We start from the raw sequence: 115,343 nt of genomic DNA, 5'->3' as shown, positions 1-115,343 counted from the left end.
GACCAAATTGGTGGTGGTTTTGCACGTTATTCAACCGATAGTTATTGGAAAGCTCCTCATTTTGAAAAAATGTTGTACGACAATGCACAACTGGTATCGCTGTATGCAAAAGCTTACCAACTACACAAAAATCCATTATACAAACACGTGGTTTACCAAAGTTTAGCTTTTGTTGAGCGAGAAATGACTGCAAAAAATGGAGCTTTTTATTCAGCTTTAGACGCTGATAGTGAAGGTGAAGAAGGTAAATTTTATGTTTGGAGCAAAGAAGAATTAGAAACTTTATTAAAAGATGATTTTTCTTTAGTAGAAACTTATTACAATGTAAATTACGATGGAAAATGGGAAGGACATTATATTCTATTGAGGAAAGAAAATGATGAGGCTATTGCCAAAAAGTTTAAGATTTCTGTTGAAGAATTAAACAAGAAAATAGGAACTATCAATACCTTATTATTAGAAACTCGAAGCAAAAGAATTCGTCCAGGTTTAGACGACAAAACACTAACTTCATGGAATGCCTTAATGCTGAAAGGTTATGTAGATGCCTACAACACTTTTGGTGAAGAAGAATTCTTAAATACAGCCATAAAAAATGCCACATTTATTACCAATACTCAAATTAGAAAAGATGGTGGTTTAAATCATAACTACAAAAATGGAGTTAGTAATTTGAATGGTTATTTAGAAGATTACTCCTTTACCATAGAAGCATTTGTAGCTTTGTACGAAGCAACTTTTGATGAAAAATGGTTAATGCTTGCTAAACAATTAATGGATTATAGCATCATTCATTTTTACGATAAGGAAACAGGATTTTTCTTCTTTACTTCTGATGAAGCAAAAGGATTAATTGCACGTAAAATGGAACTTTCCGACAATGTTATTCCAGCCTCAAACTCTAGTATTGCAAAAGGTTTGTTTATGTTGGGCTTGTATTTCAAAAACGAAGATTATACCAAAAAATCGACTCAAATGCTTAAAAACATTGAAGCAGAAATTCCAAAATATGTTTCAGGATATTCCAATTGGGCGAGTTTATTGTTAAATCAGGTTAAACCATTTTACGAAATTGCAATAAGTGGCGACAATTCTTTGAAAAAAAGAAACAAATTTTACCGTCAATACATCCCAAATAAAATAATTGTTGGCAGTATTAAAAAAAGTAATTTACCTTTACTGCAAGAAAAGCAAACCAACGGAAAAACCATGATATACGTATGTTACAATAAAGCATGTCAAAAACCGGTTGAAACTGTTGAGGAAGCGTTGAAACAAATGAAGTAAAAGCCTCCCCCAACCCCTCCAAAGGAGGGGAGATTTCCTCCCTTGAGGGAGGATTGAGGAGGGTGATAACTAATTAAAAGAATTGAGTAAGAACATTTTAAAAAATAGACTACTAACTATTGAGTCTGGAAGTAGCCCCTCCTTCAGAGGGGTTGGGGAGGCTCTTGTTTTTATCTTTTTATTTTTTTCTGTTTGTGGATTTGCTCAACAACAAAATTTGTTATTAAATCGAGAATTTAATTTAATCAACAATAAAGCTTTCAATGAGTTTAATTCAAATACCCACACTGCTTTTCAACCCATTATTCAATCACAAATTCGTGCAACCGACTCACTAACTTGGTTATCTGATTCTGAAAAAAAGTATTATTTAAATTATGTGAATAAATCAGAAGGAAAACCTAAACGTTTTTTTGGCTGGTTAAACCAATCGTTTTTTCATCAAAACTTTTTAGTTGTCGATACGGGTAATTTTTATTTAACCATTGACCCAGTTGTAAATCTCGAATTTGGGGAAGATACCGAAGATAAAAGTGCAAACAAACAACGCATATCTACAAATACACGTGGTGCAATGGTAAAAGGAAACATTGGTCGAAAGTTTTATTTCCAAACTGCATTGTTCGAAACACAATCTTTTTTACCCAATTATCTAGACAATTTTGTAAACAATACTGATGTAATGCCAGGTCAAGGTAGAGTGAAAAAATTTAAAAAAACTGGTTTCGATTACGCATATTCTTCAGCTTACATTTCCTATTCTCCTTCGAAACATTTTAACTTTCAATTGGGTAACGACAAACATTTTATTGGTGATGGTTATCGTTCATTATTACTCTCTGATGTAGCTACCAATTATCCGTATTTAAAAGCAACGGTTTTGTTTGCAAAAGACAAATTACAGTTCACCAAATTACACGCCGACTTAACCAATTTAGAACGACGCCCTAAGGGTTCTGTTCCCGAATCGTTGTTTAAACGAAAAAGCATGTCGGTACATTACTTAAATTGGCTGGCAACAAAATGGTTAAACATTGGTTTGTTTGAATCTACCGTTTGGCAAACCGAAGATTCTACTGGAACATTACCTTTTCAGCTTTTACAATTAAACCCCGTGCCTTTTGTAAATACTTTGTCAACTGGATTTAACAACAAAAATCATAGCCTTGTTGGTATAAACACAAAAATTAAATTACCATTTAAAACAGTGCTTTACAACCAAGTTGTTTATGATGGCAATGTTGATGATAATCAAGTGGGTCTACAAGCTGGGTTAACTTTTTATGCCATTAAAAACTTAACCCTACAAGGTGAAATAAATACGGTTGCACCTGCAACATATACCTTAAAAGAGAATAATTATCAAGGTTACAACCACTACAACCAACCATTAGCACACCCTATGGAAAATAACTTTAACGAAATTGTGGGTATTATCAATTACAAATACAAGCGTTATTTCACTCAAATTAAGGTTAACATGGCCGATTATGTTTATGCTCCAACTTTCGAAGATGCTCAGTTAACTGTACTTCAAGCACATTTAGGATTTTTAATCAATCCAAAAAACAATTTATCGTTTTTAATTGGAGTAACAAATAGAACCGAAAAAACTGAAAGTTTTACATCAAAAACCAATTATGTGTATTTTTCAATTCAAACAAGTTTAAGAAATTTATATACTGATTTTTAATAAAAAAGCATGGATATACTAGTCTTACCATTTATCACTTCGTTTATTATAGTGTTGCTATCTACGCCTTCATTTATTACTGTAGCAATAAAAAAACGATTGTTTGATGAACCAAGCGAAGAACGAAAAATTCATACCCGAGTTGTTCCATTAATGGGTGGTATGATGATTTTTGCTGGTACACTTTTTTCATTTTTATTGTGGTTTCCAACTAACGAAATGGGTATTATCAAATACATTGTACCTTGCCTATTAATCATGTTTTTTGTGGGCATGAAAGATGATATTATTGGCACAGCTCCCTCAAAAAAATTAGCCGCACACATTGCTGTTGCATTTATTATGGTGTTAATGGCAGATGTTCGATTGACAAGTCTTCACGGCTTATTTGGCGTTCGTGAAATACCTGATTGGGCAGGAATATTATTATCTGTCTTTACTTATATCGTTATAATAAATGCTTTTAATTTAATTGATGGTGTTGATGGCTTAGCAGCTGGAGTAGGGTTAATTTCTGCATCAATTTTTGGAGCTTGGTTTTATTTTGCTGGCGATTTTGTTTATGCAGTATTGTCGTTTTCATTAGCTGGAGGCTTATTTGGCTTTTTACGGTTTAATTTCAGTCCTGCAAAAATATTTATGGGCGATTCGGGTTCGCTTACCATTGGATTTTTATTTGCAGCGTTAGCCATAGAATTGGTAGAGTTTGATGCTCAAAAAGAATTACCATTAGTCATTAAAGGTATTTCAAAACCTATTTTAGCCATGTCTATTTTGGTTTATCCCTTAGTGGATACCATTAGAGTGTTTACTTTACGTATTTTAAAAGGTGTTTCTCCATTCACTGCCGACAGAAACCATTTGCACCACCGTTTATTAGATTTAGGGTTATCACATAAACAAACCGTAATTATTATTTACCTATTTAGTTTATTGGTGGTTGGGGCTTGTGTTTTAGCAAGACCGTTCAACCCAAGTTATTCATTTATTGTTATTATGGCAAGCGTGTTAGTTGCTGTCCAAATACCGTTTTTTATTTCATTAAAAAAGAAAAAAAATTAAAACAACACCATACATATTAGCTTTTGTTTTGCTACTCCTATCAACAATTGGAATTGCTCAAAACTTCAATCTTACGAACCACCGTACCTTTGAACAGTTGTATATTTCAAGTTTAGATACATCAACTAATTTTCACAGTGGAATAAAACCCTTCTCTACAAAAGAGGTTAATACTGTTTTTTCGACAGATACGTTTTTGAACAACCTTCAAATCAATTCGAATTCATCATTAATCAATATCATCGTTAATGAGAATTTAGTATCGTCAAAATCTGAACATTTTAGTTTATTCATTAACCCTATAATGAACATTGGAGGAGGTTTAGAAAAAACATCAAATCGGGATTTAACATTAAGTGAAACTGCTTTTGGATTGAGTTTAAAATCGAGTTATAAAACCAAATGGAGTGGTGAGTTTGATTTTTTGGCTGACAATTCGCAATACCCTTTGCACATTGATTATTTACTAAAAGCAAAAAATGCTGGACAAGGCTATGGTTATACCACTAACCAACAAGCCATGTATTTTCAGGGTAACTTAACCTTTACTGCCGACGATGTATTTACTTTTCAAGCAGGAATGGGTAAAAATTCCATTGGTGATGGATATCGATCGTTGTTTATGTCTGATTATGCCAATAGCTACCCTTATTTTAAAGCTACGGCAAACATTTGGAAAATCAAATACATGGCGTTGTACACCAACTTTCAAGACATTCGATCTGGTTCTAATTTTAACGATTTTCAACAAAAATTTTCGACTATACATTATTTGAGTTACAATGCTACTAAATGGTTAAACATTGGTTTTTTCGAGAGTATTGTTTTTCAAGCTCAGGAAGATAGTTATTACAGAGGTTATGAGATAAGCTACCTTAACCCCATTTTATTCTTGCGTCCAGTTGAATACCATCAAGGTTCGGCAGATAACGCACTTTTAGGAGGTAGTTTAAAAATGAAAATTAAAAAGAAAAATATTTTATACGGACAATTGTTGTTTGATGAATTTTTACTTGCTGAACTTAAAGCAAATAGAGGTTGGTGGGCGAACAAATATGCTTACCAAGTTGGTTTAAAAGCTTACGATGTTTTTGGGTTAAATGGTTTAAAAATACAAATGGAATACAACACTGCTCGTCCGTTTACTTACAGTTATTTTGAACAACCAAGTTCGTTAAATACCTTACAAAATTATGGACATTACAATTCGCCTTTAGCTCACCCATTAGGTGCTAATTTTAAAGAAGTAATTGGTGGAATTTCTTACCACAAAAAACGTTGGATTTTTGAAGCCATGAGCACCTATGCAAAACTTGGATTAGATAGTAACTTGTTTAGTGTTGGTCAAGATATTTACCAACCATACAACAACCGCGAAAAAGAATATGGGTATCAAACTGGTGGAGGAATCAATACTTCTATTATCAATAATTCCTTAAAAGTATCTTTTGTATTAAACCCAAAAATGCAAACCATTATTCAGCTGGGAGTTAACAACCGAACTTATAAAAACAACTACACTAACGAATCATCAAACTGGATAACTTTCGGTATTAAAACTGCGTTGATTAATCAGTATTTTGATATTTAGATGCCTCCCCTAACCCCTCCGAAGGAGGGGAATACCTCCGTACTCGACAAAAAAAACAATAAGTCTAAACCAATAAATACTAAACACTCTACAGTTTTGCTTAAGGAAAGTTTTGTTTTTATGTTTTTCAGTGGATTAGTAGCCCCCCTCCTTTGAAGGGATTTGGGAAGCTAAAACGGAAACAAGATTGGAATAAATATCGTGGCAACAATCCAAAATAAGATGTTTAAAGCCGTTCCTACTTTTATAAAATCCATAAACTTATATTCACCAGCACTGTACACCATGGTATTGGTTTGATAACCTATTGGAGTCATAAAACTTGCTGATGCTGCAAAAGTTACTGCCATTAAAAATGGCATCGGATTTAATCCTAAAGTGGTAGAAGTTGCAATTGCAATAGGTGCCATCAAAGCGGCTGTGGCATTGTTCGACATAATTTCGGTAAGCATTGAGGTAATAAAATACAAACCCGAAACAATGGCTATTGGGCCCCACTCTCCTAAATAACTAACTATGTTGGTTGCAATAAGTTGATCAAGCGCTGTGTTTTTCATGGCAACACCCAAACTCAACGCTCCAACCAATAAAAAAACGATTTTCCAGTTAATGGCTTCGTAGGCTTCTTTCATAGATAAACACTTGAGTAAAACAAGTAAAACAACGCCTGAAACCGCTCCAACCATTATATCAACAACATTTAAAGTAGCCAACACCACTATACTCAATATTACGGCAATAACGGTATAAAACTTCTTTTTATCAAAATCCATAATGGACTGTTCCGACAATAGCACAAAAGGATTATCTTGGTCGGCCTCGTGTTTTTTTAACTCTTGGATGTAATGGTTTTTTACTTCTGCTAAAATTACATCACCAGCTTTCAATTTTACTTTATACAAATCCTCGTGCATTACATCTTCACGATGACGAACTGCTAAAGGAACAGCACGATACCTTCTTCTAAAATCTACTTCACGTAAGGTTTTACCTTCAAATTCTGAATTAGAAGTAATTATCATTTCCACTAATGTGGAATTTTTTCCTTTCAAATCATCGTCTCCAATTTTAACCGACGACGAAACCATAATTTTTGCTCTATCTTTTAGTTGTTTTATCTTTTCTACATTACACCTAACTTTTAATACATCGTTAGCTAACAATACAAAGTCACCGCCAGGTAAATTAAAAACCTCTTCTCCTCTCCTCACCTCAATCACATCCATGTCCAACTCTTTAACCAAAGCCGATTCCATAATGGTTTTTCCAACTGAATTGGCATTTTCTAGCAGTTCTATTTCTGTTAAATATTCTTTCATGCTAAATTTTGCCGACAAGTCCTTTTCTTCTTTACGATTAGGCAACAATTTTATTCCAATAAAAACCATATAGATAACACCAAACCCTAACAAAATCAATCCCATTGGAGCCATATCAAACATTGAAAAAGCACCAACACCAGCCTTTTCAGCAATACCACTCACCAATATATTGGTAGAAGTTCCTATTAGCGTACACATACCACCAAATATGGTTGCAAACGATAAAGGAATCAGCATTTTTGCAGGACTTTGCCCCGATGAATGTGCAATTTGAATTACCACCGGAATAAAAATAGCAACAACAGGAGTATTATTGATAAATGCCGAGATAATAGCAACCAATACCATCATGAGCAACATACCTAAATTAAAATTGTTACGAAACATGTTGGATAGACGAAACGCCAAAAATTGTAGTGCTCCAGTTTTAAGTAATGCAGCACTGAGTACAAACATAAATGCAACAGTTATAGTGGCTTTATTACTAAAACCTTCTACGCCTTGCTCTGGTGTTATAACTCCCGTAAGAATTAAAGCAACCATTACCAATAAGGCTACTAAATCGATTGATATTATTTCTGTTGCAAACAGAATTACTGCTCCAAGAATAACAAAAATAGTTATGATTGCATCTATACTCATTTGTCAAATAAAAAAACAAATATACAAAGTCTATTGATTTAATAGACTAATAGATTGAAAAAAAATTATTTTTTTTCTTTCTTAATAATTTGTTCTAATGTTGCTTTCTTTAATAGCTCAACGGTTTGATTTCTTACTTCTAAAAACGCGAGCCGAATTCCACACGATTCTTCATCTTTACATTCTTCACAACGTTCGTAATATTTATGAGTAACGCAAGGAAGTAAAGCAATGGGTCCATCAAACAACCGCATTACATCAGCCATATTAACTTCTTTAGTCGATTTTAAAAGATAGTAACCACCACCTTTGCCTTTTTTGCTAGCTAATATTCCCGCATTTTTCAAATCCAATAAAATGGCTTCCAAAAATTTACGAGGTATTTTTTCTTGTTCGGCTATTTCGCTAATTAAAATTGGCCCCTCATTTTTTCGTTTAGCTAAATACACCAAGGCATTTATTGCATATTTCGTTTTTTTTGAAATCATTCCTGTCTATTTCAAAAAATAATATGCCAAGGCGGTTAAAGCAAAAATATACAGCACTATTCGGTAATTGAGTTTATGACCTGCTCCACTATTTCTTGACGACTCCCAGCTGTGACGCAAATTAGAGCGAAAAACTTCTGCATCAGTTCTATCGCCTTTATTGGTATTTAACTCTCTCGAAATACGGTCGTAACGCTCCTGCATTTTTTCTTTACGCTCGTTGTAATAACGTGGTTCGTAATGAAACTGATTAGGTTTTTTGGTTTTAAAAAAAGATGGAATTTTTGGCGCTTGCATAACAAGTTTATTTTAAAACAAATTTACTATAAAATAATAAGTGTTCAATGGAAAAATTAACCATATAGACACATAGACTCTTACAAAAGTTAACCGCAACTATTCTACAACACTCCTTTTTAAAGTGTAACATAGTCATCCCAATTTATCGGGATAAAACTATTGTGCTACTCATTTTAGTTTTTATGTTCCTGAATAAAACAGACTATGTGCCTATGTGGTTAAAACATTTTTATGTTAAATGGTTAAGAATTGCATTTACATTGATTTATTTAACGGTTTAGGCTTAACTTTGTTGTATGGATTTCTATCAACTTCTTGACGAAAAACACTGCAAATCGACAACCAATCGTATTGTTGATGAAGTGGTGGCTTCTCCAAAAAGGATAGATGAGTTGATGGAGTTGTTTTTGAGTGATGATGTGAGAATAAGTCAACGAGCTGCATGGTCAATTTCATACATTGCAGAAAAAAAGCCTAGCATTATAGAAAAAAACTTGGATAAACTGTTTTCAAAATTTGAACAAAAACATGTTCACGATGCATGCATAAGAAATACGTTCAGATGTTTTCAATACATTAACATTCCTGAAGAAATGGAAGGAATTGTTTTAACAAAAGCTTTTGAATATTTAAACAATCCATTGAGTGCAATTGCTGTTAAAGTATTTTGTATGGACGCCATTGAAAAACTAATTAAAAAATACCCTGAAATTAAAACCGAATTTAAAGCATCGATAGAAAACCAAATGGACGAAGGTAGTGCTGGATTTAAAAACAGAGGAAATAAAATTTTAAAAAGATTAAAATGAACATAGGAATAGTTTGTTACCCAACCTTTGGTGGTAGTGGTGTTGTTGCAACAGAATTAGGAAAAGCGTTGGCTTACAAAGGGCATAAAGTACATTTTATCTCGTACCAACAGCCTGTTCGATTGGACTTGTTCTCGGAAAACATTTTTTACCACGAGGTAAAAGTTTCTGATTACCCGTTGTTCGATTACCAACCATACGAATTGGTATTAACCAGTAAATTGGTTGATGTAGTTAAATTCGAAAAATTAGATATTCTACACGTGCATTATGCTATTCCTCACGCATCGGCAGCATACATGGCTCAACACATTTTAGCTAGCGAAGGAATTAAAATACCATTTATTACAACCTTGCACGGAACCGATATTACCTTAGTTGGTAAAGATGCCTCGTTCGAACCTGTAATTACCTTTGCCATAAACGAAAGTAATGCTGTAACTGCTGTTTCGGAAAGTTTAAAACAAGATACCTACAAGCATTTTAAAATAACGCGCGACATAAAAGTGATACCCAACTTTATCTGTTTTGAAGAATACAACAAAATTGGAGATATCGAACAGTTAAAAAAATCGTTTGCGCCAAACGGAGAAAAAATACTGGTACACGTATCTAACTTCCGACCTGTAAAACGTGTGGAAGATGTTATTCGGGTTTTTGATATTGTTCGTAAAAAAGTACCAGCTAAATTATTGTTGGTGGGCGACGGACCAGAACGACACAAAATGGAAGAATTGTGTAGAGAATTGGATGCTTGCCATTACATTAAATTTTTAGGGAAAGTACGCGATACCGAACGTATTCTAGCAGTTTCAGATTTGTTTGTTCTTCCCTCCGAATCGGAAAGTTTTGGTTTAGCAGCTTTAGAAGCCATGGCTGCACGTGTACCTGTAATTAGCACCAATACTGGTGGAATACCCGAAGTAAACATACACGGTGTTTCGGGTTATTTAAGTAATGTGGGTGATGTTGATGATATGGCTAAAAATGCACTAACTATTTTAAGCAACAACAATACCTTGGAGCAATTTAAAAATGCTGCTTACCAACAAGCCAAACAATTTGATATCCATAAAATATTGCCACTCTACGAAGAGTTGTACCAAAGTTTAATGAAGTAAAAACTTAGCCGTACATTGGAGTTATACGTATATTTAAACGTATAATTCTACGGATAAAACTCTATAATAGTGATTATCAATACAATTGAACGGATTGCTTTTTTCATTACATTTGAAAAGATATAGTGCGAATAAGTACACCGGTGTACTTATTCGGATGTTAGCCACAATGCAGACAAAAAACAAACAAATTAAAAAACAATAAATATGAAAACGTTAATTACTCTATCTATTACTTTTTTTTTAACAACAATCATTCAAGCCCAAACTTGGACCAATATAGGTCCGAATTTTGGTGGTTATTTACGTGATTTTGCCTTTCACCCAACAAACTCGAATAAAATTTTTGTTGGTGGAGATGATAGTGCTGGAATTTGGGTTAGTGAAGATGGAGGACAAACCTGGCGATTGGTTACTGAAGAATTGCCTAATATGAGTGGTTGGCACATTGAATTTGACAAAACAGATACTAATCTCTTATATGCATGCGATTTATATAACAGATATGGTGTTGCAAAATCTATTGATGGAGGAGAAACTTGGACGACTTCTTCAAATGGATTAAATACTATTGGAGCAAGGACGGTTTCAAAAATTGCTATTTTAAATCAAGACACTTTATTTATAAGCACAGGATTAGAACATGATGGAAGAACGGGAGATGGAATTTATAAAAGTACGGATGGAGGGCTAAATTGGAATCCGTCAGGTGAACAAGGATTAACCTGCCCAGCAATAGTTATTACACAAACAGAGAGACTGCTTGCTGCAACTCAAGGGCAAGGATTACATTTTTCTGATGATTTTGGGAGTACCTGGCAAAATCACCCTGATATTTCAACTATTGATACTATTTCTCAAATTGAAATTAAAGATAGCTTTATTGTTGTGTCAACTAACCCAAGTGGGCTATATGTGAGTTCTGATAATGGATTAACTTTTAATAATATTGGAGGTGCAGCTTTTGATATTGCAATAGGGAATACACAACCTAATTTAATGATCTACTCATCATTATTATTAAGATATGAATACGATTATACTACAAATGTTTTAGTGAGCACCAACTCTATCAACAATATCATTTTAACGCAAGATACTGTTTTGTATATGGGTATAGGAGCTAAAGGTGATACTGTTATGTTGGGACAATTGGGTAATTCAAGTTTGTCCATTTCAACAGATGCGGGAAATAGTTGGATAAATCCTCCTACATCTCCAGCAGCAAACAACATTAATGATATTGCTATTGACCCAACTAATCCCAATCATATCTTCGCTTCTTTAGTTGCTTCAAATTCATTAGGTATTGATAAAGAGTGCTTAATCGAAACTACTAATGGAGGAAATACTTGGGTAAGAAAAGGTCCAAAAGAAAGTGGATTAAAAGTAAAATTTCATCCTGTAAGTTCTGATACTTTGTTGTGCGGAACATTTACAGGAGGTTTATATAAAAGTGTTGATGGTGGTAATACATGGAACAATTTAATAGATAGCACTAGAATTGTTGAAATAGGATATAATCCTGTTTATCCAAATGAGGTATTAGTTTCTGAAATTAATGAGATAGCTTCCCCAAATTATCAGCGTTTATTAAAAAGCATAGATGGAGGAAATACATTTTTTCAAGTTGCTCCTGTTGCAGTATCGCAAATTGCATACATACCTAATTCTGACAGTATTGTAGCAAGTGTTAATACTGCTGCTTCATTTAATGGACTCTTTTTAAGTACTGACAGAGGTGATAATTGGGCATCTTGGACTTTAAGTGGAGACACGATTAAAACGGTTAGATATCATAATGGAAGTATTTATGCTGGAACAGAAAGTGGGCAACTTTATAAAGTTAATTCATCAGGAACTCAAAATATAACAGGAGGGTGGAACCAGTTAACAGAAATTACAAATATTTATTGGTTAAACAACACAATGTATGTTGGCTTAAATGGAGCTGAGCATGATAGAGATGCTTCATATTCTAATCATGGTGGAGTTTGGTATTCTAATGATGATGGTCAATCTTGGACAGACATAAGCAATGGCTTAACGTGTACCCAACTATTTAGCAACAATGTGATGGCAGAACTAAATGGAAAACTTATAGTAGGAACTTATGGTGGAAGTTTCTTTACGCTTGATGCATTACCTCTCGGTACTAATTCATCTCTATTTTCCCACCAACAACTTGAAATTTATCCCAACCCAGTCGAAAACAAACTATTCATAAATCTCCCTGATGATATTTCAGTGGATATAATTGAGTGTAAAATTTTTGATATGATAGGCAAATTACAGTACGCATCAATGATTGAAAAAACAAGTCAAATGCAAATAGATTTATCAGCATTTAATAACGGGATATTTCTAATTCAATTCTCATTACCAAACAAAATAATTACGCAAAAATTCGTAAAAAAATGAAAAAATACATTATAGTAATTGTCCTTCTCTATTCCAATTCTCTTTTTGCTCAAATAGACAGTTTTGCTGTAAATGGATATGCTATCCCAATTTCAGGACGGGGGAATTGGTCAGCAGTTGTTATTGACTATAATAATGATGGATGGAATGACATATTTGTTTCACGTGCATTTCAAAAAGATCTCTTTCTAAAAAATAATGGCAACGGAACATTTTCGGCTTCGCCCGACACAGCCGCATGGCAGATTGCTGGCGGAAGTTATAAAGCAATTTCGATAGATGTAAACAAAGATGGTTTCAACGACATAGTGATAGCAAGAGGTCCAGAAACTGGTGGAACTACTATGGATATTGGACACCCTGGTTATGAACAACTGCTCATAAACAATGGCAACGGAACATTTACCGACAGAAAAAATAATTTCCCAACCCAATCTATTAATTTCCTTTGCCCTAATATTAACCAATGGAATTACACTATGGGTGTCGCTTCTGGTAATTTCAACAATGATACCATTCCTGATTTTATTTTCGTAAATGGAGCATTAAATATGCTTGCAGTTCCGAAAATGATAGATAATTTTTTAGACCCTGCATTTAAATGTAGCGGTACATATAATATGCTTCTCAATGATCTTTATCTAAGCGGAACCGACACGGATGCAGACAACATTGTCAACTACACCGAACCTGTGGAGGTTATTTCGGGAATAAAATATAGTGATTTGAGCACAGATGTAGCCGTAGCAGATTTTGACAACAATGGCTGGGATGACATTTTTGTGGTTAATTATTATCATTCTTTAATTTCAGCCATCCCACCTTTCAACACGCTTAACGATACAGCCTATTTCTGTAAACTTTATTTAAACAATTCTTCAAGTCCGGGTCAATTTAATTGGGATAAAACAAAATTTCCCCTCATAAAATATCCTGCCACCTCAGTGGCAACAGATGATGTAAACAATGACGGATTTCCTGATTTGATTATTACAATGGATTATCGGGGGACAGGTAATATTTATGAAAGAACACGGCTTTTTATCAATGATGGAACAGGAGCATTTACTGATTCAACTAACCAGTACCTAATTACTGCTGATACCACCTATTCTACTGGATTTGAAGCACAATTCGCAGACATAAACAATGATGGGAAAAAAGATTTATTTGTAGCAGGTCAAAAATCAAAATTGTTTATCAAACAAACTGATAATACATTTCTTGATATGCCAAATTCAATTCCGCTTCATCAATCTGTATTGGAACCACATATATTCAGTGCCCTTGGAAGCTGTATTGATGATTTTAGCGGAGATGGAAAAAAGGATATTGTGCTTGCTGATAGCTATGAACAGCTACGGTTATGGTTTCAAAATTCTACTGCTCAGTTCATTGACACTACTACTACAAATTTACCGCCTAATGGTGAGAATACCGAAGCAGTTGCCTTTGGCGACTTAGATAATGATGGAGATGAAGATATAGTAAATTCAGTTTATCTAGAAAGTATTTTTGCATCTATGTATATACAAAATGGAACTATTGGCGGATACCCTTTTTTCAAAGACAATTCTAATATCTTTCCTTCTCAACTTACCAATAATAAAGGGACTGACATTGCTGATGTGAATAGTGACGGTTGGAAGGATATCATAATAAGTGGATACAATGGAACTAAAATTTTTAAGAATAATGGGGGTTTGAATTTTACTGATAATACTTCTGTTTGGGGAACTGCCTTTTCATCTTCTTTAAAAACAAATCGCCTACAATTTGAAGACCTAAACAATGACGGACTTACAGATGTATTCTTTCCAGATGGAACAGAAGGAGGAGCAGGAGAGCAAAACCGCATTTATTCATGGAACAATTCAACAACCACATTTGATGATAAAACCTCTTTATGGCTACCGACCGATAATGCAACAAGTATTGATGTTGATTTTGCTGATATAAACAATGATGGTTTTAAGGATATTATTGTTGCCAATCAGAATAGCGCATCGTTTATTTATCTTACTTCCTCCCCAACCACAACAAATCCCAACTATACTTTACTTTCTCCTTTCACTGCCAACAATTCAACAGGTGTTCATTTTGGTGACTTTAACGGAGACAATTTAATGGATGTAGTGGATGTGAGCAGTAACCAAAGTAATCCAATAAAAATTTATCTGAACACAGGAACAGCAACTAATCCGATTTACAACACGGCACAAAATATTCTTAATACAGGGGTTTCAGGTGCGACATGGGATGTGGATGTGTATGACATCAACTCAGATGGAAATGATGATATAATTACTGCTGATTTTGGAGAAAGTAAAGTATTTATAAGTAATGGAAACGGAACTTTTACTGATTCAACTACCACTTACTTTCCGCAAGACGAATTTAGAGAAGCATGGTTTGCCAAGTCGCTCCGCTTATATGACATCAATCAAGACGGAATTATTGACATCTATTTTTGCAGAGACAATCAAGATTTGATTTTTTACGGACATAGTTCAACGGTAAGTAGTATTAATGAAATAAATCAAAACAAATCTGATTTTATTGTTTTCCCAAATCCCTTGTCCATTCAGACAACTTTGAGGTCAGATAATTCCTTACACAACGCCACGCTCACAGTTTACAATCTATCCGGACAACAAATAAAACAAATAAAAAACATCAATGGACAAACAATCTCTTTGCAACGCGACAATTTACCAAGCGGACTGTATTTTATTCGGCTGACGGAAGACAGTAAAGTAATCGCAACAGAAAAACTAATAATTATGGATTGACACTAATGTACAACGACAAACTGCACTGTGGCTAACATTGTATAAGAGCAATAGCAGATGAAGTGATTAAATAAAGGTATGTGCATTTAATGAACTTTGGTAGTGGTGGACAGGGAATCGCCTTGAAATCCGCTACTGCTCTTATACTTGACCGTTAACATTAAAAAAATCAAAATTTATCGTTTCACTTCGGATGGCTTAGCTTTAAAACCAAGCATTTCGTACCTCAACGGCTGGTTTTAAGAAAAAAAACTAAAACTTCTCAAAAAAAACAGCTTCACTTTTAATTTCAATCTGTTTTAAAAACCCTTGTAAAAGTGGTAGGTTACCATTGGTATAAAAAGCATGCGTATTTTCAATGGTGTTGTTTAATAACTGGTGTTGTTCCAACATGTTTTTAGTTTGCTTGGCAACCGCCTCACCAGAATCTATTAGTTTTATATGTGCTGGTATGATGGTTTTAATAATAGGTATTAAAAACGGGTAATGCGAGCAGCCCAACACAATATGATCAACACCCTCGGCAACCAATGGCTTTAAATATTGCTCTAAAAGTGGTTTTGTTTGCTCCAGTTTGCCTTCTTCAATTAACACCACCAAACCCTTTCCTTCTACTTCAATAATATCTTTAGAGGCTCTGTATTGCTCCGAAGTAGAGATAAACAACTCGCTACTCAATGTGCCTTTTGTTGCTAACACACCTATTTTATGGGTTTTTGTTTGCAAAGCTGCTGGTTTTATGGCTGGTTCAATACCAATAAAAGGTACATCGTAGTTTGCACGCAACACTTTAATGGCATTGGTTGTGGCTGTATTACAAGCAACCACAATCATTTTACAACCTTGAGCCAATAAATACTCGGTGTTTTTTATGCTAAAATCAATAATTTCCTGTTTCGATTTCTCGCCATAAGGAGCATTTTTACTATCTGCTAAATAAATGGTATTCTCGTTAGGCAACAATTGGTGTATTTCCTTCCAAATGGACAAACCTCCCAAACCAGAATCGAAAACTCCAATTGGCGAACTTGCTGATATTTGTTTTGTTTTGGTCATTCAATAACAACTATTTTTCTACTTTCAATTTTAACCACATAGACACTTAGTCAATAAATTTTATCTAGTTCATCATTTACTAAACAGATTACATAGTTTGTCTGTCGAAGACAGACAAAACTGCTATGTTTTTTTTATACATATCTAACACTATGTAACTATGTGGTTAATAATAAAAAAAGCTCTTTCAAATGTAATCGAAAGAGCTTTTAAATTTTAGTAAAAGTCTATTTTTTTATAAACCCAATTTCTTTTTAACTGCAGGTAAAATATCGTCACCTTCTACAGAGTACAACACAACACCTACGCTTGAATCTAAAACCAACGTATAGCTTCCTTCCTTAGCTACAGCATTAATGGCATCTTTTGCTTTATCAATAACTGGTTGTAACAACTCTTCTTCTTTCTTTTGCAAGTCAGCCTCAGCAGTTTGTTGGAATTCGGTAATTCTTTTTTCTAAATCAGTAATTTCTTTGATTTTAGAATTTTTAATTACTTCGGTCATTACATCTTGCTTACTTTGAAAATCTTTGATTTTAGCTTCATACTCTTTACGCATTGTTTCAAGAGTCGATCTTAAATCGTTTGCATACGTTTCTAAATCTTTTTGAATTTTAGTACGTTCTGGCATAGCCGACAATAATTCGTTTGAATTAATGTGTCCGATTTTAGTTGTTTTTTGAGCAAAAACTGAAGTTGACATGGCAACAACAAGCATTACTAATGTTAATTTAATCTTATTCATCTTGTTTATTAATTTTTCGTTTGTAAATATAAATTATTATTTAGACTCGCCCGGTGTGTAGCCTAATTTTTTTAACACTGCATCACTTTTATTGTACTTAGAATTTGAATACAGCATGGTTAAGCCACTCGATTTATCAAAAATAATGTCGTAACCACTCGCCGCTGCAACGTCAGCAATTGCTTGATACACCTTGTCTTGAACAGGTTTTACTAATTCTTGACGTTTTTTAAACAACTCGCCATCAACACCAAATTTTTGTTTTTGGTATTCTTTTGCTTCTTTTTCTTTTTTAATGATTTCGTCTTCTCTTTTGGTTTTCATGTCCTCAGTTAACAAAATCTGTTCAGCTTGATAATTTTTGTACATTTTATCAATTTCGCTGTATTGACGTTCCAATTGTTTTTGCCACTCAATCGAAAGCTTATCCAATTCCGCTTGAGCTTCTTTGTAATCTGGAATATTTGCTAAAATGTATTCGGTATCAACATAACCAAATTTTTGTGCTTTTGCCGAAAACGTAACCGCAGTTAATAATAAAACAACTGCAACTTTTGTAAGGTTTTTCATCGTGTTTTTCATTTTTAGTTCCTCCTAAATTTAAACTTTCGAAATTATTCGAAATTGTTAAACAATTTTTTACCAGCCGTTTATACTACCTCCAATACTAAAATGGATTTCAGTACGACTATTAGGATCCGTTTTACCAGGTATTTGATCAAATCTATACCCCCAATCTAAACCAAGCATTCCAAAAAATGGCATATAAATTCTAACTCCAACACCAGCAGATTTATAAACCTGAAATGGGTTTGCTTTGCTAAACGAACTCCATGAGTTACCTGCTTCTCCAAAAACTAAGCCATAAATTGTTGCAGTAGGGTTTAATGTAAGTGGATAACGTAATTCGGCAGTATATTTAGAAATAACTGTTGCTCCAGTACTTGGCGATGCATCACCATTACCAAAACCTCTCAATGCAATAATCTCTCTACCATCAATAGCAAAACCCGACAACCCATCACCTCCTAAATAAAATCTTTCAAAAGGAGACGGAAGGTCTGGAGTATAAGTTCCTAAAACTCCAAAACCAGCCTTTGTATTTAACACCAAGTTCCCTGCAATTTTTGAGAACCAAGACGTTTGAAATTTCCACTTATGATATTCAGTAAATTTATATTTTTCTTGAGCACTCATGGTAGAGTAATCAGTATTCTTAGGTCTAAACATTGAATAAGGAGGAGTTAACTGCAAAGTAAAGGTAGTTTGAGAACCCGTTCTTGGATAAATTGGACTATCTACTGAATTTCTAGATAATACCGTTTTAAAACTGATATTATTTGCAAACCCATCTGAAAAAGCAAAGGCAGAAAAATACCTATTTAACACATAATATTGGTAAGAAATTTCATTGTATAAAGTAAAAAAGTCATCAGGGAATTTTAATCTTCGTCCTAAACCAACTGCTCCACCGTATATTTTAATCGATTGCTCAGAATCACCAGTTAACCCATTTGACTGCACTTGATGAGATAAACTAACGCTCAACGAGTTTGGTTTTCTACCTCCTAACCATGGTTCAGTAAATGAAAAGCTATACGCTTGATATTGACGTCCACTGGTTTGAGCTCTTAAACTTAATTTTTGTCCATCTCCAGCAGGAAGAGGTCTCCATGCTTTTCCATTAAAAATGTTTTTAGCAGAAAAGTTATTAAAACTCACGCCAAGAGTACCAATAACTCGGCCTCCACCCCATCCACCAGATAGTTCAATTTGGTCTGAAGGTTTTTCTTCAACCACATATTCAATATCAACTGTACCATTTTCTTGGTCAGGTTTAGGATTTACACCTAAACTTTCTTGGTTAAAATAACCCAATTGAGCTAACTCACGTTGAGTTCTAATAATGTCTGACCTACTAAACAATTGTCCTGGACGAGTTCTAATTTCTCTACGAATTACATGGTCGTTGGTTTTACTATTTCCAACTATTGTAACATTATTAATGGTTGCTTGTTTTCCTTCGTAAATCCGCATTTCAAGGTCAATCGAATCATTCTCAATTTTGACCTCTACTGGATTAATGTTAAAGAATAAGTATCCATCATCTAAATAAAGTGAACTTACATCCCTTCCATTTTGATTCATAAATAATCGCTCATCTAAAATCTTTTTGTTGTAAACATCGCCACGTTTTATGTCTAAAATACGATTTAAAACATCAGTTGAATGAACGGTATTACCCAACCATTTCACATCTCTAAAATAATACTTGTTACCTTCTTCAACTGTGATATCTATCTCAACCAATTTGTTGTTTATGGTAATTACAGAGTCAGAAACTATTTTAGCATCTCTAAATCCTTTTTCGTTGTACTTATCAACGATATTATTTTTTTCCTTTTGATATACATTTGGAACATATTTAGAAGAACCAAAAATATTATACCATCTTTTTCTTTTAGTATCTTTTAAAGATCGACGAAGTTTTTTCGGTTTAAAAGCTTGAACACCATAAAAATTAACGTCTTTAATTTTTGTTCGTCTACTTACTTTAACATTAACTGATAAAATAACATAATTACTAGCGCTGGTATCTGGTTCTTGAACAATATCAACTTTGGTGTTTAAAAATCCTTTTGCTATAAAATGGTTTTTTACTTTATTGGTGGTAGTTACCAATAAGTTTTCGTTAACTATTTTACCTCTTTCTAAACCTAACTCTTCTCTTAAATCTTTTTGTTTACCTTTTCTTACTCCTGTAAATCGGTACTTTGAGAGTCGAGGTAATTCTTTAATTCTTATCTCTAAAAATATTCTATTGGCTTCAATTTTTACTGCATATATTTTTACATCCGAAAACAACTTTTGTTCCCACAAACTTTTTATTGCTCTAGTAATTTTATCGCCAGGTATTTTAATGCTATTACCAACCGTTAAGCCCGAAAGTGAAATAATAGCTTGAGAATCAAAAAAATCAGCCCCTTGAACTGTAACTCCAGCTATTTCATATTCTTTTGGTGAAGAATAATTAATGCTCTCTAAATCAGAATTAATACTAAATTGCCCTCTTACAATTAAAGGAAAAATTAAGACTAGTAAAATATATAGGTGTTTCTTCATTTATTTTTTTAATTGCTCACTCGTAAGTCCAAATCTTCGCTCTCTTTTCTGATAATTCACTACTGCCTCAAACAAATCTTCTTTTCTATAATCGGGCCAAAGCTTTGGTGAAAACAGTAATTCAGCGTAAGCAATTTGCCAAAGTAAAAAATTACTAATTCGGTGTTCCCCACTAGTTCTAATAAGTAATTCTGGATCAGGAATATCTTTAGTATTTAGGTATTTATTTATTGTATTTTCTGTAATGTCGTTAAAACTTAGTTTATTTTCAAGCACATCACTTGTTATATTTTTTACAGCTTGAGTTATTTCCCACTTAGCACTATAACTCAATGCTAATATTAAATTTAAACCGGTGTTTTTTTCTGTTTTAGTAATGGCCTTTTTTAATTCGCTATTACAATTTGATGGCAAACTATTTATATCTCCAATTGTAGATAATTTCACATTGTTTTTGTTCAATGTGTCAGCCTCTTTACTAATGGTATTAACCAATAGTTGCATCAATGCTGTAACTTCTAATTTTGGTCTATTCCAATTCTCCGTCGAAAACGCATACAAGGTTAAATGTTTTAAACCTATTTCTCCGGCTCCTTCAACCACATCACGAACAGACAACACACCTTTTTTGTGACCATAAACACGAGGCTTATTGTGTTCCTTAGCCCAACGACCATTCCCATCCATAATAATTGCAATATGGCTGGGTATTTTTTGTCTGTCTATTTGGTCTTTATAACTCATCTAATAAGCCTATTTTTTTCCAAGTTGCAAATATGGTATTAATAAGCCTATTTTACAACAGGACACCTATCTGTTTTTGTTAAAATTTTATAATTAAGTGTTATTCCTGCAAAAGAGTACCAATCGTTGTTTTGAGAATTACTCAATTGATAATTATTTGAATATGTTTTCGATAAACCATCTATTTCATCTGTGAAAGTTTTACGCACTCCCCACTCGATATTTAAACCTAAGTTTCGAATAAAATCAAATTTTACTCCAACTCCAAAAGGAACAGCAGGAGCAATTATTGATTTTGATTCAGTAGTAGTATTTGAAGCATTATGTTTTAATTCTGGTGACACTCTAAAGGCAGCAACACCTATAAAAACAAATGGGGTAAATGGTGATGTATTGTAATTATTAATTTGATAGGGTAAAAAATTAAACTCCAATAAAGCCGATGCTTCCATAATTGAAGTAGAAAAAGATATTTGACGGAATTTATTCCATTCAGCACTAGTAAAATTATCTTCAGCCGCTAAATAACCATAGTTAAATCCATATCTCAGAGCATATCTTTTATTTAAATTTTTACGAAACAATACTCCTAATGCAGGACGTGGCTTATTTAAAAAAGGATTACTTGTGTTTAACTCGCCAATATAATAGGATGTACCAAAAAGAACACCAATTTCAGCATGTTGAGCTTTTGTTTTATTTTGAAATAAAAAAATTGAAAAGAAGAGAAAGAGAATAATTTTTCTCATGTAATATGTTGAAAATAATAATGTTGAACAGATAAAACGAAAAACCTACAATAAAATTGTTAAAACTTAGGCAAGTTTCTTCTTCTTTTTCCTGGTTTAAAGTTGATAGACACAATACCCATCATATAAGCGTCTTTATCATTTTTATCACCTCGTTGTTGAGCTACATCATAACCATTACTATACTTACCCGAAGGATCAGCAAAATATGCAGCCTCATCGCCATAAGCAGCTCTGATGTCAGCATTTTCATAATACACATCACTAACATCATCAATATAATCAGAAAAAGTTTTTCTCATACTTAATTCCAATCCTATTGACCACAATCCTTGACGAGTACTACCTCCCAAGTTTCTTCTTAAACCAATCCCATAAGGCATTACAAATGTAAATCCTGAGTATTGTTTTGGTCCACCTGGTAATCCTTGACCCTCTGTATGCATATTACGTAATGAAACCCAATCACCCTGAGGGTTACGAGATTGCGGATTATACCATATACCACCAATACCTCCAAACACGTAAACCTCAAATCTAAACCAAGATTTACCTCTTACACCACGCAACCTATACAGGTGACCGCTTTTTTGTTTTACCAACATATATTCACCTTGAGCTGATAACTCTAATATATGAGATCTAAAACTTAATTTTCTACTGTTACGAGCCGGTTCTTTTGTTAATGCATCGTCTCCTGCAACCATAACGTAATTAAAATTACCTCTCACAAACCAATCCTCTCCTAATTGATAACGATACCCTAAAACACCTCCCATTCTAGTCATTGATAGCTCAAAATCTCGTAACCCATTAGTTCCAACCTGATCAGCTCCACCTAAATCACCTAAAAAGTTAGTAGCTCCAATACCAAATGAATATTCCACACGGTTTCTCTTCCACTTTTGAGCACTACTCAAAGCTGGTAACAGTACAATTGTAAATAGTAGTATTACTAAATTTCGCATTCTATTTAACTCTTTAAAAATTAGAACAATTGCAAATATATTACTTTATTTTTTAAATACCCAAAATAATTAACAGACTAAGTATATATCCCTAATTTTTTAACCTAATTTCTTTTGTCTAAACCCCACATTAGCTTATTTCGAAGGGTACTTAAAAATTCATGATTTTTAAGTCTAACCAAGTTAATTTGTTGTGATGATTTTTTAATGATAATTTCTGAATTCATTGGTATTGTTTCAGACTTATAATCGAGTGCAATTAAACAATTATCTGCCCTACCTTCTATTTTTAATCTCACTTCAATATTATCAGGTATTACTAACGGACGAACATTTAAATTATGGGGAGCAATAGGAGTAATAATAATATTTCCCGAATTTGGTAAAACAATTGGTCCATTACAACTTAACGAATAAGCTGTAGAGCCCGTTGGTGTGGAAATTATTAACCCATCCGCCCAATAAGAGTTAAGAAAAACATTATCTAAATAGGTATGAATTATTATCATCGAAGAGGAATCTCTTTTTTGAATGGTAACTTCATTTAATGCAAAATTTAATTCTCCAAATGGGTGATCTTGCAAATCAACATCGAGCATAGAACGTGTGTCTAAATCATAATCTTTATTTAACACCTGTTCAATAGTTGCATCTATTTCATTACTTGAGGCTGATGTTAAAAAACCTAATCGACCAGTATTTATTCCTAAAATTGGGATGGTGAGTTTTTTAACAAAACTAACCGACTCTAACAACGTTCCGTCACCACCAACGCTAAACATGTAATCAACACCCTTCAATTCTTTCGAATTTTTAAAACTAACCAAAGGCGCTATAGAGGCCTCTTGTTTTTTTATTAACCCAACTAGCGGTTCATAAATTAAAACTTCAACATTTTTAACTGTTAACTTTTGTATTAACTCACAAACAAAAGCAGTTTGATTGTCAGATAAAATTCGGCTATAAATGGCTATTTTCAATTCCTTAATTTTTATGGAAAATTACTTAATTTGATTACAATGGTGCTACAAAGTGTATAAACAATCCTTGTTCACTTAAATTATTAAACGAATATTCGAAGCGAAACACCATATCGTAATAGCTAACAAAATCAATAGAAGCCCCACCACCAAACAGCCATTCTTTGTTTAAAAAATTTGAAAACCGCTCCCGATTTTCACTCACATAACCCCCATCAAAATAAGTACCTAAATATACCGATAGTGGTACTTTTTTAAATTGTTCGAATGGTAAAATATTAACTTTAAAAACCTTATTATCAAGTAAAGCGTACCTTAATTGAGTTTTAAACAATCCATAATGATTACCATTAATCACATAATACTCGTAACCTCTCACCAAAGTACTTCCATAACCCAACCCACCTAAAAAATAAAATGGTGGATTGTTTATTGAGGTTTTTCCTTTCACTAAACCAGCAATATATAAGCGTTTATCTAGTGGGATATATTTTCTATAACCAATGGAGAAAAAAGAATTATTGGTATTCTTATCAAAAACTCCCAAGCCATTTTGAGTAAACTGAAAATCATAGAAATAACCTTTGGTTGGGTAAGCTTTATTATTTCTTTTGTCTCTTTTTAAGTAGTAGGTAAAACTTAAAAATTCAATGTTGGTTTGATTTTTTTCCAAATAATTTGGATTATAAAACAACATAGAGTCAACTAAATCGACATTAGAGTATGAAACTTGAACACTGTGATTGTTGTACAACTTTGGTCTGAATTCGTAGGTTGCTTTGGTAAAAATTTCTTTCTTCAAGTACTTATCATTGTTTTTGTAAAACAATCTTCTGTTGTCTAATGTAGAAAAGTTTACTTCTCTATTTCTGCTATAGCTAAAACTTACACTCAACCCTTGTGTTTGTTTTTGATTTAAATATGGGATTGAATAACTAAACCCGACTTGTTCGGTATAACCTCCTTGAACTTTAACTCCAACCCGTTCTTTTCTTCCTCTAAAATTTTCTTTAACTACAAACATACCGTAATTGGCTCGGTCAAAATTTCGAGTTTGCCACCAAGTATTAAAATTGGTTTCTTGAATATCAAAAATTGGTAACGGCCACCAATACCATCGTTCCTCAACAGTTATATAAAGCGAAATATAGGTGTCATTAAAATAAACTGGCTCAATGGTGATAAAGTTAAAAAGCGATGTATTAAAAATATTGCTGTGAGCTCTCTCAAATGTTTTAGCCATTTCGTGCACCCAAATGGTATCGCCCAATTGAAAAGGCAACTCTCTAACAATAATATGCTCTTTGGTGGTTTTATTACCAATTAACTTTATTTCGTTTACAATTACATAAGCAGTAGAATCTTGTGCTATACTATTGTTGAGTAAAACAAAAAAGAAAGAAAGTAATGCCAGTTTTTTGCAAAGCATGCGAATGGTTATGGATTTAAAAACCTCATAAACTCATCATACCTATTTTTTAAATCTTGGTGATATTCGCTTTCGTTAAACGAAGCCGTAACGGTGTAATTAAATCTATCAAAGGTATGTAGAACTCTGGTAATATCGGTTTTGTTAATTTTTAACGTAACCTCAATTTTAGTCGTGTCTGGATGCGATGTAATAAACGAAGCCAATATTTTTGCATCGTCAGATTCCACAATTTTTGCAATTTCTGCCATCGAATAGTCAACTGCATTCATTTCAAGGGTTATAATACTTCCTTGATTTGCAACTGAAACTATTTCGGATAAATATTGTAAGATCTTTTTTGAAGTTATTAACCCCAAATATTCCGAATTTTCGTTCAAAACAGGCAACACATCTACATCAAACTCCACAAACAAACCTATTACTTCAAAAATATGTTGATTTTTAAATACAAAGGGTTTTTTCAAATCAAGTGAGTAAGTTTCTAACTTGTCTTCAATGTTATTTCTATCCAACAAATCGGTTTCTTCAATAATTCCAATGTATTTTTTGCTTTTTACCACAACCATATCCTTCACCTTAAACTCTTCCATCCATTGCAAAACTTTACTTCCGGTATCCGAAGGTTTTAACGGTGGTATTTCGTACGATATTAATTCTGCAGCAATCATATTGTTATTGATGAAAGTTTTACCTTTGTTTTGTAAACCTACTATTTTAGTTCAAAATTACCAATTAAAACATGACAAAATTAAGCGTAAACATCAATAAGGTTGCAACTATTAGAAATGCACGTGGAGGCAATATTCCAAACCTCGTTCAAGTGGCAATAGATTGCGAAAAATTTGGAGCAGATGGCATTACGATTCATCCCCGACCAGACGAACGACACATCCGTTACTCCGATGTTTATGATTTAAAAAAAGTAGTACAAACCGAATTTAACATTGAAGGTTTTCCAAACACAACATTTATTAATTTGGTATTAGAGGTAAGACCAGAACAAGTAACCTTGGTTCCAGACCCTCCTGGGGTTTTAACCTCTAACGCTGGTTGGGACACCAAAAAACAAAAAGATTTTTTAAAAGAAGTAATTACCGAATTCAATTCTAATGGTATTCGGACTTCTATTTTTGTTGATACTAAATTAGAAAATATAGAAAATGCAGTTGCAACAGGAACAAACAGGATTGAACTTTATACTGGTCCTTATGCCGAGTATTTTAATAAAAACAAAGAAAAAGCCATCAGCGATTTTGTAAAAGCAGCAAACCTTGCTAATAAATTGGGATTAGGCATTAATGCTGGACACGATTTAAACCTAGAAAATCTTGCTTATTTCAAACAAAACATTGTTAATTTACAAGAAGTTTCAATAGGGCATGCTTTAATTTCTGATGCTTTGTATTATGGATTAGAGCAAACAATAAAAAAATACTTATCTTGCTTACAGTAAATAAATGACATACTATGAAAACTATTATCAAAGCAACCCTTTTACTATTAATTATTGGATTGGCGGTTTCATGCTCTAACCCAAGAAAATGTGGCAACAAAAAAGGAATTAGAACCCCTATGGGTGTAATGTAAAAAATATATTTATGCGAATTATAGTTGTGATTTTTCTTTCTATTATACTTGCTTCTTGTTCTTCTACCAAAAACCAAGAAACATCCAAACACATAGATTTTAAGTCTGTTTCAAAAAACACAAATTCAGGTTTTGAAAAGTTAACCGAACAGGTTATTCAAAACAAAACCGATTTTGAAAAAGCTTGGGCTATTGCTTGGTCGCATTTTTCCGACCCAACTCCATTACCTGCAATTAATTTTGAAAACGAAACCGTTGTTTTAGTAGCTTTAGGCATGCGAAACAATGGCGGATTTCAACTCAACATCAATACTGTTCATGAATTGGGTAATGAGCTAACCATTAATTATACCGAAACAACCCCAAACCCAAAGTGTAGCAATACTCAAGCTATTGTTTTTCCTTATGAGTTTATCAGTATTCCTAAAACTTCAAAAAAAGTAACATTCAACTCTTCACAACAAGTAGGAAGTTGTAATTAAACTTTATTCTTTGGCGTGGTTGCCAAAAACTCTTTTAGGTAATATGGTTCAAAATAAGCAATATCTTCAAACTGTTGTTTATTCAATTTTTCCAAAGCCAATTGGTTGATGTATTTAGCCGATGGCTCAACATTATCAATAAAAACAGCATTTTTATGTCCGCTAAGCAAAGTTTTGCATTTTTCAGCTCCATCACCAAAAAATACCACTTTGTGTTCTTCTAAAACTTTTACAAAAGAGCTTTCATCCATAACTTTTGCTGAAATAGGCTCAATCATTTCCAAACTTGAATTGTACAAAGCGGTATAAACCTCCATTCGTCGAGCATCTATCATAGGGCAAAAAAGAGTAACCCCTCCCAAATCCTCAACGAGAGGGTGGGAGTTGATAACCGATAACGCTAATGCTTTGAGGGTATCAATAGCTATTAATGGTTTTTCCAAGCCATAACACAACCCTTTTGCAGAAGAAACGCCAATACGTAAACCTGTATAAGAACCTGGCCCTTTACTTATCGCTATTGCATCTAGTTCGTTGAGTTTTATTTTGGCTTCGTTACAAGCCAATTCAACAAAATGGTTTAGATTTTCGGAGTGAGAATATTCTCCACCAGTTTCTTTTAACGCTAACAACACACCATCTCTACTTATTACCACACTGCACATTTTTGTGGCAGTTTCAATTCCCAAAATCAAGCTCATTTCGATATTATTTTTATTTCTACCCTTCTGTTTGCAGAGTGTTCGTCTTCTATTTTTGGATCAGGGTAAATCATTTTTGAATTACCATAACCGGTACATTGTAGTCGACTCAACTCAATCCCATTCGATGTTAAATAATCTTTAACAGCATTTGCTCTATCAATCGACAACTTTTTAAACTCATTATGATTGGATTGTCCAGGACCGTTTACATGACCTTCAATTTCAATTTTAACCGATTTATTTAATTCCATAAAATTTAGCAAACTCTTTAAAGAGCTTTCTGCTGTTTTCAAAAATTTATCGCTGGCTGGCTGAAATTGTATATCATCTAAACTCACGTTTTTACCTTCAACAATTCGCTCCAACGCAACAGCCTGATGAAATTGGTCTTTCGATTTGTTAATGTTAATTTTTGTGGAATACAACATATAACCTTCGGTAGCAACGGTTAAATTTATTCGGTACATTGTTTTTTCAATTATTGCTTGATAGTTAGTGATGTTATTCAACTCCACATTTTCTTTTCGCAACCCACTTATGGTAACATTTGCCGATATAGGTTGCTTGGTTGCAGCATCGCTAATATCAATGGTAAAATTAAGTTTTGGAGTGTCTTTTATTTCTTCCACTTTTACTTGTTCAACAACAGGTTCAACCATTTTTTTAACTTTTGGAAAATGCAACAACAAGGTATGATTGCTATTCGCTTTTTTAGGATTGTTAACCACCAACACAAACTCATCGCCTTCTTTTGCACTCACATATTTGCTATAGTTGTTATTTACGCCTGGCATTGAAAATTCTTGAGTAGAAGTTAACGATAAACCTGTGGTCGAACTCCTTGATAAATTAGCTCGAATGGGTTTTATTCTGTTGGAGTCTATTCTACGACAAAACTGACTTTTATGCTCAAACAATAAAAAATCCCAGTCATCCAATTCGTTGTTCGAAACAATATCAAATGTAAAATTTCCAGTTGCCGGTACTTTAAACAAATACCAAATCGAATTAGCTTCTTCAGGAAATGAAGAAATGTCGTCGTTAAAATTATTTTTAAACTCTAATTTTTGACCAAAACCACTAATATTTTTTGCTTGATAAATGGTGTCGGTTAGTTTCAACAACTTATCGCAATCTGCGTTTTGGGCAAACCCAAAACTCCAATTAAAAAGAAAAAGTGTGAGTATTATTTTAAAATGTTGGCTCATAATTAAGATTCAAAAATAAATCATTTCTACTCAATCTTCAAGTACAATGCCAGTTTGGTTTATTTTTTAACGAATTAGGGTAACTGTGCCTCTTTTTTGATATTCGTCGCCAGTATTAGATTTGAATTTTATCAAGTACACATAAGCTCCCATTGGCAAGTTATTACCCGAGTTATTGAACTGCCCATTCCACCCTTCATCTCTATTAGTTGTTTCAAAAACTTTTTGTCCCCACCTATCAAATATTAAAAATTGATACGAAGCCAACTCAAAAAATATTGTTGATGGCTTAAAAGTTGGGTTAAATGGACTTAAAGGCTCAAAAGCATTAGCAATATACATAAATGGTTCATGCTTAACACAAACCTCAGCAGACGAACTTGTTGCCATTGGTAGATTATCAACGTGAATTGTATTTTGCTCTATTGCTAAAACTTTATAACAAAACTCACCAGTACCTTGCAATTCGGTAGAAACATCATCAACATAATTATTTACAGTAGAAGCTGCAGGTATAGTCGCCACTAGATTAAAACTCATTTCGTCTTTTGACTGTCTATAAATTAAATATTCTTTTACCCCTCCTTGCCAACCATCATAATACGTCCAATTTAACTTATTGGTAGAACTAGCAATGTCTTCAACAACCGTTAATATTATGGTTTGAGCAATATTTGATGTAATTTTTGATTGGTTACACTGATTTACTGCTTCAATTTGATAGGTGTACGAATTATTTTTTGCATCTACACTTTCGTCATAATAACTAACCATGGGATTCATGCCCTGAAAATCAGAAACGGAATGAATAGTAGAAAAAACATTATCATTGGTTAATGCTCTTTTTATGTTGTAGTATTTTATATCTGCTGCGGTATCAACATAAAATTGAACCAAGATTTGGCTCGAGTCAATTACAGTTCCAGTAAAAAGATATAAAAATGTAGGATTTTTTAGAAAATTACCCGAAACATCAACAATATTAGATGCCGATGTAAATGGACCTGCTCCACCGTTTTCTATAGCTCTAACAAAAAACTGATAATTGGTACCTATTACCAAGCCACTGTAGAAATATGTTAGTGAGTTAGTTGTAGCTATGGGTATAAATCCTGCACCATTAATATTTAAATACACTTGATAAAGTACATTGGTTCCCGATACAAAATTATCATAAGCACTCCAATTAAGTGTTGTTGAAGAACTGCAAATATCTATTTGATTAGTTAATTCAATTGGATGTTGTGGGTTAGCTGCAAAAGGACTTATACCTATTCCTGTTCCACAATTTGCAACAACTCTAATTTCTTTAATTTGATATTTAATGATGGTGTCATAAGGTATGATGAAAAAATAGGTTGTATTATTTACAGAATTTAAACTATCGTTGGCTGATGTATTAGGGTTAACTACATAAATATCATAGGTAATTATTCCTGCATCTGGACTTGGTTGCCAACCAACAATAACATCTCCGTTTGGCAAAACCGAAACAGTATCAACTACAATTTCAGTTGTACATTGAGAAAATCCTGTTAAGGAAGAAACCAATAAGATTAATATGAAGAGAATTTTTTTCACAACAATTTACAACAGATGACTTCTATTGTTTTTAATTACTTTTTTCTGACGAAAAAAGTAACTCACCTTTTTTCAATTTATTGTATCTATCAACCAAAATAGCAAGTAATTTACTAAACGTTTGCATAGCTTCTTTGGTTGAACTGCTAATTTCTGATTGCTTTAATTTTAACATTAAAAATCCGTACAATGCAATAAGACAAGCTTCAATCTCGGAGTTCGCCTCGGTAGATTTAACCATAAAGTTTCGGATATTTTCTTTCGCAGCAATATAAGCATTTTGATAATCTACATCTTGTATGGTGGTTAAAAGCGAATTATGTAAATTATTCAGTTCATCCAATTGTTTTACAAGAAAGCTCAAATGTCCTTTTTCTGATTTGCCTTCTTTCAGCATTTGTTCAATTAAATTCTGATACCACAATTTAATGTCGTATTGTGTTTCTTTAGGCACATCAAATTTTGATATAATGGTATCATTAATTTGAGTTAAATCGAAATTATTTGAACGGATAATGTCTTCAATTTGCCACATGTACAAAATGTACTCGGCAATATTGGTTTGTTTTTTATGTTGTGCAATTAACATTATTTTTTTGTCGATTTGGCTTTATATTCAGCGTTTAGTCCATCAACCACATGTTGTGTAATATCAATTTCTGGTTTAAAATCTAACACGATGTTACCCAATTGCGATGCTCCAATAATGATATCGTAATTTGTTGTTTTGTTATGTTTTTGGATGTAAGCCTGAACAGTTTTTTGAAATTCGTCATTCAATTTTGCTTCTTCTTCTTGGAATTTTCCAGCAAAATCTTCTCTTAATTTGTATAGTTTTTGTTCTTCTTCAGCCAATTCCTGTTGTTTCATTTGTCCTTCAAACTGTGTCATGGTTGAAGCTTTTTGTTGGAAATCTTTCACTTTTTTTTCAAACGCACCCATTTTACCAGCAATTTCAGACTCATACTTGGTTTGTTTTGCTTTAAGTTTTTGAATTAATACTTCATAAAAATCATATTTATCTTGTAATGAATCAATATTGATATACCCAACATTTGCAAATCCATTTTTTGAAATAACAGGAGAAGCTGGCTCAACATTATCCTCTACAACAAGCTCATCAGTATCGGCTGGAGCACAGGAACTAGAGCAAGAAAAATGTAAATAATAGAGCACTGCAACTGCAATAGCCAAAACTATGTTTATAATTAAAGAGGTATTCTTCATGATAGCATTTAATTTAAAATTGAAATACAAAGTTGAGCAATATAATTAAGATAGAGAAACTTAATTGCTATTTTTGAATGTGTAAAGAAATTTATAACCTAATGATTTTAAATCGTTTAAAGATTAAATTAGTCTATTTCGTGTTCAACTGATTTGCAAACGAAATTAAAAGGCAAGTTAACCATACAAGCATAATCCTCGCCAACCTCCTTCATGTCGTCGTCTTCTACCGAAAAGCTCCAAGAAACTTCAATGTTAGAGCCATTGTTTCTTAATTCGTTGAGTGTATATAGAACAAATAGAATACGTTTAGAAGAAACGATATTAAAGTACTCTAAATCAAATTGAAAGGTAATAGGTGTATTAATTTTTCCGTCTAAATTTTTCAACCAATCAATAACAGGGTCATAAAACTGGTCAACTTCTGTGAAAACAGATTTCCCTTTTATATAAAAAATATTCTCGCCTAAATCGAATCTAATTTCAGGGGTTGAATCGGTTGCTTTTACATAAAATGGTTTCATTATAATGCTTTAAATGAAATATAAATTTAGAAAAAAAATAACGATAACCACTATTTTTTATACCTAATTACAAAAATGAAAGATTAAACACACTATATTTAAGATAAAAACTTATTTACAAGCTCTTCATATCTTTAAGTTTTGATGCCTGTCGTCTCGATATTTCAACTTTTGCTCCCGTTTTAAGCTTAACCATTAAGCCTCCATTAAACCAGTTTTCTATGCTTTCAATCCAATTTAAGTTAATGATGAACTTACGGTTGGCTCGAAAAAACACATTTTCATCGAGCTTGTTTGCTAAATTATTTAATGATTTAAGAATCAATGGTTTATTGTTATCAAAAAACACTCTAACATAATTTCCCTCCGATTCAAACATTGGCACATCTGACAACTTAACAAACCAACAACGCTCACCATCCTTAACAAATACTTGATCGTTTAAGCCTAATTTCTGACTGTTGTTTTCAATAAAATCGTTAGAATTGAACTTATTTATAGCTTCCTCTAAACGTTCTGACTGAATTGGTTTTAGCAAATAATCGAGTGCATTTACTTCAAAAGCTTTAATTGCATACTCATCATAAGCTGTTACAAAAATAATTTCGGGAATATAATTTAGTTCTTCCAACAATGCAAAGCCATCTTTACCTGGCATATTGATATCTAAAAATACCAAATCAGGCTTATGCTTTTCAATATTTACCAATGCCGATTGTACACTATCACATTCTGCTAACACCTCAACATTTGGAAATTTTGCTAGCAAACTCTGCAACTCTTTACGCGCTAACCTTTCATCGTCTACAATAATTACTTTCATAATTGTTCGTTTTTGTTTTACAGTTGAGTTTTAGTTGGAATAATTAATACTGTTTTTACTCTACCGTTTTCATTTATTATAGAAAACTGTGCTTTATCGCCAAACAACAATTGCAATCGTTGTTTAGTGTTTACAACTCCGAAACCCGTTTCTGGTTGATGATTTTCATCGTAAAACCCAGAATTGTAAATCGTTACAGTTAAAACATCTTTATCTAACCTCGATTGTATATCAACAACACCTCCCTCTGGTAATTTTGATGTGCCATGTTTTATTGCATTTTCAACCAAAGTTTGAATCATTAACGGAGGAATTAAAAATGTTTCAGTATTCGAATCAATTTTTTTTACGATGGTTAATTTTTCTTCAAATCGAGTTTTTTCTAAACTTAAGTAATCATCAACAATTTTTAACTCGTCGCTTAATGGAATTAATTTTTTCTTTCCAATCATTAACGAATTTCTTAATACATTAGATAATTGAGTTATAGCATTTTTAGCCAATTGTGGATCCTCATCAACCAAAGCCCTAATGCTATTCATCGAATTAAAAATGAAATGAGGGTTGAGTTGAGATTTTATTTTATTCAATTCAATTTCATTTCGAGCTGCTTCCCAACGTAAATTTTTAATCTCTTCTTTTTTATAATTGTTGATGAAATGAAAAAGAAAATAAAGTAACGACCATAGTAAAAATAACAACGACCAATTAATAATTTTTGGGAAAGCATCAGCCAACAAAAACGAATATGCCTGACCGATGATTAAAACTTCAAGTACTAATGTTTGAATAAAATAGACTATAATACCTACAACAATAACTCCAATAAAAACCCTTGGAATTAAGTTTGAAACCGACAATTTCATCCAATTTAATTTGATGATTATTCCACGGTAAAAATGAGAAATAGATAAGCCTATAAAATAGATGGATAACAAACTAAACAACAATTCTGTGGTTACGTCATTACCATTTAACTGATTAAAAACACCCACAATTAAAACATAAACCAACCAGCCAATAATTTGAGCTATCCAATAAAGTCTATTTTTGTTGAGTATCAATACTATTGTTTTTTAGTTACATTTTAGTATTCAACCAAGCTTTTTGAAGCGTAAGCTGTTGAGGCGTAGCCGATGGATTAAATTCTATAAAATATTTCTTTGTTTTTTCTACCAACATCGCTTTCGATTTTAAAGTTACGTTTTTTGATTTACCCTTTACTTCACGACCCACAACAACTTCTATTTTATCTCCTTCTTTTAATGTATTCTTAAGTCTAGCCAATTCTGTTTTAACATTATCAGCTGTAATTTCAACACCATTAATCGAATAAATAATATCATTGTTTTTATACCCCAACGATTTTCCGAACTCATCCATATTACCAGTATCAACCACATAAATTTTATCAATTTCCTCATTATAACTCATTGAAGCACCTCCCATTGATACCTCTTTTACAGTTACATTTGTTTTATAGGTTATTCCAACTTTATTTAACAACTCCTCTAAAGGTAAAGAGCTTTCTCCTTCCACATACATTTTAAAAAATTCTCTAATTTTTTGGGATGATAAACTGGCTATTTTATCAAACAGTTCTTCATCTTTAAACGATACATTTTTACCATATTCCTTCGATAACATTGCCATCATATCTTTCATACCCATCTCTCCTTTAGAATACTCTCTTAACAGAATATCTAAACACATTCCTATTAAAGCTCCTTTTTGGTAAACATTACCATATTGTTTTTCATGTTCGTCTAAACAACCTAAGCTCATGGCAGTAAAAGGCAGATTATCTTTGTAATAACTGGCTCCCTTAATTTTATCTTGAATTACTTCCAAATATTCATCTTTTGAAATCAAGCCTTCATATACCTGAACGTGTCCAGCAAAATATTCTGTAACCCCTTCATACATCCATAAATGTTTCGACATTTTTGGGTTGATGTAATCAAAATCACCAATTTCTTCCGAATGAATATTTAATGGAGTTACAATATGAAAAAATTCATGAGCAGCAACATCGATTAAAAATCCTGAGATTCTTTCAGCAGTCATTTCTGGTAAGTAATAAAATGACGAGTACGAATGCTCTAAAGCACCACTTCCACCTGAACCACTTTGTCCTGCATATAAATATATAATAAAAGCATACTTATCGATAGGCAACTTACCTCCCAAATAATTTTTTTGAGCCTCTAAAATTGAAGCAATATTTTTTGCAATTTCTTTAGAAGTAACCGTTTTGTTTTTTGCATAAACAGAAATTAATATATCGGCACCACCAACTTCTATCACTGTGGTATCTGGCACATTATACATTATGGGTGAATCCACCAAATCCATGTAATTATTCACATAATACACATCTTTATTTCCTATTGTTTTAATATCGGTTAAACCTGTTGCTCCATAAAAATTATCTGGTCGAGTTACGGTTAATTCATACTTCAGGTTCTTTAACCCATCAAAATATCCAAAAAAACCATGATTATTTAACACAATGTTTTCATCCTTTTCGATATTAGTCCCTCCTGGTTCAAAAACCAAATCTTTAACTTTTGCATCCCATGTATCTTCTACCCAATAGGAGATTTTTGCTAAGTTTTTAGCATTATCTATTTCCCATCTGTTGTCATCCAATCGTGTAACACTCATGGCATACCCTTTTTTATCAAATGCCTCAAAATCCATTGAATATTGCCCAAAATCATAAATCCTATATGTACCTGGAACCATTTTGGGTATGTTATAGATGATTTTATCCAATTTAATCTCTGGTGCATCCAAAAAGACTTGTACCATATCGTTATTAACCTTGGTTAAATCTATACTAAACTTATAGGCAGCATTTTGAGCCCACGATATTGTAGTAAAAAAAACAGCAAAAAAGAAAATGACTTGTTTCATAAATAAGTATTATTTGTTTGCTACAAATATATGTTTGATTAACCACAAGAACAATGTTAATACACCAGTGGTTATTTAGATATACAAAAGGAAAAATTTAGGTTTTTATAAATAGAAAGAGGAGGCAACTGCCTCCTCTTTCTATTTATCTTGTTAAGCAATTTCTAATTCATTGCAAAAGTAAAAGTATTACCTGCAATTGTAACCGTTGCAATATTATCGCAATTACCACCACCAAAATTAACTGTTCTAGTCAATAAGCCACTTGGCACAATATCAACAGTACCGCTAACTAACCATCTACAACAAATTTCTTTTCTTAATGGCGAAGTAATATTAACAGAATACGATTTACCAACTCTATTAACGCCTGTTGCAGAACCAGTTATCAAGTAAACATCGTCACAAAGCCCAAGTAATCCAGGCGTAGATTCACCCGCAACCCATTCATTGGTTCTAGTTGAACTCCAAGTAGTATAACCGCCTGCAGGAAAAGTAACTTTACCGTTTGTTACCTGAACAGTAAATGAAAGGTTTCCAGAAGAGTTTCGTCCATTATTTGTTATGGTTTTTGTTCCTTCAATTAAATGATCGTTGATGTAATAATTTTGAGGTTGAACAGTTAGAACGCTTCCCGCATTCACATATCTATCAGTAAGTGTTACTGATATTACACCTCGTCTATTTACTCCATCGGTTCCAGTACAATTTGTTGTTCCAAAATCAATAGTCATTGTTTTAGGCCAATATTGCGCAGAGTCAATCCAATTAGGACTAATACTAACTGTAGCGCATGTTCCAAAGAAAAAACCTGCTTTATTTGTATTTCCTTCATCTTTTGCTGCTTCTTCGACAACCTTCTTTATGTCATCAAACATATTTTGAGATAAGGCATTATCTTGAGCCGAAGTTGTTTCATTATCAATTTTTTCTTCTTCTTTGTCTTTCTTACACGAAAAAGTGACTAAAGAAACTGTTAACATCAACAAAACTATTATACTTAAATTCCTGTTTTTCATATTTATATCATTTAAATTAGGTTACGTAAAAATATGCATTTTTAATAAAATACAACACAAATACATTGCCAAAATTGAATACTTTTGTTTAAGAATAAAAAATGATTGGCATTGTTGTTGATATTTTAAATCTAAAATTGTATTTTCACGCTGAAGTTTCTGTAAATTTTGAAACTAAAACATATCTAAACCGTACAATAGCGTAGGAATTACTAAAAATTAAAGTTATGAAAAAGCTAGTTTTAATATTTACTGTACTTCTCCCCTTGTCTTTTTTCGCACAAAGTGCTAAAGACATTAATACAGTTATCCAAAAAACTCTAGACCTACATGCATTAAAAGATTATTTTAATGATGACGAGAAGAATGGTCAGACACCTATAATTATTATTAACGACGATAAAATCCCAAATAACTTAATTGTATTTAAATTTAACAAACGAGTTAAAGTAATGACTTTTGAAGAAATGGAAGTATTTAAAAGTATTTACCAAGGAAGTTTAGATAGTTATTTTGTTTTTGAAATTATGGACTTTACTGATGACCAAGTAACCATAAAAGCTACGTTTAGAAAAAATGAAAAAATTGCCATCAATGTTAACATGAAGAAAGAAAACAACAATTGGATGGTTACCAACTCTAAAGCTGGTTAATGAGCAAATCGGTGCTTGATTTACACGACATTTTTAACAATTCAAAAAAAATTGAAGCATCATTAAATGATGCTTTTTTTGATGCCATTGATTCCAAAATAAAAACTTTAGAAATTATTCATGGTAAAGGAAGTGGACAACTCAAAAAACGAGTGATACGATTTTTGAATTTACCTGAAATAAAAAGCAAATATCATCGATTAGAAAAAGACAGTAAAAATTTTGGACGTACTTTTGTTCACTTCAAACATTAACTATGTTTACCGACGGACAAAAAATATTTGCTATACTTTTTATTGTTGCTTTTATAGTAATAATTGGTTTTCAGTTTTATAAAGATCAAAAACGCAATAAAACCTTATTTAAAGGCACTTACTGGGTACTTATCACCATTTTTGGAGTTATACTTGGCTATATTATTTTGACTAAGTTTTTACATTAACCCGCCCAACCTTCTCTATCTAAACTTCTAAATTGTATGGCTTCCGCTAAATGGCTGGACTCAATTTTGGGTGCATTTTCCAAATCAGCAATGGTTCTGGCTACCTTTAAAATTCTATCGTAAGCTCTTGCCGATAATCCGAGCCTATCCATAGCTGTTTTTAGCAATGTATTTCCGGCTTCATCAATCACACAAATTTCTCGTAATTGTTTGGAAGTCATTTGAGCATTGGCATAAATTCCTTTACTACCTTCAAACCTTTTTTCTTGAACTTGGCGAGCTTTTATAACTCTTTCTCGAATTTGACTACTACTTTCACCTTTATATTCGTTTTTACTCAATTCATTAAAAGTTACAGGTGTAACCTCTACGTGTAAGTCAATTCTATCTAAAAGCGGTCCTGATATTTTACTCAAGTATTTTTGAACCACTCCTGGTGAGCATACACATTCTTTTTCGGGATGATTATAAAACCCACATGGGCAAGGATTCATTGATGCTACCAACATAAAACTTGCAGGATAATCAACCGAAAATTTTGCTCTTGATATGGATACTCTACGTTCTTCCAATGGTTGTCTTAGCACTTCTAAAACAGTTCGTTTAAATTCTGGTAACTCATCTAAAAATAAAACGCCATTATGAGCCAATGATATTTCTCCCGGCTGTGGAAATCCACCTCCACCAACAAGAGCTACATCTGATATGGTATGATGTGGGCTTCTAAAAGGACGAACACTAATTAAAGAGGTTTCTGCAGCCAATTTTCCACTTACAGAATGAATTTTTGTTGTTTCTAATGCCTCGTGTAAAGACAAAGGCGGTAAAATGGTTGGTAATCGTTTCGCTAACATCGTTTTACCAGCTCCTGGCGGACCAATCAATATCACATTATGACCTCCAGCGGCTGCAATTTCTAATGCTCGTTTAATATTTTCTTGTCCTTTAACATCCAAGAAATCAAAATCAACACTATTTAAATTTTCATAAAATTCTTTTCTAGTATCAATTTCTGTTTTTTGTAGCGAAGTTTCTTCGTTAAAAAAATCAATTAACTCTTTTATATTTTCTATTCCAAAAACGTCAATATCATCAACAATTGCAGCTTCTCTAGCATTTGCTTTAGGCAAAATAAATCCTTTAAATCCTTCTTTTCGAGCCTGTATACCAATGGGCAATGCTCCTTTTATTGGTTGTAAACCACCATCAAGCGATAATTCTCCCATAATTAAATAATCGCCTAATTTCTGTTCGTTTATTTGTCCTGAGGCAGCTAATATACCAATTGCTATGGCTAAATCGTATGCCGAACCTTCTTTACGGATATCGGCTGGAGCCATATTAACCACCGTTTTTTTACCCGGCATTTTATAGCCTACATTTTTTAGAGCAGACTCAATTCGTTGCTGACTTTCCTTAACAGCATTATCGGGCAAACCAACCATAAAAAACTTCATTCCTCTATCCACATTTACCTCAATGGTAATTGTGATAGCATCAACACCTACAACAGCACTTCCAAAAGTTTTTACTAACATCGGTTACTAAATGTTTTCTTCTATATAATGAATTAAAGAATGAATTACTTTGATGTGAATTTCTTGAGCTCTATCAGCATATTTAGAATGTGGTGCACGAATTTCAACATCACAACTAGATGCTAGTGCTCCACCATCTTTTCCTGTTAAAGCAACCACTTTCATTCCTTTTGCCTTTGCTACTTCTACAGCTTTCATCACATTTTTTGAGTTTCCACTCGTACTAATTGCCAAAAGCACATCTGCTTTATTCCCTAATGCCTCAACATATCTGGAAAAGATTTCATCAAAACCATAATCATTACCCACACAAGAAATATGAGACGGGTCAGAAATTGACAAAGCTGGAATTGCTTTTCTATTTTCTCTAAATCTACCTGTTAACTCTTCTGCAAAATGCATAGCATCACACATTGAGCCTCCATTACCGCAAGAAATAATTTTTCCACCACCAGCTATAGCACTTGCCATTAATTTTCCTGCTTCTGCAATTTTTAGTAAATTACCTTCATCATTTATAAATTGGTCTAATAGTTGCTTTGATTCAAGAAAATTATTTTTAATACTATTTAAACTCATAATATTGAGGTGTTATTGGAATTAAATAAAAAATATGACCCTCAAATTTAGATAATAAATAAAGTATTTTTATTTTTATGGACACTTTTAAGATTTTTGACTTATGAAAAAATTACTATTAAGCACTTTACTATCGGCTTTTACCTTAATTAGCTACTCACAAAACCAATCAGAAGAGCAAGTCACTTGCTATCAAAAATATGCCGAAGTTTTTGAAAAAAGAGGTGCTACAGATGTTGCAGACGGAACTTATGATGACGTTATTATTACTTTTAGAAAAGGTAGTATGGCCGATTGTTTTTATGGAAAGGTTCATGTTAAAGGAGGCAACATAAATCCCGAAGAAATGTTTTTAAAGTTTGAAGACAATACTTATGAAAGAGTTGTAAGAAAATATAGATATCCAGACCAAGCGATAAACATTATCAATGGTATGAGTCAAACTATTGTAACTGTTGAAGATGAGTTGATTGACATTTTATTTATCAAAAAGATAAAACCTAAAAAGAAATCTTATGTTAAGGCAACTGAGCCTGACTTTGATTTTTAATGGATGATAATTAAAAGAAAGAGGCTTACTAAATGGTAAGCCTCTTTCTTTTTGAATTGAAATTTAATTATTTAATAACCCCTAATTCTTTTCCTATTTTTTCAAAAGCGTTAATTGCCTTATCTAAGTGTGCTTGAGTATGAGCAGCTGAAATTTGCACTCTAATTCTAGCTAAATCTTTTGGAACAACTGGATAAAAGAAACCAACGGCATAAATACCTTCCTTTAATAATTTATCAGCAAATGTTTGAGCTAGCTTTGCATCATAAAGCATTACAGGTACAATTGCCGAATCTCCATCTCTAAACTCTAATCCAATTTTACGCATTCCATCTTTAAAATATTTGATGTTCCACTCTAATTTATCTCGTAATTCTGTTGTGGAACTTAATAAATTAAACACCTCAATTGCTGCTCCAACTATTGCAGGTGACAATGAGTTTGAAAACAAATATGGACGTGAACGTTGACGCAACATATCAATGATTTCTTTTTTACCAGATGTAAACCCTCCCATTGCTCCACCTAACGCTTTACCTAAAGTGGAAGTGATAATATCTACCCTTCCCATTACATTGTTGTACTCATGCGTTCCTCTACCTGTTTTCCCAATAAAACCAGTTGCATGAGAATCATCTACCATCACCAATGCATCATACTTTTCAGCTAAATCACATATCTTATCAAGTTTTGCCACATAGCCATCCATCGAAAAAACACCATCTGTAACAATAATTCTATTGCGTTGTGCTTGAGCTTTTTTTAGCTGTTCTTCCAAATCAGCCATATCGCTATTTTTATACCGATATCGATGAGCTTTGCACAAACGAACTCCATCTATTATAGAAGCATGATTTAGTTCATCAGAAATAATTGCATCGTTCTCTCCAAAAAGTGGTTCAAATACACCTCCATTTGCATCAAATGCAGCAGCATACAATATGGTATCTTCCATTCCTAAAAAATTAGAAATTTTTTCTTCTAATGTTTTATGAATATCTTGAGTTCCACAAATAAATCGAACTGAAGACATTCCATATCCATGAGTATCTAATGCTCTTTTTGAGCCCTCAATAACTTTAGGGTGTGACGATAATCCTAAATAATTATTTGCGCACATAATTATAACTTCTTCGCCAGAGTTCACTTTCACTTGTGCCCCCATTGGGCTTGTTATAATTCGTTCTTTCTTATATAAACCTGCTTCTTCGATTCTTTTTAATTCTTCTTGAAGGTCTTTTTGGAGTTTTCCGTACATAATAAAAATTTAAAAGAACAAACTTAATTAATAAAGTATAAAAACATGACAAATGACATAATTGAATCTTATATAATTATTAATTTAGTGTTACAATTTTAAACTTATATACAATGGATATTAACACAGTAATTTTAGCTCTACAAGTATTATTGGCATTATTATTTGCTTATACTGGTTTTACAAAAGTTTTTCAAGGTAAAGTCGCTTTTTCTAATAGTAAAAGTTGGGAAGATGACTACTCTTCATCTACACTTAAGTTGTTTGGTTTTTTAGAACTGTTAGGTGCTGCTGGTCTAATTGTACCCTACGCTACTAATATTTTACCCATTTTAACTCCTGTTGCAGCAACTGCTTTAGCAATGGTTATGGCGGGGGCAATTTTAGCTCACATTAGAAGAGAAGAGCATAAAATGATATTATTAAATATCGTTGTTATTTTCTTATTGGCTGGAATTGGTTTTGAAAGATTATTAGAATTGTATATTCACTAGGAGATATCTTATAAAAAGAAAGAGCCGTTTACATTGTTGCAAACGGCTCTTTCTTTTTATCCTAAACCCTGGATTAAACTAATCCTTGATCTAACATTGCATCGGCTACTTTTACAAAGCCCGCAATGTTTGCACCTTTTACGTAATCTACTTTTCCTGCTTTTTTATCATAACCGTATTGAACACAACTTCTGTGAATTTCAATCATGATATCATGTAAATGCTCATCAACAACTTTTGCCGACCACGACATACGTTGTGAATTTTGCGACATTTCCAAACCTGAAGTTGCAACACCACCAGCATTTACTGCTTTTCCTGGTGCAAAAACAACTCCTGCAGCTTTTAACATTTTATATGCCTCAAGTGTAGTTGGCATATTAGCTACTTCTACTAAATAAGGTACTTTGTTTTTAATTAATTCTTTTGCATCATTTACATCTACCTCATTTTGAGTAGCACAAGGCATAGCTATATCAACTTTTAAGCCCCATGGTTTTTTACCAGCATGGAAAGTTGCACCATATTTATCGGCATAATCTTGTACTCTATCTCTACCGCTCGATCTCATTTCTAATAAGTACTCCACTTTTTTACCTGTAATACCTTTTTCATCATACACAAATCCATCAGGACCAGAAATAGCTACAACTTTACCTCCAAGTTCATCTATTTTTTTTGCAACACCCCAAGCAACGTTTCCAAAACCAGAAACTGCAACAGTTTTACCTTTAATAGTATCACCTACATTTTTTAAAATCTCTTGAGTAAAATATACCGCACCATAACCTGTTGCTTCTGGACGAATTAAAGAACCTCCCCAGTTAATTCCTTTACCTGTAAAAACTCCTGTAAATTCATTTGCCAATCTTTTGTATTGACCAAACATATATCCAATTTCTCTAGCACCTACACCAATATCTCCGGCAGGTACATCAGTATTAGGACCAATGTATTGATATAATTCTGTCATTAAACTTTGACAAAAACGCATGATTTCATTATCTGATTTTCCTCTTGGATCAAAATCTGACCCCCCTTTACCACCACCCATTGGTAATGATGTCAAACTATTTTTTAAGGTTTGTTCGAATGCCAAAAATTTCATCACACTCATATTAACAGATGGATGAAAACGCATACCTCCTTTGTATGGTCCAATCGCACTATTCATTTGCACTCTATATCCCGTATTAATCTGGAACTCTCCTTTATCATCTACCCAAGGCACTCTAAAACTAATAGATCTTTCAGGTGTAGCCATTCTTTCTAAAATTTTAGCCTCTTTGTATTTAGGATTTTTAGCAATGTATGGCAATACTGTTTCTGCTACTTCTTCAACAGCTTGTAAAAATTCTTTTTCATGAGCAAGTTTTTCTCTGAACGGCGCCATAAAGGCCGCTAGTTCTTCTTTATGAGTTGACATATTTTAATATTTTGAATTTCAATTTTATGTTAATGGGTAACAAATGTATATATTTTTAAAAATAACCCGCCTATTTTTTAAATAAATTCGATTAACTCCTCTTATTTAGCTTTTCAATGGTGAATATTGAGTTATTAATTGATGTATTGAAAAGAATATACCATAAAAATAATCGCCTTTGAAAAACTACATTTGTACCCTTGATTTTAATTTTTTAAATACTAAATGGATAGCATTTTACTCATCGATAATTACGACTCATTCACATACAACCTGTTACATTACATTGAAAGTGTTTCTGATAAAAAAATTGATGTTGTACGAAATGATAAAATTACACTTCAGGACATAAATAAATACGATACCATAATTTTATCTCCAGGTCCAGGTTTACCAAAGGATGCTGGTATTTTATTAGATGCGATAAAACATTATGCTTCATCTAAAAAAATATTGGGTGTTTGTTTAGGTATGCAGGCTATTGGTGAAGTTTTTGGCGGAAAACTAAAAAACCTTCATCAAGTATATCATGGAGTTGCAACAAATTTAGAAGTAATAGAACATTCCGATTTATTATATAAGGGGATTCCAAAAAACTTTAAGGTTGGAAGGTATCATAGCTGGGTTATTGATGAAAAAGATTTTCCAAAGGAATTAATCATTACTTCCATTGATGAAAAAGAAAACATTATGTCGTTAAAACACCAAAACTTTCAACTTTACGGTGTTCAATTTCATCCCGAATCTATTCTAACGGAATATGGAAAAGAAATTATTGCTAACTTTTTAGCTATTTAGTTTTTTCTCCTTCCCTTTAAAATAACCATTTAAGAAAATAGTTGCCAAAACTATAATGGTCCCCATGTAAAACCCATAACTCATGGTTTCAGATTCGGGCCAAATTAATATGGCTAAAACAATAGAATAAATTGGCTCTAAGTTCACACTCATTGTTACTGAATAAGGGGTTATTCTTTTCATCACCTCAACACTAACAATAAAAGCAAAAGCCGTACAAATTGTCCCTAAAATAATGAGCCATTTTATATCGGCTCCTGCTATTTGATAAGCAGCAACATCAAACCCTTTGTAGCCAATTAAAATAAATGTTACCACGGTAAAAGCTCCTAGCAGTTCAAAAAATGAAATGGTTTTTGAATTTGCCTCTTTAATTAGCATACCATTTAACACCGTAAACCATGACGCTAGAGCTGCCGAGAAAAAACTCAGCAACATTCCCGTTAGATATTTGAACTCAAAACTAAAGATAAAGTATAACCCAACTATGATTAACAAACCAAATATCAACTCATACGCTTTTATTTTTCGTTTAAAATAAATAGGTTCTATGATTGAAGTAAATAATGTACTACTTGAAAAACAAACCAAGGCAACTGAAACATTTGATTGTTTTATGGCTTCAAAAAAAGTAATCCAATGAATAGCTATAATTACTCCCACACCTAATATTTTTATCAGTACTTTTTTAGATATTTTTAGTGGATGTTTAATGACAAGAAAGTACCCTCCAATTCCCAACAAAGCAATGCCTACTCTATACCAAACCAACAAATACGAATCTGCCTGAATTAGTTTACCAAGAATACCAGTAAATCCAAAAATAAAAACAATGACATGAAGCCAAATATGGTACTTGTATTTTTCTAGCATAGTTGCGACAAAGTAAATTATAAAAACTTATAAATGTTTTTAATTTTCAAAAAATTAATTTCAAGTTTTGATGTATCTTTGAGCATTAATGTTATCCTAACTACGATGAAGTTTTTATTAAAATTATTTTCCGTTTTAAGTTTTATGTTCTTGTTTTCATGTACTGGAAATGATACTTATTACACTCAATTAACCAAAGTAAAATCTATTGCTGAAAGGGTTGCAGATTTAAACAAGTCGTTGCCAGAGGTTAGAAAGTCTGAAAAAAAATCATCTCTAATAAAAGAAGATGAGGATTATTTAGAGTTTGAATACCCTATTGGAGAAAATGATTCGTATAAAGCCACTTATTTTTTTGATGCTGCTGGTTGTTATGAAGTTGGATTAGATACCTACTTCAGTTTAGAAACTGATGCTGCAGATGTTTTAAATGAGATTAAATCATCTTTTGAAAGCGACCCAAATTTTGGACCTCCCACAAATAATGCGAACAGTTTGTATGAATGGAGTAGTAAAGATGGTTTGGTTTCAGTAGAGTTAGATTATCTTAACCAAGATAAAGGCATGATAAGACTGACAGTTTTTGCAAATCAATAAAAAAGGGAGCTGAAAATATCAGCCCCCACAATAAATTATTGTTTTACTATCTTCCTAACAATAACATTATTTTCAGAAATTATCCTCACAAAGAAACTCCCAAGACTTAAATTCTCGGTTGAAATTGATGTGTTAATATCATTAGTTGAATGATTTAAAACCGTTCTTCCGTGAATATCAACAATATTAATTATGGTTTCTTTTTTAGATAACCCAATAAAATTAATCTGATTTGTAAACGGATTTGGGGCAATTACAACTTCATCAATAGAAGCATTATTTTCAATTCCCACACAAGTATTAACAGTAATTTCAGTTGAGTCAGAATTAGAACACGAATTTGCATCTGTATAAGTGTAAGTTGTAAAAAATGTACCAACACCAGATATTGCTGGATCAAAATTACTACCATTAACACCTAATCCCGAATAAACTCCTCCCATAGGAGATCCTATTGGTAAATTAATTGCTGAAGAATTTAAACAAATTGTATTTGGGTTAAAGACATCAATGCTAACACTAGGTAACGAATTTACATTAACTGTGATACTACTACAATTTGATGAAGCTACACAATTACCTTCACCTCTCACAAAATAATCAGTAGCAGACAACGGCATTACAGAAATTGTATTTCCAACACCTAAAAAAGTACCTCCGCAAGTTGATGAATACCAATACCAATTCGATGCATCATTTAAATTACCGCTAATGATTGACAATGTGGCACTATCACCAAAACAAATAGGGTTATTTAATGAACTTATTGATGGTAAATCTGGCAAACTACAGGGCGGCATTCCATATTGAGCTGAAAAAGCATCATACCCAATTGAAGTACTTAAATTAACAATACCTACTCCAGGATCAAAATCTACAGTATTTTGAAAAGCTCCGCCTATAAATATTTTTCCAGAATTACTTAAGTCTGTTGCATAACCAAAATCAAATCCTGTTGAACCCAAACTAGTGGCTTTAATTAAAGTTCCTATTTTAGAATATACAACTACAAAAACATCATGATTTCCGTTAGCAAATAGAGTATCTGTTCCTATACTCGGATCAACATCTATACTATTTAGATATGAACCACTTATAACTATTTCATTGTTAACATTATTAGAAATTCCATAGACATTAGAAATACTGGCAGATTGATCGCCAATATTTATTCCCCAGACATAATTACCTAAACCATCATACTTTGCTAAAAATGCATGTGTATTCGGTGTTGTTAACTGATTTACACCTACTCCTGGATTAAAATCTACAGTACCATTAAAATTTCCAGTTACATATAAAAATCCATCATTTCCAATTGACATATTTTTTGCCCCATCCGCTCCATTTGAACCAATATTAAATGCCCATACATAATTTCCGTTATTATCATATTTTGCAACAAAAACATCAGCCGTACCATTAGATGTTAAAGTATTTGTTACAACAGAAGGGTTAAAATCTACAGTTCCAAAAAACTGACCTGAAATATATACATCTCCTAAAGAATCTGTTACAACACCATACCCTATATTGCTTCCATCAACAGAACCCGCATTTATTGCCCATAAGTAATTCCCATTAGCATCGTATTTAGCTAAAAAGATATCTTCTGCACCTGCACTTGTCAAGTCCGCTGTAGCACCACTTGGGTCAAAATCAACAGTACCTATAAAGTAACCAGTAATGAATATATTATTGTTCATGTCTGTTGTAACAGAAAGAGCCTGATCAAGACTTAGTCCTCCTATTGAAAAACTCCATTGGTGAACTCCTAATGAATTAAATTTTGCCAAGAAAATGTCATCATTTCCATTAGAATTTAATAGTGAACCTCCAGCATTCAAAGTATTTTGAAACGAACCGCAAACCAAAACATTCTCACTTGTATCTAATGTAATTGAAGTGCCTGTATTATAAGAACCTGACGAGCCAGTAAAATATTTTGTCCATTGAGGTACGCCCGATGTATTTATTTTTTGAACTAATACCATCCCTGTAGTCACATTTTGTATTCCTGTTTGATAAACATTTTCTTGACTATCATATACAGCATCATTTATTTGCTCATTAGCTCCATTGATTGCAGAACGGAAAGCCCACTCATAAATAAATTGATTTTGAGCAACAATTTGATTTGAAAATAATAACACTCCCATTATAGTTAGGGTTTGATATAAGAATTTAAAGTTTTTCATAATTATATTTTTTTAGTTTATTGATTATTTTATTTTCCAAACATCTTTTTTAAATCATTAGCATCGTTTACCTTACTACTTCTAGATTTTGCAGTAACACTTGCATCTGTTTTAACAGTTATCTCTGCCTTTGAACTCAATGAAGCGAAATCGCCATAAACAGGTTTTGTTATAGATTTTCCATCTTCCCAAACAGTTTCGTATTTAATTATTTTTTGTCCCCTTAACTCAAACTCTAGTTGATAAGCATCCAAATTCCCAGCACCTTCTTTCGAAAAAAGATACTTAAATCCAAAAGGTTCAAAAGGATATTCATCAATAGTAAAATAACCATTTCCATTATCAGGATTATCGACTTTATTTACAACAGCTAGAAGCAAATATTTCATTCCTGGAATTTTTGTTGAGTTTTTTAGCTTTGCCATAAATTCATCAAGTGTGTACTCAATAAAACCGCCCGACCCTTTTCTTGTTTTAAACCTTACTACAGCAGTTATAAGGTCATAACCACTAAAGTCAGGCACATGTGTTAAACTCACGAATAACATTCCCATATCGGATGAATTCACTTCTTTAACATTTTTAATTTCGCTACCATTTTTTAATATAGAATAAGACACTTCGATACTTTTTTGTGCTTTAATAATTGTACCAAAGCACATCATTAAGATTGTAATAATTAGTAATTTTTTCATGTTTTTTTATTTTAAATTTATTCTCCAAATCTCCATGAATAATAAATCCCTTTTGTCATCCAAAAGGATGATTTTAAAAAAAATTTTGTTTTATAAAAAACCTTTATACATTTGATGATATGCAATTTTTAATGAAACCATTACTAGTATCAATCTTTCTATTTTTGGAAATACAATTGTGTTTTTCAACTGAAAAAATTGATAGTTTAAAAATTGAACTAACCAAGGTTAAGGAGGTAGAAAAAATTGAAATCCTTAAAAAATTATCATTAGAACTCTCATTAGTAGACAATAAAGAAGCATTGAAATATGCCAAAGAAGGCTTACAACTATCACATAATTTAAAAGATACCTCCGAAATTTTTTTTTATGATAACCTTGGAGAGATTTACCGAAATATAGGAAACTTTGAAGAAGCAACAGTAAGCATTTATAAAGGTCTGTTATTAAAACAAAAGAAATCCGACCCAAAAGACATGGCTATTTCCTATAACATGCTAGGTAAAATCTATGCAAATAAAGGCGATTACGAAAAATCGATTTTAAATTTTATTGAAGCACTTAAATTAATGGAAAAAATAGGAGATGAAGAAGAGCAATCCTTTTATTTAAACAACATTGGTATTGTGTATGATTTACAAAAAATGTATAATAAAGCGCTAGAGTATTATGGTAAATCGTTAGTAATAAAAGAACGGTTAGGAAATGACGCAGGTATAGCAGCTACAACCAACAACATCGCCATTGTATATTATAATTTAAATGAATATCGAAAATCATTAGAGTTTCATAAACGTGCACTTGAAATTAATATTAAACTAGACAGAAAAAGAGCTATTGGACGTTCTTACAATAATATTGGATTTGCTCTGATCTTTCTTAACCAAAACAAAGAAGCATTAGACTACTTGTTTAAGGGATTAACAATAAGAAAAGAAATACAAGATAATCCTGGTATTGCAACTTCTTTAAACAATATTGGCAGAGCCTTTTTAAACAATAACCAATTAAAAGAAGCTGAAAAATATTGTTTAGAAAGCCTAGCTTTAGCCAAACAAATACAATCAAATGATTTATTAAAAAATGCCTATTTGCTCCTGTCCGAAATTTATGAACAATTAAATAAAGATGATAAAGCTTTAGATTATTTCAGGAAATATAGCCAAGTAAAAGATTCTATTTTAACAATTGAAAATGCAACATCTTTGGCTGAAGCTGAAGCAAAATATCAAAACGAAAAAAAAGAAGTTGAACTCCAAAAACAAAAACTAGTTATAGAGAAACAAACCCATGATATAGAAATTGAAACGAATAAAAGAAAAACATTTTTAGTACTTCTTCTTGGGGCATGTTTAATTATAGTGTTTGCAGGCATAGGATATTTTCAGAAAAAAAGAATTAACCTATTATTAAAAGCTCAAAACATTCTAATTGAAAATAAAAACATAACCCTTGAAAAAAACAAAGCTGAAGTTGATAGAGAATTACATGATAAATCAGAAATTTTGGATAAAGTTTATTCAGAAAAACGACAACAAGACCTACCTAATGAACTCTTATCATTAAGTCAACGTGAAATGGAAGTATTATCTTATTTAGCTTTAGGCTGGACAGATAATGACATTGCAGAAAAATTATTTGTTTCAAAAGCAACTGTTAAAACTCATCTTCGAAGAATTTATTCTAAACTACTAGTAAAAGGACGAGCAGAAGCTGTTTCAATTGCTCATCGACATAAAATTATTGGAGGTATTTAATTGTCTTCTTCCTCATCCTGATCTTCTAATTCTGTAACTCCACCTGATATAACAAATTTCATGATATCGGTAGAGTTTCCTGTTACTGGAGTAACACATTCTTTTGGAACAATAATTAAATTACCCGTTACGGCATAAGAAAATGGAATATACACAGCGATTTTTGTATCTGGAATTCCTAAATCGGACAAATCGCGTTGAGTTACAAAACCTAGTCGTTCAACATTACCTTCCATTTTAACCAAAACGGGTTCTGTAAATCTTTTTTTCTTTCCTACAAAAGCCGACAGTAAATCTTTAATAGAAGTGTAAACAATTTTTAAAAGTGGTACTTTATCCAATATTTTATCAAAATTGAATATTGAAGATGAGATGAATGCTCCACCAAAATATCCTATTAAGGTAAAAGAAATTAATATAATTAACAGTCCTAATCCAGGAACTTCAACAGGAATAATACCATCAACAAATACTATTGCTTGAATTAAAATATAAATAGTGGCAACTATTGGTAAGGTGTACAATAGTCCTTGTAAAAAGTATCCTAATATTTTTTTCATAACTGATTTAATTCTTCTTTTAGTTTTTTAGTTAAACTAGCTACTATTAATTGGTAAGATTCATCAATGAGTTCCTGCACCAGTTTATCATCAACATCCATATTCACATAAACACTATTCCAATGGACTTTACTCATGTGGTAACCAGGTTTTATTCCATGAAATTTTTCTCGGAGCTCAACGGCTTTTTCGGGGTCAGATTTTAAATTGATATAATCAAATGTCTCCACATCAGCTAAAGCAAACATTTTACCCATTACCTTAAAAACCAATGTATTTTTATCAAAAGGAAACGACTCTGTAACTCCTTTCTTTGCAATACAATAATCTCTAAACTCTTCTATATTCATTTATACTGATAAGGTAATACCTTCGAATACTTGTCTCTATTGATAACAATCATCGAATGCATGTTTAGAATTTGTTCTATTGGCGATAATTTTTCTTTCACCAAAACATCAAATTGTTTGATGTCTTTTACCATTATTTTCAACAAATAATCTGCTTGACCCGTAACATTATAACACTCCATAATTTCATCAATTTTTTCGATTTGTGCTACAAAATCGTTGATAGCATTATCGCGTTGACGAATTAATGAAATCTGCATGAATGCAACAATTCCCAATTCTAATTTTTCTTCGTTAACTAAAGCGTGGTAACTTTCTATAAAGCCATTCGATTCCAATTTTTTAACACGTTCTAAAGTTGGAGCCGGAGACAAACCAATATCTTTCGATAATTGTAGGTTAGTTATCTTACCATTTTCTTGAAGTTTTTTAAGTATTTTGAGGTCTAATGAATCTAATTTCATATGTTGTTCTTTATTTTATTAAAAAGGTATATGGAATACGCCAGTTAATCTATATCACATTTTATATATTTTTGCTCGTGGCTATTTCATATAAAATATTGTTTTGAAAATACAAATGTATCAAAATATAAATTTGTAGCCAGTCGATTTTCAAAAAAATATTATTCAATTATTTGGTATAAAATTGGTTTACTAGGCGAAGCATCATTTTCGAATGGTGCTATCTGCAAATTCAAAAAGTAGAAGCCATCTTTAATCTTATCATCAACAAAAATTAATTCGGTTATGGTTCGTTCTGTGTTTGGTTTGTTGGGGTATTCCCAAAACAAATGATGACCGAGCAATTCGCCACCATCTTCTTCTTTATCAATGGAAGGGGTATCAATCAATAGGTGTTTCAACCCATTATCAATCAAATACTGAATAGCTTCGTGATGGATAAACGTTGGGTTTGTACTTGAATATTGCTTTCCCAACTTATTCAGCTGATTAGGAAGAGTACGAATTACCAAAGCATCCGCACAATTTTTATCCCAAACTTTTCTAATTTGCTCCAACGTTATTATACTATCATTTGAGTTAATTTCTGGAGAAATACTCACTACTTTAGCATAACAAAAAAACTGGGTTAAGCATTGATTGATGGTGTAAAATTCTTTACTAATATGCCCAACACACTCGGTGTGAGTACCGTGTCCGTGAGGGTTAAAAAATATATTTCTGAAATTAACTGCTCCACCTAAATTAACATCACCAACAAATCCATTTTCCATTACTGGAGTAAATTGAGGAGGTTTTACATACCACGCCGTTAAATTATTTTCATCACCTCTTAAAGGGATAGAAACATCTATAGGTTTAGACAAATCAATTTTGTAATGGTTATTGTTGTAAGAAATTTGAGCTATCATAACACCAAAAATAAATCAGAAGATATTTTATCTGCTATAAAAATACCTTTTTTGGTTAAAGTTATGATATTATTTGATTTTTGTAAATGTCCCGAATTAATATAATGAGCCATTTCTTTGTTTAAATGAGCGGTATAAAAATCGCCAAACTCCTTTTGAAGATAAGTTAACTCCAAACCCCAAATGGTACGCAATCGAGTTAAAACATACTCGTTGTAAGCTGTTGTTTTATCAATTATTTCCTCTTCACAAAAATTCAAATTATTGTTTAACGCTTGAATGTACTTGGTGTTATTTGAGATATTCCAAAATCGTTTTGACACACCCCTTTCTACCCTCTCAAGAGGGGAAAACTTGACATAGGAATGTGCTGAAGGTCCTATTCCTAAATACTGAACGCCTTTCCAATAATTGCTATTGTGTTGTGAAAAAAAACCTTCTTTCGCAAAATTTGAAATCTCATAATGTATCATGTTATTGTTTGAAGCAAAATCCATCAACGAAGTAAATTGTTTCAACACCTTTTCTTCAGGCAATAGTGCTATTTTTTTTGTTTTTACCTGATGACTTAATGCTGTTTTTGGTTCAACGGTTAACGAATATGCCGATAAATGTGGAACATTCAGCTCTTGAAATTTCTTTAAATTATCTTCCCATTTTTGCTTAGTTAATGTTGGTGTCCCATAAATTAAATCTATCGTTATGTTTTCAAAACCAACATCCTGACTTAATAAAATCGATTTTTCTGCCTCTTGAGCCGAATGTGCTCGATTAAAAAACTGCAAATCATCATTAAAAAATGATTGTGTTCCAATGCTCAACCTATTTACCCCAGCTTTTTTAAGATCAATTAACTTTTGTTTCGATAAATCATCGGGGTTACACTCTAGAGTAAACTCAACATCTTTTGAAACATTATAACCGTTTTGAATAGCCTCAATAATCATTAATAATTCATCATTATTCATTAATGATGGTGTTCCTCCTCCAAAATAAATGGTAGAAACAGGCTCTTTTATTAAAGTTGATTTTAGCTCTATTTCTTTAACAATCGCTTTAATTAAAGCCTCTTTATTTTTTAGCGATGTAGAAAAATGAAAATCGCAGTAACTGCACTTTTGTTTACAGAAAGGAATATGAATATAAATACCTGCCAACTTATTTATTCAACACAATTCTAAAGGTTGTACCCATCGCATCCGATTGTTTTACAAATATTTTACCAGCATGGTAGTTTTCAATAATTCGTTTTACTAACGACAAACCTAAACCCCAACCACGTTGCTTGGTAGTAAAACCTGGCTCAAAAATGGTTTTGTGTTTCGCTCGCGGTATTCCAGTACCAGTATCAGCAATATCAACATATACATATTGTGATTGGTCAGTTACTGAAATAGTAATTTTTCCATCACCCTTCATGGCATCAACTGCATTTTTCATGATATTTTCTAACACCCAGCTAAACAACGATGGGTTTAACTTTGCTAATAAATCGGTAGAATTTGTTTTTAACTCAATTTCTACATTTTTTGAAAGTCGAACTTTTAAATAATCAATCGTTTGTTGAATCACCTCAACAATGTTTTCATTCTCCAACTTAGGCAACGACCCTATTTTAGAAAAACGTTCGGTAATGGTTTCCAATCTTGTAATATCTTTCGATAATTCTGTTATGGTATTTTCGTCAACATCCTTTAACTTTAAATACTCAACCCAAGCCATTAACGACGACAACGGAGTGCCCAACTGATGTGCCGTTTCTTTTGCCATACCCACCCAAACTTGGTTTTGTTCCACTTTACGTGATGTACTAAATAAATAGTATGCTATCAATAAAAACAATCCAATTATAGTGAATTGAAAATAAGGGTAATACTTTAGTTGAGTAAGCAAATAAGAGTCTTTATAAAAAATATAGTTAACCGTATGTTTATCAATGTTTACAGGAATAGGACTATTTTGCAAACGCATTTCTTCAATAATTTGAAGCAAATATGCACTATCGGTAAAAAGTTCTTGATTTAAATTCCCATACTCAATTACATTTAACTGCGTACTATCGGTATAAATTACAGGAACAGCTGCCGAATTAATCACAATTTCGGAAATAAACGATTGGATTAAATTATCCAATACCTCTTTTAATTCCGAGAAAATTTTAGAGTCTTTGTAATACAGTTTTTGCTTTAAAACAATACTTCTTGACAATCTAATATCCAAAGGTATTGGAGGGTTTTGAGCCTTAATTTTTTCCAACTCTTGTTTTAAATACTCAGGGTCTTTGGCTAATTCTTCATCAAAATTTCTATGGTTAACGATATTGTCTTTTTCATCAACTACAATAACAGGTATGGTTGTGTTACCAGAAATTATTTCTAAATAAAAAGAAATGTCGTTGTTGTTTTCTGAGGTAACAAGTCGTTTACTAGCTTCTGCCCAAATTTCAATTTTGTTTCGTTCTTCGCTCGAAATTTTTTCGAAAAGCTCACTAGTATAACTTACCAAACTGGCTTTGTTTTGAATAGCTCCAGCCCACAATTGAACTTTTGCTTTTTCTTCACTAGCAATTTTTTTAACCAAAACATTGGTGTACCACAACGAAGCAACCACTATTAGCAAAGCTAATACGGCAAGAAATAATTTCCATCGTTGTTTTTGGCTGTAAATATTCAAAATGTAATTTTCAGTTAGCCTTTAAAAGACGCGTGAAATTAACAAATAGTTGTAAAACAAAAAGTTTTATTGCTTTACAATTCTAAAAGTTTTTTGTTCTTTTAACGATGCCACTTTAACAAAATAGAGCCCTTGAGTTAAGTTTGATAAATTTAGTTTAAATGAATTAGCATTCGAAATCGTTTGATTTTCAACCAATTTACCTACCACATCAAACACTAATACATTTAAGTTGTTTTCGTTTTGGTCTGATTTAAACATGAAATTGTTATTATAAAAATAACCACTCCAAGTTTCCAAATGATTATTTTCATCTACACTTAATGCAGCATCATAGTATACTTTCATTAAAATTGGCAAATGATCTGACATATAATATAAGGCATCAGCAACATTAGCAGGAACGGCAGTATTTGTTGGTGAAGCATTAATTGATTTGTTAAAATGTTGACCATCATTACCTACTGCTGTATATGTATTTGTAACATATTTTAGCTTATTTGTACCATTCATCACATCATTCCCTACCAAAATAAAATCAAAACGATCATCCATTCCTCCAAAAGAACCTCCATCACCTAACGAACCTGAACGTGTACTCTGTGTATGTACAGATTGAAAAGCAGCATTATTATTCCAGTCTCCTGGCGTGTTTATTGGGTCAACCAATGAAACAGTTCCTCCATTCAAAATGGTATTATACGCCGCTTCTTGGCTCGTATATAAATTAAAATCACCACCCAAAAATATGTTTTCGATGGGTTGATTTTTTGAATCTAAATAATTTTTAAACGTTACTGCTTCTTGGTTTCGTTGAATAGAATCGGCAGGAGTATTACTCGCTTTAAGATGAGCCATGTAACAATGTAAGAATGTTGTGTCTAACGTTGTTGCTATATCCGATGACTTATAATACAATACATACTCGCTTATGTTTCTTAAAACGGTTGGTATCTCATATTGCGATTTTAATCCAAATTTTTGACTGTTGTAAAACATCATGTTATCCGTATCTGGTCCATTAAAATACGTTGCTGCAGCATAGTAATTAACACCATCCACATTTAGAGCATTGTTTAAAATGGTAGCAACCCCAGATGAAGACGTCAACTCTGTAATCATAAACACATCAGGTTTGGTGTGTTTAATAATCGCCTTTAACGTATCAGCTTTAGTAGCATTTGATAATGGGTAATTTAAAATATTGTAGGATAATATAGAAAGTGTATCTTGAGATTTTGCAACAAATGCAAAAACGATAAACAATATTGTAATTAGTTTTTTCATGAAAATGGTATTTGGTGTAAGAACAAAACTATTGTTCTTTGATTAAAAATAAATAAACAGGAAAGTGGTCGCTATAACCTCCAGCATAAGCACCTCCAGCATGTGTTCTAAAAGGATAACCTGCATACTGCCCGCTGGTTTGTTTTAAATAGTTTTTGTTAAAAACCTTTGCATTATAGAATTTGTAAGAAGAGTAATCTTTACCAACTAAAGCTGGCGATACTATTAGTTGATCGAACAAATTCCATGTATCACGATAAGCCAATGTTCCTATACCCTTTTTGTAGAATGGTTCCATTGGGTTATACATTAATTTATCCGTCACCAATTCAGGCTTATCAACCGTATTAATGTGTTTTTTCACACTAACATTAGTAGGGTCATCATTTAAATCCCCCATATAAACTATTTTTGCATTAGGGTCGTCGTTCAGCAAAGAATCAATAATTGCTCTACCCAGTTGTGCAGCAGCGATTCTTTTTGGTGCACTTTTCTTTTCACCGCCACTACGTGATGGCCAGTGTGCAACAATTACATGAATTAATTCGCCATTCAACAAACCACTCACCAACAATTGATCTCTCGTAAAAAAATTAGAATCCGTAGGCATTTTTAGAGGAAATGATTTACTCGATTGAACTGTAAAATAAATAGGATTATAAATCAACCCAACATCAATACCTCTTTTATCGGGAGAATCGTAATGAACAACTTGGTAATTTCTAGAGGCAATATTTTGCTCCTTTACCAAGTCTTCCAAAACATTTTTATTTTCGACTTCAGCAACACCAAGAATAACAACACCTTCTGGAGCAACATCCGAAGCCATATCAGCTATTACTTTTGATAAATTGGTTAACTTATGATGGTATCTTTCTGACGACCATTGCTTATCTCCTTTTGGCGTATAATCGTCTTGCATAATTTTGTTTGTATCTGCATCAAAAATTGTATCGTGCAAATTTTCCAAGTTGTAAAAACCAATAGCCGACACCAAATATTTTTTCTTTGAGCTTGTATTTTCTTGTCCACTAACACCTATAAAAGACAGCACATATAGTGCTATTAAAATTATTTTTAACTCTTTTCTCATTTCTTACATTTTTAGCAAAACTACATAAATAAAAAATTCAACGTTTAACTTAATACGTTTTGTTAGATGAATAATGTTTTAATTAATTATTAACAAATTGATGAATATGACCATTTTATGACTTTTTTGAACTAATTTTGAAAAACTAAAATTAAACAGTAAAGTGATCACCCTAAGAAGCACAAAATAAGACTTCTAACCGCTTTAAATCTTTATTTAAACTATTACTTAAATGAACATATTAAAGTCACTTATTGTTTTTTCTGTTTTACTTTTTTCAAGTAACGCATTTTCTCAAACCGATTCTCTATCAATTGATTCTTTAGATGACAATACAAGCATAGTGCCACAAAGTACTACTTCAATCGAAGCTCTTGACGACCAATCAGAAAACCAAGATGTTTCTGGTTTATTGCAATCTTCGAGAGATGTTTTTACTTCGATTGCTGGTTTTAATTTTGGCGTGGCTCGTTTTAGAATTAGAGGTTACGATTCTGACCACTTTACTGCTATGATGAATGGAGTAACATTAAACGACCCTGAAACTGGCCGTGCAATATGGGCTTACTGGGGTGGATTAAATGACATTACACGTTATCAAGAAATGAAAAACGGTGTGGCCTCTTCTCAATTAGGATTTAACGGAATTGGTGGCTTTTCAAATATTTCAGCTCGTGCATCATCTCAACGAAAAGGAAATAGAGTTTCGTATGCTTTAGCAAACCAATCGTACGACCACAGATTAATGTACACAACTTCTACAGGTTTAATGGCAAACAATTTAGCCGTTACAGTTTCGGGTTCGTTGCGTTATGCTGATGAAGGTTATACCGAAGGAACTTTTTATAGAAGTGGTAGTTATTTTATTTCAGTTGAGAAAAAATTTAATGAAAAACACAGTTTAGGGTTAGTTGCTTATGGTGCTCCAACCGTTTCTGGAGGACAAAGTATTTCTATTCAAGAAGCTTATGACTTAACTGGAAACTATCGTTATAATTCTTATTGGGGTTATCAAGCTGGTGAAAAAAGAAACAGTAGAGTAAGAAATACTCACATACCAATGATGATGTTAAATCATTATTTTAAGTTAAATGATAAAACACAAATCAACTCATCTGTGTTTTATACTTTTGGTAGAAGCGGTCAAACACGTCTAAACTGGTACGGAGCAGCCGATCCAAGACCAGATTATTATAAAAAATTCCCAAGTTATTATAGTAACCCTGGAGATGAAGCACTATTCGAATTATATACTGATTTATGGAAAAATGATGTAAATACTCGTCAATTAGATTTCGATCAAATGTATTTTGCCAACTCTAAAAATTTACACAGTGTTACTGATGCTAATGGTATTAAAGGAAATACGGTTACCGGCAATAGAGCAAAATACATTATTGAAGATTATAGAACAGACATACAACGCTATGGTTTTAATTCAACATTCAGTCATCAATATACCGAAAATGTTATCTTCTCTGGAGGTATAAACGGTAGTTTTTACAAAAGCATGAATTTTAAAGTGTTAGATGATTTGTTAGGAGCTGATTACTGGGTTGATGTAGATCAATTTGCGGAAAGAGATTTTGCCGACGAATCATCAGCACAAGCTGATTTAGAAACATCAAACCGTATTGTAAAAGTTGGTGATAAGTTTGGTTATAATTATGATATAAATGTAAATACAATTGGAGGTTTTACACAAGCTGAAGGAAAATCTGCTAAAATTGATTGGTATTTAGGCATTTCTGCTTCAAGCACTAGTTTTTGGAGAACTGGAAACTACCAAAATGGATTGTTCCCAACAAGTTCAAAGGGAGATTCAAAAAAAGAATCATTTTATAACGGTGGTTTAAAAGCTGGAATAGAATATAAAATTACTGGTCGACACATAATAAGTGCTAATGCTGCCATTTTAAATAGAGCACCATTATCACGTGATGCTTTTGTATCTCCACGAACAAGAAACCAGATTGTTCCTAGTTTACAAAGCGAGAATATCATGTCTGGTGATTTGAATTACTTAGTACGATATCCAAATGTTAAAATTCGTTTAACTGGATTTTACACCACAATTAATGACCAAACATGGTCAAGAAACTTTTTCCACGATGAACTAAACACTTTTGTCAACTACATGATGACAGGTGTTGATCAACTATTTATTGGTACCGAACTAGGTGCTGAAGTAAAAATAACTTCTACTATTGATGCAACCGGAGCATTCACTATGGGTGATTATACTTATAGCTCTAGACCTATCGTAACTATTTCTCAAGATAACTCAACTACTTTATTGGCTTCAAACAAAGTGGTATATTTTGAAAATTATAAAATTGGCGGAATGCCTCAATCGGCTGCATCATTGGGTTTAAAATACAATGCCCCAAAATTCTGGTTTGTGGGTGCTAATTTTAATTACTTTATGGATACTTACATTGAAGCAAATCCAGATAGAAGAACTCAAGAAGCCACTGCAGCTTTTGTAAGTACTGACCCACAAGTTGCTGACTTATTAGATCAAACAAAATTAGATGATGGCTACACCATTAATGTTTTTGGTGGAAAATCATGGCGATTGAAAAACAAATACTACATCAGAATTAATGTAAATGTAAACAACGTACTTGATACTAAAGATTATGCTACTGGAGGCTTCGAACAGTTGAGATACGACAAACAAAATATTGACAGATTCCCTCCAAAAGTGGGATACATGTACGGAAGAACTTATTTTGCAATGGTAAGTTTTTCATTTTAACAACTAAATTAACGAACTATGAATACAAAACTTAGAAACTCACTCGTTATTACACTAGTTACAACTTTGTTAGTTTTAACTGGATGTAAAAAAGATTTTGATTCCCCACCAATTACTGTTTTGCCAGCAGGCAATATCATTACCATTGATTCTTTAAGAAAGATTTATACTTCTTTCGATTCAACTTTTGTGAATGATTATTCTGTTTACGGAACAGTAACTGCTGACGAATTGAGTGGTAATTTGTATAAAACCATTTATATCCAAGACGGTACTGCAGGTATTTTATTAAAACTTACTGCTTCTAGCGACAAAACTTTTTTCCAGGGAGATAAAGTTCGTGTATCTTTAAGAGGAACTATCATTTCTCGTTACAAAAACATGATACAGTTGGATAATGTTAACCCAGAAGTAAATTTAATTAAACAAGGTAAAGGTGATGAAATAGTACCAAAAGTTGTTAAAATATCCGATTTAGCATTAGGAACAGGAATTTATTCCCCATACCAAGGACAATTGGTTCAAATTAATGATGTTGAATTTCAATGTTCGGAAAAATGTAAAACTTGGGCAAATGCAATAACTCAACAAGATGAAAGCAGGTATTTACAAGATACAACAGGCGCTACTATTATTGTTCGTTCAAGTGGTTACGCTAGTTTTGCAAACCAAGAACTGCCAATGGGTAAAGGCTCTGTTATTGCTGTAGTTTCTCAATACAACACAACAGTTCAACTTACATTAAGAACACCAAACGAACTAACATTATATGGAGCAAGAAAAACAATTTGTCCATACATTAATAAGAATTTTGATGATAAAAATTTATATTCGTGTGGTTGGACAACCAAATTAGTTTCAGGACCGATTTCAACAGCTTGGGGAATGTACTTAGCTACTAACTCTGCTGCTAAAGTTTCAAACTACGACCCTGTAAGTAGTTCAAATGTTGCTTGCGAATCATGGTTAATTTCACCATCCATAAACCTATTAAATGCAACTAACCCTACATTGTCTTTTAGAAATGTAGTTAATTACAGTACTACCCCTAAACTAGAAGTTTTGGTATCAACTAATTATGATGGTATTAGCGATCCAAATACTGCAACATGGACAGATTTAACTAGTCTTGCTATATGGGATAATAATGCAACTACTTGGTCATCTTGGACAAGCTCAGGCAATATTAGTTTAAATGCCTACCAACAAAGTAGTGTTTATGTTGCATTTAGATTAATAGGAAATACCACTAATGCTAGTACTTGGGAACTAGATGATGTTTTAGTTAAGGATAATTAAAAAAAAGAAAGCATGAAAAAATTAATATATACTTTAATATTGAGTGTCTTTGCAACAATGGCATTCGTTTCTTGTACTAAAGAATTTGATGACCCAACTGTTAAAACTATTCCAACTGGAACGGTTATGACCATTGCTGAAGTTCGTGCCCTACACGTACCTGGACAAGAAGTAAAAATAACACAAGATATCTCAGTTTATGGCGTCGTTACTGCTGATGAAACTTCAGGTAATTTGTACAAAGAATCTTACATTCAAGATGAGACTGGTGCGCTATATTTAAGATTTACATCATCTACTGGTTTGTATGTTGGAGATTCGATTAGAGTAAACATTAATGGGGCTAAAATTTTAAAATACAACCAAATGTTGCAAGTAGATTCGTTACATGCCGACAACAGTGTATTCAAAATAAAAACTCAACAATTTAGAACTCCGCAAGTAGTTACAATAAGCGATTTATTAGCTGACATTGAAGGTTTTCAAGGTAAACTAATTCAACTTGATAATGTTAGATTTGTTGAACGTAACCAAAGTTTAACTTATGCTGATGGAGTAAATAAAGTAAGTACAAGCCGATTTTTAGAAGACTTAAGTGCAAATCAAATTGAAGTTAGAACGAGTGGTTATGCTAATTTTGCAAACGATACTTTACCTGCAGGAAGTGGTACGTTTGTAGGAATTTCTGCTCAATACAACACAGGTATTCAACTGTTAATTAGAAACACCAACGAGGTTGACTTATATGGAGCAATTCCAGTTGAAATTATCAAAAATTTTGATGATTTAAGTTTAACAAGTGGGGGCTGGTCAACACAATATCCTATTGTTAATAATACTTGGACAGTTTCAACCTTTAGTGGAAACTCATATGCCTATATTACTAACGGAAGCACTAAAAAAGTTGGCGAATCATGGTTAATATCTCCTTCTTTTGATTTTAGCACATCATCAGCTCCTCAATTCAACTTTAAAACAGCCACTTTTGCAGCTAATTCAGCGTTAAAAGTGATGATTTCAACTGATTATGTATCAGGTCTTCCTTCAACTGGAACATGGACCGATATCACTTCTTCTTTTGCTTATTCAACAGGCAGTTGGGCATGGGTTAGTTCAGGGAATTTTAACTTAAATGCATATAAACAAGCAAATGTGCATATTGCATTTAAATTTATAGGAACAGCTGCTTCTTGGGATACTTGGGAAGTTGACAACGTTAAAATAATTAAATAAAATAATTAATTTTATATAAACTTTAAAACTAAAAACTATGAAAAAAATCTACAACTTATTTTTAGGGCTAATGATTGTTGGAACTGCTGCCAATGCGCAAGTGGTTTTTCAAAGTAATCTTAGTTCATGGTCGGGCGGCTTACCTACCGACTGGATGGGATCATCGACAAGTATAACAGCTGCGAATGTTACTGAAGTAACAGCAGAAATGTACGGAACAAGTGCCGCAAAATTAAAAAACACTGCTGGATCAAGTTCTCACAAAAGATTTTCTACAAAAACTGTTAATGTTGACTTGAGTGGAACTTACGAAATTAAAATGTGGGTAAAAGCAAGTGCGGGTCAGTTAAGAACAAATTATTATAATCCTGGTTCTAACGGTTATGGAACATATAACAGCTATATTGACTTAGCAACTGCATCAGCTGGTCAATTGGTTATGTTAACACAAACTGTTACTGTTTCAGGGACTACTGATAGTGCTCAATTTATTTTATCGATACATAGTACAGATGGTATTAATGATATTATTGTTGATTCTGTTGTTATTACTAATACAGCACCTCCTGTAGCGACTCCTTATACCATTAATCAAATACAATTTACTACAACGCCTCCTTACGATTCTCCTCACAATACAGAATATGTTCAAACTAGTGGTGTGGTTACTGCTGTTCAATACAATGGTTATTATTTACAAGATGGTAATGGCCCTTGGAATGGTGTATTTGTTTTAGATTTTACTAACATTCCATCTTTAGGAGATGTTGTAACAATTACTGGTACTGTTGACGAATATTTTAACTATACAACCATTAAAAACATTATTAATTACAACGCGGTAGCTGGTGGTACTATTCCAACTCCTCAATCGTTAACAACTTTTGGAGCAAACGATGAACAATACGAAGGTGTTTTAGTAAAAGTTATGAATGCTACTTGTAATGCAGATACTGCTACGAACGGCTTTGGAGAATGGACCATTAATGATGGTTCAGGTGATTTAAGAGTAGACAACAAAATGTATACTTATGCTCCAACAATTTCAACTGCATACAATGTTACTGGTGTTATGGATTATTCTTTCAGTATCTTTAAATTGTTACCAAGAAATGCTGGTGATGTTTCTGTTGCTACTTCTATAGATGAAATTAACGACATCAAAGTATCAGTTTACCCAAATCCAGTTCAAAACCAAATCAATTTTGAATTAAGTACTTCAAACTACGCTGTAAGAATTATTGACATTACAGGTAAAACAATTAGCAATACTACTTCAATTGCTAATAAATTAAAAGTAAATACTAGCTCATTAAACAATGGAATATATTTCTACACTATTTTAAATGATAATGGTAATGTAATTACCACTAACAAATTTATTGTAGCAAAATAAGTTTTAGTTTTCATAAGTGTTTGTTTAAAGAAGCTGCAAAATTTTGCAGCTTCTTTTTTTATAAAATGTTTACCTTTAAAACAAAAAAAACAGCATGTCATTACAAATAAAAACATTCGAAGAATATCAAAATCAATACAATAAAAGCATCAACTCACCTGAACAATTCTGGGATGATATTGCCAAGATTTTTAATTGGAAAAAAGATTGGGATAAAACCCTAGAATGGAACTTTAATGAGCCTGATATAAAGTGGTTTATTAATGGAAAACTAAATATCACAGAAAACTGTTTAGACAGACATGTAGAAAAAACACCCAACAAAAAAGCAATTATTTGGGAACCAAACAACCCAAACGAAAATGCGATAACCTTAACCTATAAAGAACTGTACGAAAAAGTTTGTCAGTTTGCCAATGTGCTAAAAAACAATGGTGCAAAAAAAGGAGACCGAATATGTCTTTATATGCCCATGGTTCCCGAATTGGCTATTGCAACGTTAGCTTGTGCGCGTATTGGTGCCATTCATTCTGTGGTTTTCGCTGGTTTTTCGGCTAAAGCTTTAGCAGATAGAATAAATGATGCCACATGTAACATTGTCATTACTTCTGATGAATCGTATCGTGGAGATAAAATTATTCCCATAAAAAGTATTGTTGATGAGGCTTTGGAACAAACAAAGTCAGTAAATAAAGCTATTGTGTTACAACGCACTGGAAACCAGGTTAAAATGAAACCAACCAGAGATGTTTGGTGGCACAAAGAAATAGAAAAAGCTGCTACAACTTGTGAAGCTGAAGAAATGGATGCTGAAGATGTTTTATTTATTCTCTACACCTCAGGATCAACTGGACAACCAAAAGGTATTGTCCACACCACAGGAGGTTATATGGTTTATACCGCTTATAGTTTCCAAAATGTATTTCAATATCAAGAAAACGACATTTATTGGTGTACAGCAGATATTGGCTGGATAACTGGTCATTCGTACATTGTTTACGGTCCTTTGTTGTCTGGAGCTACAACAGTAATGTTTGAAGGAGTGCCTACTTTTCCAGATGCTGGTAGGTTTTGGGAAATTGTAGACAAACATCAAGTAAATATTTTTTATACAGCCCCAACAGCCATTAGAGCATTAGAAGCTTGCGACATTTCTTTTGTAAACAACCATAAATTATCATCATTAAAAGTATTGGGTAGTGTTGGAGAACCTATCAATGTTGAAGCTTGGGAATGGTATCATAAAAACATTGGTAAAGGAAAAATCCCTATTGTAGATACGTGGTGGCAAACAGAAACTGGTGGAATAATGATATCGCCACTAGCAAATATAACTCCGTTAAAACCAGCTTATGCCACTCTACCACTCCCAGGAATAAATCCATGTTTAGTTGATGCTGATGGAAATGAATTAGTTGGAAACAACATTGAAGGTAACTTGTGTATAAAATTCCCATGGCCATCCATGTTACGGACTATTTACAAAGATCATGAACGTTGTAAACAAACTTATTTTTCTACCTATAAAGGAAAATATTTTACTGGCGATGGTTGTAAAAAAGACGAAAATGGAATGTACAGAATAACAGGGAGAGTAGATGATGTCATCAATGTCTCTGGACACAGAATGGGAACTGCCGAAGTTGAAAATGCACTCAATGAGCATCCGAATGTTGTTGAGTCAGCAGTAGTTGGATTTCCTCACAACATTAAAGGACAAGGAATTTATGCTTATGTAATTTGTACTAAAGAGGTTAACGAGACAGAAATTAGAACTGAACTTTTAGCACAAGTAACCAAAGAAATTGGACCAATTGCTAAACCCGACAAAATTCAAGTGGTAAAAGGCTTACCAAAAACTAGGTCAGGTAAAATTATGCGACGAATTTTGCGAAAAATAGCCGAAGGTGACACTTCAAATTTAGGTGACACCTCTACTTTACTTGACCCATCTGTAGTTGATGATATTAAGAAGGGGGCATTGTAGTGTAATGATTAAAATAGTTATAACAGGTCCTGAGTCGACTGGAAAATCAACGCTTGCAGCAAGTTTAGCCAAACACTACAATGTAGCTTGGGTAAAGGAATATGCTCGAGAATACTTAGAAAACATCAAGCAACCTTATGAGTTGAATGATGTGTTAGAAATGGCTAAAATTCAGTTTGAAAAAGAACAAGAAGCTACAAAAAACACATCCACCATTTTATTTCTTGATACAGATTTAACCGTTTTTAAAGTCTGGATAAAAGAAAAATACAACACAGCAATAGATTGGATTGAAAACGAAGTAAAGCAATCATCAGATAAAATTTTCTTCATTTGCGATATCGATATTCCTTGGCAGGAAGACCCATTAAGAGAACATCCAAATTTAGAAGACCGAAAACGAATTTTTAATCGGTACATCCAAATAATGGAAGAAAATCATTTTAATTACCACATCATTAGTGGAAATGAAACAACTCGATTAAAAAAATGCATAGAAATTATCGGTTAACGTCTTTGCGGGCTTGACCCGCAATCTAACATGTTGACCTAATCAAATAAAAGATTCCGCATCAAGTGCGGAATGACGTTTTATTTATATACTTTTGCACCATCTCATTGGGGTGCCTTACTTTTCAGGCTGAGATTATACCCATTTTTTCTAAGCAATTAGAAAAATAAACCTGATCCAGATAATGCTGGCGTAGGTAGGATAAAAAACAATTAAAAAAAGTTAAACATCAAATGTTTAGCCCCAGGCGTTTGTCAAAAAAAATTATATGAAAAAAATTATTTTTTTGGCGACCGTACTATTTACATCGTTAAATAGTTTCGCCCAATTTTCCGTTTACGGAACAATTCAAGATTCATTGTCGAACCCCGTTGTTGGTGCAACCATAAAAATTATGGACACTTACAAAGGAACAGCTTCCGACAACAATGGAAATTACAAAATCAACGGCATTAAAACACCTTCCTTTCTGTTGGAAATTAGTTTTATTGGTTATGAAACTCAACAAATTTCTATCGATAATTTAACTGCCGACAGAGAGTTAAACATCATTTTAAAAGAAGCTCAACTAACACTAGACGAATTAGTAGTTTCTGCAACCAGGGTTAAAGAAAATTCGCCCATTGCACACACCAACATCAACTATCAAGACATTGAAAAAAACAATTTAGGTCAGGACATTCCTTTTTTGCTGCAAAATTCTGTTTCAATGGTTTCTACCAGCGATGCTGGAGCGGGAGTTGGATACACGGGTTTTCGCTTAAGAGGCTCTGATGCTACTCGTATAAATGTAACCGTTAACGGCATTCCAATTAACGATGCCGAATCGCAAGGAACGTATTGGGTAAACATGCCCGATTTTGCTTCGAGCACTGAAAACATTCAAATTCAACGAGGTGTTGGCGCATCAACCAATGGTGGTGCATCATTTGGAGGAACGGTAAACTTGCAGACTACCACACTTAAAGAAAAATCATATGGAGAAATAGCTACTTCCTATGGTTCGTTCAACACCCAAAAATATACTGCAAAAATGGGAACAGGTTTAATCAATAACCATTGGGCTTTTGATGCTCGTGCTTCATACATCAAATCTGATGGGTATATAGATAGAGCTACTTCCGACTTAAAAAGCTATTACTTATCGGGAGGTTATTACAGTAAAAAATCATCGTTAAAACTGATTTATTTTGCAGGTAAAGAAGTTACTTACCAATCGTGGTGGGGAACTCCAGAAAGTAGAATTACTGGCAACAAAACAGACATGGAAACCCATGCCTCAAACAATGGATTAGACTCTGTTCAAACCTACAATTTATTGAATTCGGGTAGAACTTACAACTACTATCAATACAGTAATGAGGTTGATAATTACGGACAAGACCACGCACAATTGTTGTTTACTCATCAATTCAATAATCACTTTTCGGCAAACGTTAACTTGCATTATACTTATGGTAGAGGATATTACGAACAATACCGAAAAGACGATGCTTTTGCAAATTATGGTTTAAACGATTTGATGTTGAATTCTGACACCATTACTTCAACCGATTTAATTAGAAGACGTTGGTTAGACAACCATTTTTATGGTACAACCTATAGTTTAAATTATAAAAATGCTAACCTATCGGTTATATTGGGTGGTGGTTACAACAATTACGATGGTCGCCATTTTGGAGAACTAATTTGGATGCGTTTTGCAAACAATACGGGTAAAGGATATCGTTATTACGACAACGATGCCAACAAAAAAGATTTTAATTCGTTTTTAAAAGTGGATTATTTAGTGGGTGAAAAACTTACTTTATTTGCTGATTTGCAAGTTAGAACCATTGATTATTCAACCAAAGGGAAAGACAACAATTTAACGATGATTAACATCGATACCAATTTTGTGTTTGTTAATCCGAAAGGTGGGTTGAATTACCAAATCAATACAAAAATTAGAGCTTATGCCTCGGTAAGCATTGGAAACAGAGAACCTGTACGTACCGACTTTATTGATAACCCAGCTGACAAACAACCGAAACACGAAACCATGATAGATTACGAAGGTGGTGTTGAAGCAAAATTTAAGAAAGTTTTGTTGCAAGGAAACTTCTATTACATGGATTACCAAAACCAATTGATACTTACTGGTGAGTTAAACGATGTGGGCTCTTCTATCAGAACCAATGTGGACAGAAGTTACCGCACAGGTATTGAGTTGATAGGTAGCTTTTTGATAAGCAAAAAAGTGATGATGAATTTAAACACCACCATTTCGCAAAACAAAATTGACAATTTTACTGAAGTACTTTACGATTATACCAACGGTTATGATGTGGTGGAGAACAAGTACACCAATACCGATATTGCATTTTCTCCAAATGTAATTGTAGCTGCAGGTGTGGAATACAAACCAGTAAAAGCATTGAGCTTATTGCTACAAACCAAATACGTAGGTAAACAATTTTTAGACAATACCAGCAATGCCAAAAGAGCTTTAGATGTTTACCAAACGGTTGACGGACGATTGAGCTATAGTATTTACCCAAAAAAGATGAGAGAAATTTCGTTTAATTTATTGGTAAACAACTTGTTTAATACACTCTATAGCAGCAATGGCTATACGTATAGCTACATGTACGATGGTTTAATTACAGAAAACTTTTATTACCCACAAGCAGGAACCAACTTCTTGATGGGCTTAACATTTAAATTTTAGTTTTAGTGTGTTTAATTTTGATAGGTTAAACTTTAAAACGCTCCTTTTTAAGGAGCGTTTTTGTTTGTTCATTTTTCTTATTTTTGAGTTAAATCATTTTAACTTTTATGGCAGAAATTAAAACACAAAAAAATAACGAAAGTGTTAACGCTTTTATTGATAAAGTTGAACACGTTGGTAGGCGTAACGATGCTTTAGAAATTTTAGAAATGATGATAACCATTACCAAAGAAAAACCAAAAATGTGGGGAACCAGTATTATTGGTTTTGGCGATGTTCGGTATAAATATGCTAGTGGTCGTGAGGGTGATTGGTTTAAAGTAGGATTTTCACCACGTAAGGCAAATATATCATTGTATTTAATGGGCTGCGACATTTCCAAAGCCGACAGCATACTAAGTAGATTGGGTAAGTATAAAACAGGAAAAGGTTGTTTATACATTAACAAATTAAGTGATGTGGACACTGATGTTTTAGAAGAGCTAATTAAAGAAGGTTTTGAAAATGGTCACATTGGCACAGAACAACATTAATGAAAAAAAGTAAAGAGAAATTAGAAAAACTCGTTGAAACTCGTGATTCGAAATCAGGATTAATATTTGATTATTTTATACAGGCATTAATACTACTTTCTTTAGTGACATTTTCTATCGAAACCTTGCCAAACAATTCAGTAAAACCAAGAAACTCTTGATTTTATTGAATTAATATGTGTTACTATCTTTACAATAGAATATTTAATCAGGATTATCATTTCAAGAAAAAATTAAAATTTATTTTAGACTTATTTATAACTATTCATTAGTTAAAATGATTTATGTTAGAAAAATCATACATAATATATACAAAACTTAACAAAATAATAAATATGGCAGAACTTAAAACAAAAAAGAACCAGGCAAGCGTTGAAGCATTTATTAATTTAGTTGAACACGAAGGCAAACGAAAAGACGCTTTTGAAATACTGGAAATGATGGCAACCATTACCAACGAAGAACCTAAAATGTGGGGGACCAGTATTATTGGTTTTGGCGATGTACGTTATAAATATGCTAGTGGTCGTGAGGGTGATTGGTTTAAAGTAGGTTTTTCGCCACGTAAAGCAAACGTTTCTTTGTATTTAATGGGTTGCGATATTTCTAAAGCTGATAGTATTTTAAGCCGATTAGGAAAATACAAAACAGGCAAAGGTTGTTTGTACATCAACAAATTAGCCGATATTGATAAAAATGTGCTGAAAGAACTGATTAAAGAAGCTTATGAAAATGGGCATATTGGAACCGAACAGCATTAAATAAAACAACCATGAAAACAACTTTTGGCTTCATTTTACTTTTAACTCTTTGTTTTTGTACATCAAAAACCAAAACCATTAACGAATTGGAATGGTTAGTAGGTACTAGAAGCATGGAACAAAACGGGCAAGTTATTTACGAAACTTGGAACAAAACCAACGACCAATTATTATCTGGAAAAAGCTTTTTTGTTGAAAATAGCGACACCACCATCTTAGAAACCATAGAAATAAAAATAATTGATAACGAAACCTTTTATTGTCCTGCAGTAGTTAACCAAAACGATGGTGAAGCGGTATTGTTCAAATTAACCTCAACTGACCCAACTCAATTGGTTTTTGAAAATGCACAACACGATTTCCCCAATAAAATATGCTACAACCAAGAAGGAAAAAACATTAATGCTTGGATTGAAGGTGGCGACAAAAAAATTCCGTTTTACATGAAAGCCCTTGAACATTGAGAGATATTGAAACCAAAGAAGATTTAGCTTGTTTAATGGAAGCCTTTTACAGTAAAATGCTAAAAGACGAGATTGTGGGCTACATTTTTACTGATGTGGCAAAACTTGATTTAAAAAAGCACCTTCCATCGTTAACCAATTTTTGGGAAAACATGTTGCTAAATGCCAACGGATACAAAAAAGATGTAATGGGCATTCACCTAAACTTAAACAAACAAGAGAATCTAAAATCAGAACATTTTGAACGTTGGTTATTGTTGTTGTCAGAAACCGTAAATGAGCAATTTTATGGCGAAACAGCTAACAAAATGCTTAAAAATGCTCAAAATATTGCCAAAATGATGCAAATTAAGCTGAAAATGTGATTTTTCAGTTTGTAATTCTGAGTGCTTATTTTTCAATAAATTTCGATTATTTAGAAAAATAAAACGAAGAATGTATTTCAACAATGAAGATTCTTCACTTCATTTTAACTATTGCTGAAGCAATAATAAAATTTTGTTCTGAATGACACCACCTCAAAATACCACTTTTAAGGTATTGTTTAGAATGATTCTAAATAGTACTTTTGGTGTATGAAAATTATTAGCAACCATACACCTATTGTAATTGACCCTTTTTCGAAAGTTGCTATTGAACTTAAAAAGAAAAAGAAAGATAAAAAGTGTTGCGAAAAATTTAAAAAGAAAAAAGGAAAATTCTGCAAAGAATGTCCTTGCAATTGGGCATAATCCAAATTCAAGTTTTAGTTAATTTTATAAAAAGAAGAAGCCCCGCAAATTGCGGGGCTTCTTACTATTTTAGTTCTGCAAAGCTTATTACAGTTTTTGTTTTACTTCAACCATTTCGTAAGCCTCAATAATATCGTTTTCTTTAATATCGTTGTAATTAGCAATATTTAAACCACACTCGTAACCTTTAGCTACTTCTTTAACATCGTCTTTAAAACGTTTTAACGAGCCTAGTTCGCCAGAATAAACAACAATACCTTCTCTAATTAAACGTATTTTATTTTTTCGTTCAATTTTACCATCCAACACCATACAACCAGCAATACTTCCCACTTTAGAAATTTTGAATACTTCTCTAATTTCAACGGTTGCAACAATTTTTTCTACAAATTTAGAAGCCAACATGCCTTCCATAGCGTCTTTAACCTCGTTAATTGCATCGTAAATGATAGAATACAATCTAATATCAATTTGCTCACTTTCGGCTAGTTTACGTGCACTTTGAGATGGACGAACTTGGAAACCAATAATAATAGCTTCAGAAGCTGCCGCTAACATTACGTCAGACTCACTAATTTGTCCTACAGATTTAAGAATTACATTAACTTGTACTTGGTCGGTTGATAATTTTTGTAACGAATCAGACAATGCTTCGATAGAACCATCCACGTCACCTTTAATAATTACATTAAGCTCTTTAAAGTCGCCAATTGCAAGTCTTCTTCCAATCTCATCAAGGGTAATGTGTTTGTGCGTACGAACACCTTGTTCTCTTTGTAATTGCAACCTTCTTTCAGCAATAACACGAGCTTCTTTTTCGTCATCCATAACGTGGAATTTATCACCAGCGTTAGGTGCACCATTTAAACCTAAAATAGAAGCAGGACTGGCAGGACCAGCCTCTTTAATATTTTGTCCACGTTCGTTAAACATGGCTTTAATCTTACCGCTATAACAACCCGCTAAAATAGCATCGCCAATTTTCATTGTTCCAGTTTGAACAAGAACTGTCGATACATATCCTCTACCTTTATCTAATTCAGATTCAATTACAGTACCAACAGCATTTCTATTTGGATTAGCTTTTAAATCAAGCATTTCAGCTTCTAAAATAACTTTTTCTAACAAATCCTCTACCCCTTTTCCTAGTTTAGCAGAAATTTCTTGAGACTGGTACTTACCACCCCATTCTTCAACCAAAATATTCATTTGAGATAATTCTTCACGAACTTTATCAGGATTTGCACCTGGCTTATCAATTTTATTGATTGCAAAAATTAATGGAACACCAGCAGCTTGAGCGTGATTAATTGCCTCTTTGGTTTGAGGCATTACAGCATCATCGGCAGCAATTACAATAATTACTACATCGGTTACTTGAGCACCTCTGGCACGCATTGCGGTAAACGCCTCATGACCTGGTGTATCCAAGAAAGTAACTTTTTTACCGTTTTTCAATTCTACCGAATATGCACCAATATGTTGGGTGATACCTCCAGCCTCACCAGCAATAACATTTGCTTTACGGATGTAATCCAGTAAAGATGTTTTACCGTGATCTACGTGACCCATTACGGTAACAATTGGCGAACGTTCTACTAAATCTTTTTCATCATCAACAACATCTAATAACGATTCGCTTTCTTCTGTAGCAGAAACAAATTCTACTTTAAAACCGTACTCTTCTGCTATTATTGATAACGTTTCAGCATCTAATCGTTGATTGATAGATACGAACATTCCTAAACTCATACAAGCTCCAATAATGTCGTTAACACTAACATCCATCATTTTTGCCATTTCACTTGCTGTAACAAACTCTGTTACTTTAAGTGTTTTCTTTTCTTCTGCTTGGATTTCAGCATCTATCATGCTTTGTTCACTAACAGCCTGACGTTTATCTCTTCTATGTTTAGAAGATTTACTTTTACTACCACCGCCAGTTAGTTTAGCAAGTGTTTCTTTTATTTGATCTTGTATTTGTTGTTCGGTTAATTCAGCTTTACGCTCAACTTTTCCTCCTGCAGCACCTTTATTATGCCCTCCCTTATTAAATGTTGGTTTAGGTGTATTTGCTAAATCAACTTTACGAGTTATACGTTTTCTTTTCTTCTTATTATCATCGCCCGCTTTATCGGTAGGATTGTTTTGAGCAGGAGTTTTCTTCTCGAATTTTTTCTCAACAGGCAATTCTATTTTACCTAAAACCTTAGGAGCAGATAACTTCTCATATTTAGTTTCAATCTCCTCTCTTTGAGTTGATTTTGGTTCTTCTTTTACTGGTTCAACAGCTGGTTTCTGAACTTCAGGCTCAGGAGTTACAATAGGCTCATCTTTTGCTTTGGCCTTTTTATCAGGACGAGTTCTAAGGTTAAGAGCAGCTAAATCAATTTTACCAACAACCTTTAATTCATCCTCTTTTGGAGCAGGAGGTGCAACAGGTTCTACTGGTTTTTCTTCAACTTTTTCTTCTTTCTTTACATCGTGTCCCTCTAAAACTATGGTTTCTTTTTGTGTGCCAATAGAAACTTTTTTAGACTCTTCTTTTACACTTTTTTCAGATTGAAACTCACTTACCAAAACTTGATAGGTAGCCCCATCAATTTTTGAGTTTGGATTGTTTTCAATCTGAACACCTTTTGATGCAAGAAATTCAACCAATGTGTTTATACCTACGTTAAACTCTCTGGCTACTTTACTTAATCGTTTTACTGTTGCTCCGTCAGACATATTTTACTACTCTTTATTTTAAATATCAAGTTACCTTGTTTGGAGAAATTCTCCTTTTTATATCTAAGCTAAAGAGGATGCCTCCTTAGCTTAGTTGTGATTACTGTTCAAACTCAGCTCTTAAGATGCTCATCACATCTTCAACTGTTTCAATTTCTAAATCGGTTCTTTTAACCAATTCTTCTACCGAAAGTTCTAATACACTTTTTGCTGAATCACATCCTACTGATTTTAATTCTGCAATTACCCATGGTTCGATTTCGTCAGAGAATTCATCTAATGCTACATCATCTGCATCATCCTCCATATCTCTATAAACATCAATTTCGAAACCAACTAGTTTTCCAGCCAATTTAATATTGTGACCACCTTTACCAATTGCTAAAGAAACTTGGTCTGGTTTTAAGAAAACCTCAGCTCTGTTAGTCTCTCTATCTAATTTAATAGCTGTAATTTTTGCTGGGCTCAATGCTCTTTGAATGTACAATTCAATATTGCTGGTATAGTTAATTACGTCAATGTTTTCATTACGTAATTCTCTAACTATACCGTGTATTCTAGCACCTTTCATACCAACACAAGCTCCAACTGGATCTATTCTATCATCATAAGATTCAACCGCAACTTTTGCTCTTTCTCCTGGTTCTCTAACAATGTTTTTAATGGTAATTAAACCGTCGTATATTTCAGGAACTTCTAATTCGAACAATCTTTCTAAGAACAATGGTGAAGTTCTAGACAAGATAATCAATGGTTTATTATTTTTCATTTCAACACGAACAACAACAGCTCTTACAGTATCTCCCTTCTTAAATCTATCGCTATTAATTTGTTCGTTTTTAGGTAAAATCAATTCATTATCCTGATCATCTAAAATAAGAATTTCTCTTTTCCAAACTTGATAAACTTCACCTGTAATTAATTCACCAACTCTATCTTTATATTGTTTGTAGATGTTATCTTTTTCAAGTTCAAGTACTTTCGACATTAAATTTTGACGAAGTGATAATACTGCTCTTCTACCAAAATCTTCCATTTTTACTTCTTCCGAAACTTCTTCACCTATTTCGAAATCGGGCTCAATTTTAATCGCGTCAGAATAAGCAATCTCTTTGTTTTCATCTTCTACCTCACCATCAGGAACTATCTCACGGTTTCTCCAAATCTCTAAATCACCTTTATCTACGTTAACGATAAAGTCGAAATTTGAATCGTCTCCAAATCTTCTTTTTATTGTGCTTCTGAAAACACTTTCTAAAATACTCATAAGAGTAGCTCTGTCGATATCTTTGAATTCTTTAAATTCCTGAAACGAGTCTATTAAGCTTAAACTTTCCATATCAAATTTTATTTAAACGATATAATTATTGTTGTTTCTTTTATGTTTGTAAAGGGTATTATTTCTTCAACTATTTTTTTTAATTTTTTCTTTTTTCCTTCAATTTTCTCGGTTAAAGTGTAGGTCAACTTTATTTCACTTTCATTAACTTCTTCAAGGTTTCCTTCCACTTTTTTATCATCAAGCAGCACAATTTTTATATCTCTACCAATATTTTTCTGGTATTGCTGAAAAACACGTAATGGCTTATCCAACCCTGGCGATGATACATGTAACTCAAAGTCTTCTGCTTCTCTATCCAAATTATGTTCAATCTGACGACTAAAATCTATACAATCACTAATCGACAATCCGTTTGGACTATCAAGTTCTAACTGAATATTATTACCAGGTTTAACATCAAGATAAACTACAAAGCAGTTCTTTTCAACCAATCTGTCGGCAATCAATTCTTGTATTTGAGCGTTTGTAATCATTAATTTTTGTCATAAAAAGAGGGGACGTTTGTCCCCTCTTTTATCAAATCCTTATGTTTCGTGCCACAAATATACAAATTAATTTGTAAGTGGCAAAAAATATTATTTGTCTTCTACTACATCAAATTTGAAGCTAACCTCTACATCTTTGTGTAGTCTAGCGTCAGCTTCGTAAGAACCTAAAGCTTTAATTGCTTCACCTTTAATTTTAATGTATTTTTTATCGATTGTTAACCCTAATTTTTCAATAGCTTCAGCTAATTGAATGGTGTTAACAGAACCAAAGATTTTACCATTTTCTCCAGCTTTTGCTCCAACTGCAATTTTTGCAGTTTTTAATGCTTCAGCAGTTTTTAATGCTTCGTCTTTTACTTTTTTATCTTTTACAGCTCTTTGTTTCAAGTTTTCTTCATGAACTTTAAGTGCTGATTTGGTAGCTAAATTTGCTAAACCTCTTGGAATTAAAAAATTTCTTCCGTAACCATCTTTTACTGTTACGATCTCATCTTTAAATCCTAAGTTTTCGATATTATCTTTTAATATAATTTTCATCTTAAATGCCTCCTATTAATTATTTTAACATATCTGCCACATAAGGCATTAAAGCAATGTGTCTAGCTCTTTTAATTGCTTGACCAACTTTTCTTTGATATTTTAAAGAAGTACCAGTTATTCTTCTTGGCAATAACTTTCCTTGTTCATTAACAAACGACAACAAAAATTTTTCATCTTTGTAATCGATGTATTTAATTTTATTTTTTTTGAATCTACAATATTTTTCTTTTTGTAACTCAATGTTTGGAGGGGTAAGATATCTTACGTCTGATGTATTTTCTGACATGATTTTAAAATTTTAAAGTTTTTACTTAAGCTTTAGCTGCTTTTCTTTTAGGACGAGATTCTGCAAATGCAATTGCATGCTTATCCATTGAAACGGTTAAAAATCGCATTACTTTTTCATCTCTTTTAAGATCTAATTCAAGTTTTGCAATAAATTCACCATCAACTTCATACTCAAACAAGTGGTAAAAACCAGTTGATTTTTTTTGAATTGGGTAAGCTAATTTTCTTAGTCCCCAATCATCTTCATGTAGTAGTTTCGCACCACCATCTTTTAGCGTTTGTTTAAATTTTACAACTGCTTCCTTTACCTGCTCGGCAGATAAAACGGGAGTTAAAATGAAAACAGTTTCATAACGTTTAGTCATTTCCAATTTATTTAATTAATTATTACTTTTTTTAAAAGGACGGCAAAGATAGGAATTTTATCTTATTATCAAACACTTAAAGAATGATTTTTGAAACCCTATATAAAATAAAAACTTACCGATTGTTTTTATCTAAACCTTGCATTGTTTTTACTTCCTGCAAATGGGCTAGGATAAACATACCTTAAAGCAACCTCAAATGCCCCAAAACTCTTAGAAGCACTACTCAAGTCAGAAGTATTTAAATCATAACTTACTCCTATGGTATAGTTAGCAATTTCTACAAAAGAAGTAATTACAAATGCATCTTTTAAACGATATTGACCGCCCAAACCAATTGAGCCACCTTTCATGTTTCCAGTATATTTTGATGCTTCTTTAAATTTGTAAGCAAAATTTGCTCCAACCATCACCTCATTTAAACTTCCTTGATGAAGATAAACCACTGATGGCATAAAGGACATCGGTGAATTTGGCACACCTATAATTCCATTGAAATGACCAATCCATCTGTAATACAAAGGGTCATCAACGATGGCATTGTATTCTGTTTTTGGATTGTTAATGTGCTGAATAGATACCCCTGTAATTAACATAATATGGTCATTACCTTTCATGTAACGCTCTCCTTTTCTATACGTCCAGTTTATACCTGATGAAAAATCAATTGCTTTTACAGAAGTTAAATCAACGCTTTCGCCAGATGCAATTTGATTGTCATATTTCAATCCATCATACTGTGAACCCCATGTTAGATTTGACATATTAATTGACCGTTGAAAATATCCACCTTGAAACCCTGCCCCCAAAGTATTTTCAGCATTCAAATACACATGATATGCAAGAGCTAAATTAGCTTGAGTTTGATTCATTTTTGAATCGCCTGCTTTATCATTAAACACGTGTATTCCACCTGCAAAATAACCAGTTTTAGACTTTTTAAAATTCATATCATAACCCGCCATCATGGTTACAAATGGTTCTGTAACACTTCCCCATTGGGTACGATAATTTAAAATAGCCCTAATATCATATTCTGAACCTGCATTAGCTGGATTCAACTCTAAAGGAGTAAAATAGTTTTGAGAGAAATGGATATCTTGAGCCGAACAATTAGGTACTAAAAGTTCAAAGTTCAGTATAAGAACTACAGCTACGGTTAAAAATTTGGTTACTTTTTTCATATTATTTTAGTTGTTAGTTATTGGTTATTAGTGATTTGGTTAACCCTGACTTCCATCTTCGGTCTTCCAACTTCATCTAATTTCCAATAATTTTAAATTCGGTTCTACGGTTTTGTTGATGTGCTTCTTCTTTTTCCTCTTCAGTAGCTAGCTTGTTAATTTCTGCGTCAGTTATTAGTAATTGTCTTTTTCCATATCCTTTTGCTATCAACCTGCTTTTATCTATGTTTTTTGCCACTAAATAATCTACACAAGATTGTGCTCTTTCTTGCGACAATTTATCATTATAACCATCACTCCCTCTTGAATCGGTATGTGCAGAAATTTCAATTTTTATTTTTGGATTTCCATCTAACAACTCTATAACTTTATTTAATTCATTTGATGAAGAAGCCGTAAGTGTTGCTTTGTTATAGTCGTAAAAAATATTTTTCAAGACCACTTTTTTTCCCACCTCTAACTTATCCAACCCAATATCTTTTACAACCTCTTTGAAAGCGGCGTCTTTAGCTATGTTAAAGTTTTCGGAGTAAAACAAGTATCCTGGAGCCTTAACACTAATTCCATAATTAACACCAGCAGGCAACGAAACCATATATTTTCCAGTAGTAGAATTAGATTCAAACGTTCCAATCAATTTTCCATTATCATTATCATATATTTCGATAGTTGCTTGTAATGGTGCTCCAGTTTTTTTATCGGTAATAGCACCTTTAAGTAAGGTTAATTTTGGCTTATTTAACTCATCCAAAAAGGCAACTTTATACACGTCTCTTTTACCTTTTCCTTCAGCTTTTATAGATGTATAATACCCATAATCACCACTAGCAGTTAATACAAAACAAACATCATCATCTGAGGTATTTACAGGAAACCCTAAATTTTGTGGAGTACTCCATTTTCCTTTTTCATAAGTACTTTTAAATACATCATATCCTCCCATCGAATTATGTCCTTTCGAACTAAAATACAATGTTTTTCCATCTGGATGAAGAAATACCGCATCCTCATCCTCTTTAGTATTAATTACTGCTCCTAAATTTTCTGCATTTACCCAAACGCCTTTTGCATCTTTTGTTGCTTTATAAATATCTTTACCACCTTTGCCACCTTCTCTATTACTCACAAAATAAATAGTATTTCCATCAAAAGAATAACAAGCTGAAGTTTCTTGGTTTTTTGAATTAATCGGTTCAGGCAACTCAACAGGATCTGTCCATTTTTCACCTTTCTTTTCCGAATAATAAATATTTCCGATTCCCTTTTTGTTATCACGATACAAGAATAGCTTTTGACCATCTAATGAGAGTCCAACCGTAGCATCATGGAATTCGCTATTTACAGGAGCTCCAATATTCACTGCACTAGTCCATTTTCCACCCTCTTTTTTTGAGTAATAAATATCTTCATAATAATCACCTAAACCTGAATCCATTAGACCACCTGTAGTATTTGGTCTACGCGACGTGAAAAATATTTCTGATTCATCAGCAGTAATAATAGGAACATATTCTTCATATTCAGTATTAATAGTACTTTCTAACGATTCGATTTTAACATTAACTGGTAGCTTTATTAATTTTTTTCCTGAAGCACATTCAGCATTTTTTTTATCCACCATACTACTTAAATCGGGTTGGATTTTACTACCATTTGTTTTTGCTATTTTATAATACTTTATTGCTTCATCAAATTCATTATTTAAATGGTGAGCTTTACCCAATAAGTAGATATAAAAACCATCCATTTTGCTGTCTAATTGATAAGCTTTTTTTAAATGACCCAATGCTTCTGATCTATCAGAAGAGTTCAAATAACAATCTCCAATTTTTGCATTTAACTCTGCATTATTTGGATTAAACTTATTCGCTGAAATATAAGATTCCAAGGCTTTTCCATACATGAATTTATAATAATTCATATCCCCAGCTTGAATATTCTTCAATGCTTCTTTTAGTTCAGTTGGTTTCGACTTAAAGTTTGCTTTAGAAAATTCTGTATTTGTTTGTCCAAACCCCAAACAATAAACTCCAATAAAAAATACTAATATTCCAATTCTTTTCATTCTAAATATTCTACTTAATTAACGATACATTACCTTTTAGCTTAACTTCTTCTCCATTCAGCAAGACTGCATCAAGCTTATAAACAAATACAGCCGTATTTAAAGCTGTTCCTTTAAATGTTCCATCCCAACAATCATTTACATCAATTGATTGGTAAACTACTTCTCCCCATCTTGAAAAAACTTTAAAATCCATCGATTCAATACAGTTATTATAAACCGACAAACAATCATTAACTCCATCAGAATTTGGAGAAAATGCAGATGGAACAAATAATTCCCCGCAAATAATGTCAACATTTACAATAACACATGTTGTATCTACGCAACCATTAACAGTTGTACTTGCACAATAAACTGTTGTAACCTCTGGTGAAGCAATGGTTACTGGACAAGCCGTACAACTCAATCCTTCAGATGGTGTCCAAGTATACGAAGAAGCACCACTAGCAGTTAATTCAATAGAATTTCCTTGTATAATTGTTGTACTAATTGCAGGCGTAACAACTACGTTAGGATTTTGAATAACATTTACAGTGTAAGATGTAGAATCAGAACAAGAACCTGTACTAGCAATTACCCAATAAGTAATAGTATCACTAGGTGTACTAGAAATAGAAGTAGTATTTGCACCTGTACTCCAAGTATAAGAACTACCTCCACTAGCAGTTAATGAAGCTGTTTGACCAAAACATATACTTGAAGTTCCTGTTATTACAGCTACAGGAGGAGCAGATACAGTTATTGTCATTGTCGTCGTGGTTGCACATTGCCCTGCAGTTGGGGTAAATGTATAAGTTGTTGTTGTTGTATTATCTAATGCCGGACTCCATGTTCCTGACACCCCATTTATAGAGGTTGTTGGCAACGGAGATAATGCATCCCCACTACATATTGGCGATACTGCTGTAAATGTTGGTGTTGTTGGCGTTGTTACTGTTATTGTTAGAGTTGTGGTAGTAGCACATACACCTGTAGTTGGTGTAAATGTATACGTGGTGGTAGTCGTATTATCTAATGCTGGACTCCAAGTTCCAGTTATCCCATTGGTGGAAGTTGTTGGCAACGGAGACAATGCATCCCCACTACATATTGGTGATACCGATGTAAACGTTGGAGTAACATTTGGATTTACTGTTATAGTCAATGTAGTTGTCGTTGCACATTGACCAGCTGTTGGAGTAAACGTGTAGGTTGTTGTTGTTGTGTTATTTAACGCTGGGCTCCAAGTTCCTGTTATCCCATTATTAGAAGTTGTTGGTAAAGCAGTTAATGTTGCTCCACTACATATTGTTGAAACTGCCGTAAATGTTGGAGTTGCTGGCGTAGAATTTACAGTGATTGTTAATGTGGTGGTCGTTGCACATTGACCTGCTGTTGGTGTAAACGTATAGGTTGTTGTTGTTGTGTTATCCAATGCTGGGCTCCATGTTCCAGTTATCCCATTCGTAGAAGTTGTTGGTAACGGAGCTAAAACATCCCCTATACATATTGGCGCAACTGCTGTAAATGTTGGGGTTGTTGGTGATGTATTTACCGTTATGGTTAATGTTGTTGTTGTTGCACATTGACCAGCTGTTGGAGTAAATGTATACGTGGTGGTAGTGGTACTGTCTAATGCAGGACTCCATGTTCCAGTTATTCCATTGGTAGAAGTTGTTGGCAACGGAGCTAAAGCATCACCTATACATATTGGCGCAACTGCAGTAAATGTTGGAGTTGCTGGCGTAGAGTTTACAGAAATAGTTAATGTTGTTGTTGTCGCACATTGACCAGCTGTTGGAGTAAATGTGTAGGTTGTTGTTGTTGTGTTATCCAAAGCTGGGCTCCAAGTTCCAGTTATTCCATTGGTAGAAGTTGTTGGTAACGGAGACAATGCATCGCCAGTACAAATTGGTGCAACAGCTGCAAAAGTGGGTGTAACATTTGGATTTACTGTTATACTCAATGTGGTGGTTGTCGCACATTGACCAGCTGTTGGAGTAAATGTGTAGGTTGTTGTTGTTGTGTTATCCAAAGCTGGACTCCACGTTCCAGTTATTCCATTGGTAGAGGTTGTTGGTAACGGAGACAATGCATCGCCAGTACAAATTGGTGCAACAGCTGCAAAAGTGGGTGTAACATTTGGATTTACTGTTATACTCAATGTGGTGGTTGTCGCACATTGTCCTGCTGTTGGAGTAAACGTGTAGGTTGTTGTTGTCGTATTATCCAATGCTGGACTCCATGTTCCCGTTATCCCATTATTAGATGTAGTTGGCAAGGCTGATAATGAACCTCCACTACATATTGGTGATACCGCTGTAAATGTTGGTGTAACATTTGGATTTACTGTTATACTCAATGTGGTGGTTGTCGCACATTGTCCTGCTGTTGGAGTAAACGTGTAGGTTGTTGTTGTCGTATTATCCAATGCTGGACTCCATGTTCCCGTTATCCCATTATTAGATATAGTTGGCAAGGCTGACAATGAACCTCCACTACATATTGGTGATACCGCTGTAAATGTTGGAGTAACATTTGGATTTACTGTTATACTCAATGTAGTGGTTGTCGCACATTGACCAGCTGTTGGAGTAAACGTGTAGGTTGTTGTTGTCGTATTATCCAATGCTGGACTCCATGTTCCAGTTATCCCATTATTGGATGTAGTTGGCAAGGCTGATAATGAACCTCCACTACATATTGGTGATACCGCGGTGAATGTAGGAGTAACATTTGGATTTACTGTTATACTCAATGTGGTGGTTGTCGCACACTGACCTGCTGTTGGAGTAAACGTGTAGGTTGTTGTTGTTGTATTATTTAAAGCTGGCGACCATGTACCCGTTATCCCATTATTGGATGTAGTTGGCAAGGCTGATAATGAACCTCCACTACATATTGGTGATACCGCTGTAAACGTTGGGGTAGTACTTGGTGTAACTGTAACTGTAACAGACACTCTAGTAGCACTTACACATGACCCATCCGAATTACTTACTGTTTGAATATAATAAGTCGTTGTCGTTGCCGGAGAAACTGAAAGAGGAGTAGTTCCTAAATTAGTACCTCCTGTTGCAGCTGTCCATACCTGATAAGAAACACCCGAACTAGGTCCACTTGCAGTAATTGAAGAAGATTGACCTGCACAAATAGTAGAAGGTGTTGCTGTCACAGTTGTTGCTTCTAACGGTGGAACACATGCGGTTTTAGTACAAACATAACCCACCGTTGGTGTAATTGCAGTACGAGAAATAGTAAGCGTATTAGATCCTGGAGTTCCTGCCCAAGCATTGAATGATGGATCAGATGCTGTAGTTGGACCAGCCGCAGCTGTTGGGGTGAATGATGTAGGAGGACACCCTGTTAAAGGAGTGTCTCCTGTTGGATCAGTTTTAATGACATGATAATCATAATTTGTACCTCCAGCTGTCATCGACATTGAAATGTAGCCATTATCAGATGTCTTACCTCCACGAGGTAAGATAGAAATTAAATTAAAATCGTAACGTTTAGCAAAAACATTAGTGGTTGCTGTTGGATTAACTCTATGTATTGAATTTGAAAAAACAAAGCCAGTTGGTTGAATATACATAGCCATAGTAGTTAAGTCTGTGCTTCCATTTACTTCATATATTTGAGAAACATCTACTACCGAAGCTAACCCTGGGTAAGTAAATAAGCGGCTAAATGTTTGAGAAAAACCACCAGCTCCGACGTACTTTTGAATTAATTCTTTGCCATTGTCATATCCTCCCATAATTAAATCCCCAGCACTTGTCGTGTTAACCGCACCAAAATATTTACTATTTTGTGATGGTGATGAATCTGGATTGTCAACTTGTTTATGGTAAGTAATTACGCCAGCAGTTGTGGTTTTTAAAATTATAGCATCTGTAGGGGTAGCATCATCACCATCAGAATTTGTGTTTGATAAATGATTGTTAACATCATAACTACCAACTGCCACGTAACCATCACTCACCTCAACAACATCAACAAAACTTGCATCATTATAAATTCTATTTGCTGGAATATTTGCTCCCATGTAATATCTAAAAACCTTATGCCAAACATGATTACCTGCTGCATCTAACTTAACAATTAATGGCGACCCTATATATTCCGTTTGTGGATCTCCATTCGCGTCTGTGTAGTTAATTGGATTAAAATCTATCTCTGGACCTGCCCCATCAGGGTCATAACCAGTAACATAACCTACGGCTACATAACCACCATCAGATGCTTTAATAACTCTATTAAACCATGCACTATTTGCTTCATTAATATTGAATTTTTTGGATATCACTACAGCTCCAGCAGCGTCCAATACCATAAAAACAGCAGAATTTGATTCACTACCTCCACAAGCAATATACTGATTCGCACTTTGCACTTTCTTAATATCATTTAATTGAAATCCAATAGAAGCATCTGAATAACGAAATGACCAATTAATTCCTCCTGTATCATTTAATTGTGATACTGTTCCATAAATTGGCAAAAACGATAGATTTGTTCCAGCCATCACATAAGTATTGGCAGTTAATCCCTCAACAATATTACCAGGCAAATCAAAAAGTGCCTGATTATAATTTTTTCTAAAAGCTGTTGTGGTTTGAGCATTTACAAATAATACACTAAGTATAATTGCAATGGTTAAAAGAATTTTCGTCTTCATGGTTGTTAAGTTAATTGAGTGATTTTTATAGACTAACGAGCCTAAATAAACGTTAGATAATTCAAATTTATAGATAAATATTCATTATTAATTAAATCTTGCATTAGATTTTGTTCCTTTTCCGTAGCCAAACGAAGCTACTACATATTTAACGTATATTTCTGGACCCCCACTACCGCCTGTAGCAGCAGACAAATCAGAAACATTCATATCATAAGCAAACCCAATAGCTAAACCAGAAGATTCAAATTCTACGCAAGGTGCAAAAGCATCTCCTACACGATAGTAAGTACCAAATGAAACAGCCATTTCTTTAAATATGCCTGTGTACTTCGATTCTTCAACCAACATATATCGAGCAAGTACACCTCCTGTTATCTCTCTTGCTGGTCCTTGTAAGTAAACTAACAATTTAGGCTTAACAGCCCATCTTGAATTAAACAACCCAATAAATGACTCTGCATGAATTGACCATTTTGAATACAATTTATCCAAATCTCCAAATTCAATCTGACGGCTAGGTCTAGTAACATGATAAAATGCAATTCCAGCCTGCATATTAAAATTATCAAATGAACTCAGCGTCTTAGTACTTTTGCCATAAGCCCATAATGCACCAGCAGAAAAATCAAAATAAGATGAATTCTCGAACTTAAAATTCTCCAAACTTGGAGTGGCTGCATCAAATTTTTGCCCATCAAATTGTGAATCCCAACGTAAATTTCCATCACTTATGCTATTTTGAGCCCATGAGCCAAGAAAACCAACCGAAGCAGAATTTTTATCGTCCAAATATAGCACACTAGATAGCGCTAAATTGATTTTAGTAGTGCCAAATTTAGTTTCTCCAGCAACATCGCTATATGCTCCTAACCCAGCTCCAATATAACCGTTTCTCCATTTACTTTTAAATAAACCTCCATCCATCATCACCGCATAAGTTTTATAAGGATTACCTATGCTGCCCCATTGACTTCTGTAATTTAAAACACCTCTAAAATCGCCATTAAAAACTCCCGCAGTAGCTGGATTAGTAGTAATAGGCATAGCATCATACATAGTAAAATGTACGTCTTGAGCATTTAGGGTTAATGCTGATGTTAAAACAAACAGTGTAATTATTTTCTTCATCATAATATTTTATTTTACTAAAGTAATATCCCCTTTTTGAGTCACTTCTTGACCATCAATAAATGTCGCTTCTAAATAATAAACAAACACCGCTTTATTCATGTCTTTACCTCTAAAAGAACCATCCCAACCAACATCTAAACTAGTTGTTTCAAATACTTTTTCCCCCCATCTATCATAAATAAAAAACTTCAGTTTTTCAACACCTTTTCCTCTTACAAACAAAATATCATTAATTCCATCTCCGTTTGGAGAGAAAATGTTCGGCACAAAAATTACATTTTCAAATAAAACAATGATATTGATATTGTCAGTCGATTTACATCCGTTAGAATCTGTTGTAATTACAGTATAAGTAATGGTTTCTTCTGGAGTTGATATTGGATTCGGACAGGTAATACACGACAAATCAATTGGTGGTGTCCAATAATAAACTCCATTAGAAGACAATCCTGTTGCATTTAAGTTTACTGATTGACCCAACTGAATAGTGGTATCATTACCTACAAAGACTTGCTGTGTTTGAAATACAGTTACATATTTAATTAATGAATCTGACCCAAATGCATTTGATGTTACTAACTTAATTTCATGAGTACCGGAAACATCAAAACAAATGTTTGTTGGATTTTGAGCTGAAGATGTTGGAGGTGTCCCGTTTTGGAACGACCATTGCCAAGACGTTGCTCCAGTACTCAAATCAGTGAAATTAACACAACTTCCAGAGCAAATAGTGCTGTCTGAAACACTAAAATTAGTGATTGGTGTAGTACAACTTGCAACTGTAATATAAGCCGTTTTTGTCTCTGTGTCAACACCATTTGCATCAGTAACTGTTAATACCACTTGGTATGTACCTGCCGTATTATAACAAATATTTGTTGGTGTTTGTGCATTAAATGTAGAAGGTGTAGCTCCAGTAAATGTCCACGACCAAGCTGTTATTCCTCCTGTAGCTGAACTATTACTCAAATCAGTAAAACTAATACAATCTCCTATACAAATATTGGTTTGTGAAGCAGAAAAGTTTGCCACTGGAAGTGGTGCTGTACAACTGTTTATAGTAACATTAAAAGTTTGAGAAGCAGGACAAGGACCTGCAGTAGTGTATGTAACTACAAAAGATCCAGCTCCAGAACCTGTTATATTAATTACCCCAGTGCTTGAATTAATTACACCACTATTATTTATTGTAAATGTCCCTCCAGTTGCTCCAGTAATTGTTGGAGTTGGGTTTGGATCTGTTAAACAAAAACTACCAGACGCGTAAGTAAATGCTGCACTTTGGGCAGCATTTACAACAACAGTCATGGTATCAACACTTCCACAAGAACCTGAAATAGTGTATGTGATTACATGACTACCGGCTCCAGCTGTCGCAGGATTAAATATTCCTGTTGTTCCATTGGTAATCCCTGTTCCTGTCCATGTACCACCCGGGCTAACTGCTGTTAAATTAACACTTGCAGCATTTGAACAGAAAGGACCTACTTGAGTGATTGTTGCATCAGTTGAATTTGTTATAGCAACATTAAATGTTGCTGTATCTGGACATGCCCCTGATGTAGTATAAGTTACCACAAAGTTTCCAATACCTGAAGAGCCGATATTTATTACTCCTGTACTTGAATTAATAACTCCAGTTCCGTTAATTGTAAACACACCTCCTGATGTTATTGGTGCGGAAGGAGTTGGGTTTGGATCACTTAAACAATAACTACCCGATGGATAGGTGAAATTTGCATCATCACCAGCATTTACAACAATAGTCATGGTATCAACACTTCCACAAGAACCTGAAATAGTATATGTGATTACATGGCCACCCACTCCTGCTGTTGCAGGATTAAATGTTCCTGTTGTTCCATTGGTTATCCCTGTTCCTGTCCATGTACCACCCGGGCTAACTGCTGTTAAATTAACACTTGCAGCATTTGAACAATATGGACCTACTTGAGTGATTGTTGCATCCGTTGCATTAGTTATAGTAATATTAAATGTCGCTGTTCCAGGGCATGTACCAGCTGTTGTATAAGTGACAGTATATGATCCAACGCCACTTGAATTTAAATCGATTACTCCTGTTGAAGCATTTATAACTCCACTATTATTAATAGTAAATGTACCTCCACTAACACCAGTAATTGTTGGTGTTGGATTTGGATCACTCAAACAATAACTACCCGATGGATAGGTAAAAGCAGCACTTTGTATTGCATTTACAACAATAGTCATCGTGTCAGTATCTCCACATGTTAAATTATATGTAATTACATGACTACCAGCTCCTGCGGTTGCAGGGTTAAATGTACCTGTAGATGCATTTGTAATACCAGTACCACTCCAAGTACCTCCAGTTTCTGCGGCTGTTAAATTCACACTTGAAGCATTTGAACAGAAAGGACCGGCTTGAGTGATTGTTGCATCGCATGATGCAGAACAAGAAGGCAAACCAGGTATATCTGTTATTTCCAAAACATTACCCAAATTATCAGTAACTTGAATTTGCGTGGCTCCACCTGGAGGTGTTACAATTACTCCTGTAGCAAAATTAACATAGGCAAAAACAGAACACGAAGCAACAGAACACGAAGCAGGTACTATAGGAGGAAGCCCTGGATTCCAAGACCCCCCACAAGTAGTACATGCTGTTTGAGTTGTTGGCGTAACAGTTGTTGATTGCCAATTTGCCCAAGTATATGGCCCTGCACCTCCTGTAACAGACAGATCTCCATTAGCTTCTTCACATACCGTTAGAGCTGCACATGAACTAACAATTACCTCAATTGAATTACTACCACAAGCTAAAGAATAAGCAATAGTATATGTTCCTGGCCCAGCTATTGAAGGGTTGAACACTCCTGTTGATGAATTAAGCCCTGAAGTTGCTGGAGAAGAACTCCAAGTTCCACCTGGTGTGTTTGGTGCAAATGTAACCGAAGGATCAGTTGGACATAAAGGATCTATTTCACAAAAATTAGCATCACAACAAACCAGAGCATATTGTGCGGAAGCAGTCATATTTAATGACTCTATCCTCCCCCCTCGTCCTGTTGAAACACTATTATTCTGAATAGCCCCCACAGCAATCACTTCTCCATTATTATTAACACTTACATCATATACAGTAAATCCACCTGTAGTATTAGCTTGAGATAATATGTTCAAGTTTTGATCAAATTTAACTACTCGATCCATTGAACCTGCATAAACATTTCCAGCATTATCAACAGCTAAACCACTACAATGGACAACCAAATCTCCCAACACTGTACCTGATGATCCTCCTGGCAATGCAACAGTATTAATTAAGACTCCTGTATTAACATTCCATTGTAATACTTGATTTCCTTTATGAGTATAAAAGAAATTATCATTAGCCACAATGGCTTTTAAGCCTCCTCCATTCTGAGATGATGATAAATAATTCTCACACTTATATGCTAGTTTTCCAGTATTACTTACACTAAAAGATGGATCAGTAGAACTACCACAAGCACCAATATCTTGATTAACTGCACCAACCTGTGTATGTGTTAAATATAAATATTTAGCATTTTTTGATGAGGATATTGAACGAACTTCGATAGGAAAATCTCCAATACCTCCAACCGTATTCGAATTTACAACAGCCTCTGACAATACTGAACCAGAATTAATATCAATATCAAAAATAGTAGCATAAGCTGTTAAAGGAGGTAATAACCCTGATAATTTGGTCCCTCCAACAATTAATTTTGTTTTATCACAGTTAAATGTAATGGACCAGTATTCAGGACTAAACGTATTGTTATTTGCATGCCAAACCATACCTCCAATTGTATTTACCCGTTCAATTTCCGCACCTGTTCCTTGTGTAATAAAACTATTCCCCAAATTGTCAGTTGCTAATGTTCCTAACCAATCACCACCATTAGTATCCCAAGGAGTAGCATAAGTCCATTGTAAAACACCTAGCGAATTGTATTTTCTTAACTCCATAGGAATTTCTCCACCAATAACATAAATATTACCTGCTGCATCTGTTTCTACTTCTCTAGTAAAATCACCAGCATTAAACGCTGGAGAAACTACCCATGGATCAATAATTACCTTTTGAGTATTATCATAATTACCCAAGTTAAAAGACAAAATATTATTACTAAAAACGTAGCTTGAAGTGATATTTAAACCTGAATTTTCGTAAAACGAAACTGGTTTATGCTCTATTATTTGACCTTTAGAGGCATTAATTTCTATTTGACTAGATTGATTTAAACTTATCGAAATGTTTTCTCCAGCATGATTTGTATGGGAAGTAATATATTTAAATTTAATTTTTGATGGATCAGCTCCTGGATGTAAAATAACATTATATTTAACTCCAGCCTCAGGATGTATTAAATATTCAATATCAATCTTATCATATAAGTTTTTATACGTTATTTTTTTATAACCTTTTACATTATTTAAATTCGATACTTCGCCTGATTTTGGATTTTTAATTGCAAATGAGTAATAAAAATCTGTAGGATTTTCTGAAATGATTTCAACATTTTCATTTGCTCCAATCCAAAAAACATCAATCAATTCACTTGTATGAACTCTTTTGGGCGATTCAGGGTTATTTTTATCTCTGTTTGGGTTTCGAATTAAACTTTCTATTCTATAGGTTATTCCTTTTTTGGTAAAAAAAGTAAAATAATTTGCTTCTTTAACAACATATTCAGGCTTATTAACTTCTTGCCAGTTCATCCCATCATACTGCCCTTCATTTTTAACAAAAACTCTTTCCGATTCAAACCCCTTCGACAAGCCCTGTTTTTGAGCATGAACAAAAAATGGAGTGAAAATTAAAAATAGACCAATAATTTTTCGCATTTCGTCGTGATTTTAAATGTGTTTATCCAAAAATATAACATAAACACATCATCCCCAACTATATTTTTTTTAAATTTTAGTCTTCTAAATTTAACTTAAATGTTAAAAATCTATTGCTACACTATTAGTTTGTTAATTTTTTAAAATAATCGTTTCTAATTTATTAGTTATGCAACCAAAATGCCCTATTTGTAGTCCTAAATAAAAATATTCAGAAAAATGGAATAACATTAACCATTATGGAATTTAATTAAAAAATATACATTATTAGACTTCTAAATAATTTATGAAAAGCAACAACCTTCATTCATTAATAAAATCGTTAACTAAATCTGAAAAAAGATTTATTACTCTAAACACCCAAATACACAAGGGCGACAAAGTTTATCTAAAACTTCTTGAAGCAATCGACAAACAAGATATTTATGACGAAAAATTAATACTACACCAATTTAAAAATGAAGCTTTTATTAACCAATTTAGCGTTGCAAAAAATTATTTACAATCGTTTATTTTAAAACAACTCCGCCACTTCCATTCTAATTTAAAAGCAAGTATAGAGTGTAAAAATTATTTAATAGAAGTAGAAATATTGTTTTGGAAAGGTCAGTATCGACTTGCAGAAAAACACATAATAAAAACCGAAAAAATCGCAAAAAAATATGAATTTTTTTTAATACTCGAAGACCTTAACAATTGGAGAAGTAGAATTTATACTGCTCAATTAAAATTAGATACTGATTATAAAATAACTTTTGAAGATCAAAGTAAAACAAACATCGAAATGTATCAAAACATTCTCGACTATAAAGAACTTACCAATACCACTCAATTATTAATAAAGAAATCTGAGATAATTCGCGATAGTAAAGAACAACTTGTTTATGATAAATTACTCAAAAACCCACTATTGGTTGATGCCAACAATGCTAAATCTAACCAAGCTAAATATGGGTATTATGTTTTAAATAGCGTAATAAAACGTATGGTTGGTGAGGTTGACGAATCAGAGAAATACCGAAAAGATTTATTAACTTTTTTAGAATCAAAACCTTATTTAATTCAAGAAAACCCAATTCATTACATTGCTGCAATTCACAACATTTTAATGAATTGCTTAGTAGTTAAAGATTATGAGTTATTTGAAAAAACAATTAAAAAACTAAAGAATTATGATTTTAAAATGCCCCACGAAAAGGCATATGTTTTTTCTACTTTATGTTTATTTGAGCTAGGATATTATACCGAACGAAAAGAATACGACAATGCTATTAAATTTGTTGAAACAACACTCAGCAATTATAATGAGTTAAGTGGTCTATTGAACATGGAACACGAATTTTTACTACATTATCATGCAGGACTGGCTCAATATCATAGAGGAGAGTATAACCAAGCATTAAAATGGATAAATAAAGTAATAAATTTAACCTCTAAAGAATTAAGGGTTGATGTTAAAGCTTCAGCTTACATATTAAACATACTTATTCATTACGATTTAGAGAATAACGACATCCTTCCTTATCTTTTGAAATCAACAGTTGCTTTCCTTAAACAAAATAAGATGTTCAGAAAAATTGACCAAGTCTTCCTGTCGACTTTTTCTAATATCCCTTTAAAATCTAACAAAAAAGAAACGATTTTTTATCTGACCCAAAAACTTCAGGAAATGAATAAGGTGAAAGAAAAAAACACGATTATTTCTGACGTAAACTATTTTGAGTGGATTAAAAATAGAATTAGTTAAACAACCATTCTTATCATTTTTCTACTTTTTTGTTCGAGTAATATTTTTTGATTTTGAACAACTGAATCAATGGCTTCTTTGGTATAATGCCTTACAGTAATTAACGAAAGGTTTTCATTGTATCGAACCTTATAATCTTTAGTTAATTCCTGAATAAGCAATGGAGTTTTTTGCACATCAAAATCTACCACAACCGAAAAACTAATGGCTGAATTTTGCATTAAATTAATTTTAACACCCATTTTTGAAAAAATTCCAAAAATTTGACTCAAATTATTTTCAATAATAAACGAATAATCTTTCGATTCAATTGAAATCAAGACTTGATTACGTTTTACAATAAATGAAGGAATTGACGAATCATGTGTTGTATTGTTATCAATAACAGTTCCTTCTTGTTGTGGATTTAAAAACGACTTCACATACAATGGAATATTTTTGTTTTGAAGCGGTTTTATGGTTTTAGGATGAATTACAGTTGCTCCGTAATATGCCAACTCAACAGCCTCGTGGTATGAAATATTACTCAACATTTTAGTTTCAGAAAACAGCTTTGGATCTGCATTTAACATACCTGGAACATCTTTCCAAATGGTAACACTTTCTGCATTTAAACAATAAGCCAATATTCCAGCACTAAAATCAGACCCCTCCCTACCCAAAGTTGTTGTAAAATTTTCTGAACTTGAGCCTATAAATCCTTGCGTTAAAAAAACGGTCTTTACAGATGAACTTGCATTAAGTTCAAATTCTTTTTTTGCCAGTTTTTCTGTTAGCTCCCAATCCACTTTGGCATCACGATGGGTGTTGTCAGTTTGAATAACATTTCTCACATCAATCCACTGTGCAGGAAGCCCTGTTAAATTTAAATAAGCACTTACAATTTTTGTAGATACTATTTCTCCAACTGAAACAATTTGATCGTAAACATAATCGTAACTTCTTAAAGGCTCCTCTTCCAATTCCCATTCTATTTCTACAAATGCATTGTGTATGTCTTCATAAATTTGATGGGTTTTGTCGTTAAAAAGTTCGTCAATAATTTTATAATGAAAATTTTTAACCTCATCTAACCATTTAAAACATTCGCCATCTTTTTTCATGTATGATTCAACAACCTTTTCCAAAGCATTAGTGGTCTTATCCATTGCAGAAATAACCACAACTAAATCATCGTTAAAAAGCTGAATAACTTTACCTACATTTTTTACTGCTTCTGCATTTTTTACAGATGCTCCTCCAAATTTAAAAACCTTCATTATGGCTTTATGTTTACTTGATTAACAATTTTTAAAATCCAAACTTACTCAAACTATACGTTAAGTTCAAATCTCAACTTTCCATTTATCCACTCAGGGTCGAGCTCGGCATTAAATTTTTTATAAAATCGTATTGCGGGTTCATTCCAATCCAATACTTGCCAAACCATTTGCCTAACCTTCATTTTTCTTGCCTCCTTTATGGTTTCTTCAAACAACAATTTTCCAACATTATTACCCCTAAACGCTTCTTTTACGATAATATCTTCCAAAAATAAATTCCTACCAGTCCAGGTAGAATAACGGATATAATAAAACGACATTCCAATAACACCTTCTTCACTTTCAGCTAAAATTATCCAATACAATGGATGCTCACCAAAACCATCCTCTTCCAACTCTTTTAAAGTTATGGTAACCTCTGGTAAGGCTTTTTCAAATTCTGCCAATTCTTTTATTAACCTTAAAACATCAGGCAAATCATTTTTTGTAGCTTTTCTCAAGGAAACTTTCATAAAACAAAAATAATAAAGATAGTTTCAAAGTTTAATTTTGAAACCTCAAAGTTTAAACTTAAAAATTCATTACTTTGTAACCTTAATATATTGATGATTATGAATGTTAAAACATTAAACGAGTTTATTTTAGACAAACAACACGAGTTTCCGTATGCCTCAGGAGATTTAACAAGACTGTTAAACGACATCGGTATAGCCTCAAAAATTATTAACAGAGAAGTTCGAAAAGCTGGACTGGTTAATATTTTAGGTGCTGCAGGTACAGAAAACATTCAAGGCGAAGACCAACAAAAACTAGATGTTTATGCCGACAATCAATTTATCAATGCTTTTAAATATGGCGGACAAGTTTGTGCAATAGCATCAGAAGAAAATGAAGATTTTTTAGCTTTTGAAAATGAACCTTCAAAACATGGGAAATACGTGGTTACTTTCGACCCTTTAGATGGTTCTTCTAACATCGATGTTAATGTTTCGATCGGTACAATTTTTTCCATTTACAGAAGAAAAACCAAAGAAGGTGCCGCACAATTGGAAGATTTTTTACAACCAGGCACAGAACAAATAGCTGCAGGATATGTAGTTTACGGACCATCTACCATGCTGGTTTATACTACTGGCAAAGGAGTTAATGGCTTTACCTTAGACCCATCCATTGGCGTATATTGTTTATCTCATCCTGATATGAAAATGCCCGATGATGGTCGATTATACTCTTTTAATGAAGGCAACTACAACACTTATTCTAAAGGGTTACAAAAATATTGCGACTGGGTTAAAGAAGAAGATAAATCAACTGGAAGACCTTATTCTTGTAGATACATTGCCTCAATGGTTGCCGATGTACATCGTAATTTAATTAAAGGAGGAGTCTTTTGTTATCCGGCAACAGCAGGCTCTCCAAACGGAAAACTCCGGTTACTTTATGAATGTAATCCTATGGCATTTATTGTTGAACAGGCTGGAGGAATAGCCACAACTGGAAACAAAAGAATACTAGAAATTCAACCAACAGAATTACACCAACGTGTACCTGTAATTATGGGTTCGAAAAATATGGTTAACAAAGTTTTAGAATTCACAACACAATTTGGTTAAAAATTTGAAATATTTAATCCTATTTATCTTTTTATCTTTTTCATTTTTTGGCAATAGCCAAGAAGTTGTAGAAGAAAAGATATTAATTGACACCGTAGAGATAACTTACCAAGTAATTTATAGAGAAACTGTTGGTGATTACTTTCAATTAAAACGAGCTGTTTTTGCAAATGACACCAGCATAACTGCCATAGAAAAAAACTTTTCTAACGGACACCAAAACGGATTAACTAGAATTTATTACCCTTCAGGAAAACTAAGAGTTAAAGCAATTTACGGTAACGATAAGTTACAAGGTGAATGGACACACTATGGCGAAGATGGTGTTATTATTACAAAAGGAATATACAATTATGGTTTAAAGAATGGATTTTGGGCTTATAAAAGTGAAAAAACATATGGAAGGTATAATAAAAAAGGGCTTAAACATCGTAAATGGACAAAAAAGGATATCAATAACCAAAAGTACAAAGCATTTTATTGGAATGGAAAGTTAAAAAGTGGTTCTGATATTTTCGATAGAGATTATCAAACACATGCCGACACTCTTTTTGCAACAAATTTAACAAGCACACAAAATGATAGTCTAACGAACAATAACATTACCGATACTGTAACTCCAGTAGAAAACTATTACATCGTTACCCTAAAGCATATCGCTCAAAACTACTACCTCCGAAAAGCAAGTAAAGATTACTTTAGGACAAGCAAAAAAGAGCGTGCTAAATTTATTAATGAGTACGTGAATCTTGAAAAAGACGTTTTTAGGTTTAATGTTGCTCCTTTTATTTCTCCAATTTCTATTAACGAATTTATTACTCAAGATAAATTAAACAAACCTAGTATAGACTCCTTAATAAAAGCCAAAGGAGAACTTATTCAAAACGAATTTAATTCAACTCCAGAAACAGCATCAATAGGGTTTTTGAAATATACAACCGACAACTCCTCAAAAATTGTTGTTTATGTTTCGACAAAAGTTGAAAATTTAATCATTGCAGAATTGATTGAATTTCCTACATCAGTTTCAAAAACGAGCTATACCGAAGCCTCTCAGCGAACTGATGTTAAACGTATGAAAATACTATTTTTACTCAATGATACCGACGAAATTATAGAGGTAGAGTATCAAAAGAATACCAAAAATTAATCTTTTATATCTATTTGTTATTAGCAATAAACATAACAACAGAACTTCCTTGGTGGCTGGCATTTTTTTGCCTGTTACTAGGTGTTGTTTATGCTTATTTACTCTATAGAAAAGATAGCCGATTTGAAGAAGTCAATCCTCTCGTAAAAAGAGTTATGTTCTTTTCAAGAGCTTTATTAGTTTCAATACTTTCATTCTTATTGCTTTCTCCTTTTACAAAAAGCACCTTCAATAAAATTGAAAAACCGATAATTATCTTTGCACAAGATAATTCGAGTTCCATTTTAATGAACAAGGATTCTGTTTTTTACAAAACAACATACCTCCAAAAAATTGAAGAACTAACCAAAAAGTTAGCTGAAAATTTTGATGTTAGAACTTATTCGTTTAGTGAAGAACTAACAGAATTAAAGCACGCCGATTATAATGACAAGTTAACTAATATTTCAACAATTTTTAATGAGGTTGAATCAAAGTTCTACAATCAAAATATTGGTGCATTAATTATTGCAAGTGACGGCATTTACAATAAAGGCGAAAATCCTATCTACGCATCAAAATCATTACCATATTCAGTTTACACCATTACACTTGGTGACACATCTGTTCAGCGCGATTTAATTTTAAAAGATGTTAATCACAATAAAATAACCTTCTTAAACAATCAATTTCCTATAGAAATTTATGCTTTGGCAAATAAATCGAATGGACAAAAAACAACATTAAAAATATTGCATAACGAAACTGTTGTGTTTAATAAAGAATACGCCATTAATTCAAACAATTTCAGCATATCAGAAACTATTATTCTTGACGCAAAACAAGTGGGAACACAACATTATAAAATAGTTTTTTCATCCATTGAAAACGAGGTAAGCATAAAAAATAACAGTAAAGATATTTACATCGATGTTTTAGATGGCCGTCAAAATGTTTTGATTTTAGCAAATGCACCTCATCCCGATATTAAAGCTATTAAAACAAGTATTGAAACAAATGAAAACTACAAAGTTACCTCATTACTTTATTCAGAATTTGATGGTAAATTAACTCCTTACAGTTTAATTATAGCACATCAAACACCTAACAATACCCCTATATTTAATCAGTTAACTTCAAGTAATGTCCCAACTTGGTTTATTATTGGAAACCAAAGTAGCGAACAAGAATTTAATCGTTTAAATTTGGGTATTAACATTAACAATTCTAAAAATAGTTTTAATGATATTTTACCCAAAATAAACACTCAATTTCCGCTTTTTACCATATCAGAAAATACTTTAAAAACCATTCAAAACTTTCCTCCTTTATCTGGTTTTTTTGGTAATTATCAACTAAAAGGAAATGCTTATCAATTAATTAATCAAAAAATTGGCAGCGTTGAAACAGAAAACCCTTTATTGGTATTTAACGAACTCCCCAACAAAAAAAATGCAGTTCTTTTCGGAGAAGGAATTTGGCGATGGAAAATGACCGAATTTTTAACTACTAAAAATAACGATGCCGTTAATGAATTGATTAATAAAACCGTCCAATTTTTAGCTGTAAAAGACGACAAGAGTAAATTCAGAATCATTCTAAACAAAAATTTTAGCGAGAACGAACCTATACTGATAAATGCCGAGCTATATAATGATAGTTATGAGTTAATTAACGACCCAGAGGTTTCATTGTCCATCACAAACCAAGAAAATAAAAAATTGAACTTTGTTTTTAACAAAACAAGCAAGGCTTATGTGTTAGATGCAGGAATATTAGTTCCTGGTTTGTATCAATTTGTTGCAAGTACAAAGCTTGGCGACAAAACAATATCTCAAAAAGGTCAATTTCAGGTAAATCAACTGGTACTCGAAGAACTCAACACAACAGCTGACTATCAATTGATGCAAAACCTCGCAGAAAAACATCAAGGTAAAATGTTTTACCCTTCCAACATGAACGAATTAATTACTTCTGTTGAAAAAAACGAAACCATTTCTTCTGTAATTTATGAAGAACATGATTTGAAAGATTGGATAAACATTAAATGGATATTTATTATCTTAATTGTATTGTTAACTTTAGAATGGTTTTTGCGTAAAAGGAACGGAGCTTATTAATTAAGAAAATATTAGGTCAATATTTTGATATTTTCGAATAATGATTAACTTTATGCTTAAATTAGTATTATAAATTATGAGAAAGTCTATTCATAGCAAAGTATTAGCATTTATATTTTTTATCGCTATCATTCCATTTGGAACAGTAAGTTTACAGTCTTGTTCAAAAAAACCAAAGTACAATACTAGAAATGGCGGACAGAAAGTTCACTCTTCTGGTCATATTGGAAACAGAAAACATAAGAATCAACATGTTTGGGGAAAATAATTCCTGAATATTTACAAATAAAAAAACGCCTCGTTGTTTAACGAGGCGTTTTTTGTTATTATCAAATCAATTTATTGCACTACAAAACGCTCTACCATTTTTTCTCCATCAATTATGAACTCAATAAAATATATTCCCGAGTTATAATTTGAAGTGTTAAATTGTTGATTATAAACTCCCGAAGATAAGTTCCCTAGTTTACTAACAATTAGTTCTTTTCCTGTAACATCAAGTAATCTAATACTTACATCTTTATCCTTTTTTAAATTGAATCTGATATTCAAAACATCCTTAACAGGATTTGGATAAGCAACCAATTTCTCAACACTTAATATTTCATTCATACCAACTGGATAAACGAAGTTTATATCGTCAATTTTCAACTGACTACCTGGATTTCTTCCTGCCCAAATACTCATTATCATAGAATCTGGTGTTACAGGCGGAACAAATCCACTAAATAATGTATAGGTAGTTGTTGTACCATAAAGTTGAGTACCTGCCCATTGAGAAGGCTGTCCGGTTTCTTTAAATTCAACACTAAAGCTTGCTGTATCAGCTCCAGATGGCAAGTACTTATAGTAAAATTCGATACCTATTGGCGAACTTGTGAAAGGCACTCCTCCTTCTAGCTGATTTTGCCCAAAAACTCCATTTGTAATCGCAGACCATGATGTATCTCCTCTTGAAGTTATAAACAAATCCAACTGTAAAGCATATGTTCCAGAATTTGCATCAGTAGTTTTATTTACAGGCATCATGGTCTCTCCAACAAAATATTGATTAGTTGTGTTCCAATTACTTAAATCATCCCAAGTAACAGTCGACCAATTCTCAAAACTACTATTTAAAATATTCTGAGTAACACCTGTAGAAGATTTTAACTGAATATCGTCAAACTGAATCCAAGTACCTGGAATACCATTGAATTCAACTAAAGGATTACCTCCTGCAGCTCCTATCATCAAAGAATCAGCAGCAATTGCTCCAACATAAAATGCAAATCTAGTCCAATTTGCTTGTGATTGCGTTAGAAAATAAGTTCCTCCTCCACTTGGATTCCCCATAAACGTTGTTCCACAAATAAACAACACTGAATCGTTTGGCTGAATATCCGCCTTATAATAACCAATAACACTATCTACATTATTTAACGAAACCGCTTGACCAGGAGTCATATTTTCTGGGTCTCCACTAATAAAATAACCAAAGGCAGTATCTCCACTAGGAGCCAATACTGTTTCTAATTTAACAGAATAAATTCCAGAATTAGCGTCTGTTGATTGAGTAGTTGTTCCTAAAACAGACCCCCCTCCATCGTTAATACTAGTCTGGTAATCATCTAATTGAAGAATACTGTTTTGCGTCCAGTTTTCAAACCCTTCGTATTGAGAGTAAGCTGAACCAACCGTTAAAACGGCAAATAAAGAAAGTAATGTTTTTTTCATAAGTAATTAGTTTTTAAGTTTAAACCAAGTTACTTATTATTAATAAAACAAAAAATGACCTTTGTCATGTACTAAATAACTGACAAAGACCCTATACCCTCTCGTATAACTACAGGATCATTATCGGTACAATCAATGACTGTGGAGGCATGATTATGACCAAAACCTCCGTCAATCACCATATCAATGGTATTTTGATATTTTTCATAAATGAGCTCTGGGTCAGTAATGTATTCTAAAATTTCATCTTCATCGTGTACAGAAGTTGAAAGTAATGGATTGCCTAATTCTTTAACTATGGCACGAGCTATTTTATTATCAGGCACTCTAATACCAATTGTTTTTTTGTTCGATTTAAACAATTTTGGAACACTTGTATTTGCATTTAAGATGAAAGTATAAGGGCCTGGTAAAGCTCTATTTAATAATTTATAAATGGAATTACTAAATTGAACCGTAAAATCAGAAATATGACTTAAATCGTAACAGATTAGCGAAAAATTAATCTTTTCTACTTTTAATCCTTTCAATTGAGCCATTTTTTCAACAGCCTTTCTATTGTTTAAATCGCAGGCCATACTATAAACCGTATCAGTAGGATATATTACAATACCACCTTTGCGTAATACATTTACAACTTGAGCAATTTTTCTTGCATCAGGATTGTCTGGATGAATTTCTAACAGCATATTTTTGGTTATTTGTTACTGGTTTCGAGTTGCTAGTTTACTCCTAACTTCGCTCTTCTAACTTCTTTCTTACTTATTTGCTTTAGCATGATCGGCTAAAAACTGAGCCAATCCACTATCGGTTAATGGGTGTTTTAATAATCCTAAAATTGCACTTAACGGACCAGTCATTACATCTGCAGCTAAATGTGCACACTGCATAATGTGCATGGTATGTCGAACAGATGCTGCTAAAATTTGTGTTTCAAATCCGTAATTATCAAAAATCAACCTGATTTCTGAAATCAAATTCATTCCGTTGGTTGAAATATCATCTAACCTACCAACAAAAGGAGACACATAAGTTGCACCAGCTTTTGCAGCCAACAATGCTTGTCCGCCAGAAAAAATTAAGGTGCAATTTGTTTTTATTCCTTTTGATGAAAAATATTTAATGGCTTTTATTCCTTCTTTAGTCATTGGTATTTTAACTACTATTTGTGGATGAAGAGCCGCCAAATTTTCACCTTCTTTAATCATTCCTTCATAATCTGTGGCAATCACTTCCGCACTAACATCGCCATCAACAATATCACAAATGGTTTTGTAATGAGCCATAATATTGTTATACCCACTGATGCCTTCTTTAGCCATTAACGATGGATTTGTAGTAACACCATCTAATATTCCTAAATCTTGTGCTTCTTTAATTTGTTCAAGGTTAGCTGTATCAATAAAAAATTTCATAACGATTGTATTTTGTTTCATACAAAAATAATCACGCAAGTGAATTTACTAAAAAAAAGATGTTAGGAGATATGAACAGCTTTACTCTGTTACCTGAAAAAATAAAGATGTTTTAATTAAATCAACCGATTGATAGTTTAAAACCAACTGCTCTTTATCAATGCTTACCAGTTTTATCCAGTTTACTTTAAATGTCGATTTTTCTTTATTAGGCGTCAACGTATATTTTCCAGCTTTTTCCGACCAAGTTCCTTCAAAACTTTCACCATTTATCAACCCGGCGAAAGTATGCTCTGTAGTAAATGTCAAAAAATCATTTTGCTGAACATCTGTTAATGGATACTTTGAACCAAACTCCTCAATTTCGGTAAGTTTCCATTTTTTTAATATTGATGGAGTATCTTGAGCAAACAGTGCTGTTGTTAATACTAAAAGGAAAAATAAGGTGCTTAATTGTTTCATAGAATGTAGGATTTAGAACAAAAAAGTGGGCAAGCTACTTACATCGCACCGCTCAACCACCTATCCTTGCTCCGTTCCCAGCCTGGGGAAGTTCAGCAGGAGCTGGTCGTATAAGACTTGCCCACCACAAAATTAGAATTATCTTTCTAAAACAACCCATTAAACCGTTAAAATTTTAATCTTTTATTATTTTTGTTCCACAAAATTTAGAAATGAGACAATACCAAACATCATTAAAATATGGTTTTTATGGAGCTTTGCTTGGCATTGTTTTTTTTATGTTACTACTATTTAGTGGCAATAGCCCATGGGGAAGTGCAAGCTGGATGGGTAGTTGGATTCCAGCTATTTCGGCATACTTTGCTATTAAAACGTATAAAGCTGAAGCTGAAGAAACTAGTTTTAGTTTTTCTCAATTGTTCAGAATAAGTGTTTTTACCTTATTTTTTCAAGCAATAATCGTAAACGTACTTTCGGTTATACTCTCAACTATTTTACAAATTAACTCTCTTGAATTGTACCGAGCAGAAATGCTTCAATATGCTGAACAAATTAAACAATTGGTATCGGAAGAAATATACAACGAAGCCATGGTGGAATTGCAAAATGCAACATATTCGACATTGGCTTTTCAGGATTTTACCAATAAATTAATTGGAGGATTAATAGTTTCGTTAATTTTAGCAGGTATTTTTAGAAAAAACAAACCTACTTTTGAAAATCAACATGAATGAATCATTTGACATATCTATTGTAATTCCATTATTTAACGAGGAGGAATCCTTGAGTGAATTGAGTGAATGGATTGAAAAAGTGATGCATGAACACAACTATTCATATGAAGTAATTTATGTGGATGACGGCAGTACGGATTCTTCATGGTCGATAATAGAAACACTTTCAAAGAAAAACCCAGCAATAAAAGGAATTAAGTTTAGACGAAACTATGGAAAATCAGCAGGACTAAATGTTGGTTTCGAAGCAGCCCAAGGCAATGTTGTTTTTACCATGGATGCCGATTTACAGGATAGTCCTGATGAGTTGCCAGAAATGTATAACATGATTGTTAATGACAATTATGATTTGGTTTCTGGTTGGAAGAAAAAACGCTACGATCCATTATCAAAAACCATCCCAACCAAGTTATTTAACTGGGCAACCAGAAAAATGTCGGGCATAAACAATTTACACGATTTTAATTGCGGACTAAAAGCCTATAAGAAAGATGTAGTTAAAACCATTGAGGTTTATGGCGAAATGCATCGCTACATTCCTGTTTTAGCAAAGTGGGCTGGTTTTTCTAAAATAACAGAAAAAGTAGTTCAACACAGAGAACGCAAATACGGTGTTACAAAATTTGGTTTAGAACGTTTTATTAATGGCTTTTTAGATTTATTATCAATCACCTTTATTGCAAAATTCGGTAAACGCCCCATGCATCTATTTGGCTCATTAGGCACAATAACATTTTTTATAGGTTTTTTGAGTGCTTTCTACATCGGAATAATGAAACTATATCGATTAAACAAAGGGGTTGACTCCATCTTAGTAACCGACAATCCGTATTTCTATATTTCATTAACTTGTATGATTCTAGGTTCTTTATTGTTTGTTTCAGGTTTTTTAGGCGAATTGATTTCAAGAAATTCATCACATCGGAACACCTATCATATTGAGAAAAAAATATAATTCAACCCTCAAATGAATATTGTAATTATTGGTCCTGCTCACCCTTACCGTGGTGGAATTGCTCTTTTTAACGAAAGATTAGCATTGGCTTTTCAGGAAGATAATCACACCGTTAAGATTATCACTTTCAAACTACAATATCCTTCAATTTTATTCCCAGGTAAAACACAGTTGTCTGAAGATAACGCTCCAAAAAATTTAAAAATAACTCAACAAATCAATTCTATTAACCCATTAAATTGGTTAAAGATTGGAACGAAAATTAAAAATCAACAACCCGATTTAGTTATTTTTAGTTACTGGATGCCATTTATGGCACCTTGTTTTGGTACCATTGCTTCAAAAATTAAGAAGAACGGGAAAACCAACATAATTGGGTTAATACACAACATCATTCCACACGAAAAAAGGATTGGAGATAACTTTTTATCCAGTTATTTCACAAAACAAGTACATGGATTTATTGCCATGTCGGATAGTGTCGTAAAAGATTTGAAAATCTTTACAGACAAGCCTATCACACTCACACCTCACCCCTTGTATGATAATTTTGGAGATATTAGATCAAAAGCAGAAGCTAAAAAATTATTGGGATTAGCTCCCGAATTCAATTACCTTTTATTCTTTGGAATAATCAGAAAATATAAGGGCTTAGACATCTTATTAAATGCTTTTGCCGATGAACGATTAAGCAATAAAAATCTTAAATTGCTTATTGCTGGTGAGTTTTATGAGGATAACACTGAATACTTCAACATCATAAAAGAAAAGAACTTGACCGATGATGTTATCATTTCCGATGCATTTATTCCAAACACAGCCGTTGCAAATTATTTTTGTGCTGCCGACATGGTTGTTCAACCATACAAACATGCAACACAAAGTGGTGTAACACAAATTGCCTATCACTTTAACAAACCCATGTTGGTTACCGATGTTGGTGGGTTAAAAGAAATTGTTCCTAACAATGTGGTTGGATATGTAACTCAAGCTAATAGTAAGTCGGTAGCTGATGCTATAAACGATTTTTATGTTAACAATAAAGAACAACAATTTATTGAAGGGGTTAAAACCGAAAAACTAAAATACCACTGGCAAACCATGACTACAAAAATTCTTGATTTACACCAAAAATTATAACTGGGAACAATTTTTGTAATTGTGCTTTAGTTAATTAGTAACTTTACATCCGAATTATGAAAACAGTTTTAACATTTCTTTTAGCAACAATTTCTCTTTTCACTTTTAGTCAAGATATCAACAAAACTGACGCAAAAGGCAAGAAACAAGGTGAATGGAAAAAATATTATGATAACGGTTTTGTTCGGTATCAAGGTCAGTTTAAGGACGACAAACCTTATGGCACATTCAATTATTATTATGAAACTGGAAAACCTAGTATCATAATGAACTACGATGGAAACATTGCTCGTACCATTGCCTTTTATGACGAAGGAAAGCTAAAAGCTAAAGGCAACTACGTTAACCAAAAAAAAGACAGTATTTGGAACTACTACAGTTCTGCAGGATATAAAATATCGGAAGAACTATACGTGAACGGTTTAAGACAAGGAAAAGTGGTTAACTTTTTTGAAGATGGAAAAATAGCAGAAGAAAAAGAGTTTGTCAACGATTTTGAAGATGGAGAATGGATACAGTATTACGAAGATGGAAAAATCCGAATGAAAGCCACATACAAAAAAGGTTCGTTAGAAGGAAAAACCTATTATTACGATAGAAGTGGAAAGAAAATGATTGAAGGAAATTTTTTGCATGATGTTAGACATGGTGCTTGGATGTTTTTTGATGAAAAAGGAGATATTACAAAAAAAGAAATTTACTATAACGGACAACGTGAAGGTGGAAACGATAATTTTATTGACGAAAGCAAAGAACTTAAAGAAAATCAAGATTATCTAGAGTTTGAAGACATGCAACCTCCCCGATAAACAAAAAAACAAGTGAAAAAAGAAAAAGTATTAGTAGCTATGAGTGGCGGAATTGACAGTTCCGTTGCAGCGTTGTTGTTACACGAACAAGGGTATGAAGTAATTGGAATAACCATGAAAACATGGGATTATTCTACCTCTGGTGGTGCTAGAAAAACAACTGGATGCTGTAGTTTAGATGATATTAACGATGCAAGAGCCCTAGCTGTAGAACTCGGTTTTCACCATATCATTTTAGATATCAGAGCCGAATTTGGCGATTATATTATCGACAATTTTGTTGACGAATACCTTGCTGGAAGAACTCCAAACCCATGTGTTTTATGTAATACCCATATTAAATGGGATGCCCTTTTAAGAAGAGCTGACCAATTGGGATGCAAATACATTGCTACAGGACATTACGCTCAACTTCGTCAAGAAAATGGTCGTTATGTAATTTCAAAAGGAAAAGATGTAAGCAAAGACCAATCTTATGTTTTGTGGGGATTAACACAACAAAGTCTTTCTCGAACCCTTTTTCCATTAGGAGGATTTGAAAAACAAGAAATTCGTAAAATGGCTTTGGATAGAGGCTATCAAGAATTATCAAAAAAATCAGAAAGTTTTGAAATTTGCTTTGTTCCTGACAACGATTACCGTGGGTTTTTAAAACGAAAAGTGGAAGGATTAGAAGAAAAAGTTGCTGGAGGGAACTTTATCGATACCGAAGGTAATATCCTTGGCAAGCATCAAGGCTATCCTTTTTATACCATTGGACAACGTAAGGGCTTAGAATTAGCATTTGGAGAGCCTCGTTATGTTATCAGAATTGATGCTAAAAAAAATGAAGTAGTGTTAGGCATGAAAGAAGACTTGAATTGCAAAGAAGTTTTCGTTAAAAAGCCTAATGTTATGAAATACGAAAGCATTATTGGAGAAATAGATGCACTTTCAAAAATAAGATACAAAGACAAAGGTTCTAACAGCCAAATATCCATGTTACCTGATGGCAGACTGAAAATTGTGTTTTTTGACAATGTACAAGGTGTTGCTCCAGGTCAATCGGCAGTTTTTTATGAAGGAAACGATTTAATCGGTGGTGGTTTTATTGACCATTGATTTACCTCCCAATTAATTTGGTATATTAGAATTTCGTAATTTTAATTTGTGAGAATTCTTATTTCAATATTATTAGTGGCTGCTCTTTTTTCTTGTAAAAAAGATGCTGATACACTTAAACCTCGAAATTTAAACCAAAATTACGCAGGTTTGACCGTTGGTAAATATGTTGTTTACGATGTAGACTCTACCTTTTACAATGTACCTTTCAACATTGTAGCCAATTATAAATTCCAAATAAAGGAAGTTGTTGATTCAAAATATATTGATGCACAAGGCAACGACGCTTATAAAATAATTCGATACAAAAAAGACACCGCTATTTCACAAAACTGGGTACATCAGGTGGTTTGGAATGCTACAATAAACTCATCCAATTATCAAAAAGTAGAAGATAACGTTCGTTTTGTAAAATTAATTTTTCCGATTAAACCTAATAAAGTTTGGAATGGAAACTCAATGAACACCTTATCATCATGGGATTATGAATACACTTCCACTCATCAAACAGAATTAATTGGAAGTACTATGTTAGACTCGGTTACAACTGTAACCCAATTCGATGATGAAAATGAAATATTGATACAACGCCAATTTTACCAAGAAAAATATGCTGCGAATATCGGTATGGTTTATAAACGAGTTATTGATGTCAATAAACTCTTTGATTCTATTTCTGGTACTTTTAAAATCAGCGAAGGTTTGGATATTACCTACACCTACAATTCTCAAGGGTACTAAAAAATTTATCTTCTGTATAATTTGGTATTGTAAACATTCTCTTTCCCAACAATAGATAGCATATAAATTCCAGAACTCAACTGTAAATTACTGAAATTGATTGTATTCAATCCTTTTTCTACCAGTTGGTTTTGATTCAAAATCAATCTACCTCTGTAATCATACAAATATACTTGAAAGTTATCCTCAACACTCGAATTAATGATAAACGATAATACCGATGATGATAAAGTTAATTGTACCACATCAAAACTTGCATTAGTACAACTTGATGCAATTACATCAGAATAACTTACTGTTCCATCAAAGTCAACTTGTTTTAACCTAAAATAGATTACTCTATTTTCTGCTGTAACATTAGTATGGTAAGTATTCGAAACTGATGACGTACCTGCCCCATCTATCACTGAAGATTCAAAAAACAAGTAACCATCATAACTTTTCTCTAAAACAAAGTAGTCGTTATTAATTTCTGTTTGTGTTGTCCATGTTACGATTATTTCTTTATCCGAACAAGTACTTGAAAAATTAGACAAGGTAACTGGCAATGGATTGGCGTTATCAACCAACACCCAATTTTCAAAAAAATCGGCTGAGGCTATTGCCGCCCCGCTTACGGTTCTTGCTCCAACATTAACTGTTCCAAAAAGTTTGTAAGCCTCCCAATTACTTGATCCTGTATTAAAACGTTGAGCTTGTAATCGAGATTCAGTAATGGTATTTGTCCCTCCAATTTCTACTCCAGGTGTATTGTTATAAGTAAAGCTAAGGGTTACATTTGGTTTTGCAGTATAACTTAGCGCATTAATATGCCAAAAACGGTCTACTACATTTAACGAACCATTTGTTGCTGGAGCAGTAGATTGCCACATGTTTGATACTGCTGATGGCCATGGTAAGTTCATGTCTGTTGTTTCCCAAGTTGACAAGAGCAATCCACTATTTGCCCCTATTGTTCCAGCTGTTGTTTTATTTATCGATAGAGGTATTTTTACACCACTATTTGTTGTCCATGGTATGGTATAGGTTCCAGTTGTAGCTGCAATGTTCCATTTAATTCGGTCTGTTTCTGCTTCCGACTTTATGTTTCCACCAGTACCTGCTGTTGCTAATGCATTTGTTGCTGGATTATCTATCACCAAATAAGCACCATTGTCTATCACCAAATAACCATTATCGTTTATTACCATTCTTGCTTGGGAAAAAGCTAAAGTGGTAAGAAAAATAAATAATATTAAAAGTAAATTTTTCATAATTGTAGAATAATACTTTTACTTATCTTTAAGTAATTGTTCAAGTTTTATCTCTAATGCTTTAATTCTTTCTTCTTGAGATTTTATTATCTCTTGTTGTTCTTTTATCGCTTCAACAGCAATAGGAATCATTAGTGTATAGTTTACAACTTTAAAAAGTTCTGTTTTACGTTCAAATTTTTCATCAGCTGATTTTGGAATATTTGAATTTAATACCAAGTTTTTCTCTTTTACCATTTCAGGTATAATCAATTCTAAATCTTGCGCAATAAAACCATACGACAATCTATTTTCGTCATAACCAATTCCAGGATACTTTTCAGTATCCATATAATAAGAAACGGGTTCAATTTTTTCAATCATTTCTAGCGCCCCAGTAATAGGTTTGATGTCTCTTTTTAATCTTCTATCAGAACCTAAATATGCCCCTCCTGAAAATACATCCGCATTAAAATAACCAGCCCATCCAGAATAACCTCCAGAGAAAGATAAAGAACCCTCAACAGCATTACCACTTTCGTTATTAGCTGCACCAAGCACTCCAACACCTCCAGAACCAGTAGTTGTACCGTTTAAACTAAGCCCCATAACAGCTGAAGCTACAAATGCTGAGGCATTATAATTAGTTGCAGATAAGAAAACTCTAGATCCGTTTCCAGTTGTGGTTGAATTCATTAATTGCATAGCTCCATCTGTCGTAGTATTCGTCCAATATGAAGAAAACCCTCCAACAGCTGCGCCATCATGAACATATTCAAATTGACCTTGAGGTGCTCCAGTATTAATACCAATACGATTATTACCTCCATCAATAAAAAACATATTAGTTCTTGAATCAGACTCTACTCTAAAGTCATAATTATTAGACGCGTCATTAAATACCGCTTCGGTTGCACTCATTCTAAACCTTTCAACAGCATTAGTTGCAAAACCAAATGTATTAGCTGCAATGCTATACATACCAACATCAGGATCCGCAGCCCAAGAATAAAAAGGAAGAGCGGCAGTACCTCCTGTACCTCCTGCAAAAACCTGATCACCATTACTTTTCACACTAAACCTTACAGCGTTGTTAGTTCTAAAATCTAACTGAACATTATTAGTTGTTCCTAAAAAATGAGTACCTCCTGTAATGTTACCGTTTCCAATAATTTTCCAATCATCACCTCCAGTCGAAAATCTTGTCCAATTCGGAGCCGCTGGTGTTCCACCATTATAGTAATATCCAGGTGTTACAGCTGTAGCTCCAGCCCCTGCAGTAGCAGTATTATAAACCAACAAAGATGTTGTAGGTAAAGCTATAGGACCTGCAGCATTGGTTGCTGTTAATGCCACTCTTGGTATTAACAACCCCTTATTTGTAAAATCAATATCTAAACCAGCTGGAGCCAATGGCGCAGCGCCAGTAGCATTAATACCAATATTTTGAGCGTTAAGCTTTGTAGTTGTTAAAAAAGATGAGGCAACCAATGCCACCAAAACAACTGGAAATTTGTAGTTTTTTTTCATTTTAATTATTAATTAAATTATACTCTAAATTTACTAAAGCGGTTCAGGAGAATCCCTGTAGGTTGTTCACTTTATTTACTAACTCATTAATTACAAGTAAAATATACATCAGTAAAGTTACTTATAATATTTTAAGTATTTAACGTAAAAAAGAAAAAAGGGTTGCTTTTTAACTAAAATTTAATGATTGGTCGATTAAAAATGCTTATTTAACGAGTAAATCAGCTTGTTTTCGACTAATTATAACAATAGCTTCATTATAAATTTCATCAATTTCTTTAGGTGATGAAGAATAGAATTTTAAGCTTTTATTAAAATCATCTTCAGAAACTTGATGTCTTTTGTAGATGTCTTCAAACATGAAATCGATATCCGACCGTTGGTCAATAGGTTGAAATTTATATGTTGCTTGTGCCAATTCCATTTCAGCAATAATTTCAGCCATAACAGGTATAGGCACAAAATCGATTGCTGTTTTTGTTGTACAAGACAAAAAAATAAAAAATATTGGAATAAATACTTTTGGAGACATAACTAATATGCTACAATTATAAAGATTCCTGCTTTCGCAGGAATGACGTTTAAGTTATGCAGCAACTTTTGAAGGCTTCAATTCTCTAAGTGTTTTTGCTGCATTTAGCATACTTTCAATCATTCCTAGACCATAACTGCCATCTATCAAATCTCTAACCTCATAAACATCGGTTCCGATTTGAGCTTTATAAAAGAAATGATTTTGAGTTTTTATTCCAGAATCAGGAATATCTTGCTTATAAATTAATGCGTTCGGCTCTTCTTTGATAATTTCAGAAGTAAAAACTAAATCTTCTTTCAAATCCATTTTCAATAATTCAATATCACCTTCTCCAAACATAATTTCGATGCCGTATGTCTGTCCAACTACAATTTCCAAAGCACCTCTCTCGGTTAATACAACTTGAGGTTCTCCATTATCTTCAGCATTTGGAACCATTATAGCCATCTGAAAACCCCATGGATTTAAATCCAATTCTTCATACCCTTTTAATTCAATTGGTGCATTCTCCACTTCTTGTTTAGTGTCGTCGCCTCCACAAGAAGTAATCAATAATATTGAAACTATTATTCCGAAGTATTTAATTGCGTTCATCTTTCTAAATTAAAAGGCAAATATAAATTAAAAAACAGTAACAGAGCAAGTATTTTTTATTACAGAATTTAGCAATCTGACATTACTCTTTATTCAACTTTTATCCTTATTCCTTCCGAATGTGATGTGAATTCGGGAGCATACATACATTGAATGGTTGTAATTCCATTTGAAAAATCTCCTTTCATATTCACTTTTAGAGGATATTCAAACACATAAGTTCCTTTAGGTAAATAATCAAAAAAGAAATTGGTCGATGCATCTTTTGTAGTTTCAAAATAACCCAAACCACCCTGATAACGATAACCCGAAAACACATTGATGGGTTCAAAACCTGCTGCTCGCATATCTTTCATGTGAACATATTCCATGTTTCTATCCACTCTTAATTCAATTCTTACTTTTAATTTGTCGCCTGGTTTTAGTTTTGTTTTATCTGTTACTGGTTTAATAATTGGTCCAGAAGCCGAGTTTTCTTGTAAAAACACTTTTTTCACAATTTTTAAAGGCGTTTCGTGTGACGTAATTTTATCCAACTGTTCAAAATATTGCCAATACATTGCTCCCCAAGAAACCCCTTCATCTTTTTTAGTGATTTTTACCGTACCCATTTCTGGAGTAATCTCCTTTTTGTTCCACGATGTTTTAAAATAACCAGTTCCAGCTTCAACTTTTGTGTCGGCTATTTTTTTAGGGTCGATGAGTTGATTACCCACTTTTATCTCCACATTATTTTCCGTTACCAACCAATCAGAACCTTTCATTAACAACGCGTAACAAGCATCGGTTGTAGCTTTAGTTGTTCTCCAATCTTGTGTCTGTTTTTGTTTTAGCAACCAAACTTTCATGGCTTCCACACTTTTTTGGTCGTTCGTTACCTCGTCAAAAGCTTCTATTAAAAGAGCTTGAGTCTCTATCGGTGCTTGATACCAATAATACCCACCCGTATTTTCTTTCCAATACATTCCCAACTCATCATGGTTTATGGCATTTTCTTTTAAAGAAGCCACAATTTTGGTTGCCGTTGTATTTTCTTTACTTCTGTTCATGGCAACAGCAATCATTCCTTGCATGTACCTGCTGTTCGACAACCAATATTTTTTTGCCTGATTAAAATAATATTGATATGCTTCTTTGTTTCTAGTACTTATTTCTAAATCGTTTATAAAATAACTACGAGCATATAGATACATAATTTGGTCTTGACTGATGTTATTTTTATCCAAATCAACTTTATACTTTTTCAAATAATCATAATCTTCTTTTATTCTATTATCTAAATATTGAACAGCAGCCAATGTCATACTCCACGTTTTGTTATCGTTTTTAATATCAGATACACCCATGTGTTTTAATCTTCCCAAACCAGTTACAATGTATTGAGTAATATACCTGCTTTCTGGCATGCCTTTAAACCACGTCCAACCACCATTACCAACTTGCAATTCTTGAAGTTTTTTAAGCGCTCGCTGTTGTTCGTTTGCCATTTTATTTAAATCGAACAATAAGCCTACTCGTTTTTTTCGTTCACTTTCGTTTTGAGCATTTAATACCCAAGGAGTTTCTTCTAAAATAGCCGATTTCAATTCTTGGTTTTTTTCTAAATTCGACAAAAATGATTCGGGCGAACTACTTTTCCAACTATCAAAAACATTCTTGATTTTAGGATTTGAATTGGCGACATGTGAAGCTATTGAATTGGCATAAAAACGGCTAAAGGTTTGTTCAGCACATTCGTAAGGATACTCAATTAAGTATGGCAATGCTTGAACAGCATACCAAGCTGGATTAGAAGTAAATTCCAAAGTAAGTTTATCGTGTTTTAGGGTTGTTGATTTGTTGTTTACCAACTTTTCAAACGTAAATGTTTT

The 115,343-nt window shown here is 33.0% G+C and carries 101 protein-coding genes, 1 other RNA gene and 1 riboswitch (2 of these 103 cut by a window edge); of the genes, 41 read left to right on the top strand and 61 right to left on the bottom strand.

Annotated elements, in window-relative coordinates; genetic code table 11:
• The 4 genes from H6589_09900 to H6589_09885 all read left to right on the top strand — a co-directional run.
• Positions 1-1,287: the 3' portion of a thioredoxin domain-containing protein gene (locus H6589_09900; GenBank protein MCB9174910.1), read on the top strand. Its footprint begins 741 nt before the window's first position; only the last 1,287 of its 2,028 coding nucleotides appear in the window; its start codon lies beyond the left edge, outside the window; its stop codon occupies positions 1,285-1,287.
• Positions 1,288-1,369: 82 nt separating this feature from the next.
• Positions 1,370-2,980 carry a hypothetical protein gene (locus H6589_09895; protein ID MCB9174909.1) on the top strand — a complete coding sequence of 537 codons (1,611 nt, stop codon included), beginning with the start codon at positions 1,370-1,372 and terminating at the stop codon, positions 2,978-2,980.
• Between the two features lie 9 nt (positions 2,981-2,989).
• A complete protein-coding gene (locus tag H6589_09890) occupies positions 2,990-4,042 on the top strand; it encodes an undecaprenyl/decaprenyl-phosphate alpha-N-acetylglucosaminyl 1-phosphate transferase (protein MCB9174908.1) in 1,053 nt (350 codons plus the stop codon).
• A 28-nt stretch (positions 4,043-4,070) separates the two neighbouring features.
• A complete protein-coding gene (locus tag H6589_09885) occupies positions 4,071-5,633 on the top strand; it encodes a hypothetical protein (GenBank protein ID MCB9174907.1) in 1,563 nt (520 codons plus the stop codon).
• A 170-nt stretch (positions 5,634-5,803) separates the two neighbouring features.
• Here the strand turns inward: H6589_09885 and H6589_09880 are convergent, their stop codons facing one another.
• The 3 genes from H6589_09880 to H6589_09870 form a co-directional block, all read right to left on the bottom strand.
• Positions 5,804-7,597 carry an SLC13 family permease gene (locus tag H6589_09880; protein ID MCB9174906.1) on the bottom strand — a complete coding sequence of 598 codons (1,794 nt, stop codon included), beginning with the start codon at positions 7,595-7,597 and terminating at the stop codon, positions 5,804-5,806.
• A gap of 65 nt (positions 7,598-7,662) precedes the next feature.
• Positions 7,663-8,085: an Rrf2 family transcriptional regulator gene (locus H6589_09875; GenBank protein MCB9174905.1), complete on the bottom strand. Its 423-nt coding sequence runs from the start codon at positions 8,083-8,085 to the stop codon at positions 7,663-7,665.
• Between the two features lie 6 nt (positions 8,086-8,091).
• Positions 8,092-8,382 carry a hypothetical protein gene (locus H6589_09870; GenBank protein ID MCB9174904.1) on the bottom strand — a complete coding sequence of 97 codons (291 nt, stop codon included), beginning with the start codon at positions 8,380-8,382 and terminating at the stop codon, positions 8,092-8,094.
• Between the two features lie 299 nt (positions 8,383-8,681).
• On the opposite strand from H6589_09870, the gene H6589_09865 reads away from it, so the two are divergent.
• From H6589_09865 to H6589_09850, 4 genes are all read left to right on the top strand, one after another.
• Positions 8,682-9,194, top strand: a complete 513-nt coding sequence (locus tag H6589_09865) for a hypothetical protein (GenBank protein ID MCB9174903.1) — start codon at positions 8,682-8,684, stop codon at positions 9,192-9,194.
• Positions 9,191-10,315, top strand: coding sequence for an N-acetyl-alpha-D-glucosaminyl L-malate synthase BshA (bshA, locus tag H6589_09860; protein MCB9174902.1), 1,125 nt, complete (start codon positions 9,191-9,193; stop codon positions 10,313-10,315). The genes H6589_09865 and bshA overlap by 4 nt, the downstream gene beginning before the upstream one ends.
• A 207-nt stretch (positions 10,316-10,522) precedes the next feature.
• A complete protein-coding gene (locus H6589_09855) occupies positions 10,523-12,736 on the top strand; it encodes a T9SS type A sorting domain-containing protein (protein MCB9174901.1) in 2,214 nt (737 codons plus the stop codon).
• A complete protein-coding gene (locus H6589_09850; GenBank protein MCB9174900.1) occupies positions 12,733-15,528 on the top strand; it encodes a T9SS type A sorting domain-containing protein in 2,796 nt (931 codons plus the stop codon). Before H6589_09855 ends, H6589_09850 begins: the two co-directional genes overlap by 4 nt.
• Positions 15,529-15,780: 252 nt before the next feature.
• Here the strand turns inward: H6589_09850 and murI are convergent, their stop codons facing one another.
• The 10 genes from murI to H6589_09800 all read right to left on the bottom strand — a co-directional run bounded on the left by murI (position 15,781) and on the right by H6589_09800 (position 25,993).
• Positions 15,781-16,584, bottom strand: a complete 804-nt coding sequence (gene murI, locus H6589_09845; GenBank protein ID MCB9174899.1) for a glutamate racemase — start codon at positions 16,582-16,584, stop codon at positions 15,781-15,783.
• Between the two features lie 235 nt (positions 16,585-16,819).
• Positions 16,820-17,329 (bottom strand): OmpH family outer membrane protein, encoded by a 510-nt coding sequence (locus H6589_09840; protein ID MCB9174898.1) that lies wholly within the window; start codon positions 17,327-17,329, stop codon positions 16,820-16,822.
• Between the two features lie 36 nt (positions 17,330-17,365).
• Positions 17,366-17,899, bottom strand: a complete 534-nt coding sequence (locus tag H6589_09835) for an OmpH family outer membrane protein (GenBank protein MCB9174897.1) — start codon at positions 17,897-17,899, stop codon at positions 17,366-17,368.
• Between the two features lie 69 nt (positions 17,900-17,968).
• Positions 17,969-20,452 (bottom strand): outer membrane protein assembly factor BamA, encoded by a 2,484-nt coding sequence (gene bamA, locus H6589_09830; GenBank protein ID MCB9174896.1) that lies wholly within the window; start codon positions 20,450-20,452, stop codon positions 17,969-17,971.
• The gene (locus tag H6589_09825) at positions 20,453-21,196 is read right to left on the bottom strand and encodes an isoprenyl transferase (protein ID MCB9174895.1); all 744 of its coding nucleotides are present in this window, start codon (positions 21,194-21,196) and stop codon (positions 20,453-20,455) included.
• 47 nt (positions 21,197-21,243) lie between these two features.
• Complete coding sequence (locus H6589_09820; GenBank protein MCB9174894.1) at positions 21,244-21,945, bottom strand: outer membrane beta-barrel protein; 702 nt, start codon at positions 21,943-21,945, stop codon at positions 21,244-21,246.
• A gap of 59 nt (positions 21,946-22,004) precedes the next feature.
• Positions 22,005-22,913 (bottom strand): hypothetical protein, encoded by a 909-nt coding sequence (locus H6589_09815; GenBank protein MCB9174893.1) that lies wholly within the window; start codon positions 22,911-22,913, stop codon positions 22,005-22,007.
• A gap of 104 nt (positions 22,914-23,017) precedes the next feature.
• Entirely contained in the window at positions 23,018-23,893 is an 876-nt protein-coding gene (locus H6589_09810) for an NAD kinase (protein ID MCB9174892.1), read from the bottom strand.
• 34 nt (positions 23,894-23,927) lie between these two features.
• Positions 23,928-25,322, bottom strand: coding sequence for a hypothetical protein (locus H6589_09805; protein MCB9174891.1), 1,395 nt, complete (start codon positions 25,320-25,322; stop codon positions 23,928-23,930).
• A gap of 8 nt (positions 25,323-25,330) precedes the next feature.
• A complete protein-coding gene (locus H6589_09800) occupies positions 25,331-25,993 on the bottom strand; it encodes a CBS domain-containing protein (protein ID MCB9174890.1) in 663 nt (220 codons plus the stop codon).
• 71 nt (positions 25,994-26,064) lie between these two features.
• Here H6589_09800 and H6589_09795 point away from each other — a divergent pair, with 71 nt between their 5' ends.
• Positions 26,065-26,778, top strand: a complete 714-nt coding sequence (locus H6589_09795; protein ID MCB9174889.1) for a pyridoxine 5'-phosphate synthase — start codon at positions 26,065-26,067, stop codon at positions 26,776-26,778.
• Positions 26,779-26,923: 145 nt separating this feature from the next.
• Positions 26,924-27,394, top strand: coding sequence for a protease complex subunit PrcB family protein (locus H6589_09790; GenBank protein MCB9174888.1), 471 nt, complete (start codon positions 26,924-26,926; stop codon positions 27,392-27,394).
• Here H6589_09790 and tsaB read toward each other — a convergent pair.
• From tsaB to H6589_09740, 10 genes are all read right to left on the bottom strand, one after another.
• Complete coding sequence (gene tsaB, locus H6589_09785) at positions 27,391-28,095, bottom strand: tRNA (adenosine(37)-N6)-threonylcarbamoyltransferase complex dimerization subunit type 1 TsaB (protein MCB9174887.1); 705 nt, start codon at positions 28,093-28,095, stop codon at positions 27,391-27,393. The two genes, H6589_09790 and tsaB, sit on opposite strands and share 4 nt — an antisense overlap.
• Positions 28,092-29,306, bottom strand: coding sequence for an OmpA family protein (locus tag H6589_09780; protein ID MCB9174886.1), 1,215 nt, complete (start codon positions 29,304-29,306; stop codon positions 28,092-28,094). Before H6589_09780 ends, tsaB begins: the two co-directional genes overlap by 4 nt.
• A gap of 66 nt (positions 29,307-29,372) precedes the next feature.
• Positions 29,373-30,887, bottom strand: a complete 1,515-nt coding sequence (locus tag H6589_09775; protein ID MCB9174885.1) for a gliding motility-associated C-terminal domain-containing protein — start codon at positions 30,885-30,887, stop codon at positions 29,373-29,375.
• A gap of 31 nt (positions 30,888-30,918) precedes the next feature.
• Positions 30,919-31,476, bottom strand: a complete 558-nt coding sequence (locus tag H6589_09770; protein MCB9174884.1) for a DUF4924 family protein — start codon at positions 31,474-31,476, stop codon at positions 30,919-30,921.
• Positions 31,476-32,114, bottom strand: coding sequence for an OmpH family outer membrane protein (locus H6589_09765; protein ID MCB9174883.1), 639 nt, complete (start codon positions 32,112-32,114; stop codon positions 31,476-31,478). The genes H6589_09770 and H6589_09765 overlap by 1 nt, the downstream gene beginning before the upstream one ends.
• A 128-nt stretch (positions 32,115-32,242) precedes the next feature.
• Positions 32,243-32,638, bottom strand: a complete 396-nt coding sequence (locus H6589_09760; protein MCB9174882.1) for a DUF1987 domain-containing protein — start codon at positions 32,636-32,638, stop codon at positions 32,243-32,245.
• Positions 32,639-32,753: 115 nt separating this feature from the next.
• Positions 32,754-33,461: a response regulator transcription factor gene (locus H6589_09755; protein ID MCB9174881.1), complete on the bottom strand. Its 708-nt coding sequence runs from the start codon at positions 33,459-33,461 to the stop codon at positions 32,754-32,756.
• Between the two features lie 17 nt (positions 33,462-33,478).
• Positions 33,479-34,525 carry a histidine kinase gene (locus H6589_09750; GenBank protein MCB9174880.1) on the bottom strand — a complete coding sequence of 349 codons (1,047 nt, stop codon included), beginning with the start codon at positions 34,523-34,525 and terminating at the stop codon, positions 33,479-33,481.
• 16 nt (positions 34,526-34,541) lie between these two features.
• Positions 34,542-36,380, bottom strand: coding sequence for a peptidase M61 (locus H6589_09745; GenBank protein ID MCB9174879.1), 1,839 nt, complete (start codon positions 36,378-36,380; stop codon positions 34,542-34,544).
• Between the two features lie 164 nt (positions 36,381-36,544).
• A complete protein-coding gene (locus H6589_09740; protein ID MCB9174878.1) occupies positions 36,545-37,399 on the bottom strand; it encodes a hypothetical protein in 855 nt (284 codons plus the stop codon).
• 227 nt (positions 37,400-37,626) lie between these two features.
• Between H6589_09740 and H6589_09735 the strand changes: the two genes are divergently transcribed.
• Positions 37,627-38,052, top strand: a complete 426-nt coding sequence (locus tag H6589_09735; GenBank protein ID MCB9174877.1) for a hypothetical protein — start codon at positions 37,627-37,629, stop codon at positions 38,050-38,052.
• On the top strand, positions 38,052-38,306 hold the full coding sequence (locus tag H6589_09730; GenBank protein ID MCB9174876.1) for a Smr/MutS family protein: 255 nt from the start codon (positions 38,052-38,054) through the stop codon (positions 38,304-38,306). The genes H6589_09735 and H6589_09730 overlap by 1 nt, the downstream gene beginning before the upstream one ends.
• Positions 38,307-38,490: 184 nt before the next feature.
• Here H6589_09730 and H6589_09725 read toward each other — a convergent pair whose 3' ends face one another.
• Together H6589_09725 and lpcA are read right to left on the bottom strand one after the other, a co-directional pair.
• On the bottom strand, positions 38,491-40,032 hold the full coding sequence (locus tag H6589_09725; protein ID MCB9174875.1) for a YifB family Mg chelatase-like AAA ATPase: 1,542 nt from the start codon (positions 40,030-40,032) through the stop codon (positions 38,491-38,493).
• Between the two features lie 6 nt (positions 40,033-40,038).
• Positions 40,039-40,611: a D-sedoheptulose 7-phosphate isomerase gene (gene lpcA / locus H6589_09720; protein MCB9174874.1), complete on the bottom strand. Its 573-nt coding sequence runs from the start codon at positions 40,609-40,611 to the stop codon at positions 40,039-40,041.
• 103 nt (positions 40,612-40,714) lie between these two features.
• Between lpcA and H6589_09715 the strand changes: the two genes are divergently transcribed.
• A complete protein-coding gene (locus tag H6589_09715) occupies positions 40,715-41,161 on the top strand; it encodes a hypothetical protein (GenBank protein ID MCB9174873.1) in 447 nt (148 codons plus the stop codon).
• A 67-nt stretch (positions 41,162-41,228) separates the two neighbouring features.
• On the opposite strand, the gene kbl is transcribed toward H6589_09715, so the two are convergent.
• Positions 41,229-42,419, bottom strand: a complete 1,191-nt coding sequence (gene kbl, locus H6589_09710; protein MCB9174872.1) for a glycine C-acetyltransferase — start codon at positions 42,417-42,419, stop codon at positions 41,229-41,231.
• Positions 42,420-42,532: 113 nt separating this feature from the next.
• On the opposite strand from kbl, the gene H6589_09705 reads away from it, so the two are divergent.
• Positions 42,533-42,913, top strand: coding sequence for a DoxX family protein (locus H6589_09705; protein ID MCB9174871.1), 381 nt, complete (start codon positions 42,533-42,535; stop codon positions 42,911-42,913).
• A gap of 73 nt (positions 42,914-42,986) precedes the next feature.
• On the opposite strand, the gene gdhA is transcribed toward H6589_09705, so the two are convergent.
• Positions 42,987-44,339 (bottom strand): NADP-specific glutamate dehydrogenase, encoded by a 1,353-nt coding sequence (gdhA, locus tag H6589_09700; GenBank protein MCB9174870.1) that lies wholly within the window; start codon positions 44,337-44,339, stop codon positions 42,987-42,989.
• 225 nt (positions 44,340-44,564) lie between these two features.
• Here gdhA and H6589_09695 point away from each other — a divergent pair, with 225 nt between their 5' ends.
• Positions 44,565-45,137 carry an aminodeoxychorismate/anthranilate synthase component II gene (locus H6589_09695; GenBank protein MCB9174869.1) on the top strand — a complete coding sequence of 191 codons (573 nt, stop codon included), beginning with the start codon at positions 44,565-44,567 and terminating at the stop codon, positions 45,135-45,137.
• Here the strand turns inward: H6589_09695 and H6589_09690 are convergent.
• Positions 45,126-46,010, bottom strand: a complete 885-nt coding sequence (locus tag H6589_09690) for an EamA family transporter (GenBank protein ID MCB9174868.1) — start codon at positions 46,008-46,010, stop codon at positions 45,126-45,128. The genes H6589_09695 and H6589_09690 overlap by 12 nt on opposite strands.
• A 105-nt stretch (positions 46,011-46,115) precedes the next feature.
• Here H6589_09690 and H6589_09685 point away from each other — a divergent pair, with 105 nt between their 5' ends.
• On the top strand, positions 46,116-46,607 hold the full coding sequence (locus H6589_09685; GenBank protein ID MCB9174867.1) for a hypothetical protein: 492 nt from the start codon (positions 46,116-46,118) through the stop codon (positions 46,605-46,607).
• Between the two features lie 35 nt (positions 46,608-46,642).
• Here H6589_09685 and H6589_09680 read toward each other — a convergent pair whose 3' ends face one another.
• Entirely contained in the window at positions 46,643-48,805 is a 2,163-nt protein-coding gene (locus H6589_09680) for a T9SS type A sorting domain-containing protein (GenBank protein ID MCB9174866.1), read from the bottom strand.
• A 29-nt stretch (positions 48,806-48,834) separates the two neighbouring features.
• Positions 48,835-49,500, bottom strand: a complete 666-nt coding sequence (locus H6589_09675) for a hypothetical protein (protein ID MCB9174865.1) — start codon at positions 49,498-49,500, stop codon at positions 48,835-48,837.
• 131 nt (positions 49,501-49,631) lie between these two features.
• On the opposite strand from H6589_09675, the gene H6589_09670 reads away from it, so the two are divergent.
• On the top strand, positions 49,632-51,257 hold the full coding sequence (locus tag H6589_09670) for a tetratricopeptide repeat protein (GenBank protein MCB9174864.1): 1,626 nt from the start codon (positions 49,632-49,634) through the stop codon (positions 51,255-51,257).
• On the opposite strand, the gene H6589_09665 is transcribed toward H6589_09670, so the two are convergent.
• The 8 genes from H6589_09665 to H6589_09630 form a co-directional block, all read right to left on the bottom strand.
• Positions 51,254-51,817: a DUF502 domain-containing protein gene (locus H6589_09665; GenBank protein MCB9174863.1), complete on the bottom strand. Its 564-nt coding sequence runs from the start codon at positions 51,815-51,817 to the stop codon at positions 51,254-51,256. The genes H6589_09670 and H6589_09665 overlap by 4 nt on opposite strands.
• Complete coding sequence (locus H6589_09660; protein MCB9174862.1) at positions 51,814-52,167, bottom strand: MmcQ/YjbR family DNA-binding protein; 354 nt, start codon at positions 52,165-52,167, stop codon at positions 51,814-51,816. The genes H6589_09665 and H6589_09660 overlap by 4 nt, the downstream gene beginning before the upstream one ends.
• Complete coding sequence (locus tag H6589_09655; GenBank protein MCB9174861.1) at positions 52,164-52,631, bottom strand: Lrp/AsnC family transcriptional regulator; 468 nt, start codon at positions 52,629-52,631, stop codon at positions 52,164-52,166. Before H6589_09655 ends, H6589_09660 begins: the two co-directional genes overlap by 4 nt.
• 161 nt (positions 52,632-52,792) lie before the next feature.
• A complete protein-coding gene (locus tag H6589_09650) occupies positions 52,793-53,542 on the bottom strand; it encodes a cyclase family protein (protein ID MCB9174860.1) in 750 nt (249 codons plus the stop codon).
• On the bottom strand, positions 53,539-54,699 hold the full coding sequence (gene hemW / locus H6589_09645; GenBank protein MCB9174859.1) for a radical SAM family heme chaperone HemW: 1,161 nt from the start codon (positions 54,697-54,699) through the stop codon (positions 53,539-53,541). Before hemW ends, H6589_09650 begins: the two co-directional genes overlap by 4 nt.
• Before the next feature lies 1 nt (position 54,700).
• Entirely contained in the window at positions 54,701-56,215 is a 1,515-nt protein-coding gene (locus tag H6589_09640) for a HAMP domain-containing histidine kinase (protein ID MCB9174858.1), read from the bottom strand.
• Between the two features lie 66 nt (positions 56,216-56,281).
• Positions 56,282-57,502, bottom strand: coding sequence for a T9SS type A sorting domain-containing protein (locus H6589_09635; GenBank protein ID MCB9174857.1), 1,221 nt, complete (start codon positions 57,500-57,502; stop codon positions 56,282-56,284).
• A gap of 28 nt (positions 57,503-57,530) precedes the next feature.
• On the bottom strand, positions 57,531-58,595 hold the full coding sequence (locus tag H6589_09630) for an endonuclease/exonuclease/phosphatase family protein (GenBank protein MCB9174856.1): 1,065 nt from the start codon (positions 58,593-58,595) through the stop codon (positions 57,531-57,533).
• Between the two features lie 232 nt (positions 58,596-58,827).
• Between H6589_09630 and H6589_09625 the strand changes: the two genes are divergently transcribed.
• The 13 genes from H6589_09625 to H6589_09565 all read left to right on the top strand — a co-directional run bounded on the left by H6589_09625 (position 58,828) and on the right by H6589_09565 (position 72,981).
• Positions 58,828-61,356, top strand: a complete 2,529-nt coding sequence (locus H6589_09625; GenBank protein MCB9174855.1) for a TonB-dependent receptor plug domain-containing protein — start codon at positions 58,828-58,830, stop codon at positions 61,354-61,356.
• Positions 61,357-61,374: 18 nt separating this feature from the next.
• The gene (locus H6589_09620) at positions 61,375-62,655 is read left to right on the top strand and encodes a choice-of-anchor J domain-containing protein (GenBank protein ID MCB9174854.1); all 1,281 of its coding nucleotides are present in this window, start codon (positions 61,375-61,377) and stop codon (positions 62,653-62,655) included.
• 12 nt (positions 62,656-62,667) lie between these two features.
• The gene (locus tag H6589_09615; protein ID MCB9174853.1) at positions 62,668-63,888 is read left to right on the top strand and encodes a choice-of-anchor J domain-containing protein; all 1,221 of its coding nucleotides are present in this window, start codon (positions 62,668-62,670) and stop codon (positions 63,886-63,888) included.
• 37 nt (positions 63,889-63,925) lie between these two features.
• Positions 63,926-65,284, top strand: coding sequence for a T9SS type A sorting domain-containing protein (locus H6589_09610; protein MCB9174852.1), 1,359 nt, complete (start codon positions 63,926-63,928; stop codon positions 65,282-65,284).
• Positions 65,285-65,378: 94 nt separating this feature from the next.
• Complete coding sequence (gene acs / locus H6589_09605) at positions 65,379-67,271, top strand: acetate--CoA ligase (protein MCB9174851.1); 1,893 nt, start codon at positions 65,379-65,381, stop codon at positions 67,269-67,271.
• Entirely contained in the window at positions 67,246-67,782 is a 537-nt protein-coding gene (locus tag H6589_09600) for an ATP-binding protein (GenBank protein MCB9174850.1), read from the top strand. Before acs ends, H6589_09600 begins: the two co-directional genes overlap by 26 nt.
• Before the next feature lie 99 nt (positions 67,783-67,881).
• Positions 67,882-67,999, top strand: a riboswitch (TPP riboswitch).
• Positions 68,000-68,050: 51 nt separating this feature from the next.
• On the top strand, positions 68,051-70,492 hold the full coding sequence (locus tag H6589_09595; GenBank protein MCB9174849.1) for a TonB-dependent receptor: 2,442 nt from the start codon (positions 68,051-68,053) through the stop codon (positions 70,490-70,492).
• 107 nt (positions 70,493-70,599) lie between these two features.
• Positions 70,600-71,025: a DUF1801 domain-containing protein gene (locus H6589_09590; protein MCB9174848.1), complete on the top strand. Its 426-nt coding sequence runs from the start codon at positions 70,600-70,602 to the stop codon at positions 71,023-71,025.
• Positions 71,025-71,186, top strand: coding sequence for a hypothetical protein (locus tag H6589_09585; protein ID MCB9174847.1), 162 nt, complete (start codon positions 71,025-71,027; stop codon positions 71,184-71,186). Before H6589_09590 ends, H6589_09585 begins: the two co-directional genes overlap by 1 nt.
• A gap of 174 nt (positions 71,187-71,360) precedes the next feature.
• Positions 71,361-71,786 (top strand): DUF1801 domain-containing protein, encoded by a 426-nt coding sequence (locus H6589_09580; GenBank protein ID MCB9174846.1) that lies wholly within the window; start codon positions 71,361-71,363, stop codon positions 71,784-71,786.
• Positions 71,787-71,797: 11 nt separating this feature from the next.
• Positions 71,798-72,250 carry a hypothetical protein gene (locus H6589_09575; protein ID MCB9174845.1) on the top strand — a complete coding sequence of 151 codons (453 nt, stop codon included), beginning with the start codon at positions 71,798-71,800 and terminating at the stop codon, positions 72,248-72,250.
• Positions 72,247-72,615 (top strand): group III truncated hemoglobin, encoded by a 369-nt coding sequence (locus tag H6589_09570; GenBank protein ID MCB9174844.1) that lies wholly within the window; start codon positions 72,247-72,249, stop codon positions 72,613-72,615. Before H6589_09575 ends, H6589_09570 begins: the two co-directional genes overlap by 4 nt.
• 210 nt (positions 72,616-72,825) lie before the next feature.
• Positions 72,826-72,981, top strand: coding sequence for a hypothetical protein (locus H6589_09565; protein ID MCB9174843.1), 156 nt, complete (start codon positions 72,826-72,828; stop codon positions 72,979-72,981).
• 87 nt (positions 72,982-73,068) lie between these two features.
• Here H6589_09565 and infB read toward each other — a convergent pair whose 3' ends face one another.
• The 11 genes from infB to H6589_09510 form a co-directional block, all read right to left on the bottom strand.
• A complete protein-coding gene (infB, locus tag H6589_09560; protein MCB9174842.1) occupies positions 73,069-75,711 on the bottom strand; it encodes a translation initiation factor IF-2 in 2,643 nt (880 codons plus the stop codon).
• A gap of 100 nt (positions 75,712-75,811) precedes the next feature.
• A complete protein-coding gene (gene nusA / locus H6589_09555) occupies positions 75,812-77,050 on the bottom strand; it encodes a transcription termination/antitermination protein NusA (protein ID MCB9174841.1) in 1,239 nt (412 codons plus the stop codon).
• Positions 77,051-77,058: 8 nt separating this feature from the next.
• A complete protein-coding gene (gene rimP, locus H6589_09550) occupies positions 77,059-77,526 on the bottom strand; it encodes a ribosome assembly cofactor RimP (protein ID MCB9174840.1) in 468 nt (155 codons plus the stop codon).
• Positions 77,527-77,628: 102 nt separating this feature from the next.
• The gene (locus tag H6589_09545; GenBank protein ID MCB9174839.1) at positions 77,629-78,078 is read right to left on the bottom strand and encodes a 50S ribosomal protein L9; all 450 of its coding nucleotides are present in this window, start codon (positions 78,076-78,078) and stop codon (positions 77,629-77,631) included.
• A 19-nt stretch (positions 78,079-78,097) separates the two neighbouring features.
• Positions 78,098-78,367 carry a 30S ribosomal protein S18 gene (locus tag H6589_09540; protein MCB9174838.1) on the bottom strand — a complete coding sequence of 90 codons (270 nt, stop codon included), beginning with the start codon at positions 78,365-78,367 and terminating at the stop codon, positions 78,098-78,100.
• Between the two features lie 25 nt (positions 78,368-78,392).
• The gene (locus tag H6589_09535) at positions 78,393-78,734 is read right to left on the bottom strand and encodes a 30S ribosomal protein S6 (GenBank protein ID MCB9174837.1); all 342 of its coding nucleotides are present in this window, start codon (positions 78,732-78,734) and stop codon (positions 78,393-78,395) included.
• A 128-nt stretch (positions 78,735-78,862) separates the two neighbouring features.
• Positions 78,863-79,918 carry a PorP/SprF family type IX secretion system membrane protein gene (locus H6589_09530; GenBank protein MCB9174836.1) on the bottom strand — a complete coding sequence of 352 codons (1,056 nt, stop codon included), beginning with the start codon at positions 79,916-79,918 and terminating at the stop codon, positions 78,863-78,865.
• A gap of 76 nt (positions 79,919-79,994) precedes the next feature.
• Positions 79,995-81,983, bottom strand: coding sequence for an OmpA family protein (locus H6589_09525; protein MCB9174835.1), 1,989 nt, complete (start codon positions 81,981-81,983; stop codon positions 79,995-79,997).
• Positions 81,984-81,993: 10 nt separating this feature from the next.
• Positions 81,994-85,566 (bottom strand): gliding motility-associated C-terminal domain-containing protein, encoded by a 3,573-nt coding sequence (locus H6589_09520; GenBank protein MCB9174834.1) that lies wholly within the window; start codon positions 85,564-85,566, stop codon positions 81,994-81,996.
• A gap of 1,167 nt (positions 85,567-86,733) precedes the next feature.
• Positions 86,734-87,780, bottom strand: coding sequence for a PorP/SprF family type IX secretion system membrane protein (locus tag H6589_09515; GenBank protein MCB9174833.1), 1,047 nt, complete (start codon positions 87,778-87,780; stop codon positions 86,734-86,736).
• Between the two features lie 6 nt (positions 87,781-87,786).
• Positions 87,787-92,637, bottom strand: coding sequence for a gliding motility-associated C-terminal domain-containing protein (locus H6589_09510; protein ID MCB9174832.1), 4,851 nt, complete (start codon positions 92,635-92,637; stop codon positions 87,787-87,789).
• A gap of 286 nt (positions 92,638-92,923) precedes the next feature.
• Here H6589_09510 and H6589_09505 point away from each other — a divergent pair, with 286 nt between their 5' ends.
• Complete coding sequence (locus H6589_09505) at positions 92,924-94,384, top strand: hypothetical protein (GenBank protein MCB9174831.1); 1,461 nt, start codon at positions 92,924-92,926, stop codon at positions 94,382-94,384.
• Here H6589_09505 and H6589_09500 read toward each other — a convergent pair.
• Both H6589_09500 and H6589_09495 read right to left on the bottom strand, forming a co-directional pair.
• Positions 94,381-95,643: an aspartate kinase gene (locus tag H6589_09500; protein MCB9174830.1), complete on the bottom strand. Its 1,263-nt coding sequence runs from the start codon at positions 95,641-95,643 to the stop codon at positions 94,381-94,383. The genes H6589_09505 and H6589_09500 overlap by 4 nt on opposite strands.
• 53 nt (positions 95,644-95,696) lie before the next feature.
• Complete coding sequence (locus tag H6589_09495; protein ID MCB9174829.1) at positions 95,697-96,158, bottom strand: GNAT family N-acetyltransferase; 462 nt, start codon at positions 96,156-96,158, stop codon at positions 95,697-95,699.
• A 96-nt stretch (positions 96,159-96,254) separates the two neighbouring features.
• On the opposite strand from H6589_09495, the gene fbp reads away from it, so the two are divergent.
• The 4 genes from fbp to H6589_09475 all read left to right on the top strand — a co-directional run bounded on the left by fbp (position 96,255) and on the right by H6589_09475 (position 100,776).
• The gene (gene fbp, locus H6589_09490) at positions 96,255-97,259 is read left to right on the top strand and encodes a class 1 fructose-bisphosphatase (protein ID MCB9174828.1); all 1,005 of its coding nucleotides are present in this window, start codon (positions 96,255-96,257) and stop codon (positions 97,257-97,259) included.
• Positions 97,260-97,263: 4 nt separating this feature from the next.
• Positions 97,264-98,409, top strand: coding sequence for a hypothetical protein (locus H6589_09485; protein MCB9174827.1), 1,146 nt, complete (start codon positions 97,264-97,266; stop codon positions 98,407-98,409).
• Positions 98,410-98,564: 155 nt separating this feature from the next.
• Positions 98,565-100,508 (top strand): hypothetical protein, encoded by a 1,944-nt coding sequence (locus H6589_09480; protein ID MCB9174826.1) that lies wholly within the window; start codon positions 98,565-98,567, stop codon positions 100,506-100,508.
• Between the two features lie 76 nt (positions 100,509-100,584).
• A complete protein-coding gene (locus tag H6589_09475) occupies positions 100,585-100,776 on the top strand; it encodes a hypothetical protein (GenBank protein MCB9174825.1) in 192 nt (63 codons plus the stop codon).
• A gap of 71 nt (positions 100,777-100,847) precedes the next feature.
• On the opposite strand, the gene H6589_09470 is transcribed toward H6589_09475, so the two are convergent.
• From H6589_09470 to ffs, 5 genes are all read right to left on the bottom strand, one after another.
• Complete coding sequence (locus tag H6589_09470; GenBank protein ID MCB9174824.1) at positions 100,848-102,224, bottom strand: T9SS type A sorting domain-containing protein; 1,377 nt, start codon at positions 102,222-102,224, stop codon at positions 100,848-100,850.
• A 71-nt stretch (positions 102,225-102,295) separates the two neighbouring features.
• The gene (locus H6589_09465; protein MCB9174823.1) at positions 102,296-102,913 is read right to left on the bottom strand and encodes a threonylcarbamoyl-AMP synthase; all 618 of its coding nucleotides are present in this window, start codon (positions 102,911-102,913) and stop codon (positions 102,296-102,298) included.
• Between the two features lie 69 nt (positions 102,914-102,982).
• A complete protein-coding gene (fsa, locus tag H6589_09460; GenBank protein MCB9174822.1) occupies positions 102,983-103,639 on the bottom strand; it encodes a fructose-6-phosphate aldolase in 657 nt (218 codons plus the stop codon).
• 81 nt (positions 103,640-103,720) lie between these two features.
• On the bottom strand, positions 103,721-104,101 hold the full coding sequence (locus H6589_09455; GenBank protein MCB9174821.1) for a hypothetical protein: 381 nt from the start codon (positions 104,099-104,101) through the stop codon (positions 103,721-103,723).
• Positions 104,102-104,125: 24 nt separating this feature from the next.
• Positions 104,126-104,224: signal recognition particle sRNA small type (gene ffs / locus H6589_09450), an RNA gene on the bottom strand.
• Positions 104,225-104,313: 89 nt separating this feature from the next.
• On the opposite strand from ffs, the gene H6589_09445 reads away from it, so the two are divergent.
• The 6 genes from H6589_09445 (at position 104,314) to H6589_09420 (ending at position 109,581) form a co-directional block, all read left to right on the top strand.
• Positions 104,314-104,835, top strand: a complete 522-nt coding sequence (locus H6589_09445) for a DUF4199 domain-containing protein (protein MCB9174820.1) — start codon at positions 104,314-104,316, stop codon at positions 104,833-104,835.
• Positions 104,828-105,790 (top strand): glycosyltransferase family 2 protein, encoded by a 963-nt coding sequence (locus H6589_09440; GenBank protein MCB9174819.1) that lies wholly within the window; start codon positions 104,828-104,830, stop codon positions 105,788-105,790. The genes H6589_09445 and H6589_09440 overlap by 8 nt, the downstream gene beginning before the upstream one ends.
• A 12-nt stretch (positions 105,791-105,802) precedes the next feature.
• Complete coding sequence (locus H6589_09435; GenBank protein ID MCB9174818.1) at positions 105,803-106,930, top strand: glycosyltransferase; 1,128 nt, start codon at positions 105,803-105,805, stop codon at positions 106,928-106,930.
• 56 nt (positions 106,931-106,986) lie between these two features.
• The gene (locus H6589_09430; GenBank protein ID MCB9174817.1) at positions 106,987-107,739 is read left to right on the top strand and encodes a toxin-antitoxin system YwqK family antitoxin; all 753 of its coding nucleotides are present in this window, start codon (positions 106,987-106,989) and stop codon (positions 107,737-107,739) included.
• Positions 107,740-107,778: 39 nt separating this feature from the next.
• Entirely contained in the window at positions 107,779-108,840 is a 1,062-nt protein-coding gene (gene mnmA, locus H6589_09425) for a tRNA 2-thiouridine(34) synthase MnmA (GenBank protein MCB9174816.1), read from the top strand.
• A 75-nt stretch (positions 108,841-108,915) separates the two neighbouring features.
• Positions 108,916-109,581, top strand: a complete 666-nt coding sequence (locus H6589_09420; protein ID MCB9174815.1) for a hypothetical protein — start codon at positions 108,916-108,918, stop codon at positions 109,579-109,581.
• A 5-nt stretch (positions 109,582-109,586) separates the two neighbouring features.
• Here the strand turns inward: H6589_09420 and H6589_09415 are convergent, their stop codons facing one another.
• The 5 genes from H6589_09415 to H6589_09395 form a co-directional block, all read right to left on the bottom strand.
• Positions 109,587-110,834, bottom strand: a complete 1,248-nt coding sequence (locus H6589_09415) for a T9SS type A sorting domain-containing protein (protein ID MCB9174814.1) — start codon at positions 110,832-110,834, stop codon at positions 109,587-109,589.
• A gap of 18 nt (positions 110,835-110,852) precedes the next feature.
• The gene (locus H6589_09410; GenBank protein MCB9174813.1) at positions 110,853-112,343 is read right to left on the bottom strand and encodes a tail fiber domain-containing protein; all 1,491 of its coding nucleotides are present in this window, start codon (positions 112,341-112,343) and stop codon (positions 110,853-110,855) included.
• A 205-nt stretch (positions 112,344-112,548) separates the two neighbouring features.
• Positions 112,549-112,875 carry a DUF4296 domain-containing protein gene (locus H6589_09405; GenBank protein ID MCB9174812.1) on the bottom strand — a complete coding sequence of 109 codons (327 nt, stop codon included), beginning with the start codon at positions 112,873-112,875 and terminating at the stop codon, positions 112,549-112,551.
• Between the two features lie 54 nt (positions 112,876-112,929).
• Positions 112,930-113,472: a hypothetical protein gene (locus H6589_09400; protein MCB9174811.1), complete on the bottom strand. Its 543-nt coding sequence runs from the start codon at positions 113,470-113,472 to the stop codon at positions 112,930-112,932.
• 89 nt (positions 113,473-113,561) lie between these two features.
• On the bottom strand, positions 113,562-115,343 hold the final stretch of the coding sequence (locus H6589_09395) for a hypothetical protein (protein MCB9174810.1). It continues 4,413 nt past the right edge of the window; the window shows 1,782 of its 6,195 coding nt (coding positions 4,414-6,195); its start codon lies off the right edge, out of view; it ends in the stop codon at positions 113,562-113,564.

It is taken from the genome of Flavobacteriales bacterium, from assembly GCA_020635795.1.
GTDB lineage: Bacteria > Bacteroidota > Bacteroidia > Flavobacteriales_E > Vicingaceae > Vicingus.
Note: the sequence above shows the minus strand (reverse complement) of the source record. Positions and strands in the feature narration are given on the sequence as shown.

Excerpts from the sequence above, each read along its gene's own strand:
- H6589_09890 (MCB9174908.1), top strand. The coding sequence starts at position 2,990 with ATGGATATACTAGTCTTACCATTTATCACTTCGTTTATTATAGTGTTG.
- H6589_09880 (MCB9174906.1), bottom strand. The coding sequence starts at position 7,597 with ATGAGTATAGATGCAATCATAACTATTTTTGTTATTCTTGGAGCAGTA.
- H6589_09875 (MCB9174905.1), bottom strand. The coding sequence starts at position 8,085 with ATGATTTCAAAAAAAACGAAATATGCAATAAATGCCTTGGTGTATTTA.
- H6589_09870 (MCB9174904.1), bottom strand. The coding sequence starts at position 8,382 with ATGCAAGCGCCAAAAATTCCATCTTTTTTTAAAACCAAAAAACCTAAT.
- H6589_09865 (MCB9174903.1), top strand. The coding sequence starts at position 8,682 with ATGGATTTCTATCAACTTCTTGACGAAAAACACTGCAAATCGACAACC.
- bshA (MCB9174902.1), top strand. The coding sequence starts at position 9,191 with ATGAACATAGGAATAGTTTGTTACCCAACCTTTGGTGGTAGTGGTGTT.
- H6589_09855 (MCB9174901.1), top strand. The coding sequence starts at position 10,523 with ATGAAAACGTTAATTACTCTATCTATTACTTTTTTTTTAACAACAATC.
- H6589_09850 (MCB9174900.1), top strand. The coding sequence starts at position 12,733 with ATGAAAAAATACATTATAGTAATTGTCCTTCTCTATTCCAATTCTCTT.
- murI (MCB9174899.1), bottom strand. The coding sequence starts at position 16,584 with ATGACCAAAACAAAACAAATATCAGCAAGTTCGCCAATTGGAGTTTTC.
- H6589_09840 (MCB9174898.1), bottom strand. The coding sequence starts at position 17,329 with ATGAATAAGATTAAATTAACATTAGTAATGCTTGTTGTTGCCATGTCA.
- H6589_09835 (MCB9174897.1), bottom strand. The coding sequence starts at position 17,899 with ATGAAAAACCTTACAAAAGTTGCAGTTGTTTTATTATTAACTGCGGTT.
- bamA (MCB9174896.1), bottom strand. The coding sequence starts at position 20,452 with ATGAAGAAACACCTATATATTTTACTAGTCTTAATTTTTCCTTTAATT.
- H6589_09825 (MCB9174895.1), bottom strand. The coding sequence starts at position 21,196 with ATGAGTTATAAAGACCAAATAGACAGACAAAAAATACCCAGCCATATT.
- H6589_09820 (MCB9174894.1), bottom strand. The coding sequence starts at position 21,945 with ATGAGAAAAATTATTCTCTTTCTCTTCTTTTCAATTTTTTTATTTCAA.
- H6589_09815 (MCB9174893.1), bottom strand. The coding sequence starts at position 22,913 with ATGCGAAATTTAGTAATACTACTATTTACAATTGTACTGTTACCAGCT.
- H6589_09805 (MCB9174891.1), bottom strand. The coding sequence starts at position 25,322 with ATGCTTTGCAAAAAACTGGCATTACTTTCTTTCTTTTTTGTTTTACTC.
- H6589_09800 (MCB9174890.1), bottom strand. The coding sequence starts at position 25,993 with ATGATTGCTGCAGAATTAATATCGTACGAAATACCACCGTTAAAACCT.
- H6589_09795 (MCB9174889.1), top strand. The coding sequence starts at position 26,065 with ATGACAAAATTAAGCGTAAACATCAATAAGGTTGCAACTATTAGAAAT.
- H6589_09790 (MCB9174888.1), top strand. The coding sequence starts at position 26,924 with ATGCGAATTATAGTTGTGATTTTTCTTTCTATTATACTTGCTTCTTGT.
- tsaB (MCB9174887.1), bottom strand. The coding sequence starts at position 28,095 with ATGAGCTTGATTTTGGGAATTGAAACTGCCACAAAAATGTGCAGTGTG.
- H6589_09780 (MCB9174886.1), bottom strand. The coding sequence starts at position 29,306 with ATGAGCCAACATTTTAAAATAATACTCACACTTTTTCTTTTTAATTGG.
- H6589_09770 (MCB9174884.1), bottom strand. The coding sequence starts at position 31,476 with ATGTTAATTGCACAACATAAAAAACAAACCAATATTGCCGAGTACATT.
- H6589_09765 (MCB9174883.1), bottom strand. The coding sequence starts at position 32,114 with ATGAAGAATACCTCTTTAATTATAAACATAGTTTTGGCTATTGCAGTT.
- H6589_09760 (MCB9174882.1), bottom strand. The coding sequence starts at position 32,638 with ATGAAACCATTTTATGTAAAAGCAACCGATTCAACCCCTGAAATTAGA.
- H6589_09755 (MCB9174881.1), bottom strand. The coding sequence starts at position 33,461 with ATGAAAGTAATTATTGTAGACGATGAAAGGTTAGCGCGTAAAGAGTTG.
- H6589_09745 (MCB9174879.1), bottom strand. The coding sequence starts at position 36,380 with ATGAAACAAGTCATTTTCTTTTTTGCTGTTTTTTTTACTACAATATCG.
- H6589_09740 (MCB9174878.1), bottom strand. The coding sequence starts at position 37,399 with ATGAAAAACAGGAATTTAAGTATAATAGTTTTGTTGATGTTAACAGTT.
- H6589_09735 (MCB9174877.1), top strand. The coding sequence starts at position 37,627 with ATGAAAAAGCTAGTTTTAATATTTACTGTACTTCTCCCCTTGTCTTTT.
- H6589_09730 (MCB9174876.1), top strand. The coding sequence starts at position 38,052 with ATGAGCAAATCGGTGCTTGATTTACACGACATTTTTAACAATTCAAAA.
- H6589_09725 (MCB9174875.1), bottom strand. The coding sequence starts at position 40,032 with ATGTTAGTAAAAACTTTTGGAAGTGCTGTTGTAGGTGTTGATGCTATC.
- lpcA (MCB9174874.1), bottom strand. The coding sequence starts at position 40,611 with ATGAGTTTAAATAGTATTAAAAATAATTTTCTTGAATCAAAGCAACTA.
- H6589_09715 (MCB9174873.1), top strand. The coding sequence starts at position 40,715 with ATGAAAAAATTACTATTAAGCACTTTACTATCGGCTTTTACCTTAATT.
- kbl (MCB9174872.1), bottom strand. The coding sequence starts at position 42,419 with ATGTACGGAAAACTCCAAAAAGACCTTCAAGAAGAATTAAAAAGAATC.
- H6589_09705 (MCB9174871.1), top strand. The coding sequence starts at position 42,533 with ATGGATATTAACACAGTAATTTTAGCTCTACAAGTATTATTGGCATTA.
- gdhA (MCB9174870.1), bottom strand. The coding sequence starts at position 44,339 with ATGTCAACTCATAAAGAAGAACTAGCGGCCTTTATGGCGCCGTTCAGA.
- H6589_09695 (MCB9174869.1), top strand. The coding sequence starts at position 44,565 with ATGGATAGCATTTTACTCATCGATAATTACGACTCATTCACATACAAC.
- H6589_09690 (MCB9174868.1), bottom strand. The coding sequence starts at position 46,010 with ATGCTAGAAAAATACAAGTACCATATTTGGCTTCATGTCATTGTTTTT.
- H6589_09685 (MCB9174867.1), top strand. The coding sequence starts at position 46,116 with ATGAAGTTTTTATTAAAATTATTTTCCGTTTTAAGTTTTATGTTCTTG.
- H6589_09680 (MCB9174866.1), bottom strand. The coding sequence starts at position 48,805 with ATGAAAAACTTTAAATTCTTATATCAAACCCTAACTATAATGGGAGTG.
- H6589_09675 (MCB9174865.1), bottom strand. The coding sequence starts at position 49,500 with ATGAAAAAATTACTAATTATTACAATCTTAATGATGTGCTTTGGTACA.
- H6589_09670 (MCB9174864.1), top strand. The coding sequence starts at position 49,632 with ATGAAACCATTACTAGTATCAATCTTTCTATTTTTGGAAATACAATTG.
- H6589_09665 (MCB9174863.1), bottom strand. The coding sequence starts at position 51,817 with ATGAAAAAAATATTAGGATACTTTTTACAAGGACTATTGTACACCTTA.
- H6589_09660 (MCB9174862.1), bottom strand. The coding sequence starts at position 52,167 with ATGAATATAGAAGAGTTTAGAGATTATTGTATTGCAAAGAAAGGAGTT.
- H6589_09655 (MCB9174861.1), bottom strand. The coding sequence starts at position 52,631 with ATGAAATTAGATTCATTAGACCTCAAAATACTTAAAAAACTTCAAGAA.
- H6589_09650 (MCB9174860.1), bottom strand. The coding sequence starts at position 53,542 with ATGATAGCTCAAATTTCTTACAACAATAACCATTACAAAATTGATTTG.
- H6589_09635 (MCB9174857.1), bottom strand. The coding sequence starts at position 57,502 with ATGAAAAAACTAATTACAATATTGTTTATCGTTTTTGCATTTGTTGCA.
- H6589_09630 (MCB9174856.1), bottom strand. The coding sequence starts at position 58,595 with ATGAGAAAAGAGTTAAAAATAATTTTAATAGCACTATATGTGCTGTCT.
- H6589_09625 (MCB9174855.1), top strand. The coding sequence starts at position 58,828 with ATGAACATATTAAAGTCACTTATTGTTTTTTCTGTTTTACTTTTTTCA.
- H6589_09620 (MCB9174854.1), top strand. The coding sequence starts at position 61,375 with ATGAATACAAAACTTAGAAACTCACTCGTTATTACACTAGTTACAACT.
- H6589_09615 (MCB9174853.1), top strand. The coding sequence starts at position 62,668 with ATGAAAAAATTAATATATACTTTAATATTGAGTGTCTTTGCAACAATG.
- H6589_09610 (MCB9174852.1), top strand. The coding sequence starts at position 63,926 with ATGAAAAAAATCTACAACTTATTTTTAGGGCTAATGATTGTTGGAACT.
- acs (MCB9174851.1), top strand. The coding sequence starts at position 65,379 with ATGTCATTACAAATAAAAACATTCGAAGAATATCAAAATCAATACAAT.
- H6589_09600 (MCB9174850.1), top strand. The coding sequence starts at position 67,246 with ATGATATTAAGAAGGGGGCATTGTAGTGTAATGATTAAAATAGTTATA.
- H6589_09595 (MCB9174849.1), top strand. The coding sequence starts at position 68,051 with ATGAAAAAAATTATTTTTTTGGCGACCGTACTATTTACATCGTTAAAT.
- H6589_09590 (MCB9174848.1), top strand. The coding sequence starts at position 70,600 with ATGGCAGAAATTAAAACACAAAAAAATAACGAAAGTGTTAACGCTTTT.
- H6589_09585 (MCB9174847.1), top strand. The coding sequence starts at position 71,025 with ATGAAAAAAAGTAAAGAGAAATTAGAAAAACTCGTTGAAACTCGTGAT.
- H6589_09580 (MCB9174846.1), top strand. The coding sequence starts at position 71,361 with ATGGCAGAACTTAAAACAAAAAAGAACCAGGCAAGCGTTGAAGCATTT.
- H6589_09575 (MCB9174845.1), top strand. The coding sequence starts at position 71,798 with ATGAAAACAACTTTTGGCTTCATTTTACTTTTAACTCTTTGTTTTTGT.
- H6589_09565 (MCB9174843.1), top strand. The coding sequence starts at position 72,826 with ATGAAAATTATTAGCAACCATACACCTATTGTAATTGACCCTTTTTCG.
- infB (MCB9174842.1), bottom strand. The coding sequence starts at position 75,711 with ATGTCTGACGGAGCAACAGTAAAACGATTAAGTAAAGTAGCCAGAGAG.
- nusA (MCB9174841.1), bottom strand. The coding sequence starts at position 77,050 with ATGGAAAGTTTAAGCTTAATAGACTCGTTTCAGGAATTTAAAGAATTC.
- rimP (MCB9174840.1), bottom strand. The coding sequence starts at position 77,526 with ATGATTACAAACGCTCAAATACAAGAATTGATTGCCGACAGATTGGTT.
- H6589_09545 (MCB9174839.1), bottom strand. The coding sequence starts at position 78,078 with ATGAAAATTATATTAAAAGATAATATCGAAAACTTAGGATTTAAAGAT.
- H6589_09540 (MCB9174838.1), bottom strand. The coding sequence starts at position 78,367 with ATGTCAGAAAATACATCAGACGTAAGATATCTTACCCCTCCAAACATT.
- H6589_09535 (MCB9174837.1), bottom strand. The coding sequence starts at position 78,734 with ATGACTAAACGTTATGAAACTGTTTTCATTTTAACTCCCGTTTTATCT.
- H6589_09530 (MCB9174836.1), bottom strand. The coding sequence starts at position 79,918 with ATGAAAAAAGTAACCAAATTTTTAACCGTAGCTGTAGTTCTTATACTG.
- H6589_09525 (MCB9174835.1), bottom strand. The coding sequence starts at position 81,983 with ATGAAAAGAATTGGAATATTAGTATTTTTTATTGGAGTTTATTGTTTG.
- H6589_09520 (MCB9174834.1), bottom strand. The coding sequence starts at position 85,566 with ATGGCTATGTATATTCAACCAACTGGCTTTGTTTTTTCAAATTCAATA.
- H6589_09515 (MCB9174833.1), bottom strand. The coding sequence starts at position 87,780 with ATGATGAAGAAAATAATTACACTGTTTGTTTTAACATCAGCATTAACC.
- H6589_09510 (MCB9174832.1), bottom strand. The coding sequence starts at position 92,637 with ATGCGAAAAATTATTGGTCTATTTTTAATTTTCACTCCATTTTTTGTT.
- H6589_09505 (MCB9174831.1), top strand. The coding sequence starts at position 92,924 with ATGAAAAGCAACAACCTTCATTCATTAATAAAATCGTTAACTAAATCT.
- H6589_09500 (MCB9174830.1), bottom strand. The coding sequence starts at position 95,643 with ATGAAGGTTTTTAAATTTGGAGGAGCATCTGTAAAAAATGCAGAAGCA.
- H6589_09495 (MCB9174829.1), bottom strand. The coding sequence starts at position 96,158 with ATGAAAGTTTCCTTGAGAAAAGCTACAAAAAATGATTTGCCTGATGTT.
- H6589_09480 (MCB9174826.1), top strand. The coding sequence starts at position 98,565 with ATGTTCTTTTCAAGAGCTTTATTAGTTTCAATACTTTCATTCTTATTG.
- H6589_09475 (MCB9174825.1), top strand. The coding sequence starts at position 100,585 with ATGAGAAAGTCTATTCATAGCAAAGTATTAGCATTTATATTTTTTATC.
- H6589_09470 (MCB9174824.1), bottom strand. The coding sequence starts at position 102,224 with ATGAAAAAAACATTACTTTCTTTATTTGCCGTTTTAACGGTTGGTTCA.
- H6589_09465 (MCB9174823.1), bottom strand. The coding sequence starts at position 102,913 with ATGCTGTTAGAAATTCATCCAGACAATCCTGATGCAAGAAAAATTGCT.
- fsa (MCB9174822.1), bottom strand. The coding sequence starts at position 103,639 with ATGAAATTTTTTATTGATACAGCTAACCTTGAACAAATTAAAGAAGCA.
- H6589_09455 (MCB9174821.1), bottom strand. The coding sequence starts at position 104,101 with ATGAAACAATTAAGCACCTTATTTTTCCTTTTAGTATTAACAACAGCA.
- H6589_09445 (MCB9174820.1), top strand. The coding sequence starts at position 104,314 with ATGAGACAATACCAAACATCATTAAAATATGGTTTTTATGGAGCTTTG.
- H6589_09440 (MCB9174819.1), top strand. The coding sequence starts at position 104,828 with ATGAATGAATCATTTGACATATCTATTGTAATTCCATTATTTAACGAG.
- H6589_09435 (MCB9174818.1), top strand. The coding sequence starts at position 105,803 with ATGAATATTGTAATTATTGGTCCTGCTCACCCTTACCGTGGTGGAATT.
- H6589_09430 (MCB9174817.1), top strand. The coding sequence starts at position 106,987 with ATGAAAACAGTTTTAACATTTCTTTTAGCAACAATTTCTCTTTTCACT.
- mnmA (MCB9174816.1), top strand. The coding sequence starts at position 107,779 with ATGAGTGGCGGAATTGACAGTTCCGTTGCAGCGTTGTTGTTACACGAA.
- H6589_09415 (MCB9174814.1), bottom strand. The coding sequence starts at position 110,834 with ATGAAAAATTTACTTTTAATATTATTTATTTTTCTTACCACTTTAGCT.
- H6589_09410 (MCB9174813.1), bottom strand. The coding sequence starts at position 112,343 with ATGAAAAAAAACTACAAATTTCCAGTTGTTTTGGTGGCATTGGTTGCC.
- H6589_09405 (MCB9174812.1), bottom strand. The coding sequence starts at position 112,875 with ATGTCTCCAAAAGTATTTATTCCAATATTTTTTATTTTTTTGTCTTGT.
- H6589_09400 (MCB9174811.1), bottom strand. The coding sequence starts at position 113,472 with ATGAACGCAATTAAATACTTCGGAATAATAGTTTCAATATTATTGATT.